Source organism: Castellaniella sp., assembly GCF_047971665.1.
In the GTDB taxonomy this organism is placed as follows: Bacteria; Pseudomonadota; Gammaproteobacteria; order Burkholderiales; family Burkholderiaceae_B; genus Castellaniella.
Window position 1 is genome coordinate 111,501 of record NZ_JBKEAA010000020.1, and the last position, 115,343, is coordinate 226,843.

General features: G+C 65.2%; 100 protein-coding genes (1 of these 100 only partly in view). 23 read left to right on the plus strand and 77 right to left on the minus strand.

All coding sequences use genetic code 11. From position 1 onward, the window contains the following. The first annotated feature begins 141 nt into the window (after positions 1-141). Positions 142-975 (plus strand): pyruvate, water dikinase regulatory protein, encoded by an 834-nt coding sequence (locus ACK5JE_RS08780; RefSeq protein ID WP_416801316.1) that lies wholly within the window; start codon positions 142-144, stop codon positions 973-975. A gap of 29 nt (positions 976-1,004) precedes the next feature. Here the strand turns inward: ACK5JE_RS08780 and ACK5JE_RS08785 are convergent, their stop codons facing one another. The 16 genes from ACK5JE_RS08785 to rpsB form a co-directional block, all read right to left on the minus strand. Then, positions 1,005-1,787: a TrmH family RNA methyltransferase gene (locus ACK5JE_RS08785; protein ID WP_416801419.1), complete on the minus strand. Its 783-nt coding sequence runs from the start codon at positions 1,785-1,787 to the stop codon at positions 1,005-1,007. A gap of 14 nt (positions 1,788-1,801) precedes the next feature. Then, on the minus strand, positions 1,802-2,449 hold the full coding sequence (gene rnhB / locus ACK5JE_RS08790; protein ID WP_416801317.1) for a ribonuclease HII: 648 nt from the start codon (positions 2,447-2,449) through the stop codon (positions 1,802-1,804). Next, positions 2,436-3,665 (minus strand): lipid-A-disaccharide synthase, encoded by a 1,230-nt coding sequence (lpxB, locus tag ACK5JE_RS08795; protein WP_416801318.1) that lies wholly within the window; start codon positions 3,663-3,665, stop codon positions 2,436-2,438. The genes rnhB and lpxB overlap by 14 nt, the downstream gene beginning before the upstream one ends. Then, the gene (lpxA, locus tag ACK5JE_RS08800; RefSeq protein ID WP_416801319.1) at positions 3,662-4,462 is read right to left on the minus strand and encodes an acyl-ACP--UDP-N-acetylglucosamine O-acyltransferase; all 801 of its coding nucleotides are present in this window, start codon (positions 4,460-4,462) and stop codon (positions 3,662-3,664) included. The genes lpxB and lpxA overlap by 4 nt, the downstream gene beginning before the upstream one ends. Further along, positions 4,459-4,911, minus strand: coding sequence for a 3-hydroxyacyl-ACP dehydratase FabZ (gene fabZ / locus ACK5JE_RS08805; RefSeq protein ID WP_291768721.1), 453 nt, complete (start codon positions 4,909-4,911; stop codon positions 4,459-4,461). The genes lpxA and fabZ overlap by 4 nt, the downstream gene beginning before the upstream one ends. Continuing rightward, a complete protein-coding gene (gene lpxD / locus ACK5JE_RS08810) occupies positions 4,911-6,056 on the minus strand; it encodes a UDP-3-O-(3-hydroxymyristoyl)glucosamine N-acyltransferase (protein WP_416801320.1) in 1,146 nt (381 codons plus the stop codon). The genes fabZ and lpxD overlap by 1 nt, the downstream gene beginning before the upstream one ends. A 6-nt stretch (positions 6,057-6,062) precedes the next feature. Continuing rightward, the gene (locus tag ACK5JE_RS08815; RefSeq protein ID WP_416801321.1) at positions 6,063-6,614 is read right to left on the minus strand and encodes an OmpH family outer membrane protein; all 552 of its coding nucleotides are present in this window, start codon (positions 6,612-6,614) and stop codon (positions 6,063-6,065) included. Positions 6,615-6,680: 66 nt separating this feature from the next. Beyond that, the gene (gene bamA / locus ACK5JE_RS08820) at positions 6,681-9,044 is read right to left on the minus strand and encodes an outer membrane protein assembly factor BamA (protein ID WP_416801322.1); all 2,364 of its coding nucleotides are present in this window, start codon (positions 9,042-9,044) and stop codon (positions 6,681-6,683) included. A 64-nt stretch (positions 9,045-9,108) separates the two neighbouring features. Further along, entirely contained in the window at positions 9,109-10,449 is a 1,341-nt protein-coding gene (gene rseP / locus ACK5JE_RS08825) for an RIP metalloprotease RseP (protein ID WP_416801323.1), read from the minus strand. A 24-nt stretch (positions 10,450-10,473) separates the two neighbouring features. Continuing rightward, positions 10,474-11,679: a 1-deoxy-D-xylulose-5-phosphate reductoisomerase gene (locus ACK5JE_RS08830; RefSeq protein WP_416801324.1), complete on the minus strand. Its 1,206-nt coding sequence runs from the start codon at positions 11,677-11,679 to the stop codon at positions 10,474-10,476. A 53-nt stretch (positions 11,680-11,732) separates the two neighbouring features. Beyond that, a complete protein-coding gene (locus ACK5JE_RS08835) occupies positions 11,733-12,575 on the minus strand; it encodes a phosphatidate cytidylyltransferase (protein WP_416801325.1) in 843 nt (280 codons plus the stop codon). A gap of 14 nt (positions 12,576-12,589) precedes the next feature. Next, positions 12,590-13,354: a polyprenyl diphosphate synthase gene (uppS, locus tag ACK5JE_RS08840; protein ID WP_416801326.1), complete on the minus strand. Its 765-nt coding sequence runs from the start codon at positions 13,352-13,354 to the stop codon at positions 12,590-12,592. A gap of 26 nt (positions 13,355-13,380) precedes the next feature. Next, entirely contained in the window at positions 13,381-13,941 is a 561-nt protein-coding gene (gene frr / locus ACK5JE_RS08845; RefSeq protein ID WP_416801327.1) for a ribosome recycling factor, read from the minus strand. An 8-nt stretch (positions 13,942-13,949) separates the two neighbouring features. Then, positions 13,950-14,666 (minus strand): UMP kinase, encoded by a 717-nt coding sequence (gene pyrH, locus ACK5JE_RS08850; protein WP_416801328.1) that lies wholly within the window; start codon positions 14,664-14,666, stop codon positions 13,950-13,952. Positions 14,667-14,871: 205 nt separating this feature from the next. Next, complete coding sequence (gene tsf / locus ACK5JE_RS08855) at positions 14,872-15,747, minus strand: translation elongation factor Ts (protein WP_416801329.1); 876 nt, start codon at positions 15,745-15,747, stop codon at positions 14,872-14,874. Between the two features lie 98 nt (positions 15,748-15,845). After that, a complete protein-coding gene (gene rpsB, locus ACK5JE_RS08860) occupies positions 15,846-16,598 on the minus strand; it encodes a 30S ribosomal protein S2 (RefSeq protein ID WP_416801330.1) in 753 nt (250 codons plus the stop codon). A 274-nt stretch (positions 16,599-16,872) separates the two neighbouring features. Between rpsB and map the strand changes: the two genes are divergently transcribed. Genes map through ACK5JE_RS08875 form a run of 3 tightly spaced genes read left to right on the plus strand, consistent with a single transcriptional unit; the run spans position 16,873 to position 20,865 of the window. Further along, entirely contained in the window at positions 16,873-17,691 is an 819-nt protein-coding gene (gene map / locus ACK5JE_RS08865) for a type I methionyl aminopeptidase (protein ID WP_416801331.1), read from the plus strand. 7 nt (positions 17,692-17,698) lie between these two features. Next, entirely contained in the window at positions 17,699-20,380 is a 2,682-nt protein-coding gene (locus ACK5JE_RS08870; protein ID WP_416801332.1) for a [protein-PII] uridylyltransferase, read from the plus strand. Then, entirely contained in the window at positions 20,377-20,865 is a 489-nt protein-coding gene (locus tag ACK5JE_RS08875) for a disulfide bond formation protein B (protein WP_416801333.1), read from the plus strand. Before ACK5JE_RS08870 ends, ACK5JE_RS08875 begins: the two co-directional genes overlap by 4 nt. 19 nt (positions 20,866-20,884) lie before the next feature. On the opposite strand, the gene purF is transcribed toward ACK5JE_RS08875, so the two are convergent. The 7 genes from purF to aceE all read right to left on the minus strand — a co-directional run bounded on the left by purF (position 20,885) and on the right by aceE (position 31,242). Further along, on the minus strand, positions 20,885-22,387 hold the full coding sequence (gene purF / locus ACK5JE_RS08880) for an amidophosphoribosyltransferase (RefSeq protein WP_416801334.1): 1,503 nt from the start codon (positions 22,385-22,387) through the stop codon (positions 20,885-20,887). 15 nt (positions 22,388-22,402) lie between these two features. After that, entirely contained in the window at positions 22,403-22,891 is a 489-nt protein-coding gene (locus ACK5JE_RS08885; RefSeq protein WP_416801335.1) for a CvpA family protein, read from the minus strand. Beyond that, positions 22,888-23,793 carry an SPOR domain-containing protein gene (locus ACK5JE_RS08890; RefSeq protein WP_416801336.1) on the minus strand — a complete coding sequence of 302 codons (906 nt, stop codon included), beginning with the start codon at positions 23,791-23,793 and terminating at the stop codon, positions 22,888-22,890. Before ACK5JE_RS08890 ends, ACK5JE_RS08885 begins: the two co-directional genes overlap by 4 nt. A gap of 46 nt (positions 23,794-23,839) precedes the next feature. Next, the gene (gene folC / locus ACK5JE_RS08895) at positions 23,840-25,252 is read right to left on the minus strand and encodes a bifunctional tetrahydrofolate synthase/dihydrofolate synthase (protein WP_416801337.1); all 1,413 of its coding nucleotides are present in this window, start codon (positions 25,250-25,252) and stop codon (positions 23,840-23,842) included. A 134-nt stretch (positions 25,253-25,386) separates the two neighbouring features. Continuing rightward, positions 25,387-27,183, minus strand: coding sequence for a dihydrolipoyl dehydrogenase (lpdA, locus tag ACK5JE_RS08900; RefSeq protein WP_416801338.1), 1,797 nt, complete (start codon positions 27,181-27,183; stop codon positions 25,387-25,389). Between the two features lie 10 nt (positions 27,184-27,193). Continuing rightward, positions 27,194-28,519 (minus strand): dihydrolipoyllysine-residue acetyltransferase, encoded by a 1,326-nt coding sequence (gene aceF / locus ACK5JE_RS08905; RefSeq protein WP_416801339.1) that lies wholly within the window; start codon positions 28,517-28,519, stop codon positions 27,194-27,196. A 14-nt stretch (positions 28,520-28,533) separates the two neighbouring features. Further along, the gene (gene aceE / locus ACK5JE_RS08910) at positions 28,534-31,242 is read right to left on the minus strand and encodes a pyruvate dehydrogenase (acetyl-transferring), homodimeric type (RefSeq protein WP_416801340.1); all 2,709 of its coding nucleotides are present in this window, start codon (positions 31,240-31,242) and stop codon (positions 28,534-28,536) included. Between the two features lie 258 nt (positions 31,243-31,500). Between aceE and ACK5JE_RS08915 the strand changes: the two genes are divergently transcribed. Genes ACK5JE_RS08915 through ACK5JE_RS08935 form a run of 5 tightly spaced genes read left to right on the plus strand, consistent with a single transcriptional unit; the run spans position 31,501 to position 37,444 of the window. After that, entirely contained in the window at positions 31,501-33,252 is a 1,752-nt protein-coding gene (locus ACK5JE_RS08915; protein WP_416801341.1) for a PAS domain-containing sensor histidine kinase, read from the plus strand. Next, positions 33,249-33,872 carry a response regulator transcription factor gene (locus tag ACK5JE_RS08920; RefSeq protein ID WP_416801342.1) on the plus strand — a complete coding sequence of 208 codons (624 nt, stop codon included), beginning with the start codon at positions 33,249-33,251 and terminating at the stop codon, positions 33,870-33,872. The genes ACK5JE_RS08915 and ACK5JE_RS08920 overlap by 4 nt, the downstream gene beginning before the upstream one ends. Before the next feature lies 1 nt (position 33,873). Beyond that, entirely contained in the window at positions 33,874-34,728 is an 855-nt protein-coding gene (gene folD / locus ACK5JE_RS08925; RefSeq protein WP_416801343.1) for a bifunctional methylenetetrahydrofolate dehydrogenase/methenyltetrahydrofolate cyclohydrolase FolD, read from the plus strand. 50 nt (positions 34,729-34,778) lie between these two features. After that, positions 34,779-36,848: a M3 family metallopeptidase gene (locus ACK5JE_RS08930; protein WP_416801420.1), complete on the plus strand. Its 2,070-nt coding sequence runs from the start codon at positions 34,779-34,781 to the stop codon at positions 36,846-36,848. Beyond that, complete coding sequence (locus ACK5JE_RS08935) at positions 36,845-37,444, plus strand: SCO family protein (protein WP_416801344.1); 600 nt, start codon at positions 36,845-36,847, stop codon at positions 37,442-37,444. Before ACK5JE_RS08930 ends, ACK5JE_RS08935 begins: the two co-directional genes overlap by 4 nt. Before the next feature lie 90 nt (positions 37,445-37,534). Here ACK5JE_RS08935 and ACK5JE_RS08940 read toward each other — a convergent pair whose 3' ends face one another. Then, complete coding sequence (locus ACK5JE_RS08940; protein ID WP_416801345.1) at positions 37,535-38,923, minus strand: dihydrolipoyl dehydrogenase; 1,389 nt, start codon at positions 38,921-38,923, stop codon at positions 37,535-37,537. Between the two features lie 42 nt (positions 38,924-38,965). Next, positions 38,966-39,166 carry a heavy-metal-associated domain-containing protein gene (locus tag ACK5JE_RS08945; RefSeq protein ID WP_416801346.1) on the minus strand — a complete coding sequence of 67 codons (201 nt, stop codon included), beginning with the start codon at positions 39,164-39,166 and terminating at the stop codon, positions 38,966-38,968. Between the two features lie 165 nt (positions 39,167-39,331). On the opposite strand from ACK5JE_RS08945, the gene ACK5JE_RS08950 reads away from it, so the two are divergent. Both ACK5JE_RS08950 and cueR read left to right on the plus strand, forming a co-directional pair. Then, entirely contained in the window at positions 39,332-41,599 is a 2,268-nt protein-coding gene (locus tag ACK5JE_RS08950; protein WP_416801347.1) for a heavy metal translocating P-type ATPase, read from the plus strand. Continuing rightward, the gene (cueR, locus tag ACK5JE_RS08955; protein WP_416801348.1) at positions 41,592-42,077 is read left to right on the plus strand and encodes a Cu(I)-responsive transcriptional regulator; all 486 of its coding nucleotides are present in this window, start codon (positions 41,592-41,594) and stop codon (positions 42,075-42,077) included. The genes ACK5JE_RS08950 and cueR overlap by 8 nt, the downstream gene beginning before the upstream one ends. On the opposite strand, the gene ACK5JE_RS08960 is transcribed toward cueR, so the two are convergent. The 23 genes from ACK5JE_RS08960 to ACK5JE_RS09070 all read right to left on the minus strand — a co-directional run bounded on the left by ACK5JE_RS08960 (position 42,044) and on the right by ACK5JE_RS09070 (position 68,258). Beyond that, the gene (locus ACK5JE_RS08960; protein WP_416801349.1) at positions 42,044-42,619 is read right to left on the minus strand and encodes a nitroreductase; all 576 of its coding nucleotides are present in this window, start codon (positions 42,617-42,619) and stop codon (positions 42,044-42,046) included. The genes cueR and ACK5JE_RS08960 overlap by 34 nt on opposite strands. Positions 42,620-42,629: 10 nt before the next feature. Continuing rightward, positions 42,630-43,358, minus strand: a complete 729-nt coding sequence (gene pdxJ / locus ACK5JE_RS08965; RefSeq protein ID WP_416801350.1) for a pyridoxine 5'-phosphate synthase — start codon at positions 43,356-43,358, stop codon at positions 42,630-42,632. Beyond that, a complete protein-coding gene (locus tag ACK5JE_RS08970; RefSeq protein WP_416801421.1) occupies positions 43,355-44,797 on the minus strand; it encodes an efflux transporter outer membrane subunit in 1,443 nt (480 codons plus the stop codon). Before ACK5JE_RS08970 ends, pdxJ begins: the two co-directional genes overlap by 4 nt. Beyond that, positions 44,797-47,964 (minus strand): multidrug efflux RND transporter permease subunit, encoded by a 3,168-nt coding sequence (locus ACK5JE_RS08975; protein ID WP_416801351.1) that lies wholly within the window; start codon positions 47,962-47,964, stop codon positions 44,797-44,799. The genes ACK5JE_RS08970 and ACK5JE_RS08975 overlap by 1 nt, the downstream gene beginning before the upstream one ends. 56 nt (positions 47,965-48,020) lie before the next feature. Next, the gene (locus ACK5JE_RS08980; protein WP_416801352.1) at positions 48,021-49,265 is read right to left on the minus strand and encodes an efflux RND transporter periplasmic adaptor subunit; all 1,245 of its coding nucleotides are present in this window, start codon (positions 49,263-49,265) and stop codon (positions 48,021-48,023) included. A gap of 153 nt (positions 49,266-49,418) precedes the next feature. Beyond that, a complete protein-coding gene (locus ACK5JE_RS08985) occupies positions 49,419-50,105 on the minus strand; it encodes a TetR/AcrR family transcriptional regulator (protein ID WP_416801353.1) in 687 nt (228 codons plus the stop codon). A gap of 20 nt (positions 50,106-50,125) precedes the next feature. Next, complete coding sequence (locus tag ACK5JE_RS08990; RefSeq protein ID WP_416801354.1) at positions 50,126-50,920, minus strand: ABC transporter ATP-binding protein; 795 nt, start codon at positions 50,918-50,920, stop codon at positions 50,126-50,128. Positions 50,921-50,950: 30 nt separating this feature from the next. Next, entirely contained in the window at positions 50,951-51,838 is an 888-nt protein-coding gene (locus tag ACK5JE_RS08995) for an ABC transporter permease (RefSeq protein ID WP_416801355.1), read from the minus strand. A gap of 97 nt (positions 51,839-51,935) precedes the next feature. Continuing rightward, on the minus strand, positions 51,936-52,904 hold the full coding sequence (locus ACK5JE_RS09000) for an ABC transporter substrate-binding protein (protein WP_416801356.1): 969 nt from the start codon (positions 52,902-52,904) through the stop codon (positions 51,936-51,938). Positions 52,905-53,020: 116 nt separating this feature from the next. Next, on the minus strand, positions 53,021-53,725 hold the full coding sequence (locus ACK5JE_RS09005; RefSeq protein ID WP_416801357.1) for a phosphoribosylanthranilate isomerase: 705 nt from the start codon (positions 53,723-53,725) through the stop codon (positions 53,021-53,023). Then, the gene (locus ACK5JE_RS09010; protein WP_416801358.1) at positions 53,722-55,389 is read right to left on the minus strand and encodes a TRAP transporter large permease; all 1,668 of its coding nucleotides are present in this window, start codon (positions 55,387-55,389) and stop codon (positions 53,722-53,724) included. The genes ACK5JE_RS09005 and ACK5JE_RS09010 overlap by 4 nt, the downstream gene beginning before the upstream one ends. Before the next feature lie 2 nt (positions 55,390-55,391). Next, on the minus strand, positions 55,392-56,000 hold the full coding sequence (locus ACK5JE_RS09015) for a TRAP transporter small permease subunit (RefSeq protein ID WP_416801359.1): 609 nt from the start codon (positions 55,998-56,000) through the stop codon (positions 55,392-55,394). A 91-nt stretch (positions 56,001-56,091) separates the two neighbouring features. Beyond that, a complete protein-coding gene (truA, locus tag ACK5JE_RS09020) occupies positions 56,092-56,934 on the minus strand; it encodes a tRNA pseudouridine(38-40) synthase TruA (RefSeq protein WP_416801360.1) in 843 nt (280 codons plus the stop codon). Between the two features lie 65 nt (positions 56,935-56,999). After that, a complete protein-coding gene (locus ACK5JE_RS09025; protein ID WP_416801361.1) occupies positions 57,000-58,754 on the minus strand; it encodes a FimV family protein in 1,755 nt (584 codons plus the stop codon). Next, positions 58,755-59,885, minus strand: a complete 1,131-nt coding sequence (asd, locus tag ACK5JE_RS09030) for an aspartate-semialdehyde dehydrogenase (protein ID WP_416801362.1) — start codon at positions 59,883-59,885, stop codon at positions 58,755-58,757. A 106-nt stretch (positions 59,886-59,991) separates the two neighbouring features. After that, positions 59,992-61,068 (minus strand): 3-isopropylmalate dehydrogenase, encoded by a 1,077-nt coding sequence (gene leuB / locus ACK5JE_RS09035; protein WP_416801363.1) that lies wholly within the window; start codon positions 61,066-61,068, stop codon positions 59,992-59,994. Positions 61,069-61,181: 113 nt separating this feature from the next. Further along, positions 61,182-61,838 (minus strand): 3-isopropylmalate dehydratase small subunit, encoded by a 657-nt coding sequence (gene leuD / locus ACK5JE_RS09040; RefSeq protein ID WP_416801364.1) that lies wholly within the window; start codon positions 61,836-61,838, stop codon positions 61,182-61,184. 8 nt (positions 61,839-61,846) lie between these two features. Then, complete coding sequence (leuC, locus tag ACK5JE_RS09045) at positions 61,847-63,250, minus strand: 3-isopropylmalate dehydratase large subunit (RefSeq protein ID WP_416801365.1); 1,404 nt, start codon at positions 63,248-63,250, stop codon at positions 61,847-61,849. A 139-nt stretch (positions 63,251-63,389) separates the two neighbouring features. Further along, a complete protein-coding gene (locus ACK5JE_RS09050) occupies positions 63,390-64,274 on the minus strand; it encodes a M48 family metallopeptidase (RefSeq protein ID WP_416801422.1) in 885 nt (294 codons plus the stop codon). A 20-nt stretch (positions 64,275-64,294) separates the two neighbouring features. Next, positions 64,295-65,353 (minus strand): chorismate synthase, encoded by a 1,059-nt coding sequence (gene aroC, locus ACK5JE_RS09055; RefSeq protein ID WP_416801366.1) that lies wholly within the window; start codon positions 65,351-65,353, stop codon positions 64,295-64,297. Between the two features lie 135 nt (positions 65,354-65,488). Further along, positions 65,489-66,403 (minus strand): alpha/beta fold hydrolase, encoded by a 915-nt coding sequence (locus ACK5JE_RS09060; protein ID WP_416801367.1) that lies wholly within the window; start codon positions 66,401-66,403, stop codon positions 65,489-65,491. Between the two features lie 12 nt (positions 66,404-66,415). Next, entirely contained in the window at positions 66,416-67,891 is a 1,476-nt protein-coding gene (locus ACK5JE_RS09065) for a protein adenylyltransferase SelO (RefSeq protein WP_416801368.1), read from the minus strand. Continuing rightward, positions 67,884-68,258, minus strand: coding sequence for a DUF2069 domain-containing protein (locus tag ACK5JE_RS09070; protein ID WP_416801369.1), 375 nt, complete (start codon positions 68,256-68,258; stop codon positions 67,884-67,886). Before ACK5JE_RS09070 ends, ACK5JE_RS09065 begins: the two co-directional genes overlap by 8 nt. A 35-nt stretch (positions 68,259-68,293) precedes the next feature. Here ACK5JE_RS09070 and ACK5JE_RS09075 point away from each other — a divergent pair, with 35 nt between their 5' ends. Both ACK5JE_RS09075 and ACK5JE_RS09080 read left to right on the plus strand, forming a co-directional pair. Beyond that, positions 68,294-69,547: a YihY family inner membrane protein gene (locus ACK5JE_RS09075; protein ID WP_416801370.1), complete on the plus strand. Its 1,254-nt coding sequence runs from the start codon at positions 68,294-68,296 to the stop codon at positions 69,545-69,547. A 39-nt stretch (positions 69,548-69,586) separates the two neighbouring features. Beyond that, complete coding sequence (locus ACK5JE_RS09080) at positions 69,587-70,054, plus strand: CBS domain-containing protein (RefSeq protein ID WP_416801371.1); 468 nt, start codon at positions 69,587-69,589, stop codon at positions 70,052-70,054. Between the two features lie 60 nt (positions 70,055-70,114). Here the strand turns inward: ACK5JE_RS09080 and dusA are convergent, their stop codons facing one another. Further along, positions 70,115-71,044 (minus strand): tRNA dihydrouridine(20/20a) synthase DusA, encoded by a 930-nt coding sequence (gene dusA, locus ACK5JE_RS09085; protein WP_416801423.1) that lies wholly within the window; start codon positions 71,042-71,044, stop codon positions 70,115-70,117. A 254-nt stretch (positions 71,045-71,298) separates the two neighbouring features. On the opposite strand from dusA, the gene ACK5JE_RS09090 reads away from it, so the two are divergent. Continuing rightward, positions 71,299-72,273, plus strand: a complete 975-nt coding sequence (locus ACK5JE_RS09090) for a homoserine kinase (protein WP_416801372.1) — start codon at positions 71,299-71,301, stop codon at positions 72,271-72,273. Then, complete coding sequence (locus ACK5JE_RS09095; RefSeq protein ID WP_416801373.1) at positions 72,270-73,052, plus strand: BPSS1780 family membrane protein; 783 nt, start codon at positions 72,270-72,272, stop codon at positions 73,050-73,052. The genes ACK5JE_RS09090 and ACK5JE_RS09095 overlap by 4 nt, the downstream gene beginning before the upstream one ends. Here ACK5JE_RS09095 and ACK5JE_RS09100 read toward each other — a convergent pair. The 21 genes from ACK5JE_RS09100 to metE form a co-directional block, all read right to left on the minus strand. Next, the gene (locus ACK5JE_RS09100) at positions 73,010-73,414 is read right to left on the minus strand and encodes a DUF192 domain-containing protein (RefSeq protein ID WP_416801374.1); all 405 of its coding nucleotides are present in this window, start codon (positions 73,412-73,414) and stop codon (positions 73,010-73,012) included. The two genes, ACK5JE_RS09095 and ACK5JE_RS09100, sit on opposite strands and share 43 nt — an antisense overlap. Continuing rightward, a complete protein-coding gene (locus ACK5JE_RS09105) occupies positions 73,414-74,277 on the minus strand; it encodes a type II secretion system F family protein (protein ID WP_416801375.1) in 864 nt (287 codons plus the stop codon). Before ACK5JE_RS09105 ends, ACK5JE_RS09100 begins: the two co-directional genes overlap by 1 nt. Before the next feature lie 25 nt (positions 74,278-74,302). Next, on the minus strand, positions 74,303-75,148 hold the full coding sequence (locus ACK5JE_RS09110; RefSeq protein ID WP_416801376.1) for a type II secretion system F family protein: 846 nt from the start codon (positions 75,146-75,148) through the stop codon (positions 74,303-74,305). Then, positions 75,145-77,175 carry an ATPase, T2SS/T4P/T4SS family gene (locus ACK5JE_RS09115; RefSeq protein WP_416801377.1) on the minus strand — a complete coding sequence of 677 codons (2,031 nt, stop codon included), beginning with the start codon at positions 77,173-77,175 and terminating at the stop codon, positions 75,145-75,147. The genes ACK5JE_RS09110 and ACK5JE_RS09115 overlap by 4 nt, the downstream gene beginning before the upstream one ends. Then, complete coding sequence (locus ACK5JE_RS09120) at positions 77,172-78,674, minus strand: type II and III secretion system protein family protein (RefSeq protein WP_416801378.1); 1,503 nt, start codon at positions 78,672-78,674, stop codon at positions 77,172-77,174. The genes ACK5JE_RS09115 and ACK5JE_RS09120 overlap by 4 nt, the downstream gene beginning before the upstream one ends. Further along, on the minus strand, positions 78,671-79,735 hold the full coding sequence (gene cpaB / locus ACK5JE_RS09125; protein WP_416801379.1) for a Flp pilus assembly protein CpaB: 1,065 nt from the start codon (positions 79,733-79,735) through the stop codon (positions 78,671-78,673). The genes ACK5JE_RS09120 and cpaB overlap by 4 nt, the downstream gene beginning before the upstream one ends. After that, a complete protein-coding gene (locus ACK5JE_RS09130) occupies positions 79,732-80,466 on the minus strand; it encodes a hypothetical protein (protein WP_416801380.1) in 735 nt (244 codons plus the stop codon). The genes cpaB and ACK5JE_RS09130 overlap by 4 nt, the downstream gene beginning before the upstream one ends. Beyond that, positions 80,463-81,182, minus strand: coding sequence for a hypothetical protein (locus ACK5JE_RS09135; RefSeq protein ID WP_416801381.1), 720 nt, complete (start codon positions 81,180-81,182; stop codon positions 80,463-80,465). Before ACK5JE_RS09135 ends, ACK5JE_RS09130 begins: the two co-directional genes overlap by 4 nt. A 1-nt stretch (position 81,183) precedes the next feature. Continuing rightward, positions 81,184-82,497 carry a hypothetical protein gene (locus ACK5JE_RS09140; RefSeq protein ID WP_416801382.1) on the minus strand — a complete coding sequence of 438 codons (1,314 nt, stop codon included), beginning with the start codon at positions 82,495-82,497 and terminating at the stop codon, positions 81,184-81,186. A 1-nt stretch (position 82,498) separates the two neighbouring features. Then, positions 82,499-82,786, minus strand: coding sequence for a hypothetical protein (locus tag ACK5JE_RS09145; RefSeq protein ID WP_416801424.1), 288 nt, complete (start codon positions 82,784-82,786; stop codon positions 82,499-82,501). Between the two features lie 317 nt (positions 82,787-83,103). Then, positions 83,104-83,802, minus strand: coding sequence for a fumarylacetoacetate hydrolase family protein (locus tag ACK5JE_RS09150; protein ID WP_416801383.1), 699 nt, complete (start codon positions 83,800-83,802; stop codon positions 83,104-83,106). A 6-nt stretch (positions 83,803-83,808) separates the two neighbouring features. Continuing rightward, on the minus strand, positions 83,809-84,345 hold the full coding sequence (ppa, locus tag ACK5JE_RS09155; protein WP_416801384.1) for an inorganic diphosphatase: 537 nt from the start codon (positions 84,343-84,345) through the stop codon (positions 83,809-83,811). A 30-nt stretch (positions 84,346-84,375) separates the two neighbouring features. Continuing rightward, the gene (locus ACK5JE_RS09160) at positions 84,376-85,866 is read right to left on the minus strand and encodes a heme biosynthesis HemY N-terminal domain-containing protein (RefSeq protein WP_416801385.1); all 1,491 of its coding nucleotides are present in this window, start codon (positions 85,864-85,866) and stop codon (positions 84,376-84,378) included. 10 nt (positions 85,867-85,876) lie between these two features. Next, positions 85,877-87,244, minus strand: coding sequence for a uroporphyrinogen-III C-methyltransferase (locus ACK5JE_RS09165; RefSeq protein WP_416801386.1), 1,368 nt, complete (start codon positions 87,242-87,244; stop codon positions 85,877-85,879). 18 nt (positions 87,245-87,262) lie between these two features. After that, positions 87,263-88,027 (minus strand): uroporphyrinogen-III synthase, encoded by a 765-nt coding sequence (locus tag ACK5JE_RS09170; RefSeq protein WP_416801387.1) that lies wholly within the window; start codon positions 88,025-88,027, stop codon positions 87,263-87,265. An 11-nt stretch (positions 88,028-88,038) separates the two neighbouring features. Continuing rightward, positions 88,039-88,989 (minus strand): hydroxymethylbilane synthase, encoded by a 951-nt coding sequence (gene hemC, locus ACK5JE_RS09175; protein ID WP_416801388.1) that lies wholly within the window; start codon positions 88,987-88,989, stop codon positions 88,039-88,041. Positions 88,990-89,077: 88 nt separating this feature from the next. Then, a complete protein-coding gene (locus ACK5JE_RS09180) occupies positions 89,078-89,788 on the minus strand; it encodes a TerC family protein (protein ID WP_416801389.1) in 711 nt (236 codons plus the stop codon). A 216-nt stretch (positions 89,789-90,004) separates the two neighbouring features. Then, positions 90,005-90,886 (minus strand): succinate--CoA ligase subunit alpha, encoded by an 882-nt coding sequence (gene sucD / locus ACK5JE_RS09185; RefSeq protein WP_416801390.1) that lies wholly within the window; start codon positions 90,884-90,886, stop codon positions 90,005-90,007. A gap of 19 nt (positions 90,887-90,905) precedes the next feature. Continuing rightward, positions 90,906-92,066, minus strand: coding sequence for an ADP-forming succinate--CoA ligase subunit beta (gene sucC / locus ACK5JE_RS09190; RefSeq protein WP_416801391.1), 1,161 nt, complete (start codon positions 92,064-92,066; stop codon positions 90,906-90,908). A 93-nt stretch (positions 92,067-92,159) separates the two neighbouring features. Beyond that, complete coding sequence (locus ACK5JE_RS09195) at positions 92,160-92,723, minus strand: DUF2889 domain-containing protein (RefSeq protein WP_416801392.1); 564 nt, start codon at positions 92,721-92,723, stop codon at positions 92,160-92,162. A 122-nt stretch (positions 92,724-92,845) separates the two neighbouring features. Next, the gene (gene metE / locus ACK5JE_RS09200) at positions 92,846-95,143 is read right to left on the minus strand and encodes a 5-methyltetrahydropteroyltriglutamate--homocysteine S-methyltransferase (RefSeq protein WP_416801393.1); all 2,298 of its coding nucleotides are present in this window, start codon (positions 95,141-95,143) and stop codon (positions 92,846-92,848) included. 102 nt (positions 95,144-95,245) lie between these two features. Here metE and ACK5JE_RS09205 point away from each other — a divergent pair, with 102 nt between their 5' ends. After that, the gene (locus ACK5JE_RS09205; protein ID WP_416801394.1) at positions 95,246-96,178 is read left to right on the plus strand and encodes a LysR substrate-binding domain-containing protein; all 933 of its coding nucleotides are present in this window, start codon (positions 95,246-95,248) and stop codon (positions 96,176-96,178) included. Here ACK5JE_RS09205 and recX read toward each other — a convergent pair. Together recX and recA are read right to left on the minus strand one after the other, a co-directional pair. Beyond that, a complete protein-coding gene (gene recX / locus ACK5JE_RS09210; RefSeq protein ID WP_416801395.1) occupies positions 96,157-96,618 on the minus strand; it encodes a recombination regulator RecX in 462 nt (153 codons plus the stop codon). The two genes, ACK5JE_RS09205 and recX, sit on opposite strands and share 22 nt — an antisense overlap. Then, a complete protein-coding gene (gene recA, locus ACK5JE_RS09215; protein ID WP_416801396.1) occupies positions 96,608-97,660 on the minus strand; it encodes a recombinase RecA in 1,053 nt (350 codons plus the stop codon). Before recA ends, recX begins: the two co-directional genes overlap by 11 nt. 344 nt (positions 97,661-98,004) lie before the next feature. On the opposite strand from recA, the gene ACK5JE_RS09220 reads away from it, so the two are divergent. The 4 genes from ACK5JE_RS09220 (at position 98,005) to ACK5JE_RS09235 (ending at position 104,407) form a co-directional block, all read left to right on the plus strand. After that, positions 98,005-98,706: a response regulator gene (locus tag ACK5JE_RS09220; RefSeq protein ID WP_416801397.1), complete on the plus strand. Its 702-nt coding sequence runs from the start codon at positions 98,005-98,007 to the stop codon at positions 98,704-98,706. 13 nt (positions 98,707-98,719) lie between these two features. Further along, on the plus strand, positions 98,720-100,171 hold the full coding sequence (locus ACK5JE_RS09225) for a sensor histidine kinase (RefSeq protein WP_416801398.1): 1,452 nt from the start codon (positions 98,720-98,722) through the stop codon (positions 100,169-100,171). Further along, entirely contained in the window at positions 100,168-101,850 is a 1,683-nt protein-coding gene (locus ACK5JE_RS09230; RefSeq protein WP_416801399.1) for an MFS transporter, read from the plus strand. Before ACK5JE_RS09225 ends, ACK5JE_RS09230 begins: the two co-directional genes overlap by 4 nt. A 571-nt stretch (positions 101,851-102,421) precedes the next feature. Beyond that, positions 102,422-104,407 (plus strand): BCCT family transporter, encoded by a 1,986-nt coding sequence (locus ACK5JE_RS09235; protein WP_416801400.1) that lies wholly within the window; start codon positions 102,422-102,424, stop codon positions 104,405-104,407. Positions 104,408-104,530: 123 nt separating this feature from the next. On the opposite strand, the gene asnB is transcribed toward ACK5JE_RS09235, so the two are convergent. Further along, entirely contained in the window at positions 104,531-106,489 is a 1,959-nt protein-coding gene (gene asnB, locus ACK5JE_RS09240) for an asparagine synthase (glutamine-hydrolyzing) (protein WP_416801401.1), read from the minus strand. A 479-nt stretch (positions 106,490-106,968) separates the two neighbouring features. On the opposite strand from asnB, the gene ACK5JE_RS09245 reads away from it, so the two are divergent. The 3 genes from ACK5JE_RS09245 to ACK5JE_RS09255 all read left to right on the plus strand — a co-directional run bounded on the left by ACK5JE_RS09245 (position 106,969) and on the right by ACK5JE_RS09255 (position 110,257). Continuing rightward, entirely contained in the window at positions 106,969-107,874 is a 906-nt protein-coding gene (locus tag ACK5JE_RS09245; protein ID WP_416801402.1) for a recombination-associated protein RdgC, read from the plus strand. Positions 107,875-108,119: 245 nt separating this feature from the next. Beyond that, positions 108,120-109,013 (plus strand): ChaN family lipoprotein, encoded by an 894-nt coding sequence (locus ACK5JE_RS09250; protein ID WP_416801403.1) that lies wholly within the window; start codon positions 108,120-108,122, stop codon positions 109,011-109,013. 41 nt (positions 109,014-109,054) lie between these two features. Next, entirely contained in the window at positions 109,055-110,257 is a 1,203-nt protein-coding gene (locus ACK5JE_RS09255; RefSeq protein ID WP_416801404.1) for a hypothetical protein, read from the plus strand. A 41-nt stretch (positions 110,258-110,298) separates the two neighbouring features. Here ACK5JE_RS09255 and ACK5JE_RS09260 read toward each other — a convergent pair whose 3' ends face one another. The 4 genes from ACK5JE_RS09260 to ACK5JE_RS09275 form a co-directional block, all read right to left on the minus strand. Then, positions 110,299-111,591 carry an aspartate carbamoyltransferase gene (locus tag ACK5JE_RS09260; protein ID WP_416801405.1) on the minus strand — a complete coding sequence of 431 codons (1,293 nt, stop codon included), beginning with the start codon at positions 111,589-111,591 and terminating at the stop codon, positions 110,299-110,301. A gap of 148 nt (positions 111,592-111,739) precedes the next feature. Next, entirely contained in the window at positions 111,740-112,351 is a 612-nt protein-coding gene (locus tag ACK5JE_RS09265; protein WP_416801406.1) for a hypothetical protein, read from the minus strand. 94 nt (positions 112,352-112,445) lie between these two features. Then, a complete protein-coding gene (pbpC, locus tag ACK5JE_RS09270; protein WP_416801407.1) occupies positions 112,446-114,683 on the minus strand; it encodes a penicillin-binding protein 1C in 2,238 nt (745 codons plus the stop codon). 136 nt (positions 114,684-114,819) lie between these two features. Continuing rightward, positions 114,820-115,343 carry the 3' portion of an alpha-2-macroglobulin family protein gene (locus tag ACK5JE_RS09275; RefSeq protein ID WP_416801408.1) on the minus strand. The gene runs 5,491 nt beyond the window's last position, so only the last 524 of its 6,015 coding nucleotides appear in the window; its start codon lies beyond the right edge, outside the window; it ends in the stop codon at positions 114,820-114,822.

Sequence of the window (115,343 nt, forward strand, 5' to 3'; positions counted from 1 at the left end):
GCGTACGCCCCATGCGGCGACAAGCGTCCCGCATGCGCGACGTGTTCGCGTGCGCCCGGCAAACCAGCCTTGCCCCCGGTTCAGGTGACTGGTAACCTTCGCGGATTGTACCGTTTCTGACGCTTGGTGGTTCAACAATCCATGACCGACTCTTCTATCGAACGCACGGTGTTCATCGTTTCCGACAGCACCGGAATCACAGCGGAAACCTTCAGCCACGCGGTGCTTTCCCAATTCGAGGCAATCGCTTTCCAGTCCGTGCGCCTGCCCTTCATCGATTCGGTCGAAAAGGCCGACGCCGCCGCCCGGCGCATCGCCCAGCAGGCCGACCGGGGCGGCCCGCCTCCCCTGGTGTTCAGCACCCTGGTGGCGCCGGAAATCGCCGACCGCATCCGCATGGCCCCCTGTGTCTTTCTGGACCTGTTCGGCTCTTTCGTCCGCCACCTGGAGGGCGTCCTGGGCGTGACCGCCAGCCATTCCGTCGGACGATCACATACCAACGGCCTGAGCAAGCAGTACAACAACCGGATCGAGGCCATCAATTTCAGCCTGGCGCACGACGACGGACAGTACATCCAGGGGCTGGAACAGGCCGACGTCATCCTGGTGGGCGTCTCGCGCTGCGGCAAGACACCGACCAGCCTCTACCTGGCGATGCAATATGCGGTCAAGGCCGCCAATTATCCATTGATTCCAGAGGATTTTGGCCAGGGCGCCCTGCCCGCCACCCTGGTGCCTTACCGGCGCAAGCTGTTCGGGCTGTCGATCCAGCCCGAACGGCTGGCCGAGGTGCGCAACGAACGCCGGCCCAACAGCACCTATGCCTCACTGAAACAATGCCGCCAGGAAGTCGCCGACGCGGAACGACTGATGCGCATGGAAAACATTCCCTGGCTGTCCACCACCACCCGCTCGATCGAGGAAATCTCCACAAAGATCCTCGACGAAGTCGGTCTGGACCGCATGAGCTACTGAGGCCGCCGTCGTCTGCCCTGCAATGGCGGTCATGGCGGCATCTGTTGCTGGCGCCGCTGTTCGAACAGGCAGATCGCGGCAGCGGCGGCGACGTTCAGGGATTCGACCGACGCGGCCTGCGGAATATGAAGCCGCCAGTCGGCCCGCGCCAGCAGATCGGCCGCCACGCCACGCCCTTCGTTGCCGAACAGCCAGGCGCAGGGCTGACGCAGATCTCTGGCATACAACGATCCGGTCTTTTCCAGCGTCGTCGCGGCCAGCGGAATGTCCAGCCGTTGCGTCAGCGCCGCGAGATCGGCGTGTTCATGGATGTCCAGGGCGAAATGCGCCCCCTGGCCGCTGCGCAGCACCTTGGGGGACCAGGCAGCCGCGCAGCCTGCGGACAGATAAGCCTGCTTCAGACCCGCCGCTGCCGCTGTCCGCAGCAACGTGCCCAGATTGCCCGGGTCCTGAACCCGATCCAGCCACAAACAGCCCGCAGCGATGCGCGCAGGCGGCTGCGGTGCGGGCGGCTCCACGATGAAGAACACCGCAGGGCCATGCCCGACCTGAGACAGGGCGACGGCCAGCACGTCTTGCAGCACCACGCGACGGCGCTGCGCGCAGGTCCGCCAGATCGGCTCGACCCAATCCAGCGCAAGCGCGGATTCGCCCGCCACCAGAACATGCGGCGGCCCGTGGCGTTCCAGCCAGGCCTGGCACAGATGTTCACCTTCAAGCATGATCCGGCGCTCATGCCGGCCGGGCCGTCCCTGGGCCAGTCGCAGCCAGGCGCGAAAATCCGGATTGTCGCGCGATGCGATCCGGCGCACGGAAACTTCAGCGGTCATGCCTCGCCCTCCCCGCGCTGCTTTCCGGTCCCGGCGCCGGCTGCTTCGAGCAGGCGGCGGATGGGCGCAAAGCCGCGTCGGTGCGCAGGACAGGGGCCGAATTCGGCCAGCCGGGCCATGTGCAGCGCGGTGCCGTACCCCTTGTGGCGATCGAAGGCATAGTGCGGATAGCGCGCATGCAGTTCCAGACAGCAGGCATCGCGCGCGGTCTTGGCCAGGATCGACGCGGCGGAAATGGCGGGTTCGAGCGCATCGCCTCCGATCACGGCCCGGGCGCAGCATGGCAGGCCCTTGGGCAGACGATTGCCGTCCACCAGGATCAGCGCCGGCGCGAGGGACAGATCGAGACAGGCCCGCCGCATGGCCAGCATCGTGGCCTCCAGAATGTTCAGACGCTCGATTTCCTCAATATCGGCCCGGGCCACTGCCCAGGCCAAGGCCCGGGCCCGGATCTGCCCGGCCAGATGCTCCCTGCGCTCGGGGCTGAGTTTTTTGGAGTCATCCAGGCCCTCGATGGGGCGCTCCGGATCCAGAATGACGGCCGCCGCGAAAACCGGGCCGGCCAAGGGGCCGCGTCCGGCCTCGTCCACGCCCGCCACTGGCCCCTGCGGCGACAGCCCGTCGAACAGGTCAGGCGTGATCACGACGGGTTTCCAGGATTGCCTGTGCGGCCAGTGCCGGCGTATCGCGGCTGAGGGTCTCGTGCAGCGCCGTGAAGCGCTGCGCAATGCGCGCGCTCAGATCCGCATCGGTCAGGGCCGCCCAGGTGTGCTCGGCCAGAGCCTGCGGGGTGGCGTCTTCCTGCAACAGCTCCGGCACGACGAATTCGCGCTCCAGGATGTTGGGCAGGCCGATCCAGGGCAGACTGGGTGCATCCTGGCCGGATTTCCAGGCCATGATGCGCCGCATCCAGGGCGTGATGACGTAAGAGATGACCAGAGGCCGCTTGAACAGCGCAGCTTCCAGGGTGGCCGTGCCGCTGGCCACGAGGACGGCATCGGCAGCCTCCATGGCATGCCAGGCAATGGGCCATTCAGTCGTGTCCGGTCCATCGGCGCGCCGCAGCGGCTCCTGCGCCCCTGGCCCTGCCGCAGGCAATTCCGACAGGACCGTACAGCCCGGGACGGGATTCTGCGCCAGAATGGCCTCGAACTGCGCGCGGCGGCGCGCATTGACGACCGGCACGATGATCCGCAGGTCGGAATCCTGGCTCCGCAGGATCTGGGCCGCCTGCAAGAACCGCGGCGCCAGCAGGCGGATCTCCGATTCGCGGCTGCCCGGCATCAGCGCCAGCGTCCGGCGCCCGGGTTCCAGCCCCAGGCGCCGACGCGCCGCGGCCCGGTCGGGCCGCACAGGAATAAGCTCAGCCAGGGGGTGCCCGACGTACGTCACCGGCACCCCCTGCTCCCGGTACAGATCGACCTCGAAGGGAAACAGCACCAGCATGTGCGACACGGCGCGGCGGATCTGATGAATGCGCTCGAAGCGCCAGGCCCAGATCGAGGGGCCCACTAAATGCACAGTGGGAATGCCAGCGGCCCGCAGTTTTTCTTCGAGGCGCAGGTTGAAATCCGGCGCGTCGACACCCACGAACACATCCGGACGCCAATCCAGGGTGCGGCGGCGGGTATCGCGCCAGGTGCGGATCAGGCGCGGCGCCTGACGCAAGGCGTCGACATAGCCGAACACCGACAGCGCATCCATGGGATGCCAGGCCTCGAAGCCCGCCCGGGCCATGGCCGGGCCGCCGATGCCCATGGCCCGGACCTGCGGATCGTGCGCACGCAGGCCGCGGAGCATGCGCGCCGCCAGCAGGTCGCCGGAAGGCTCTCCTGCCACGATGGCGGCGGAGAACGTCATGGCCGGGCGATACCCCGGCTGGATGCGCGCAGGAAATCCAGCAGCGTCTGGACCGCAGGCGCCTCGGCAGGATGCTCGGCCTGCAGGACGGCCAGCGCCTCGATGGCCTGCTCCACGCTCAGCTTGCGCCGGTAGAGAATCTTGTAGGCATCTTTGAGCGCCTGGACATCGGCGGGCGTGAAGCCGCGCCGGCTCAGCCCCTCGGCATTGATGCCGACCGGCCGGAAAGAGTCCCCCGCGCCGATCATGTAGGGGGGAACGTCCTGGCGCACGGAGCTGGTGCCGCCGATCATGGTGTGCGCACCGATGCGCACGAACTGATGCACCGCCGACAGACCGCCCAGGATGGCCCAGTCGCCGATGTGAATGTGCCCGGCAAGTTGAACGCCGTTGGCGATCACGGTGTGGCTGCCCAGCTGGCAATCATGGGCGATATGGACATAGGCCATGATCCAGTTGTCGTCGCCCAGCCGCGTGGTGCCCTCGTCCTGCGCCGTGCCGATATTCACGGTGACGAATTCGCGGAACGTGTTGCCCGCGCCGATTTCGAGCGCCGTGGGCTCGCCCGCGTATTTTTTATCCTGCGGGATGCCGCCGATGGAGCAATAACGGTAGAAATGATTGTCCGGGCCGATGGCGGTCCGGCCGTCGATCGTGCAATGCGCGCCGACGCGTGTCCGCGCGCCGATGCGGACATGTTCGCCGATGATGCTGTAGGGGCCGATGACGACATCCTCGTCCAGCACCGCGCCTGACGTGACAAGGGCTGTCGGGTGAATCTGCGCCGCGCCCATCATTCCTCCAGGATACGCACCGCGCACATGATCTTGGCCTCGGCGGCAATCTGGTCGCCGACTTTGGCCACGGCGGTGTATTTACAGATGGAGCGGCTGAGCTTGTCGGCCGAGACCTCCATGCGCAATTGATCGCCCGGGACCACGGGGCGCCGGAAACGGGCGCCATCGACACCGACCAGATAATAGGCGATCTTGGTGCTGGCCAGGTTCGGCGCTCCCGCATCGGCAAACGAGAACAGCGCGGCCGCCTGCGCCAGGGCCTCGATGATGAGCACGCCGGGCATGACCGGGTGATGGGCGAAATGGCCCTGGAAGAAGGGCTCGTTGTAGGTGACATTCTTGATGGCCACGATGCTCTTGCCAGGGTCCATTTCCAGGACGCGGTCCACGAGCAGCATCGGCTGCCGGTGCGGCAGCCGTTCCATGATGTCTTTGATATCGAGTTCCATTATTGTGTGTCCTGCTTGTGGTTCGTCGGCTGACCGGAGGTTCCGGCTGCGCCTTGGCGCTCCGCGGCACGCAGCCGCTTGCGCAATTGCGAGAGCTGGCCGATCACAGCTGCATTGTGTTGCCAGGCGCTATGCTCCGCCACAGGGAAGACCCCCGTGTAACGCCCGGCCTTGAGAACATCCGAGGTGATCGCTGTCCCTCCCGAGATGTGCACATCGTCACCCAGGGTCAGATGACCGCCGAACATGGCCGCGCCGCCGATCACGCAGCGTTGTCCCATGGTCGTGGATCCGGCCACGCCCACACAGGCCGCCATGGCCGTGTGATCACCGATCCGGCAATTATGGCCGATCATGATCTGGTTATCGAGCTTGACTCCGTTGCCCAGCACCGTGTCCTCGATCGCGCCACGATCCACGGTGGTATTGGCGCCGATTTCCACATCGTCACCGATCCGCACACCGCCCAGTTGAGCGATTTTGGCCCATGCGCCGGGCATACGCGGATCCGGGGCGAAGCCAAAGCCATCGGCGCCCAGCACCACGCCCGAATGCAGTATGGCGCGCGCGCCCACATGCACGCCGTGGTAGAGCGTTACATGGGGATGCAGCAGACTGTCCGCGCCGATGACGCTACCGGCGCCGATGACGCAGCCGGCGCCGATGCGCACGCCTGCGGCAAGCTGGACGCCCGATTCGATCACCGTCAACGGGCCGATATGCACGTCATCGGCCAGCACGGCATCGTCGGCAATCACGGCGCTGGGATGAATGCCTCGAGGCAGGCCGGCCTGACGGTAGCGATCGAACCACTGGGCCAGCAACGCATACATCACGTAAGGCTGGGGACACAGCACCGCTGCCCAGGCGGGCGCGTCGGACCGACGGGATCGATAGGCATCCCAGTCCTGCGGGCGCAGGATGACGGCCGCTGCGCGGCAGTCATCCAGCTGAGACTGCAGACGGGGATTGGACAGGAAGCTGATTTCGGACCGGCCCGCCGCATTCAGGGAGCCGATTCCTTCGATTTTCAGGCCGCCAGCCTGCGGCGCGCCTGTGATGCTGCATCCCAATCCAGCCGTATCGGCAGCCCGCAGCAGCTCGGACAATGCGGGCGCCCGATCGGGCGCAAGCAGCACAGGCATCGGAAATCAGCCGCCCAGGGCGCCGATGACCTGGTCGGTGATGTCCACGCGCGGGCTGACCGTCACAGCGTCCTGAATGATCAGGTCGTAGTTCTGCTGTTGCGCGATTTTCTTGATCGCGGCATCGGCCTTTTCCACAATGGAGGAAAACTCCTCATTGCGGCGGCGGTTGAAGTCTTCCTGGAATTCGCGGCGCTTGCGCTGCAGATCGGAATCCATGTCCTGCAGCTTGCGCTGGCGCTTGACACGCTCGGACTCGGACAGCACCGGAGCGTCCTTGTCGAGTTTTTGGGCCTCGGAGCGCAGGCTGTCGGCCAGCCGCTGCAACTCCTGATCGCGCTTTTTGAATTCGGCTTCGATCTTGGCCTGAGCCGCCTTTGCGGGCTTGGAGTCACGCAGGATGCGCTCAGTGCTGACAAAACCGATCTTGGTGCCCTGGGCATAGGAAGGCGCAACAAACAGCGCTCCCAGACCGATGGCTGCCGCCAGGGCCAGGGCCCGGTGGCGACGCACGGCGCGTTGCGCCAATGTTGAAACATTCAGACCTGAAACAGACATGATAAAGAATCCACCTAGGATCAAAGCAGCTACAAAGAGAGCTATTGTGCCATCAAACGAGGAGAATCAGAAACCCGTGCCAATCTGGAACTGGAAGACTTGCTTTTCGTCACCTTCCTTGGCATTGAGCGCACGGCCAAAGGACAGCTGCAACGGCCCCATGGGTGACTCCCAGGACAGTCCCAGCCCCGCAGAATATTTCCAGCCGCAGGGATCCGCCACCCGGCCGCCCACGCCCTGGGCGCAACCATAGCCGTCGGTCGTGGAGACCTGACCGAAATCGGAGAACACGAACCAGCGCAGGGTGCGGTCGCGCGTCGCGCCCGGGAACGGCAGGTAGAGCTGCACGTTGCCGATGATCCGCCTGGAACCGCCCAGATAGGTATCGGTCAGCGGGTCGCGCGGCCCCAGGGAGGCGCCCTCGTAGCCACGCACCGAGCCGATACCGCCGGCATACATGTTCTTGATCACCGGGAAGGGCTTGCCGCTGTTGCCATAGGTCTTGGCCCAGTCCACCTGCCCGTTTACGGCCAGAGTGAACGCGCGACCCAGCGGCAGGTAATATTGCTGCTGGCCGCTGAATTTGTAGTAGCGCAGGTCCATGGTCGACACGTCGGCGGACACGCGGGTGTAGCTGCCGCGATGGGGCGCCAGGGCGCTGTCCCGGGTGTCCTTGGACCAGCCCACCGTGAAGATGGCGGCATTGGTGGTGTCGCCATATTGATCGACGAAATCCTGATAGGCCCAGGGTGCCGGATTGGTACCGGCCCGCCGGATGTCCTTGAGCGAATTGCGCTCGAAGGTCAGGCCGGCAAAGATACGATCGACCTCGGTGATCGGCACGCCGAAATTCAGGCCGGCCCCCATGGACTCGACCGTGTACCAGCCGTTCGACTCGCTGTCGGACACGTCATAAGGCGTGGTGCGGCGATAGTACAGAGACGTGGTCTTGCTGATGCCGTCCTTGGTCCAGTAGGGATTGGTATGCGAGATCACCGCCGCGCGGTTGGTCTTGCTTGTATTGATGTTCAGAGACAGGGAATTGCCGCTGCCGAAGATGTTGTCCTGGCTGATGCCGGCCGACAGCAGCAGCTTGTCGGTGGTGCCGTAGCCCACGCCCAGGTTGATCATGCCGGTGGGCTTTTCCTTGACGTCGACATTGACGTCCACCTGGTCGGGCGAACCCGGCACCGGATCCGTATTGACGGCGACTTCGGTGAAAAAGCCCAGGCGGTCGACGCGTTCCTTGGAGGTCTTGATGCTGGAGGCATCGTACCAGGCGGCTTCCTGCTGGCGCATCTCACGCCGCACGACCTCGTCGCGGGTGCGGGTGTTGCCCCCGATGTTGATCCGGCGCACATAGACGCGGCGGCCCGGATCGACGAAAAAGGTCAGCTTGGCGATATGGTTTTCGCGATCCAGCACCGGACTGGGATTGACATTGGCGAAGGCGTAGCCCAGCGTTCCCAGGTAGTCGGTGATGGACTTGGCCACGGCGTTGGTCTTTTCGGCCGAGAAGACCTCGCCTTCTTTGATGGTGACCAGCGGCTGGATCTTGTCGTCCAGGCCGAGCAGGTCCCCCGCCAGATCGACCGGGCCCAGTGTATAGGGCTGGCCCTCGTGCAGGGTCATGGTGATGTAGATGGCCTTGCGATCGGGCGAGATCGAGACCTGGGGCGGCTCCATGGCGAACTCCAGGTATCCCCGATCCAGGTAGTACGAGCGGATGCGCTCGACGTCGCCCTCGAGTTTTTCGCGCGAATACTTGTCGGTCCCCGTGTACCAGGTCATGAAACCGCCGGTGGTCAGTTCCAGCTGATCCTCGAGCGTGCCGGCGGAGAACGCCTCGTTGCCGATGAACTCGATCTTGTCGATGGTGGCGACCTCGCCCTCGAAAATATCGAAGCTGACCCCGACCCGGTTGCGCTCCAGCGGCGTGATGACCGGATTGATCTGGACGCCGTACTTGCCCTTGGACAGGTATTGCTGCTTGAGCTCGAAGACCGCGCGGTCGAGCATGGCCTGGTCGAAGATCCGGCCCTGGCCGAACCCGACCTGCGCCAGGGACTGGGTCAGCGCCTTGGCGTCGAATTCGCGCATGCCGTTGAAATTGATCGAGGCAATCGTGGGACGCTCCACGACGGTGACGACCAAAACACTGCCCTTTGCATCGATCTTGACGTCATTGAAGAACCCCGTGCCATAGAGCTTCTGGATGGCGGTCGAGGCTTCTTCCTGGGTGAAGGTCTGACCGACCTTGACGGGGAGATAGGTGAAAATCGTGCCGGGATCGACGCGTTCGATCCCCTTGACCTGAATGTCCTTGACCACGAACGGCGTGAAGGCTGCTGCAATGGCGGGAGCCAGCAGCGAGGTCAGCACCAGGGGGATGGCGCGCTTGATCAGGCGAAAATTCCGGGGAAACGACATCCTGGCAATCCTATTCGACCGTGGAGGGGCACGTTGAAGTGATGCGCGATTGTAAGTCACAACCCTATCCGCTGAAAAGCCGAGAAAAATCATTGAACAAGGCGAGAACCATGAGGCCCAGGATCACCCCCAGCCCCAGCCGCTGACCCAGATCCCGGACATGCTCGGACAAGGGCTTGCCCCCGCGCAGCGCCTCGATCAAATAGAACAGCAGATGACCGCCGTCCAGCATCGGAATGGGCAGCAGGTTCAGCACACCGATACTGATGCTGATGAGCGCCAGAAAGCCCAGATAGGACTCCAGGCCGACCCGGGCGGTCCGGCCGGCGTATTCGGCAATGGTCACCGGGCCGGTGACGTTTTTCCAGGAAACCTCGCCCACGACCATGCGCCCCATCATGCGCAGCGTGAACAGGCTCATGTCGGCCGTGCGGCGCACCCCCAGCCACAGGCTCTCCAGCGGCCCTTGCCGCACCAGAACCCGGGGGCGTTCGGCCTGGATCATGACGCCGATGCGGCCTACCGTCCGGCCACCCTCCCCCGCTTCGGGCCGGGGCGTCACGGACAGCGAGACCCGGGCGCCCTGCCGCGAGACGACCAGGGGCAGCGGCCGGTCAGCATGACCCTGCACGATCTGGATGAAGGATTCGACGGACGGCTGCTCAAGATCGCCGGTGGCCAGGATGCGGTCCCCTGGCCGCAGCCCGGCCTGTTCGGCCGCCCCGCCCGCCACGAGATCGCCTGCCACCGGATACGGCGCCTGCAACACCAGCCCGGCCGCCTGCAGCGGATCGGGACCGTCGGGCACCACCGCCTGGGGCATCAGCCGCAGCGAATCCGTGCGGACCGTGCCGTCGGAGGCCATCAGCGTCAGGGGCACCTCGCCCCCCACGGACAGCGGTTCGGCCAATCGCCAGCGGGCCTGGGTCCAGGAGGCCACCGGCTCTCCCTCGATGGCGGTCAGAGTGTCGCCCCCCCGGACGCCGGCCAGCGCGGCGGGAGTGCCGGCGGGCGGCGCTGCCAGCACGGCGGCCGGCTCCTGTGTGCCCCACATTCCCAGGAAGGCATAGATCACCGCAGCCAGCAGCAGATTGGCGACAGGCCCGGCCGCCACGACAGCCACGCGCCGGCACAGCGGTTGAGCATTGAACACGGCGCGTCGGGTGGCTTCATCGGCATCCGGCGGCGCCTCGTCGAGCATCTTTACATAGCCGCCCAGCGGGATGGCCGACAGCGCCCACTCCGTGCCGTGCCGGTCATGGCGACGCAGCAGCACCCGACCAAAGCCGACCGAGAACCGCACGATGGGAACGCCCGCGCGCCGCGCCACCCAGTAGTGGCCCAGTTCGTGAAAAGTGACGAGCAGGCCCAGCGCGAGAAGAAAAGAAAACAGGGTCAACAACATAAAAGGAAACCGGGAATCGCGGCCTCAGTGCGGCTGGCACATGCCAGCCGCTACGCGGCGCGTGTGCGCATCCAGATCGAGAATTTCCGCCAGGGAGGATGGCGTGCGCATCCCGTGCGCCACGGAGTCGTCCAGACAATGCTCGATGATGGGCGGAATTTGAGTGTAGCGGATTCGACCGCGCAGGAAGCCTTCCACGGCCACTTCATTGGCCGCATTCAGCGCAATGCAGGCCCCCTGCCCCTGGCCCAGCGCGTCAAAGGACAGCCGCAGACAGGGAAACCGCTTGAGATCGGGAGTCTCGAAATCCAGGCGTCCGAGCCGGGCGAGTTCCAGCAGGCCGACGCCACTGTCGATGCGCTCGGGATAGCCCAGGCCGAAGGCGATGGGCGTGCGCATGTCGGGTTGGCCCAACTGGGCCAGGATGGAGCCATCCAGGTATTCGACCATGGAATGCACCACGCTCTGGGGATGGACCACAACCTGAATGCGCTCCAGGGGCATGGCAAACAGCCAGTGGGCCTCGATGACTTCCAGCCCCTTGTTCAGCATGGTGGCGGAATCGACTGAAATCTTGCGACCCATGCGCCAATTGGGATGCGCGCAGGCCTGGTCCGGCGTGACGGAATCCAGCTGGTCCAGCGCCGTGCGACGGAACGGCCCGCCGGAGGCCGTGAGCAGCAACCGGCGCACCCCTTCGTCCGGGCTGGTCGGCGCCCGCGACCGGTCCGCCGTCCGCGGCAGGCATTGAAAGATGGCATTGTGCTCGCTGTCGATGGGCAGCAACTCGGCGCCGGATTCTCGCACGGCCCGCATGAACAGGTTGCCAGCCGCCACCAACGCTTCTTTGTTGGCCAGCAGAACCCGCTTGCCTGCCTGTGCGGCGGCCAGCGCCCCGGGAAGGCCGGCCGCGCCGACGATGGCGGCCATGACGGCAGTGACCTCCGGCGCGGCGGCCGTATCTGCCAGCGCCTGGGCGCCCTGGCGGATTTCCGGCAAGGGGCGACCCGCCGGCCAGGCCGTCAGGAAACGGGTCCGGGCGGCATCGTCGGGCACGATCACGACCCGCGCGTCATGCCGCGCCGCCTGGTCGGCCAGGGCCTCGATCCGGCTGTGCGCGCTGAGCGCATGGACGGAGAATCGGTCCGGGTGGCGCGCCACGACATCCAGCGTACTCACCCCGATAGAGCCGGTCGAGCCGAGAATGCAGAGGTGTTGCTGGACGGGCATGGTGTCTGGACCTGTAAATGCGAATGAAAACGTGTCGTACAGGCCGGAGGCCCTCAGAGGCCCGCCAGCAGCAGGAGCACGGCGGCCGGCGCCACGGGCAGCACCGCGTCGATACGGTCATACACGCCGCCATGCCCCGGCAGCAGCTGGCTGGAATCCTTGACGCCGGCGCGACGCTTGAGCAGCGATTCGAACAGGTCGCCGACGATGGACCAGGCCGCCAGTACGAGACCGGCCAGAATCAGGCCCGGCCAGCCGAGATGCACTCGCAGAAGCGAACCGAAACTGTCCGGCCACCACAGTGCGGTCGCGACCAGCCAGGCCGTGGCCACCAGAATGCCCCCTGCAGCGCCTTCGAGGGTCTTGCCCGGGCTGACGCGGGGCGCAAGCTTGCGACGCCCCAAGCTGCGGCCCGCAAAATAGGCCGCGATGTCTGCAACCCAGATCAGGGCCCACAAGCTGATCAGCGCGGCCGCGCCGAAACGTAGAAAAACCCAGGCCAGGGCATACCAGGCAGCCGCCAGGGTCAGCACCCCGGCCAGCGCCAGAATCCCGGGCCGGCATCCCTCCGGAACATGGGCGCGCACCACGAAAGCAGGCGCGGCGGTCAGCCAGAACAGCACCGCCAGCGGCAGCAGAAAGCGCCCGAACACGGTATCCAGTATGGCCTGACCATCGGCCAGCTGCATGGAAAGCGGAATCAGCACAATGATGAACAGGAGCGCGCCGACCCACGGCACGGCGGCGCCTTTGACCACCAGCCGCAGCCATTCCCACAGCGCGCAGCCGGCCATCAATCCCAACAACGCCAGCATCGGCCAGGGAGTCGGGGCGGTCACGGCGCCCGTCACGATCAACAGCAGGACGATGGCGGTCAGGATACGCTGGCGCAGCATGGGCGGGGCTCCTTTCAGACGGCGCCGCGCAGCTGGGCGCTGGTGCGGCCGAAGCGCCGTTCCCGTCCCCGGTACCACGCAAAGGCCTGATCGAGCTGCCCGGCATCGAAATCCGGCCACCAGCAGTCCGTGAAATACAGTTCAGTATAGGCCAGCTGCCAGATCAGGAAATTGGAGATCCGCTGTTCTCCGCCCGTGCGGATGAACAGGTCGGGCTCCGGCGCATAGGACATGGTCAGCCAAGGCGTCAGGGCAGCCTCGTCCAGGGTTTCGGGGTGAGAGACCAGCTCTGGACGGCTGGTCAGCAGCGCCCGGGTGGCCTGCAGAATATCCCAGCGGCCGCCGTAATTGGCCGCAATGGTCAGGGTCATGACCGACTGACCGGCCGTACGCCGCTCGGCGTCCTCGATCAGGCCGCGCAGATGCGGATCGAAGGCCGACAGATCGCCCACCACCCGCAAGCGCACGCCCTGGGCCTGCAGCCGGTCGACTTCTTTTTCGAGGGTGCGCACGAACAGCCGCATCAGCAGCGAAACCTCCTGGGCCGGCCGCCGCCAGTTTTCGGAGCTGAACGCGAACAGTGTCAGGTAGCGCACGCCCCGGCGGCCGCAGGCCTCGACGATGCGGCGCACGGCCTGGACCCCACGCACATGCCCTGCCGTGCGCGGCAGCATCCGCTGGGTCGCCCAGCGGCCATTGCCATCCATGATGATGGCCACATGATTGGGCACGTCCCCGGTCTCGGGAATGGCAAGCGTGGAAGATGAAGGTTCGATCATACGCCGTGGCGTCGCTCGGACTGGTCTCAGACCGTCATGATCTCGGCTTCCTTCTGGGTGACGAGTCTGTCGATTTCGGCCACGTAACGATCGGTGAGTTTTTGCACCTCGTCCTGGCCGCGACGATCCTCGTCCTCGGAGATTTCCTTGTCCTTGACCCGCTTTTTGAGGGTTTCGTTGGCCTCGCGGCGCAGGTTGCGCACAGCGACCTTGGCATCCTCACCCTCGCTGCGCACGACCTTGGTCAGATCCCGGCGGCGTTCCTCGGTCAGCGCCGGCATCGGCACGCGGATGTTGTCTCCCATGGCGATGGGATTCAAGCCCAGATCGGATTCGCGGATCGCTTTCTCGACCGGCCCCGCCATCGACTTTTCCCAGACCTGCACACTGAGGGTACGGGCGTCGATCACGGTCACGTTGGCGACCTGCCCCACCGGAACGGGAGAACCGTAGTACTCGACAAGCACATGGTCCAGGATGCCGGCATGGGCGCGGCCCGTGCGGATCTTGGCCAGATTGGCCTTCAACGATTCGATGGATTTGCCCATGCGCTCGTCAGCCGAGCGGCGAATGTCGGAAAGACTCATGCGGATTCCTAGACTTGAACCAGGGTGCCTTCGTCCTCGCCACAGACGACGCGCCGGAGGGCTCCCGGTTTGTTGATCGAAAAGACCTTGATCGGCAGCTTTTGATCGCGGCACAGTGCAAAGGCGGTCGCGTCCATGACTTCGAGACGACGCACGATCGCCTCGTCGAAACTGATGCGCGAATAGCGAGTCGCGTTGGGGTCCTTGTTGGGGTCGGCACTGTAGATGCCATCGACCTTGGTGGCCTTGAGTACGACTTCGGCGCCAATCTCGGCGCCGCGCAAGGCGGCCGCCGTATCGGTGGTGAAAAAGGGATTGCCGGTCCCGGCCGCGAAGACGACGACCATGCCTTCTTCGAGGTAACGCAGCGCCTTGGGACGAATGTAGCGCTCGACCACCTGATCGATGTTCAGGGCCGATTGGACCCGGGCATCGACGCCGTGATTTTTCAGGGCATCCTGTAGCGCCAGGCCGTTCATGACGGTGGCCAGCATCCCCATGTAGTCGGCCGTGGCGCGGTCCATGCCCTGGGCGCCCGGCGCCACGCCCCGAAAGATGTTGCCTCCGCCGATGACCACAGCCAGTTGCACGCCGAGAGACACGATGCCGTGAATTTCCTCGGTCATGCGAAGAATGGTCGCGCGGTTGATGCCGAAGGCATCGCCGCCCATCAGAGCCTCACCCGAGAGTTTCAGGAGAACGCGCTTGTAGGCAGGAGTTGACATGCACCAGATTCCTGGAAAAAGAAAGGTTCGAGAAGCATAGGGCGGTACGAATGCCGGGCGCGTCTCCCGGCAGCGGGTACACACGCGAGCCGAACCTGCCGGGCCCAGCGGCGCAAACCGCCGCGACAGTCAGGCTATCGCGAAGATTTGCGGCACCGCATGGCAGGCATCGGGCGCGTTGCCATCGTACCCGAATCAGCGAAAATCAGGAACCGCTGGCGGCAGCGGCGACTTCCGCGGCGAAATCCTCGGACTTCTTCTCGATGCCCTCGCCCACCACGAACAGAGCGTAGCGGTTGATCCGGGCGGATTTTTCCTTGAGCATCTGCTCGACGGTCTGCTTGTCGTTCTTGACGAAAGGCTGCGACAGCAGCGTGATTTCCTTGAGGAACTTCTGTACGGAGCCTTCGACCATCTTGGCGACGATTTCAGTCGGCTTGCCGGATTCAGCGGCCTTCTGCTCGGCCACGGAGCGTTCCGCGGCGATCAGGGCGGGATCCACGCCGTCCGCATTCAGTGCACGAGGTTTGGTCGCCGCGATATGCATGGCCAGATCCTTGCCGACCTCTTCGGAACCAGCGAAATCGACCAGCACGCCGATACGGCCGCTGTGCACATAGCTGCTCAGGCCGTCCAGGGTGTCAAAACGCTGGAAGCGACGCACCGACATGTTCTCGCCGATCTTGCCCACGAGGTGGGCGCGCACGGATTCGACCGTGCCGTCACCCATGGCGCAGGCGCTCAGCGCGTCCAGGTCAGCAGGATTGCGTTCGGCGGCGATACGGGCGAGATCGTTAACGAAAGCGATGAAATCGTCATTTTTGGCGACAAAGTCCGTCTCGCAATTGACTTCGACCAGTGCGCCGCTCTTGCCGTCGGCGGCAATGAACAGTCCCACCAGGCCCTCGGCCGTCACGCGGTTGGCCGCCTTGGAAGCCTTGCTGCCCAGCTTGACGCGCAGCAGTTCCTCGGCGCGGGCCAGATCGCCCTCGGCCTCGGTCAGGGCCTTTTTGCATTCCATCATGGGCGCATCGGTCTTTTCGCGCAGTTCCTTGACCATGGCGGCAGTGATTTGAGCCATTGTGTATTCTCCTGTTCAATCAATGCGCGCGCCAGGATGCGGCGCGCGACGAACCCACCGCCTGAAGGCGGTGGGCCGGGACGGGGGACGGCAGGAAATTATTCCTGTTCCTGATCCTGCTCGACCTCGATGAATTCCTCGCCTTCGGCCAGTTCTTCGACCAGGCCATTGAGGCTCTGCTCGCGGCCGGCCAACACGGCATCGGCCATTCCGCGGGCGTACAGGGCGATGGCCTTGGAAGAGTCGTCGTTACCCGGGATGACGTGATCGATACCTTCGGGCGAGTGGTTGGTATCAACCACGCCGACGACCGGAATGCCCAGGGTGCGGGCTTCGGCGACGGCAATCTTGTGGTAGCCCACGTCGATGACGAACAGGGCATCGGGCAGTGTGTTCATGTCCTTGATGCCACCGATGGACTTGTTCAGCTTGTCCATTTCGCGCGCAAACATGAGGGCCTCTTTTTTGGTCATGTGCTCGGTGGCGCCTTCGGCCTGCTGAGCTTCCATGTCCTTGAGGCGCTTGATCGAGGTCTTGACCGTCTTGAAGTTGGTCATCATGCCGCCCAGCCAACGGCTGTCGACATAAGGCATGCCGCAGCGCTGGGCTTCGGCGGCGATCAGTTCGCGGGCGGAACGCTTGGTGCCGACGAACAGCACGTTTCCACCGCGGGCGGCGACCTGACGCACGAACTGGCTGGCTTCCAGGTATTTTTCGACCGTGCGTTCCAGGTTGACGATATGGATCTTGTTGCGCTGACCGAAGATGTACTCGGCCATCTTCGGGTTCCAGTAACGGGTCTGGTGGCCAAAATGCACACCGGCTTCAAGCATTTCGCGCATGAGCGACATAAAAAATCTCCGAGAGGGTTTGGTCTTGTCCCTGGCCAGTATCCGGGGCTAACATGAATGGGGAGGCAGCCATCCTGTGGATGACGCTTGCTTGCGACCCTTGGCCTGCAAGCCTTGGCCTGCAAGCCTTCGGCTCGTAATAAGCCTTCGGCCCGTAAGCCCTGGTGGCAACCCTGTCCACGTCGTCCCAAAGACACCCTTGGGTGGCTAGGCACGCTATTTACAGCTAAGCCTATAATTCTACTATCCATCTCGTCTGCACAGCAAGCACCCCATGAGCCAAATCATCACCGCCCCCCACGAAATCGACCAGATGCGTGCCGCCTGCCAGGCCGCCGCCAGCGTGCTGGATTATCTCGAACCGCATGTGCGCGCCGGGGTCACGACGGGGGAACTGGACCGCCTGTGCATGGACTACATCACCCACACGCTGCAAGTAAAGTCGGCCACCGTGGGCTACGCCCCGCCGGGGTATCCGCCCTTCCCCGCTTCGATCTGCACGTCGGTCAACCATGTCATCTGCCATGGCATTCCCGGCGACAAGGTTCTGAAAAACGGCGACATCATGAATATCGACGTCACCATCATCAAGGATGGCTGGTTCGGCGACACCAGCCGCATGTACTGCGTGGGCGAGCCGTCCATCCTGGCGCGCCGTCTGATCGACACGACCTATGAATGCATGTGGCTCGGCATCGAACAGGTCCGACCGGGCGCCACCCTGGGCGACATCGGCCATGCGATCCAGAGGCACGCCGAAACCGCCGGTTTTTCCGTGGTTCGCGAATACTGCGGCCACGGCGTCGGACGGCGCTTTCACCAGGACCCTCAGGTGCTGCACTACGGCAAACCCGGGACGGGCGTGCGCCTGGAGTCCGGCATGATTTTCACGATCGAACCCATGATCAATGCCGGACGCCGCGAAATCCGCACCCTGGCCGACCAGTGGACGGTCGTGACGCGGGACCACAGCCTGTCGGCTCAGTGGGAACACAGCATTCTGGTCACGGATGACGGCCACGAAGTGTTGACGGTCTCGCCCGGCATGCCCGCCCCGCCGGCCTGCGTCAAGACCGCCCAGGCACACGCCTGACATCCGCATGGGCATACGAACAGGCGCGGCCGCAGCCGCGCACGACGCCGCCCACAAAGACCCCGGCCAGCACCGGCAGCTTCTGACCGAATTGCGCACCCGGATGCAGGCGCGCCAGGCCGGGGCGTGCCAGTCCTGGCGCGAGCACCTGCGGCCCGACAAGCTGCTGTCCAGCCTGCGGCGCATTGCTGACGACACCCTGCACGGCTTGCTGGAAATCCATCCCCTGCCTGCCGGCGCCTGCGCGGCCGCTGTCGGCGGCTATGGGCGAGGCGAACTCTACCCGGGCTCCGACCTCGATATCCTGATCCTGCTCGAGCGCGCGCCGGACGCTGCCGCCCGTGAACGCATCGAAGCCCTGGTCGCCGCCCTGTGGGACATCGGACTGGAACCCGGGCTGAGCGTGCGCACCCTGGAACAATGCCGCCATGAGGCGGCGGCCGACATCACCGTTCAGACGTCTTTGCTGGAGGCCCGCTGGCTGGCGGGCGGCCGATCGCTGTTCAGGCGCTTCCGTGAGCGCATGCGCCAGGATCTGAACCCCCGCGATTTCTACCTCGCCAAGCGCTCCGAAATGCAGCAGCGCCACGCGCGCCACCAGGATACGCCCTATGCGCTGGAGCCCAACTGCAAGGAGTCCCCGGGCGGATTGCGCGATCTGCAAGTGCTGCTGTGGCTGGCGCGCGCGGCCGACCTGGGCACGACCTGGACTGCAGTCGCCCGCACCGACCTGCTGACTTCGGCTGAATTCCGCGCGCTGCGACGCGCGGAACTGGCGTTCAAGCGGCTGCGCATCGAACTGCATCTGCTGGCTGGCCGCCGCGAGGACCGCCTGCTGTTCGATGTACAGCCCCGGCTGGCCAAGGTCTATGGTTTTGTCGATCAGCCGCATCGACGCGCCAGCGAACTGCTGATGCAACGTTATTACTGGGCGGCACGGGTGGTCTGTCAGGTCAACCGGCTGCTGATGCTGACTCTGGAGGAGCGGCTGTTCCCCCGCCCCCAAGAGGACCCCATCGTTCTGGACGGGCATTTCTGCATCCGTCGCGAACGGCTCGCCCTGATCCGCGAGGACGCCTTCGAGCGCATGCCCAGCCTGCTGCTGAAAGTCTTTCTCATCACCCAGCAGCATCCGGAGCTGCAGGGCATGGCTGCCGGTACGCTGCGGGCCATGTGGCATGCCCGCCATCGCATCGACCGGGCATTTCGCGACGATCCGGCCAACCGCCGCCTGTTCCTGCTGATCCTGCGCCAGCCACGCGGCATCGTCCACGCGCTGCGGGACATGACGATGTGGAACATTCTGCCGCGCTACCTGCCCGCCTTCCGGCGCATTGTCGGCCAGATGCAGCACGACCTGTTCCACACCTATACCGTGGACCAGCACATCCTGATGGTGATCCGCAATCTGCGCCGCTTCACCATGCCGGAACATGCGCAGGAATACCCGCTCGCCAGCCAGCTGATCGCCGACCTGGACGACCATTGGCTGTTGTATGTGGCGGCCCTGTTTCACGATATCGCCAAGGGACGCGGCGGCGATCATTCCCAACTGGGCGCCACCGAGGTGCGGCGCTTCGCCCGTCGTCACGATCTGCCGCACGAGTCCGTCGAGCTGCTCGATTTCCTGGTGCGCGAGCACCTGACCCTGTCTCACGTGGCGCAGAAACGCGACCTGAGCGATCCCCGGGTGATTCACGAATTCGCGGCCCGGGTCGGGTCCCGGCGCCGGCTGGCCGCGCTGTATCTGCTGACCGTGGCCGACATCCGCGGCACCAGCCCCAGGGTCTGGAATACCTGGAAAGGCAAACTGCTGGAAGACCTGTATCACCGGACCCTCTCGGCGCTGGGCGGCGAACAGCCCGATACCCGGACCATCCTGGCATTGCGCAAAGATGCCGCCGCTGCCGAAACCCGCCGGATGGGGCTGCGCGACGCCAGCCGCGAGGCATTCTGGTCACAACTGGACGTAGCCTATTTCCTGCGCCACGACGCCCATGAGATCGCCTGGCACACACGCCACCTGTATCACCGTTTCAACGAACCCGATCCGGTCGTGCGCGCCCGCGTCCTGGGCCAGAGCGAGGCCTTGCAGATCCTGGCCTACGCGCCCAACCGGCCGGATCTCTTCATGGACCTGTGCACCTATTTCGAGCGCCATGGCCTGAGCATCCAGGACGCACGCATCCACATCACGCGCCAGGGCTGGGCGCTGGACAGTTTCATCGTGCTGCTTCTGGAGCATCACCGCGATTACCGCGCCCATGCCTCCCTCATCGAGCACGAACTGCATGCCGCGCTCATTGATCCTCCGGGCGCACGCCGCGACACGACGGCCCCCTCTCCCGGATCGCGCCGCTCGCGGGCGTTCCCGATCATGCCCAGCGTCACGCTGCAACCCGACGAACAGGGTGGCAACTGGAGGCTGACGGTCACAGCGGCCGACCGCGTGGGCCTGCTGCACGATCTTGCCCGGGTATTTGCCCAGCATGACGTCAGTCCGAGAATGGCCAAGATCATGACTCTGGGCGACCGGATCGAGGACATTTTCGTTCTCGACGGTCCCGGCCTGGAAAATCCGCGCGTCCAGCGGCAATTCGAGCGCCAGGTCCTCGAATCGCTAGGCGCCGCGTCAGACACCGCTTTCACTTCCAATCAGACGACTCCAACCTCTCTTCGATCATCATGACCCAGACCCGCTCCGACCGTCTTTTGCGCCTCATCAGCCTGCTCTGCCTGGCCGCCGTGGGCTTTGCCCTGATCTCTCAATACGTGTTCGACATGAAACCCTGCGCCTGGTGCGTGCTGCAACGACTGATCCTGCTGGCCATTGCCGCCGTCTGCGGGCTGGCGGGCATGGGCTGGGGCCCGGCCTTCGTGCGCCGGACCGGCGCCGGCCTGGCCGGCCTGCTGGCGATATCCGGCATCATCGCGGCCTGGTATCAGTACAGTGTGGCCGCGCAGATGTTCTCCTGCGCGCAGACCTTTGCCGATCGTTTCATCACCACATCGGGGCTGGACGCCTCCCTGCCCTGGCTGTTCGGGATCTACGCCACCTGCATGGACGCCCGCGTCAGCCTGCTGGGCGTGGAGTACGCGCTTTGGGGGCTGATGGTCTTTGCCGTCTGCGCCCTGCTGGCCCTGACCGTACTGCTGCGTCGCCCCCGGCCCTGAACGCCAGGCCGAAAACCCGTCAGTTCTCGTCCACGGCGCCCGCCATGGCGCCGGAGCGCTGCGCAAGGCCCCGGGTGCGGCTCAGCCGCTCCAGGTAGGCGTCGTCGATGTCACCGGTCACATAGCGACCGCTGAAGCAGGACGATTCGAACGACTGAAGCGCCGGGTTCAGATCGCGCAGCGACTGTTCCAGATTGCCCAGATCCTGATAGATCAGGCCGTCGGCGCCGATCTCGCGGGCGACCTGTGCCTCGTCCCGCCCGGTGGCGATCAGTTCCGCCTGGGTCGGCATGTCGATGCCATAGACATTGGGATAACGGACCGCAGGGGCGGCCGAGGCAAAGAAGACCTTGTTCGCGCCCGCCGCCCGGGCCATGTCGACGATTTCGCGGCTGGTCGTACCCCGCACGATGGAATCATCGACCAGCAGGACGTTCTTGCCACGGAATTCCATATCGATGGCGCTGAGCTTCTGCCGCACCGATTTCTTGCGCACGGCCTGTCCGGGCATGATGAAGGTGCGCCCCACATAGCGGTTCTTGATGAACCCTTCGCGGTAATTCAGGCTCAGGCGCGCGGCCAGCTGCATGGCCGCCGGCCGCGAAGAATCCGGAATCGGCATGACGACATCCAGATCGCCCAGCCGCAGCGACTTGGCGACCTTGTCCGCGAGATATTCGCCCATCTGCAGCCGCGCATCGTAGATCGAGATTCCGTTCATCACGGAATCGGGCCGGGCAAAATAGACATATTCAAAGACGCAGGGCGTCTGCTCCAGACCGGGCTCGGCGCAGTCCGCCGTGCTCAGTTCGCCGTCTTCCGTGATGACGATGGCTTCGCCTGGCGCCACATCCCGCACCAGCGAAAAACCGCTGCCGGTCAACGCCACGGATTCGGAAGCCAGCATCCATTCCGGCCCGACGTCCGTGTCCTGGCGGCCCAGGCACAGGGGCCGGATACCGTGCGGATCGCGGAAGGCCACCAGGCCGAAGCTGCTGATGTTGGCGATGACGGCATAGGCGCCCTTGGCGCGCCGATGCACCGCGCGCACCGCCTGGAATACTGCATGCGCATCCAGCGTGACGCCGTTGGACGCCTGCTGCAGCTCATGAGCGAAGACGTTGAGCAGGACCTCGGAGTCCGAGTTGGTATTGATGTGGCGCCGGTCGTGCTTGAAAAGGGACTCACGCAGTTCGCGCCAGTTGGTCAGATTGCCATTGTGCGCAAAGGTGATCCCGAACGGGGCATTGACATAGAAAGGCTGGGCCTCGTCCACGCTGGCGCTGGAGCCCGCCGTGGGATAACGCACCTGCCCCACCCCGCTGTTGCCGGGCAGCGCCCGCATGTTGCGTGTGCGAAAGACATCGCGCACCAGGCCATGCGCCTTGTGCATGCTGAAAAAATGATCGTGCGCCGTGGCGATGCCAGCGGCATCCTGGCCCCGGTGCTGCAACAGCAGCAGACTGTCATAGATCAACTGATTGACGGGGCCGCGCCCCATCACACCCACGATTCCGCACATAAGAATGAATTCCGACTAATAGGGAAGCAGTTCCGCCACCTGAGCAGGCAGCAGCGATTTGACTTGTTGAAATCCCCGCACGGCGGCGGCCGAGGTGCGCGCATCCCGCCACCAGGGTTCCAGGGGCAGCTGCGTATAGCCGGCCAGGCCCACCAGGGCCAGAACCAGCACCACGCCGCGCACGGCGCCGAACACGGCGCCCAGGCCATGGTCGGCCGGAGTCAGGCCGGTGCGATCGATCAGCGCGCCCAGCGCCATGTTCAGCAGGCCGACCAGCAGCAACGCAAGGATGAAGACCGCGCCATAGGCAGCCAGCGTGCGCAGCAGCCCATTGTCGATCAGCCCCAGCAGCCAGCCCGATGCGCTGGGCCCCCACCAGATGGCGGCCACGAAAGCGGCGACATAGGCGACAAGCGCCAGGACTTCGCGCAAGAAACCGCGCAGCAGGCCGATCAGGGCGGAAATACCCACGATGGCCAGGACGAAATAGTCGAAGCTGGTCACTTGCCGGAGATCAGGCCGTTCTGGTAACCCAGTGCCCGCAGCCGGGTCTGGGCCGCCTGGGCGGCTTCGTGGGAGCCGAACGGCCCGACCCGCAACCGGTAGACGGTCCGGCCGTTGGACTGGCCGCTCTCGACGTAGGCGTCGGAGACACCCGATTGACGCAGGCTGTCGCGACGCGCCAGCGCATCCGGCTCGGTCGTGTAAGCCGCGACCTGGAGGTAGTAGCGGCCCTCTGCGGCGGCGGGCTTGGGCTTGGCGCTGGCCGTGGCCGGGGTCTTGCCGGCCAGCAGCGCCAACGCGACAGAGCCATCATCGGTCCGGTCGGTCGGCGTGCGGCCGGCTGCGGGTTTGTCGGTGCTGGCGCGATCAGGGGGCTGGCTGGCGGTGGCCGCAGGCTTGTCGTGCGATGCGTCAGAGGGCGTCCGGGCCGGTTTGGTCGATGTCGTGCTGGAAGCGACCGCCGTCGAAGACGGGGCGGATGATTGCGCCGATGTGGATGCCTGCGCCGCTGCGGGCTTCTGAGAGGAGGTCTGGGCAGGTGCCTGGGCCTGGGCGGACGTACCCGACGCCGCGGTCGTCGTGACGGCATTGCCCGAGGACACCGTGCCCCCGGAAGATGGATCCCGGACGGTTCCCGGCGCGGCCGGAAACTCTGTCGCCAGCGGATCGGAAGTCGCCGGCAGGCGGACGGCGGGCGCGGGCACGACGATGGGCGGATGCGGATCCCCGGGCGGCGTTTCGTCAAACAGCCAGGGGACGACGATGACGGCCACCAGCACCAGGGCCAGTGCGCCGATCAGGCGGCGGCGGGCCTTGACGCGCAGTTCTCGGAGTTGAGCCTCGGTTTCAGCGGATCGTGCCGGAGCGCGCTGTCCCGTTTCGGTTCCCTTGCGAAAAAACATCGTGCAATCAACCCATCAAAAGTGGCGGATCGATCTATGGGCCCGATCAGGACAGGACATCCCGGCCCTCGCGGCGCAGGACGTCGAGCACGGGGCCGACCGTGGCAAACGATCCAAACACGAGGATTCTATCATTGTCGGTCGCCTGTCTCCGCGCTTCAGCAAAGGCTTGTTCCGGACTGTCGAAAGTTGAAACCTGCACGTCCCGGGGCGCCACGGCGGGCCGGGGCGCGGCGCGCACACCGGGCTTGTGTCCGTTCGCGGGCCGGGCGATCTCGCTGGTCTGGGCGAGGAAGGGATCGGCGGGCGCCTGATCGCCGCAAATGCGGCGCACGATGATCGCCAGTTCCTGCGCGGAGGTACCACGCGGCCCGTCCAGCGTAGCGCACAGCCAGCGATCCACCCGGCGCGACAGGCGCGACAATGAGGTTTCGATATCCTTGTCGCTCAGCATCCCGACCACCGCGTAGGTATGCGGATAATGGCCCATGCTGTCCAGATTCTGGCCCAGCGCCGAGGTTGCGTGCGGATTGTGCCCCACATCCAAGATCGTGGCAGGCAGCCCCGGCAGGATCTGCATGCGCCCCGGCAGATTGACGTGGAGCAGCCCCTGGCGCACATCCTGCTGGGTGACCACCAGGCGGTCGCGCAGAGCTTCCAGGGCCGCCAGCGCAGCCGAGGCATTCAGCAACTGATTGGCGCCACGAAGTGCGGGATAGCCCAGTGCGTTACGACGCTGCGAACGCCCGCCATAGGCCCATTGCTGGCGATCGCCGGAATAATTGAAATCGACCCCGACGCGCCAGAGATCGGCGCCGATGGTTTCGGCACGGTCGATCACGGTCTGGGGCGGCACCGGATCGGCGCAGATGGCGGGCCGGCCCGGACGGAAGACATGCGCCTTTTCCAGTCCGATCGCTTCGCGTGTATCGCCCAGGTACTGCATATGGTCCAGATCCACGCTGGTCAGGATCGCGCAATCGGCATCGAGCAGATTGACGGCATCCAGCCGGCCGCCCAGCCCGACTTCCAGCACGACGGCATCCAGACGGGCCGCCTGGAACAGCAGCAGGGCCGCCAGCGTGGTCATTTCGAAATACGTCAGGGTAACGCCGCCGCGCGCGGTTTCGATGCGCTCGAATTGCGTCACGATGTCCGCATCCACGGCCTCCTCGCCATTGATGCGGATGCGTTCATTGAAACGCAACAGATGAGGAGACGTGTATTGGCCGACCTTGTAGCCGGCGCTGAGCAGCATGGATTCCAGCATGGCACAGGTGGAACCCTTGCCATTGGTCCCGGCCACCGTGATCTTGACGCAGTCGAGGGACAGCGCCAGGCGTTCGGCCACCTCACGGATGCGGTCCAGCCCCAGATCAATGGCTTTCGGATGCAGGGTTTCGAGGTAGGCCAGCCACTCGGCCAGTGCGGCGCCCGGCGCGGGAGCAGAAGAAGACATTGAATCGAATCAGCAATGAGAAAACGGCAGGTGCCGATATTAGCACCTGCCGTTCCCTGATGCGGGCCGCAGCCCTATTGCGCGCAAGGAGGATGACCGTCCGCCAGCCGCAGGGCCGCACACGGTCATGCCGGTTATTTCTTGCGGGCGGGCGGCACATCCGTGCAATGCCCGTCGGCGACTTCCGCGGCCATGCCGACCGATTCGCCCAGGGTCGGGTGCGGGTGGATGGACTTGCCGATATCCACGGAATCCGCGCCCATCTCGACGGCCAGCACGATCTCGCTGATCAGATCGCCCGCATGCGTGCCGACGATCCCGCCGCCCAGGATGCGGCCGGTTTCCGCATCGAACAGCAGCTTGGTGAAGCCCTCGTCGCGACCATTGGCGATGGCGCGGCCCGATGCCTGCCAGGGGAACAGGCCTTTCTTGAGGGCAATGCCGTCCTTCTTGGCTGCCTCTTCGGTCAGACCGACCCAGGCCACCTCGGGGTCCGTATAGGCCACGGAGGGGATCACACGCGCATCGAAAAATGCCTTGTGTCCGGCAATGGCCTCGGCCGCCACATGCGCCTCATGCACGGCCTTGTGCGCCAGCATGGGCTGGCCCACGATGTCGCCAATGGCGTAGATGTGCGGCACATTGGTGCGCATCTGCTTGTCCACATCGATGAAGCCCCGGTCCGACACCGCCACGCCGGCGTTTTCGACGCCGATTTTCTTGCCATTGGGCGAACGTCCGACAGCCTGCAGCACGAGGTCGTAGCATTGCGGTTCCTTGGGGGCGGATTCGCCCTCGAAAGTGACCCAGATGCCGTCTTCCTTGGCTTGCGCGCCCACCGTCTTGGTATTGAGCATGACATGGTCGAAGCGCTTGGCATTCATCTTGTCCCAGACCTTGACCAGATCGCGGTCGGCGCCTGTCATCAGGGTGGGCAGCATCTCCACGACATCCAGGCGAGCGCCCAGCGCGGAATAGACCGTCCCCATCTCCAGACCGATGATGCCGCCGCCGACGATCAGCATGCGCTTGGGGACGGATTTCAGGGCCAGTGCGCCGGTGGAATCGACGATCCGCGGATCGTCCGGCAGGAACGGCAGTTTTACCGACTGGCTGCCGGCGGCGATGATGGCCGAGGCAAACTTGACCGTCGTCTGGCCGCCGTCCGCCTTGGCCACCGTCAGGTGGTGCGGATCGGCAAAGGTACCCACGCCCTGGATAATCGTGACCTTGCGTGCCTTGGCCATGCCGGCCAGTCCGCCGGTGAGCTTGCTCACCACGCCATCCTTGTAGCCGCGCAGCTTGTCCAGATCGATCGCCGGCTCGCCGAAGGCGATCCCGTGAGCGGCCATGGATTTGGCCTCCTCGAGCACGCCCACTGTGTGGAGCAGTGCCTTGGAGGGGATGCAGCCGACATTGAGGCAGACGCCTCCCAGGGTGGCATAGCGTTCGACCAGGACGACTTTCAGGCCGAGATCGGCCGCGCGGAAGGCCGCGGAATAGCCGCCAGGGCCGGCGCCCAATACCAGGACGTCATATTCGCCCTCGGCCGCGCCGGAAAACTGCGCCGGCGCGGGGGCCGGGGCGGGTGCCGCCTTGGGGGCAGCCACAGGCGCTGACGAGGCGGCGGGCGCGGGGGCCGGGGCGGATGCCGCCTTGGGGGCAGCCGCCTGGGCTGACGCCGTGGCTGCGTCAGCGGCCTCGACACGGACGACAGGGGTCCCCTCGGAGACCTTGTCCCCCAGCTTGACGAGGATTTCCCTGACCACCCCGCCCTGCTCGGCCGGAATCTCCATGGACGCCTTGTCGGACTCCACGGTGATCAGACTCTGCTCGGCCTGGATGGTATCGCCCACGGTCACCAGGATCTCGATGACTTCGACCGCGTCGAAATCACCGATGTCGGGCACGTTCAGATCGACGATGCTCATGCCGTCCCCCTTACAGAATGATGCGACGGAAGTCTGCCAGCAGACCCGCCAGGTAGGCGTTGAAGCGCGCGGCAGCAGCCCCGTCGATCACGCGGTGGTCGTAGGACAGCGACAGCGGCAGCATCAGACGCGGCTGGAAGCCTTTGCCGTCCCAGACCGGCTGCATGGCCGAACGCGACACACCGAGAATGGCGACTTCAGGCGCATTGATGATGGGCGTGAAATCCGTGCCGCCGATGCCGCCCAGGGACGAGATCGAGAAGCAACCGCCCTGCATCTGCGAAGGCGAGAGCTTGCCTTCGCGGGCCAGACCCGCCAGTTCGGAGGTTTCCGCAGCCAGTTCCATCACGCCTTTCTTGTCCGCATCGCGGATTACGGGAACCACCAGCCCGTTGGGCGTATCCGCCGCAAAGCCGATGTGGAAATAGCGCTTGAGCACCAGGTTGTCGCCATCCAGGGACGCATTGAATTCCGGGTATTTTTTCAAGGCTGCGACCACTGCCTTGATCAGGAAGGCCAGCATGGTGACCTTGGCGCCGGATTTCTTGTTTTCCACGTTCAACTGCTGGCGCAGGGCTTCGAGTTCGGTGATGTCGGCCACATCGTTGTTGGTGACGTGGGGAATCATGACCCAGTTGCGGTGCAGGTTGGCGCCGGAAATTTTCTTGATGCGCGACAGCGGCTTGGATTCGATCTCACCGAACTTGGTGAAATCGACCTTGGGCCAGCCCAGGACGCTGAAACCGCCCCCCGCCGGCACGGTCGAGCCCACGGGGCTGGTCCCGCCCGTGGACAACGCCTGCTTGACGTAGGCGCGCACGTCGTCGGCCATGATGCGGTTCTTGGGGCCGCTACCCGTGACCTGGCTCAGATTCACGCCCAGTTCACGCGCAAAATGGCGCACCGAAGGCGAGGCATGCGGCAGATTGCGCAGGGGCATGTCGGCTTCGGCGAAAGCGGCCGTCGGCGAGGTCCGGTCCGGCGCGCTGGATGCCATGGGCGCAGGGGCTGCGGGCGCCGAAACGGGCGCGGGGGCCGGTGCGGCAGGCTCGGCGGGTTCCGGCGCAGGCGCAGGGGCCGCCTTGGGTGCACCGCCGGTGACCTCGACCTCCAGGATTTCCGATCCTTGAGAGACCTTGTCGCCCAGCTTGACCTTGAGCGCCTTGACCACCCCGCCCACCGAGGCAGGGATTTCCATGGAGGCCTTGTCGGATTCGACGGTGATCAGGCTCTGCTCGGCCTCGATCTTGTCGCCCACGGCCACCAGGATCTCGATCACTTCGACCGAGTCGAAGTCGCCGATGTCGGGGACCTTGATTTCCACGATATTGCTCATGTTGTTCGTCCTCCTCAGGCGTAGTGCGGATTGGCCTTGTCCGCGTCGATGCCGTACTTGGCGATCGCCTCGGCGCACTTCTTGATATCGATGGCACCTTCTTCGGCCAGGCTGCGCAGAGCGGCCAGGACCACGAAATGGCGATCGATCTCGAAGTGCTTGCGCAATTCGGAACGGAAATCCGAGCGGCCGAAACCATCGGTGCCCAGGACCTTGAGGGTACGCCCGTTCGGCACGAAGGGGCGGATCATGTCGCCATAGGCCTTGATGTAGTCGGTCGAGACGATGATCGGGCCCTTGGTGTCCTTGAGCTGACGGGTCACGTAGGATTCCTGAACCGGATCGGTCGGGTGCAGCAGGTTGTGACGATCGACGTCCAGGCCGTCGCGGCGCAGTTCCGAGAAGCTGGTCACGCTCCAGACGTCCGAGGTCACGCCCCAGTCCTGTTCAAGCAGTTCCCGAGCGGCCAGGACCTCGCGCAGGATCGTGCCCGAGCCCATCAGCTGGACATGCTGCTTGGCGGGCTTGGCGCTGGACTGGAGTTTGTACATCCCCTTGAGGATGCCCTCCTCGTCCCCGGCCTTCAGGCCCGGCTGGGCATAGTTCTCGTTCATGACCGTGATGTAGAAGAACACGTCTTCCTGGTCATGCATCATGCGCTGCAGGCCGCTGCGGATGATGACGGCGATTTCGTGCGCAAAGGCCGGATCATAGGCCACGCAATTCGGAATCAGGGAGGCCTGGATGTGGCTGTGTCCGTCCTCGTGCTGCAGGCCCTCGCCGTTGAGTGTGGTGCGCCCGGCAGTGCCGCCGAGCACGAAGCCGCGCGCCAGCATGTCACCCGCCGCCCAGGCGTGGTCGCCAAAGCGCTGGAACCCGAACATCGAGTAATAGATGAAGAACGGGATCATGATGCAGTTGCTGACGGAATACGACGTCGCCGCCGCCACCCACGAACTGAACCCGCCCGCTTCGTTGATGCCCTCCTGGAGCAACTGGCCGTTTTCGGCCTCGCGGTAGTACATCACCTGGCCCTTGTCGACCGGCACATATTTCTGGCCCTCGGGGGCATAGATGCCGATCTGGCGGAACAGACCTTCCATGCCGAAGGTGCGCGACTCATCCACCAGGATGGGCACCACGCGCGGCGCCAGGTCCTTGTCGCGCAGGATCTGATTCAGCACCCGCACGAAAGCCTGGGTGGTGGAAATCTCGCGACCCTCGGCGGTCGGTTCCAGCACGGCCTTGAACGCATCCAGGGCGGGCACCGGCAGGGCCTGGTCGGCCTTTGCGCGGCGATGAGGCAGATAGCCGCCCAGAGCCTTGCGGTGTTCCTGCAGGTATTTCATTTCCGGGGAGTCTTCCGCCGGCTTGAAGAAGGGGATCTCTTCGAGTTTGTCATCGGGGATGGGGATATTGAAACGATCGCGGAATTCGCGCACCGAGTCGACGTCCAGCTTTTTCTGCTGGTGCGTGGGATTCTTGGCCTGGCCGACATGCCCCATGCCGTAGCCCTTGATGGTCTTGGCCAGAATCACCGAAGGCTGGCCCTTGTGGCCGGCGGCGGCGGCAAAGGCCGCGTAGACCTTGTGCGGATCGTGGCCGCCGCGGTTCAGACGCCAGACGTCCTCGTCGCTCATGCGGCTGACCATTTCCAGCACCTTGGGATGCTTGCCGAAGAAATGCTCGCGGACGAACTGGCCATCGTTGGCCTTGTAGGCCTGGTATTCTCCATCCACGGTTTCTTCCATGATGCGGCGCAGGAGGCCTTCCTTGTCGCGAGCAAACAGAGGATCCCAGTAGCCGCCCCAGATCAGCTTGAGCACATTCCAGCCATTCCCGCGGAAGGCGCCTTCGAGTTCCTGGATGATCTTGCCGTTGCCGCGCACCGGGCCGTCCAGACGCTGCAAATTGCAGTTGACGATGAAGATCAGGTTGTCGAGTTTCTCCCGCGCGGCCAGACCGATGGCGGCCAGGGTGTCGGGCTCGTCGATCTCGCCGTCGCCCACAAAGACCCAGACCTTGCGCTGGGCCGTGTCCGCCAGTCCGCGGGCATGCAGGTATTTGAGGAACCGGGCCTGATAGATGGCCATCATGGGCCCCAGGCCCATCGACACCGTCGAGAACTGCCAGAAGCCCGGCATGAGTTTGGGGTGCGGATAGGACGACAACCCCTTGCCCTTGCCGCCGACTTCCTGGCGGAAATAGTTGAGGTTTTCCTCGGTCAGGCGGCCTTCGAGGAAGGCGCGGGAATACATGCCCGGTGACGAGTGGCCCTGGAAATACACCAGATCGCCGCCATGGTCGGGGGATTCAGCATGCCAGAAGTGGTTCTGGCCGCACTCGATCATGGTCGCCAGCGAGGCGAACGACGCGATGTGGCCGCCCAGGCTGCCGCCATCGGCGGGCTCGACCTTGTTGGCCCGGACCACCATGGCCATGGCATTCCAGCGGATGTAGGAACGGATGCGTTCCTCGAGCACCATGTTGCCCGGGTGCGGCGGCTCCAGTCCGGGAGGAATGGTATTCACATAAGCCGTATTCAGCGAATAGGGAATGTGCGCGCCGCTGCGGCGGGCCAGGTCGATCAGACGTTCGATCAGGTAGTGGGCGCGCTCGGCTCCCTCACGGTCGAGCACCGCTTCCAGCGCGTCGATCCATTCCTGGGTTTCCTGCTGATCGACATCCGCCGCAGCCGCGTGGACTTGGTCAAGAGAGGACATGGTGTGTGTCTCCTGTGGTGTGGTTCGATGACGCGACCACACATCGCGCCAGCCTGACAAAAGGTGGGTGCGCCAGCGGCACTGCAATATAAGCCCCGGACGCATCCGCATCCCAGGAGCCGGCACTTGTCGCCATTCTAGGAAAGAGCCCGCACGAGCACAAGTGAAATTTCATCAGATGATATGTATTTTTATTATATGAAAAATTGAATACCCTTTTCGCGTCTAAAATAATGCCATCGTGTTACTGACGCACTCATGTCCGCCCCGAATCGCAAGTCCCTGATTCCGACGACGTTTTACGAACACGCCCGGCACAGCCGTCGTCTGTACTGGTTGACGCCGGCTGTCGTGCTCGTGCTCTATTTGTGTGTCATGGGTGCCTTCATCTGGCTGCAACGCCTGCAGAGCGACAGCGTGATGTTCGTCACCATCGACCAGGAGACCCGCCAGCAACGCCTGATGATGGTGGTGTTCGCCCTGTCGCTGGTGATCGTCTTCAGCCTGCTGGCGCTGTGGCGCTATACCCGCTTTCGCACCCAGGCCGAGGCCGCGCTGATTGCCGAAACCGGTTTCCGCCGCGCCATGGAAAACTCCATGTCGACGGGCATGCGCGTGTTCGACATGCAGGGCCGCATCGCCTACGTGAATCCGGCCTTCTGCCGCATGATCGGCTGGAATGAGGCCGACCTGATCGGCCGCACCGCGCCCTTCCCCTACTGGCTGCCGGGACGCCATGATCATCATCGCGAGACCCTGGCCCAGCTGATGTCCGGCCGGACACCCAGCAGCGGCCTGGAAATCGAGGCGCAGCGGCGCGATGGTTCACGTTTTACCGCGCGCATGTACGTCTCTCCCCTGCGCGACCCCAAAGGCGAGCAGATCGGCTGGATGACGTCCATGACCGACATCACCGAGCCCAAGCGCATCCGCGAGGCCTTGACCGCCGCCCATGAGCGCTTCATGACCGTGCTCGAAGGTCTGGACGATGCAATCTCCGTCGTGGCGGATACCCCCGAGGGTCTGGAGCTGCTGTTCGCCAATCGTACCTATCGGCGCATGTTCGGCGCGCAGACGGGCGGACACGCGGAACTGCTGGGCGGACGCCTGGGCCGGTTCACCGACGAGACCATGGAATTGTTCTCGGCCACCGCGCAGCGCTGGTTCGAAGTGCACCACCGGATGCTGGCCTGGACCGATTCGCGTCGTGTCCGCCTGCAGGTCGCGCGCGACATCACCGAGCGCCGCAAGCACGAGGAAGAATCCCGCGTCCAGCAGGAAAAGGCACAGATCACGAGCCGCCTGACCACCATGGGCGAGATGGCCTCGTCCCTGGCGCACGAACTGAATCAGCCCCTGACGGCCATCAGCAACTACAATATGGCTGCCGTGGCAATGCTCAAATCGGGCAATGCCCCGACGGAATCCTTGCTCCAGGCCCTCGAAAAGGCCTCGCAGCAGGCCGAACGCGCGGGCAAGATCATCAGCCGCATCCGTGAGTTCGTAAAACGCAGCGAGCCTCGTCGCCAGGCCGTGGGTCTCGGAAGAATCGTGGAAAACGCCATTGGCTTCGCAGATATCGACGCCCGCAAGCGCCGCATCGAAATCGTCCAGCATCTGCCGGATCCGATGCCCGAGGTGCTGGCCGACCCCATCCTGATCGAGCAGGTCCTGCTGAACCTGCTGAAGAACGGCGTCGAGGCCATGGAACACAGTGAATACCGCAGTCTTCACGTCCGGATCGCCGACCAGATCTCCCAGATCGAGATCAGCGTCATCGACCGCGGTCACGGGCTGCGCAATCCCGACCGGCTGTTCGAGCCCTTCTACAGCACCAAATCCGAGGGCCTGGGCATGGGACTGAACATTTGTCGCACCATCATCGAATCGCATCACGGGCGTCTGTGGGCCAGTCCCAACCCCGAAGGCGGGACGATCTTCCGATTCACCCTGCCCAAGGCTCCGCCGCGGCCCCAGACTACAAAAACCTCAGAGGAACAGCACGCATGAGCGATACCCAAAACTCCAGCACCATCTATATCGTCGATGACGACGAGGCGGTCCGCGATTCCCTTCGCTGGCTGCTCGAGGCCAATGGTTATGCGGTACGCAGCTTCGCAGGCGGCGAGGAATTCCTCGCCGCCTACGATCCGGAACAGGTCGGCGTCCTGATTGCCGACATCCGCATGCCCGGCATGAGCGGCCTCGAGTTGCAGGAGGCTCTGATTGCCCGCAAGGCGCCGCTGCCCATCGTCTTCATCACCGGCCATGGTGACGTGCCGATGGCGGTTTCCACCATGAAAAAAGGTGCCGTCGATTTTCTCGAAAAACCCTTCAACGAAGCCGACCTGCGGGAACTGGTGGCCGGCATGCTGGATCAGGCCCACGACCGCGTGCGCGAGGCGCATGCTCAGCGCGACCAGCAGGCCGTACTCGGACGACTGACGGCGCGCGAACAGCAGGTCCTTGAGCGCATCGTGGCCGGTCGCCTGAACAAGCAGATTGCCGGCGATCTGAACATCAGCATCAAGACCGTCGAGGCCCACCGCGCCAACATCATGGAAAAGCTCGAGGTCACCACTGTGGCCGACCTGATGAAGATCGCCCTGGCGCGCGCCGAGGAAGCCTGACATGAGTGCACGCATCATCGACGGCAAGGCCCTGGCGGCCCAGGTTCGCAGTCAAGTCGCCGAACGCGTCGGAACATTGCAGTCCCAAGGCGTCACGCCCGGGCTGGCCGTCGTGCTGGTCGGTGACAATCCGGCCTCCCAGGTCTATGTGCGCAACAAGGCCGCCGCCTGCACGGCAGCAGGCATGCATTCCCGCGTCATCGCGCTCGGCGCCGACACGCCCGAAGGCGAGCTGCTGGATGTGATCGAGACGCTCAACGACGACCCGGCCATTCATGGCATTCTGGTGCAGCTGCCTCTGCCCGGCCACATCGACACCGGTCTGGTCATCGAGACCATCGGCGCGGCCAAGGACGTGGATGGCTTTCATGTCAGCAACGCCGGCCTGCTGATGACCGGACGGCCTCTGTTCCTGCCCTGCACGCCCTATGGCGTGATGAAAATGCTGGAATCGGAACACATCCCCTTGCGCGGAGCCGAGGCTGTCATCGTGGGCGCCAGCAATATCGTCGGCAAGCCCATGGCCATACTGCTGCTGGCGGCCGGCGCAACGGTCACCCTATGCAATTCCAAGACCCGCGACCTGGGCGCCCAGACCCGCCGGGCCGATGTGCTGGTGGTCGCCACCGGCAAACCGGGCATTGTCTCCGGCGACCAGATCAAGCCCGGCGCCATCGTGATCGATGTGGGCATCAACCGGCTGGAATCCGGCAAACTTGTCGGCGATGTGGATTTCGACTCGGCCGCCCGGGTCGCCGCCGCCATCACGCCCGTGCCGGGCGGCGTGGGCCCCATGACCATCGCCATGCTGCTGGTCAATACCATCGAAGCCGCCGAACGCACGCTGCAGACTTGAAAAACAGGGGCCTCGTCCCCATCTGACCGGCCATGAACAGTCGCATCCGCATCACCGAAAATCCCCTCCTCGTTCCGGCCGAGGCCTTTGTGAACTATGCCGCCGTCCGGCCCGAGCACATCGAGCCGGCCGTGCGCGAACTGATCGAGGCCTCGCGCACCGCCATCGAAACGGCCGCTGCCCGCACCGACCCACCCGACTGGGACAATCTGGTCGAAATCGTCGAGGATCCATCCGAACGCCTGCATCGCGCCTGGTCCATTGCCGGCCACCTGAACAGCGTGGTGAATACGCCGGCCCTGCGGGCCGCCTACAACACCTGCCTGCCCCTGATGAGCGAATTTTCGACCTGGGTGGGCCTGCACCACGGCCTGTACGAGCGCTACCGGATGCTGGCGTCCAGCCCGGCTTTTACCGCACTGTCTCCCGCCCGCCGCCGCATCGTCGAACTGGCCTTGCGCGACTTTCGTCTCAGCGGCGTCGAGCTCGAGGGCGATGCGCGCGAAACCTACGCCCGCAATGCCGACCTGCAAGCGCAGGTCTCACAGAAATTCTCCGAAAATGTACTCGACGCCACCGATCGGTGGTCGCTGCTGATCACCGACGAATCCCGACTGGCCGGCCTGCCGCAGGATGTCATCGCCGCCGCCGCCCAGACCGCCCGCGCCGCCGGGGAAACCGGCTGGAAACTGACCTTGCAGATGCCCTGCTATCTGCCCGTCATGCTGCATGCGCGAGACCGCGAGCTGCGCCAGACCCTGTACCGCGCCCATGCCACACGCGCCTCGGACCAGGGCGATCCCGCCTTCGACAATTCCGAATCCATTGAATCGCTGCTGGCGCTGCGCGCCGAGGAAGCCGTCCTGCTGGGCTACGCGGATTTTGCCGGGCTGCGCCTGGAAACCCGCATGGCCGACAGCGCCGACCAGGTGCTGGCGTTCCTGCGCGAGCTGGCGGCGCGTGCGCGGCCCAGCGCCCAGCGCGACCTGGATGAGCTGCGCGTGTTCGCGGCCCGCGAGTTGCGGCTCGACCCCCTGGAACCCTGGGACATCGCCTACGCGTCCGAGCGCCTGCGCGAAAGCCGCTACGCCTACTCCGACGAGGAACTGCGCCCCTATTTCACGCAATCCCGTGTCCTGGATGGCCTGTTTCAGGTGATCCACACGCTGTTCGGCGTCCGCCTGGAAGCCACAGACGCCCCCGCCTGGCATCCCGATGCGCGTATCTACCGCGTCCTGGGCGCCGATGGGCAAGAACTGGGCCGGCTGGGCATGGACCTGTACGCCCGTGCCAGCAAGCAAGGGGGCGCCTGGGTGGACAGTGAGCGCAGCCGACGTGTGCGCGCCGGACACCTGCATACGCCGCTGGCCTGGCTGACCTGCAATTTTCCCGCGCCGCAAGAGGATCGCGAGGCCCTGCTGTCGCACGACGATGTGATCACGCTGTTCCATGAAAGTGGTCACGCCATGCATACGCTGCTCTCGCGCGTGGACGACCCGGGCGCGGCCGCCTTTGCCGCCGTCGAATGGGATGCCATCGAGCTGCCTTCGCAATTCATGGAAAATTTCTGCTGGGAATGGGACGTGCTGCAATCCCTCACCCGGCACGTCGAAAGCGGCGAACCCCTGCCCCGCGTCCTGTACGACCGGATGATCGCCGCGCGCAATTTCCAGAGCGGTCTGCAGACGCTGCGCCAGGTCGAGTTCGCGCTGTTCGACATGCTGATTCATACCCGCGCCAACGGCCTGTCGATCAGCGAAGTGCTGGACATGCTGGACCAGGTCCGCCAGGAAGTCGCGCTGCTGACGCCGCCGGCCTGGCATCGCTTCCCGCATGCTTTTTCGCATCTGTTCGCAGGCGGCTACGGTGCGGGCTACTATAGCTACAAATGGGCCGAAGTGCTGTCGGCGGACGCCTTTGCCGCCTTCGAGGAAAATGCCCGCGGCGGCCCGGACGGAACGCGAGACGTTTTCGATCCGGTCACCAGCCGCCGTTATCTGGACGAAATCATCGCCGTCGGCGGCTCGCGACCGGCGGCGGAGTCCTTTCGCGCATTCAGGGGCCGGGATCCCGGCCTCGATGCCCTGCTGCGCCACAGCGGGCTGGTGGAGACGCCATGAGGCCACATCGCGCCGGAAAATCCCTGACGCGGCTGCTCGCCGGCCTGACCCTGTGGACAAGCGGACTGGGCATGGCGCTGGCCGCCGTTCATCCGGTGCGAGGTTTCCTGCCGGATCTGCAGTTCTCGCTGCAAGGCGCGGGCAATACCACGGTCACGCAGCAGGTCTTCACCGGCAAGATCGTGCTGATGTTCTTTGGCTACGCCAGTTGCCCGGACATCTGCCCGACGACCATGGCGCAACTGTCGCAGGTCGTCGAGGCCCTGGGGCCCAAGGCCGACCAGGTGCGCATCCTGTTCATCAGCGTCGATCCGCACCGCGACACGCCCGACACCTTGCAGGCCTATGTCGACCAGTTCGATCCTCGCGCCATTGGCCTGACGGGCAACGAGAAAGCCATCGCCGCCCTCGCCAGGCGTTACCGGGTCGCCTATCAGATCGATCGCCCCGACCCCGAGAACCCGGACGCGCCTTACGAGGTCGCGCACAGCCGGGGCATCTACGCCTTTGACCAGCAAGGCGAGGCCGTCTGGCTGGCCTCGGACGGAGAGTCCCAGGAAGCACTGCTCACCGCCCTCAAACCCCTGCTGCGCTGAGACGGCGGGACAGCCCGCCCTCGCCTCCGCACGGCCTGCAAGCCACCCGGATGCGCCTGGCTCAGCAGCGTTTGCGCCGCCGCGCTCGCCCTACCGCACCGCATCGCGCAAAGCCGTCCGGATGCCCTCTTCGATCGTCGGATGATAGAAAGGCAGGTCCAGCATCTGCGGAACGGTCAATTCCATCTGCAAGGCCCAGGCCAGCAAATGCGCGACATGCTCGGCATCCGGCCCGACCATCTCCGCGCCCAGAAACCGCTGGTCGGACTTGCGCATGTAGACATGCAGCAGTCCTTGATTGCGCTGCATCACGCGTGAACGACCCTGGCGCGTCCAATCGACTTTGCCGACGACCATCGCGTCCGGATCGGTCAGTGCCGCATGACCGCCCCCCACCTGCATGATCTGCGGTTCGCTGAACACGACCGCCATCGGCGCGCGGCGCGGCAGTGCCCGCACATCGGGCCAGGCGGCCGCATTGCGTCCGGCCAGCCGGCCATCGTCGGAAGCCTCATGCTGGATCGCGTGGCGACCCGTGACATCGCCCGCGAGAAACACGGGCTGACCGTACACCTGCAGAGTGGCCGGATCGAAACAGGGCCGGCCCTGTTCGTCCAGCGGCATCGTCGTGCGCTCCAGATGCAGCGGGGCCAGGTCCGGACTGCGGCCCGCCGTCAGCAGCACATGATCAAAGCGTTCCGTGACCTCGGCGCCATCCTCCACCGACCACCCCACCACGACCTGGTCGCTCTCGCGACGCACCGTCGTGACGCGCGCGCGCCGCACCAGAGACAGCTCGGGCGCCAGCAGTTCCACGGCGACATCGCGCACGGCGGGATCCATCAGGCGGGCGAAACTGTCGGAGTGGTTCAGCACCCGCACCCGTACGCCCAGGCGCGACAAAGCCAGACCCAGTTCGACGCCAATCACGCCAGCGCCGACCACCAGCACGCTGCGCGGCAGGTCGTGCCAGTCGAAAACGTCATCGTTGACGATCGCCAGATTGCCCAATGGCCGGTACAGGGCCGGCACATTCGGCCGGGTGCCGGTCGCCAGGATGATCCGCCGCGCATGCACCTCGCGGCCGTCGCCCGTGCGCAACACGCCGTCACGCAGAAATTCCACCGAGGCGTCCAGCCGGTGCGCCGGCGGCATGGCCTCGACGTCATCGATCACAAAGCGCACAAAACGGTCACGCTCGCGCCGCACCCGATCCATCACGGCGACGCCATCCACCCGGGGCGGGCTGTCCATGCGGATGCCAAAGCCATCCGCATGGCGCATGTCGGCCACCGACTGAGCCGCAGCAATCAGCAGCTTGGACGGCATGCAGCCCACCCGGGCGCACATCGTGCCATGCGGCCCCCCTTCGATGAGCAGCGGTGTCAAGCCTGCCCTGAGGACTTCGCGATAGGCCGGCAGGCCGGCCGAGCCGGCTCCGACGATGGCGACGTCGCACTCGATGCGTGTTTCATCCACTTTTGATGACTCGCTGAAAGCGTGTTTTGCAGCGCGCGGCCCTCACCCGGGCTGAACGTCGTAGCCTTCTTCGGCAATCGCGGCCTGCAGCGTCGCCGCATCCGCGGTCGACTCGATCGTGACGCGATGCGAACCCAGGTCGGTCTGCACGGAGGCGCCCGGCGCCACCCCCTGCACGGCCTGGGTGATGGTCTGCACACAATGGTTGCAGGTCATGTCGGAAACGATGAATTCGGTTTTCATGGAAAAGGCTCCAGTAAAGAAATCGGCCCGTCGAGGGGACATGCCGCATCTTAAACCTTGACACCATGGGAGGCTCAAGCGTGTGCCTTGTCGCTTTTCAGGCACTTGACCTTACCACAAGGTCAAGGTTCATCCTACAATCATCATCATCCACTGGAGTCTGCCATGCCCACTCTGTCCGCCCCTTCAGCCCTCGATCTCGAGGTCGAGGGCATGACCTGCGCCTCCTGCGTGCGCCGGGTCGAAACAGCGCTGGCCAAAGTCCCGGGCGTCGCGCAGGCCAGCGTCAATCTGGCCACACGCCGTGCCCACGTCGCCCTGACAGCGGAAGGCGCCGATCCTCAGGCGCTGGTCGCCGCCGTCGAGAAACGCGGCTACCAGGCGCAGTTGATCACCCACGAAAAGCTTCTGCCCGCCGGCGACGATGCGGTCGAGGATGCGGCGGCCGGCCGGCGTTTTTTTCTCGCCTTGGCGCTGACTCTGCCGGTACTCCTGGTTGAAATGGGCGGGCACCTGATTCCCGCGCTGCACCAGATCAAATCCTCGGTCGACGCCCAGACGCTGGCCTGGATCGAATTCGCGTTGACGACCGCCGTGCTGGCGGGGCCGGGCCGCGCCTTTTTCACCCGGGGCTTCAAGGCGTTGTGGCATCTGGGCCCGGACATGAATACGCTGGTGGCACTGGGCGCCGGCAGCGCCTGGCTGTATTCAACGCTGGTCACGATCGCTCCGGCCCTCTTTCCCGAGGATGTCCGTCATCTGTATTTCGAAGCGGCCGCCGTCGTGGCCACACTGATCCTGCTGGGCCGCTGGCTGGAAGCCCGCGCCCGGGGCCGGGCCGGTTCCGCCATCCGGCATCTGATCGGCCTGCGGCCCCGCACCGCCTGGGTCCGGCGCAATGGCGACTGGGCCGAGCAACCCATCGATTCACTGGCGGTCGGCGACGAGGTGCGCGTGCGGCCCGGTGAAAAGATACCGGTCGACGGTGAAGTCCTCGAGGGAGAATCCTGGGTGGACGAATCCATGATCACCGGCGAGCCCATGCCTGTCACCCGCGGCACGGGGGACCGGCTGATCGGCGGCACGCTGAACACGCGCGGCAGTCTGGTCCTGCGCACCACGCAGGTAGGGGCCGATACGGTGCTGGCCCACATCATCCGCCTGGTCGAACAAGCCCAGGGCGCCAAACTGCCGATCCAGCGCCTGGTCGACCGGGTCACCGGCTGGTTCGTGCCGGTCGTCATGGGGCTGGCCGTGCTCGCCTTCCTGGGCTGGCTGATCTGGGGGCCCGCGCCCCAGTTGACACATGCCCTGATCGCCGGCGTGACGGTGTTGATCATTGCCTGCCCCTGCGCCATGGGGCTGGCGACGCCGATCTCGATCATGGTGTCCACGGGACGCGCAGCGGGCCTGGGCATCATTTTCCGCCAGGGTGACGCATTGCAGCGCCTGCGCAATGCGCGGGTCTCGGCCTTCGACAAGACCGGCACCCTGACCCAGGGCCGCCCGGCGCTCAGCGACACGCACCCGCTGGATGGCCTGGATCGCCCCACCCTGCTGGCGGCGGCGGCCTCGGTCCAGAATGCCTCCGAACATCCCATTGCGCACGCGCTGGTGCAGGCCGCCAAGGCCGAGGGACTGCCCCTGGCGTCCGTAGAACAGTTCGCGGCGCTGACGGGCGCGGGGGTCCAGGGCCGGGTAGAGGGCCATGACTGGCTGCTGGGCAACGAGACGCTGATGCGCAATCACGATGTGCCGATCGAAGCCTCGGTCACCGAACGGATCCAGACGCTGGCGGCCCAGGGCAAAACGGCCTTTCTGGCGGCGCGAGATGGCCGGCTGGCCGGCGTGCTGGCGGTGGCCGATACGGTGCGCCCCGGGGCGCGTGAAGCCATCAACAGCCTGCATGCGCTGGGGGTGAAAACCGTTCTGATCACGGGTGACCACGAGGCCGCCGCCCAGGCGGTGGCGGGCGAATTGGGCATCGACATCGTCCATGCCCAGACCCTGCCGGAACACAAGGCCGCGCTGCTGCAGGCGCTGCAACGCGACGTCGGCGCGCTGGCCTTTGTGGGCGACGGCATCAATGATGCGCCCGCGCTGGCGACAGCCGATGTGGGCATCGCCATCGGCCAGGGCACGGATGTCGCCATCGAGTCGGCCGACGTGGTGCTGATGAACGAGGATCTGAATTCGGTCGCCCGCGCCATCGCGCTGTCCCGGCTGACGCTGCGCAATATCGTGCAGAATCTGTTCTGGGCGTTTGCCTACAACGTGGCCCTGATCCCGGTGGCCGCCGGAGCGCTGTACCCCTTCACGGGTCTGCAACTCTCACCGATGCTGGCGGCCGGCGCCATGGCCCTGTCGAGCGTCTTTGTCGTCGTCAACGCGCTGCGCCTGAAATGGCTGCCCCTGGAGGCTCATCATGGCTGAATCCCGCTCCCACCGTGCCGAGAACGCCGAGACGCCTGCCAAAGGCCGGCTCACGATCGGTGAGGCTGCCGCCCGGACCGGGCTGAGCCCCAAGATGATCCGCTACTACGAACAGGAAGGCCTGTTCGTCCCCCTGGCGCGCAGCGCGGCCGGATACCGGCAATACGGAAAGGCCGATCTGCACGCGCTGCGTTTCATCCGCAGCGCGCGCGATCTGGGATTTTCATTGAAGCAGATCGCCGAATTGACCGGCCTGTGGCATGACCGCGCACGCGCCAGCGCGGAGGTCAAACGCCTGGCGCTGGCGCATATCGAATCGCTGGAGGCCAAGGCCGCCCTGCTGCGCGGCATGGCCTCCACCCTGAGAGAACTGGCGCAACGCTGTCACGGCGATGACCGGCCTGAATGTCCGATCCTCGAAGGCCTGGAAGGCGGCGCCTGCGATCAGTCCTCGGGGGCGTGCCACACCGAGACATAATCCCGCCAGTCCGGCCGCTCGGCCGGGCTGGGAGCATCGATGGGTGTGCCGATGGCCAGATAGCCCATGAAACGCTCGTCCAGCGGGTCGAAGCCCAACGCCTCCCCCACGCCATCCAGGTAGGTGCCGATTCCGGTGCTCCAGAAAGCACCGAATCCCAGCGCATGCGCGGCATTGAGCATGTTCATGACCGCTGCGCCCACGGCCAGCAGGCTTTCGTGCTCGGGAATCCGGCCGGCGGGATCGGGGCGGCATCCCAGGGCGATCACCAAGGGGACTTTCGACAGCCATTTGCGGGCATTGTCCACCTTGGGTTGCGGCAAGGGCCGACCTGCGGCAATCCCCGCGCGAACCCCGACATCCACCAGGGCCGGCACATCGTCGCCTTGCACCAGCACAAAGCGCCAGGGTTTCACGGCACCGTGATCGGGCGCGCGCAGCGCGGCCTGCAGGATCAGATCCAGCTGCGCCCCGGTCGGGCCGGGCGACTGGACGAACTTGACCGAACGCCGGCCAAGCACCACATCGAAGAAAGCGGACATGAAAAGGCTCCTAAGGACAGGATGCCTGGATCATCAGGGCCTTCATGCGGCGGATCGCGGGTTCCCACCCCTCGAACACGGCCTGGGCGACGATCGCATGGCCGATGTTCAGTTCCGCCAGCCCCGGCAGCGCGGCAACCGGCCCGACATTGTCGTAATGCAGGCCATGACCGGCATTGACCCGCAGGCCCTCGCCCACACCGACTGCGATGGCGGCGCGCAACCGCGCCAGTTCGGCCGCCCGCGTGTCGTCGTCCGTGGCATCGGCATAGGCGCCCGTATGCAGTTCGATCACGCGGGCGCCAGCACGCGCCGCCGCGACGATCTGCTCAGCCTCGGGATCGATGAACAAGGAAACACGGATGCCGGCATCGTGCAGCCGGGCCACGGCGGCGGCCACCTCGTCATCATGACCCCGCACGTCCAGCCCCCCTTCGGTGGTCAGTTCACGCCGGTTTTCCGGGACCAGGCAGACGTCCTGGGGACGAATGCCGCAGGCGATCTCCAGCATGTCCGGCGTGATGGCGCATTCCAGATTCATGCGCGTGCGCAGGGCCGGTCGGATGGCGCGCACATCGGCATCCTGAATGTGACGCCGGTCCTCGCGCAAGTGCAGCGTGATCAGATCGGCGCCAGCATCCTCGGCGCGCAGCGCGGCCCGCAAAGGATCAGGATAGGCGGTCAGGCGCTGCTGGCGCAGAGTGGCCACATGATCGATATTGACGCCGAGTTCCATCACGATGCATCCGGCAGGTCATCCGCCGACCAGCCCCCGCCCAGCGCCTTGTACAGCTCGACCCGGTTGAACAGCGCATCCGTGCCCAGTTGAATGAACTGCTGCTGCACACCGTAGAGAGCCACCTGGGCGGACTGCACTTGCAGGAAACTGTCCACACCGGTCTCGTAGCGCACCTGGGCCAGATTGAGCGCCTTGATCGCAGAGTCCTCGGTCGCGCGCAGGGCATCCAGTTGCGTACTGTAGGTGGCCTCGCCCGCCAGACCATCCGCCACCTCGCGGAACGCCGTCTGGATGGTTTTCTCGTAGGTTGCGATGGCAATGTTGTTGCGCGCCTTGGCGAGGTCCAGGTTTCCCCTGACCCCACCCGAGAACAGCGGCATCTGGATCTGGGGCGAGAACTGCCAGTAGCGATGGCTGCCGCCGAACAGGGCGCCGAGCTCGGGGCTGGCGAAACCCAGTAGGCCGGTCAGGGAGATGCGCGGAAAAAAGGCCGCGCGGGCCGCCCCGATCTGGGCATTGGCCGCCTGCAGCTGATGCTCGGCCCCGATGATGTCGGGACGACGTTCCAGCAGTTGCGACGGCAGGCCTGCGGGCAGCGATGACAGCAATTGGTCGCGGCCGAACTGCTGGGGCGCGGGCAGATCATCGGGCACCGGGGCTCCCAGGATCAGTTGCAGGGCGTTGCCGGCCTGCGTCATGGCGCGATCGGTGGCGATGCGGTCCGCGCGCACGGTATCGTACTGGGACTTGGCCTGTGCCAGCTCCAGGTCGGAGGCCACACCGACGTCGAAACGGGTCTGGACCAGATCCAGCGTTCCCTTGCGGGCTTGCAGGGTCTTGTCCATCAGATCGCGCAGGGACTGGGCCGAACGCAGGCGGAAATAGGCCTCCGCAGTCTCGGCGATCAGTCCCAGCCGAACAGTGCGCCGCGCCTGATCGGTGGCCAGATAGGACTGGTACGCGGCTTCGCTGAGATTGCGCACACGGCCAAAGAAATCCAGTTCAAAGGACGTCATGCCCACGCCCGCGATATAAGCACGATTGACGGAGGGTGAACCGGCGTTGCGCATGTCCTCGGGCGAGCGTGTCACCTGCCCCGTCCCCTGCGCGCCAAAGGTCGGCAGACGATCGCTCCGGGCAATTCCGTACTGAGCGCGGGCCTCTTCGACCCGATCCACGGCGATGCGCAGGTCGCGGTTGTTCTTCAGGGCCAGTTCGATCAAGGCCTGCAACCGGGGATCCCGGAAGAAATCCCGCCAGGCCGGCAGCGCGGCCAGATCGCCGCTGGCGGCCTGATCGGCCGCGGCGGCCATGACCGGGAAGCGGTCGGGCACCGGCGCGTCCGGCCGATGGTAGGTGGGCGCCAGCGAGCAGGCGCCCAGCGCCAAGCTCAACGTCGAGACAGCCAGAATCCGCATGGAGTGTCGTTGCGTCGTCATCATGACTGTTCTCCCGAACCGGACTCGTCGGTGGAAGGAATGTGCGCCGCCTGATGGCCCATCAGTTTAGGTTTGGTCTTGAACAATTTCAGAATCACCACGAAGAAAGTCGGCACGAACATCACCGCCAGCGGCGTGGCCGCCAGCATGCCGCCCAGCACGCCCAGGCCCACGGCGTTCTGGCTGGCCGCTCCCGCGCCGGTCGCCAGCACCAGGGGAACCACCCCCAGGATGAAGGCGAACGACGTCATCAGGATCGGACGGAAACGCAGCCGCGCAGCCTCGATGGCCGACTCGGCCAGCCCCGCGCCACTGCCGTACAGGTCCTTGGCGAACTCCACGATCAGAATGGCGTTCTTCGCCGCCAGACCGATCACGGTCACCATCCCGACCATGAAATACACGTCATTGTCCTTGCCCATCAGACTGCTGAGCACCACGGCCCCCAGCATCCCCAGCGGCACGGCCAGCATCACCGACAGCGGAATGGCCCAGCTTTCATAGAGCGCGGCCAGCACCATGAAAACCACCAGGATCGACAGGCCCATCAGGATCGTGGATTGGCTGCCCGCCTGGATTTCCTGGTAGGACAAGCCGGTCCACTCATAGCTCAGGCCGGGCGGCAGCTGCGTGATCAGGCTTTCCATTTCGGCCATGGCCTGACCGGTGGAATAGCCCTCGGCCGCCGAACCGGCGATCCGGATGGATTCATAACCGTTATAGCGCACGACCTGAACCGGTCCCCGCGTCCAGGTCAGGGACACGAACGAGGACAGCGGCACCATGTCGCCATTGGCATTGCGGGCATTGAGCCGCAGGATGTCGTCCGGCGACATGCGCGCGTCCTGGTCGGCCTGGACCCAGACATTCTGCACCCAGCCATGATTGGTGAACTTGCCGATATAGGCCGAACCGATCCCCGTGGAGATCAACTGGGCCGCCTCGGAGAAATCCACGCCCAGGGCGGCGGCCTTGGCCCGGTCGATTTCCACCTTCAGCTGCGGACCGGCGCTCAGGCCGGTGATGCGTGTGCCGGTCAGAATCGGGCTTTTCGAGGCCAGTTGCAGCAGCTGCTGGGCGGATGAGGTCAGCGCCGCGCTGCCCACCCCGCTGCGGTCTTCCAGGCGCAGATCGAAGCCGGAGGCATTCCCCAGCGAGGAGATGGCCGGCGGCGTGATCGAAACCACCATGGAATCCGGCAGTCCGAACAGCAGATTGTTCATTGCCGCATTGGAAATCGCCTGGGCGGAATCCCCCGGCCCCTGACGTTCCTCGAAGTCCTTCAGGGGCACGAAGGCGATGGCCGCGTTCAGGCCGTTGCCGTTGAAGCTGAACCCCTGGACAGCGACGATATTGGCCACCTGCGGCAAGGCCATGAAGTATTGTTCGACCTGCTTGATGATGTCCACTGTCCGGTTGGACGAAGCCCCCGTCGGCAGTTCGATGTTGGCGATCACGTAGCCCTGGTCTTCCTCGGGCAGGAACGACGTCGGCAGACGCACGAACATCCAGCCCAGCACCCCCACCAGCACCACGAATATCAGCATCATGCGCATGGAGCGCTTGAGGCTGCGTGTGACCCAGCGGGTATAACCCTGCGTGGTGCGCTCAAAGCCGCGGTTGAACCAGCCGAAGAAACCCTTCTTGGCCGCATGATGGCCCTTGGGAATGGGTTTGAGCATGGTGGCGCACAAGGCCGGCGTGAAACTCAGCGCCAACAGCGCGGAAAACAGAATCGACACGGCCATGGCCACCGAGAACTGGCGGTAGATCACCCCCACGGAACCGGACATGAAGGCCAGCGGCAGGAACACCGTGGTCAGCACCAGCGTGATCCCGATGATGGCGCCGCTGATCTGCGGCATGGCCTTTTTGGTGGCCTCTTTTGGTGACAGACCCTCCTCGACCATGATCCGCTCGACGTTCTCCACCACCACGATGGCATCATCCACCAGAATCCCGATCGCCAGTACCATGGCGAACATGGTGAGCACGTTGATGGAAAGCCCCAGCGCCAGCATGACGGTAAAGGCCCCCATCATCGCCACCGGCACCACCAGAGCGGGAATCAGGGTATAGCGCACGTTCTGCAGGAACACGAACATCACCACGAACACCAGCACCATGGCCTCGAACAGGGTCTCGACCACCTGCTCGATCGAGACTTCGACGTACGGCGAGGTATCGTAGGGAATCTCGTAGGTGATGTTGTCGGGGAAGAACTGGGACAGTTCCTCCATTTTGGCCTTGGCCAGCTCGGCGGTTTCCAGAGCGTTGGCCGAGGGCGTCAGCGACAGGGCGAATGCTGCCGTGGCCTTGCCGTTCAGGCGGGCGCCGAACTGATAATTGTCCGAACCGAGCTCGATCCGGGCCACGTCGCGCACGCGCACCGAGGAGCCATCCGGATTGGCGCGCAGGATGATGTCACCGAATTCCTCGGGCGTGACGAGCTGGCCATTGACCGTCAGCGGCGTCACGGTGCGTTGCGAATCGGGATTCGGCGGCGAACCCAGGAGACCGCCCGAAATCACCATGTTCTGCGCCGCCACGGCGCTGTTGACCTGAGCCATGCTCAGCCCGTAGCCGACCAGTTTTTGCGGATCTATCCAGATGCGCATGGCGCGGCTGGCCGCGAACAGCTGGAACTTGCCCACGCCCTTGATCCGCGAGATCGGATTCTGGATGTTGCGCGTGATGTAGTCGGCCAGGGCATATTGGTCGATGGAGCCGTCCTTGGACGACAGCGTGACCACCATCAGGAAACTCGGGTTCGACTGGCTGACCTCCAGGCCCTGCTGCGTCACTGCGGCGGGCAGCTTGGCGGTGGCGTTGGACAAGCGGTTCTGCACATCCACCTGGGCCAGATCGATATCCATGCCCGGCTTGAAGGTGACGGTGATTTCGGCCTGCCCGTTGGAATCACTGACCGATTCGTAGTACAGCAGACCCTTGGCCCCGTTGAGTTCGTTTTCAATGACGCTGGCCACGCTGGTGGCGACCTCGGAGGCCGGGGCCCCCGGGTAGGTCGCATTGATGGTCACTGTGGGGGGGGCAACGTCGGGGTATTGCGACACGGCCATGTTGGGGATGGCCAGAATCCCGGCCAGGGCAATGGCCAGCGCCACCACCCAGGCGAAAATCGGTCGTTCGATGAAAAACTGTGGCATGAGAGCTCGCGTGGAATCCGTGTGAGTATCGGGCGGCCGAGGCCGGATCAGTGGGTCTAGCTCCGGGTCGCCTGACTGTCAGCCGGTTTCCCGGCGGCGGGCTTTTCCGCGGCGGGCTTGCCGCCTGCGGCACCCTGCCCCGCAGCGCCGCTCTGGCCGCCCTTCCAGGGCATGGCCTGGACCGGCACGCCGGGCCGGACTTTCTGGAAACCCTCGACCATCAGCTGATCGCCCGCCTGGACACCCTTCCGGACGATGTAGCCCTTGTCGGTCTGCGGACCGACCTCGATCGGGACAAAAACTGCCTTGCCGTCCTTGATCAGGACGATCGTGCTCTTGCCATCATCGGAGCGCTGAATAGCCTGCTCGGGTATCACCAGAGCCTTCTGGTCTACGCCCTGCGCCATGCGTACATGCACGTACAAACCGGGCAGCAGGATCTGTTCGGGATTGGGAAACAGCGCTCTCAGGTTTACCTGGGCGGTACCCGGGTCGACAGCGACGCCAGAAAACAGCAGCTTGCCAGTGTGGCGGTAGGTCGCCCCGCCATCCAGCACGACTTCGGCCCGGGCATCGCCATTGGCATCGGGCTTGATGACGCCATCGGCAATCTGACGACGCAGCGCAGCGATTTCAGCGACCGGCTGAGTGATGTCCACATAGACCTGATCGAGACGATGGACGGTCGCCATCGTGGTGGCGGATGCCGCGCTGACCAACGCTCCGACGGTGACCTGGGCCTTGCCGATGGTGCCATTGATGGGCGAGGTCACCCGGGTGTAGTCCAGATTGATCTGGGCTGCATCCAGCGCGGCTTTGGCGGCGGCGACCGAGGCCTCGGTCTGACGCGCCTGGGCTACGGCATTGTCATATTCCTGCTGGCTGATCGCATGCTGCTTGATCAGCTTGGCGTAACGCTGTGCCAGCAGGCCCGCAGTGCGCGCCGAGGCCCGGGCGTTCTTCAACTGCGCGGCCGCCTGATCGAGCGCGGCCTGATACGGCGCCGGGTCGATGGTGAACAACAACTGGCCTTCTTTGACCACGCTGCCCTGTTCGAAATCGACGGACTGGACGATGCCATTGACCCGGGCGTGAATCTCGGCGTCCTCGATGGCCTGCACCCGGCCCGGCAGTTCCGTCTGGATGACAGCAGCCTGAGGCTGGATCTGAATGACGCTGACTGGAACTTTCATATCCCCTGCGCCCTGCTGCGGCTCTTTTGAGCAAGCCGCCAGAGCCAGCAGCGACGCCAGCGCCAGATACCGCACAGTCCGGCGGGCGGTCAGTCGTTCAAAGACCATAAAAAGCTCCAGAAACGTTGATTTTTAATTGAGAGAGCACAGACGAACCTCGGGTCTTCGTCGACCCGGCGGCTCCAGACCTCGCGGACACGTCAAAAGTATAAGGGAAGAAAGAAAAACTCTGTAAGTTCATGAGGTAGGCGGGGAACCGGTTCAGGTTCTGTCCGCTGTAAAACGATCCACCAGGATGCGGATCCGATGCTCAAGCACATCAAGACTGGGCTTGTCCTCGATCATGCCGCCCTGCGCATGCTGGAATACCAGGGCCACCTCGGTATCACCGAATATCTGTTCGAGACACGCCAGCCGACATTCCCGATGCCGCCGCTCGACTTCCGGATTCAAGCTCTGACAGACCTCGAGGAATTCACCCGCCATGGGGGCGGCTTCCATTTCCGACCAGGGCTCGAGCAAGACACGCTGACAGTATGCGAACAGGCGCTCGCGCGCGGAACCCGGCGCCTGCACGGCTTGTTGGGCCAGCGGCAGGCGCGACAGCATCCAGTCGTCAAAAACCTGCAGGAAAAGGTCTTCTTTGTCTTTGAAGTTCTGATAAAGCAGCGTGCGGGAAATCCCCGCGCGCTGCGCGATATCGCCGAGGGAACTGCGGGAAAAACCGAAATTCAGAAAACACCAGCGCGCCGCATCCAATATCTTGGCGCGCCGCGCGTGCATGGCTTCTGAACTGAGTTTTGAGGACATCTTTTTATTTTGACAATAAATGCTTTTTTTGTCAATTTGTCCGACATTCTTCACAGCTCGCATGACGCTCGTGGCCCGCATCTCCCGCCTCGCGGCTTGCACGCCGCTCGGATGAGGCAGGCGCAAATGGGTCCGCAAGGACCCATTTGTGTCCTGCCTCATCCCAACAACAAGGCGTCGTCTGTGAGTTCTTCGCCGCGCACCTTTTCGAACATGGCGAGCAGGTCGGGGACTTCGAGGCCGCGACGGGTTTCTCCGGCGACGTCGAGGACGACCTTGCCCTGATGCAGCATGACGGTGCGATCGCCGACGTCGAGGGCCTGGCGCATGCTGTGGGTGACCATCATCGTGGTCAGGCCATGCTCGGCCACGATGCGGGTGGTCAGGTCCAGCACGAACTGGGCGGTCCGGGGATCCAGCGCCGCCGTATGCTCGTCCAGAAGCAGGATATGCGAAGGCCGCAGGGCCGCCATCAACAGACTGACCGCCTGGCGCTGGCCGCCCGACAGCAGGCCGATCCGGTCGGTCAGACGGTTTTCCAGCCCCAGGCCCAGCATGGCCAGGCGTTCGCGGAACAGCACGCGCATTTCCTGGCGTACGGCCTGGCGCAGGCTGCGGAACTGGCCCCGACCCAGCGCCAGGGACATGTTTTCCTCGATCGTGAGGTTTTCGCAGGTACCCGCCATCGGGTCTTGAAAAACACGCGCGACCTTGCGTGCGCGATCCCAGACGGGCTGGCGGGTCACGTCCTCGCCATCGATCAGGATGGCGCCGCTATCGACGACCTGCTCGCCGGAGATGGCGTTCAGGAAAGTCGACTTGCCCGCTCCGTTGGAACCGATCACCGTGACGAACTGGCCGCCGGGAATATCCAGAGACATCCCGCGCAGGGCTTGTGTTTCGATCGGTGTGCCGGGATTGAAAGTGAGGTGCAGATTCTGGGCGCTCAGCATGGTCAGGGCCTCTCTTGAATGGGAACAGGCCTAGGCCTTCTTTTTGCGCAGGCGTTGCTTGGCGAGCGGAATCACCAGGGCGATCGTGACCAGCACGGCCGTGACCAGATTCAGGTCCTGGGCCTTCAGTCCCACAAAATCCGCATTCAGCGCCAGCGCGATGAAGAAACGATACAGCACCGCGCCGATGACGACGGCCAGGGTGGCCACCATCAGACGACGGCTGGGCAGAATGGATTCGCCGATGATGACGGCGGCCAGACCGATGACAATGGTGCCGATCCCCATGGAAATGTCCGCCCCACCCTGCGACTGGGCGAACAGCGCACCGGCCAGACCGCACAACGCGTTGGAGATCGCCATCCCCAGCAGCACCATGTTGCCCGTGCGAATGCCCTGGGAACGCGCCATCCTCGGATTCGAGCCGGTCGAGCGCATCGCCAGGCCCACCTGAGTGGCGAAGAACCAGTCCAGCAGCAGCTTGACAATCACCACCAGCACCAGCAGGATCAAGGGCCGGGCAACGAAGTCCTCGATGCCTTCGGGCTGCAATACCGTGAATACCGTGGGATCGGTGATCAGCGGCACGTTGGGCGCATCCATGACCCGCAGATTGATCGAATACAGGGCGATCATCATCAGGATGCTGGCCAGCAGATCCATGATCTTGAGCCGGACATTCAGCCATCCCGTCACCATGCCGGCGAAGCCGGCCGCCAGTGTTGCCGCTCCGGTCGCCAGGAACGGATCCATGCCGTTGTGAATCAGGATGGCCGCGGTCGCGCCCCCCAGCGGAAAACTGCCGTCTACCGTCAGGTCGGGAAAATTCAGGACACGAAAGGAAATCAGGACACCCAGCGCGACCAGGCCGAATATCAGCCCGATCTCGAGAGCGCCCCACATGGAATAGATGGACATGGGATGAGAATCTCTGGATGCGGCCACGCGCCGCTGGACGTCCCGATGGCATCCGGGCTGCCCGCAGGCAGCCCGGAACCTCGAAAAGCATGGAAGGTTACTTGATGACCTGAGCGGCCGACTTGATCAGATCGTCGGACAGCGTCACGCCCTGCTGCGCGGCAGCGCCGGGATTGACGTAGAGTTCGAGCTTGGAACTGGTCTCGGAGGCAATGGCACCGGGTTTTTCGCCTTTGAGGATGCGCACGACAAGCTTGCCGGTCTGCACGCCCAGATCGCGATAATTCACTCCCAGGGCAGCAATGGCACCGCGCTTGACGCTGTCGGTGTCGGAGGCCACCAGGGGGATCTTGGCAGAGTTGCCGACCTTGACCAGTGATTCGTATGCCGAAACGACGTTGTTGTCGGTATTCGTGTAGATGACATCGACCTTGCCGACCAGGCTGCGGGCGGCGGCGCCCACATCGACCGTCCGGGCCGCCGTCGCCTCGACGAGGCTCATGCCCGATTGCGGCAGCAGCTCGCGCAAGCGCTTGACCACGACGACGGAGTTGGCCTCACCCGGGTTGTAGACCATGCCGACCTTTTTGGCGCTGGGCACGACCCGCTTGATCAGGTCGATCTGCTTTTCCAGGGAAAGCGCATCGGACACGCCGGTGACGTTGGTGCCCGAGGCCTCCCAACCCGGCACGAGCTGGGCGGCGACCGGGTCGGTGACGGCGGAATAGACCACCGGAATGGACTTGGTCGCGGCGACCACGGCCTGCGCCGAGGGGGTGGCGATGGCGACGATCACGTCGGGTTTGTCGCCCACGAACTTGCGGGCGATCTGAGCCGCGATGGCGGTATTGCCCTGCGCCGTCTGGAACTGCCATTTGAGCCCCTTGGCCTCGGTATAGCCGGCCGAGGCCAGGGCTTCCTTGACGCCGTCCTTGACGGAATCCAGGGCGGGATGCTCGACGATGGAGGTGACAGCCACGGATTGCGCCTGGGCCTGCGCAAAGGCCAGCGTGCCGACAACGGCGGCAGCCCCCGCAAGCTTGCGAAGGACGGAATGCGGATTCATGAAGCAGTCTCCTTTGAATGGGGGCGATACCGGATCAGGACCGGATCGGGCGATATCGCATCCAGTCTACCCTCCGGCATCGATACTTTCTGCAAGGGAAATCCCTGCGGCGGCAATTATTGTAGCTTGGATGCGGCCAGCGTCCGCAGGCGGTCGGCGGCGCGCACCGCCTGGACGAATGCCTGGATGCCGGCCGGATCCTTGATGCCGGGCGCCGACTCCACCCCGCTGCTGACATCGACGGCGAACGGCGCCAGGGCCGAGATTTTCTCACCGACCGTTTCTGCCTTCAGGCCACCCGACAGGATCAACGCCGGCGCATCGGTTCCACGCGGCACGTCGGCCAGCAGCGCCATGTCGAAACCACTGCCGCTGCCCCCATAGCCCGCGCTGTAACTGTCGAACAACCAGCCGGCCGCCTGCGCATGCGAAACGCAGGCGCGCGCCAGTTCGGCGGCCGAGCTCTGCCCCGGCGCGCCGACCCGGAACGCCTTGACATAGCGCATCCCGAAAGACCCACAAAAATCCGGCGGCTCTTCACCATGGAACTGGAGCAGGTCGGGACGCACAGCCTCGATGACCTGATGCACGGTCCGGGCATCAGGATTGACAAACAAGGCCGTGGCGCCCACAAACGCCGGTACTCGGGCCCGCAGCGCCGCGGCCTGTGCCAACGTCAGGCAACGGCGGCTGGGCGGATAGAAGACGAATCCGATGGCATCGGCCCCCGCCGCGACTGCCGCATCCAGGTCCTGCACGCGGGTCAGTCCGCAGATCTTGATGCGCGTGCGGGCCGGCCCGGCGTCAGCCGGCGCGCTCATTGGAATGCCGCCCCGGCATCACTCGAGCCATACCCGCCTGAGCCGTAAGCGCTGTCCTGGCCGAAAGTGACCGTGGACGGATCGATAGTCGGCGCGTCGCTCTTGTAGTGAGTCACCATCCCCGGGAAGAGCAGCACCGCCGCGACCATCAGGACCTGAATGACGATGAACGGAATCGAGCCCCAATAGATCTGCGACGTGGTGACCTGCGGAATGAGTTCGCCGGTGACCCGGTCGTGATAGTCCTCCTTGGGCGCGACGGAGCGCAGATAGAACAGCGCAAAACCGAACGGCGGGTGAATGAAGGAGGTCTGCATGTTCACGGCGAGCAGCACACCGAACCAGATCAGATCGATGCCCATTTTGTCGGCAACCGGCCCGAGTAGAGGCACGATGATGAAGGCCAGCTCGAAGAAATCCAGGAAAAAGGCCAGGAAAAAGGTCATGATGCTGACCACGATCAGAAAGCCGACCTCGCCTCCCGGCACATGCAGCAGCAGCTGTTCGACCCAGATGTCGCCGTTGATGCCCCGGAAACTGAGACTGAAGATGGTCGAACCCACCAGGATGAACACCACGAAACAGGACAGCCGGGCCGTGCTCTCCATGGCCTGGCGCAATTGCCTCATGGAAAACCGGCCACGGAACACCGCCATGATCAACGCGCCGACGGCGCCCATGGCGCCCCCCTCGGTGGGGGTGGCCATGCCGATGAAAATCGTGCCCAGCACCAGAAAGATCAGGGCCAGGGGCGGGATCATCACGAACACGACCCGTTCGGCCAGGGACGACAGCAGCCTGAGGCGAAAGAGCCGGTTGACCAGGGCCATCGCCAGCGCCGAGGCGCCCCAGATCAGCAGCACGATGACGATCCGCTCATCGACCGGCACATCCGTATGCGCACGGAAATAGTAGTTCGCCCCCCAATAGGCGGCCGCCGCAGCGATCAGCGTCAGGACGGACAGCGACCGCAAACCGCGCCGGCCGCGGGCGTCGACGAAACCACGCGCCTCGGGCGGCAGTGCCGGCACGTGACCGGGCCGCACGATGGCGACCAGGAAAACATACGCCATGTAAGCACTGGCCAGCAGCAGGCCCGGCAGCATCGCGCCCCGGTACATGTCGCCAATGGAACGACCGAGCTGATCGGCCAGGATGATCAACACCAGGGAAGGCGGAATGATCTGCGACAGCGTCCCCGACGCGGCGATGACGCCAGAGGCCAGGCGCCGGTCATAGCCGTAACGCAGCATGATGGGCAGCGAGATCAGCCCCATGGAGATGACCGAGGCCGAGACGACGCCGGTCGTCGCCGCCAGCAGCGCGCCGACGAAAACCACCGCGATCGCCAGTCCGCCGCGCAGCGGCCCGAAAAGCTGACCGACCGTATCGAGCAGATCCTCGGCCATCCCGGATCGCTCCAGGATCAGCCCCATGAAGGTGAAAAAGGGCACGGCCAGCAGCGTGTCGTTGCCGACGATGCCGAACACCCGCTGCGGCAACGCCTGGAACAGCAGCGGGCTCATCAGGTTCAGATCGACGGCCACCAGGCCGTAGAGCACGCCGGTGGCCGCCAGGGAGAAAGCCACCGGAAAGCCGAACAGCAGGAACACGATCAGGTTGAAAAACATGATCGGCGCGAGATTGCTGACAATGAAATCCATGCTCAGCGCCCCTGTCCCGGTTCAGAGGTGGCCTGTTGCTGGGCAAGAATGTCTTCCATGAGTGCTTCCTCGTCACTTTTGCCACTCGCGACGCGCATCGGATTGGGGCACTGGCCGCGCAGGAAACCGATGCACTTGATCAGGTGCGACAGCCCCGCCAGGATGAGCAGCGCAAAGCCGACCGGAATCAGAAGTTTTGCGGGCCAGCGGATCAGGCCCTCCGTATTCGAGGACAATTCGTGCGTGATCCAGGATTCCCAGAAAAACGGAATCGACAGCCAGAACACCAGACAGGCCGCCGGCAGCAGGAAAAACAGCACGCCGAGGATCTCGATCCCGATCTGCGTGCGCTCGGGCAGCTTTTGCGACAGCACATCGACCCGCACGTGCTCATTGCGCAAAAAGGTATACCCCGCCGCCAGCAGAAAAATGGCGCCGAACAGATACCACTGCAATTCCAGCCAGGCGTTGGAACTGAGGCTGAACAGCTTGCGCATCACAGCGTTGCCGGCACTGACCAGCACCACCACCAGCACCAGCCAGGTCACGGTCCGCCCGACCAGCGTGTTCAACGCATCGATCCAGCGGGTGATCGTCAGAAGAGGTTTCATCGTGCTTCCATGAAACATGCGGAGGAACGGCGCAACGGCCCCGTTCGCAATCAAATTGCTCAATTCTATACGAAGCGTATGAAGGATTGTCTCAGGAATCGCCCGAATAGTCCCCGGATCTTGCCGGGTCCGGCAGCAGCCCACCCAGGTGATGTCGCAGGGCCTCCCGGGCCGTGCGCTGCGGCAAGGTCGTTCCCGGGTAATCCGCATGCGCCAGATACAGGCCATCGGGCATGAACGTGGGGGCGGATCGCCGCCGGTCACGTTCGCGCAGCAATTCGGCAGCCCAGTCGGGCGCGCGACGGCCCCGCCCCACCATCACCAGCATCCCCATCAGATTGCGCACCATGTGATGCAGGAAAGCGTTGGCACGGAACTCGAAGATCAGAAAATCTCCGCTGCGTTCGATGTCCAGGGTCTGCAAGGTCCGAACCGGGCTGGCTGCCTGGCATTCGGACGAACGAAAGGCGCTGAAATCATGTTCTCCCACGAGTTGCGCGGCCGCAGCCCGCATGGCCGACACGTCGAGCTGATCGTGCACCCAGCCGACCCGGCCGCGGAGGATCGGAGAGCGCACCGGCGCACTGCGCAACACATAAAAATAGGTGCGCGTCCGGGCATCGAACCGGGCATGGAAATCGTCAGGAACAGCGCAGGCCCACTGCACGGCCAGGGAATCGGGCAGCAACGCATTCAGCCCCCGCACCCAGGACGTGTCGTGCCGTCGGGCCTCGGTATCCAGGTGGACGAGCTGCTGCAACGCATGCACACCCGCATCGGTGCGCCCGGCACAGATGGTGGGCACCGCGGGCGTCGCCAGGAACTGGCGCAACGCCGACTCCAGCGCATCCTGCATCGTCCGGCCGCCAGGCTGGGTCTGCCAGCCTTGCCAGCCCTGGCCGTCATAACTCAGTCCGAGCGCGATACGTCCCATGAAGATCGATCTCCAGTAGACAGGCGCGGCGATGCGCGCGGACGACCATCCGGCCGCCCATGCGCCTAGCGTTGCGGCGGGCTGGAATCACCCGGTTCGAGATTCAGGTCGATGTCCTGAATCCGTTCGCGCACCATTTGCGTCACGCGCGTGCTGGCTTCGGTTTCGGCCTCGTCGCGCACCGCCTCGGCCTCGTCCCGGGCGACATTGGCCCGGCGCAGCAGCCAGGCGATGATGAGCACGATCAAGGCCAGCAAGCCCGTCATCACCCCCAGCAGATGATCCTGAAGCCACGAGACCCGCTCCTTGGCGTCTTCGGAAGGCTGCAACTCTGTGGTCCGGGCAGCGGCACCCGTCGCCGAGCCGGCAGCGCTGGCGGTCGCATTCTCCTGGGCCGGAACCGCATGGTCGAGCGCGCTGGCATTCGAGGACGAGCCGGACGCCGCCTGAGCTCCTGCCTCCGCGCCAGTGCCAGAGGCCGCCCCGGAACCGGTCTGCGCACCCGCTGCGCTCGGGGTTCCCCAGGCCGTTGCCCCGACCACGCCTCTCGCGTTCGCGGCACCAGCCGCGCCTGCGGAACCCGCGCCCTGCGATTGGGCTGCTGCCTGATGCGCCTGCGCGGCCGCCGCCTGGCTGGCCTCGCTGATCGCGCCGGCAATCTGTCCGATCGAATTACCGATGGCCTCGGCTCCCTGCGCGGCGGCCTGGCCCGCCGCCTGCCCCTGGGCCTGCAGGGCCTCGTTCAGATTCTCGACGTTGTCCTTGAGCTGTTCAACGCGGGATTCGGCGTCACTGAGGGCGTGTCCCCGGGCAGTGCGGGCATCCGCGGCCGAGTCGGCCCCCCGACGCCCGGATTCGCTCAGACGCAAACGATCCCCGGCCGTGCCGGAAGACTGGGCCGTCGCCCCGGATTCCGCTTGTGAAACAGCGCCCGAAGCCGCCTGCCCCGCCGTCGAGGCAACCGCAGCACCGTCAGCCAGACGCCCGCGCATGCGGGCAAAAGCGGCGGCCTGGGCCTGGAACTGACGTCTGGCCTCGGCGTCGGAAATCGACAGCATGTCATTGATGTCCGGCACGACCAACGACGATCCTGCCCGTACCAGATTGATGTTGTCCTGAATGAAAGCCTGCGGATTGGCGCGCTGCAACGCCATCATCAACTGATAGATGGAAACGCCCTTGACCGCATGACGGCGGCCGATGGCGAACATCGTATCCCCCCGGCGCACGGAGATGGCCCCGGCCGGCACCCGCCGGGTGCTGGTGTGCGGCTTGGCGGCCCCGACCGCAGGCGCCGAAGCGCCACGGCGGGCCTGCGATGCCTCGGAGGGCGCCGTCGCGGTGGCACGCACCGGTCCGGACGCCACCAGAGAAACCTGATAGCGCTGCTGGCCGGTGGCCGTGCGCACGTCCAGCAGCAGATCCGCCAGATTGCCGCTGAAGGCCTGACCGGAACCGATGCGCAGAATGCGGCGACTGCCGGAGCGCACGCCCTCATCGATCGAGACGGACAGGCTGTCGAGCGTGACGGGCGGCGTCAGCCCCGCCTGCGCCCAGTCGGCGGCTGGCGCAGGCCGGGCCGACAGTGTTTTGAGATCGGCATCCGTCAGACCGGAGACCGGCACCAGAATCAGCAACGGCTCGCCGGCACCCGAAGCCAGGCGCGCATGGCCAAAGGTGGCGGCCTGGACCACCGCCCCCCCCGCCAGGAAGGCCAGCGCTAGGCCGCAGGAGGCTGCCAGACGGCTTGAGGAAATCCCGCGCGTCACACGCGGCGAACTCGGGAGGTCACGGTCAGAACCAGTGGCGGTTTTTTTCATTCAGAGTTCATCCAGGGCGATGCGCAGCATGCGGCGCAGGGGTTCGGCGGCGCCCCAGAGGAGCTGGTCGCCAACAGTGAAAGCACTGAGATATTGAGGGCCCATGGACATCTTGCGCAGCCGCCCCACAGGGATGTCCAGCGTGCCCGTCACGGCCACGGGCGTCAGATCCCGCATGGAGGACTCACGGTCGTTGGGCACTAGGCGGGCCCAGTCCGTGCCGGTGCGCACGGCGTCGTTGATTTCATCCAGGGGAACGTCACGTCGCAGCTTGATGGTCAATGCCTGGCTGTGACAGCGCATGGCGCCGATCCGCACACACAGGCCGTCGACCGGCACGGTGTCGGCCTCGAAGCCCGGACCGCGGCCGAGGATCTTGTTGGTTTCGGCCCCGCCTTTCCATTCTTCGCGCGACATGCCATCGCCCAGGTCCTTGTCGATCCAGGGAATCAGGCTGCCTCCCAGCGGCACGCCGAAATTGCCCCGGGGCAGATCGGGATTCTGCTGAGCCTGCAACACCCCGCGATCGATGTCCAGAATGGCCGAGGCCGGGTCGTCGAGCTGTTGGCCCACGGCCTGATTGAGAATGCCGAACTGGATCAGCAACTCACGCATGTGACGCGCCCCGCCGCCCGAGGCGGCCTGATACGTCATGGAGGTCATCCATTCGACCATGTCGGCCTTGAACAGGCCGGCCAGTCCCATCAGCATGCAGCTGACCGTGCAGTTGCCGCCGATGAAGTCGCGCACGCCGCGCTGCAAGGCCGCATCGATCACCGGACGGTTGACCGGATCGAGCACGATGATGGCATCGTCTTTCATGCGCAACGTGCTGGCGGCGTCGATCCACATGCCCTTCCAGCCGGCGGCGCGCAACTTCGGATAGACCTCGGAGGTATAGTCGCCGCCCTGCGCGGTGAGGATGATCGGCAGTTTGCGCAGCGCCTCGATATCATGCGCGTCCTGCAACGGTCCCGCTCCGGTCGCCCAGGCGGGCGCCGCGCCCCCCGCATTGCTGGTGGAAAAGAACACCGGCTCGAACAGATCGAAATCCTTTTCGTCGCTCATGCGCTGCATGAGCACCGATCCGACCATCCCGCGCCAACCGACCAAACCGACTGCCTGAGCCATAAATCCCTGCCTGAACCTTGAAAATAAATAGAGTTCCGTCCTGAAGACCTCCGAACCGGCGCATGCATGCCGCGCAATGGATCCGAAGCGTCTCCGATTTAACGTGTCAGTGTAACGCCTTCAGTACGGCATCGCCCATTTCCGAGGTCGAAACCCGGGTGGTCCCGGGTTCGTGGATGTCGGCGGTGCGCAGCCCCTGGGCCAGCACAGCCCGCACGGCAGTCTCGATCCGGTCGGCGGCGGACGCCGCATCCAGGGAATAACGCAACATCATGGCGGCCGACAGGATGGTCGCCAGCGGGTTGGCGACGTTCTGTCCGGCGATGTCCGGCGCCGAACCATGACTGGGCTCGTAGAGTCCCTGCTGGCTGGCGTTGAGCGACGCCGAGGGCAGCATGCCGATGGAGCCCGTCAGCATGGCGGCCTCGTCCGACAAAATGTCACCGAACAGATTGCCGGTCACCACAACATCGAAAAACCCGGGTTCGCGCACCAGTTGCATGGCGGCGTTATCCACGTACATGTGCGACAGCTCGACGCGCGGGTATTCGCGGGCCACATCGATCATGATGTCACGCCAGAATTGCGAGGTCTCCAGCACATTGGCCTTGTCCACGCTGCACAGCCGGCCCTGGCGCTTGGCGGCGGCCTGGAAAGCGACATGCGCAATGCGGCGGATCTCGGACTCGGCATAGTGCATGGTGTCATAGCCCTGGCGCTCGCCCGAGAACGGCCCCGCCTCCAGGACCCGCACGCCGCGCGGCTGTCCAAAATAGATGTCGCCCGTCAGTTCGCGCACGATCAGAATGTCCAGCCCCGCGACGACCTCGGGCTTGAGCGACGAGGCATTGGCCAGTTCCGGATAGAGGATGGCCGGACGCAGGTTGGCAAACAGCCCCAGCGCCTTGCGCAGGCCCAGCACCGCCTGCTCAGGGCGCAGCGCGCGTTCCAGTTTGTCGTATTTCCAGTCTCCGACAGCGCCGAACAGCACGGCATCGGACTGTTTCGCCAGCGCCAGGGTGTCCTCGGGCAAGGGGTGGCCTTTGGCGGCATAGGCGGCGCCCCCCACGGGCGCCTCGGCCAGTTCCAGGTTCAGGTCCAGCGCACGCAATACGCGCACCGCCTGCTCGACGATTTCCGGGCCGATGCCATCGCCCGGCAGAACTGCGATGTGAGAAGTCATAAGAGATTCCGGTTTGCAAAGGCCCGGCCCATGACGTGGGGACGCGTCCGCATATCATGGGCCGGGCCCCAGACGCCGCTGGCATGCGGCGCCAGAGGTTGAAAAAACAAAGATCAGCGGCCGCCCGGATTCTGACGGGCCAGCCAGGGATGACGCGTCAGCCGCTCGGCCTCGAAAGCGCGGATCATGTCCGCGCGCAGCAACGTCTGGCCGATCTCGTCCAGGCCCTTCAACAGCGATTCCTTGCGGTAGGCATCGATCTCGAAGGGGGATTCGTCACCATCGGCCGCGATCACGCGCTGGCGCTCCAGGTCGATGGTCAACGCGTAGCCGGGGAAGGTCTTGACCTCGTCGAACAGACGCGCAACCCGGCTCTCGGGCAGCACGATGGGCAACAGGCCGTTCTTGAAGCTGTTGTTGAAAAAGATGTCGGCGAACGAAGGCGCGATGATGGCGCGAAAGCCGAACTGCTGCAGCGCCCAGGGCGCATGCTCGCGGCTGGAACCGCAGCCGAAGTTCTTGCGCGCGAGCAGGATCGAAGCGCCCCGGTAGCGTGACTGGTTCAGCACGAAATCCGGATTGAGCGGCCGGCGGGCATTGTCCATGCCGGGCTCGCCATGATCCAGGTAACGCAGTTCATCGAACAGGTTCGGACCGAACCCCGTGCGCTTGATCGATTTGAGGAATTGCTTGGGAATGATCAGGTCGGTATCGACGTTTTCCCTGTCCAGCGGGGCGACCAGGCCCTTGTGAGTGGTGAAGGCTTGCATGGCGGCTCCTAGCTCAGACGGCGGATATCGACAAAATGGCCGGCCACTGCCGCAGCGGCGGCCATGGCGGGGCTGACGAGGTGAGTGCGTCCCCCCTGCCCCTGTCGGCCCTCGAAATTACGGTTCGACGTCGAGGCGCAACGCTCGCCCGGTTCCAGCCGGTCGGCGTTCATGGCCAGGCACATCGAGCAGCCCGGTTCGCGCCACTCGAAACCGGCAGCCAGGAAAATGCGGTCCAGGCCTTCGCGTTCGGCCTGGGCCTTGACCAGGCCCGACCCCGGCACGACCATGGCCTGACGCACGTTTGAGGCCACCCGGCGCCCCTTGGCCACGGCGGCGGCGGCGCGCAGATCCTCGATGCGCGCATTGGTACAGGAACCGATGAATACGCGATCGACGCGGATATCGGTCATCGGCGTATCGGGTTCGAGCCCCATGTACTGCAAGGCGCGTTCCATGCCGCTGCGGCGCACTTCGTCCTTTTCCTTTTCGGGATCGGGTACCCGGCCATCGATGGGCAGCACCATCTCGGGCGACGTCCCCCAGCTCACCTGCGGCGCAATCTGCGTGGCGTCGATTTCGACCACCCGGTCAAAGGTTGCGTCCGAATCGGAATGCAGGGTGCGCCAATATGCCACGGCCTGATCCCACTGCGCGCCCTCCGGCGCGTAGGGGCGGCCCTTGAAATAATCGACTGTGGTCTGATCCACGGCCACCATGCCGGAGCGCGCACCGGCCTCGATGGCCATGTTGCAGATCGTCATGCGGCCCTCCATGGAGAGCGCGCGCACCGTGCTGCCGCCGAACTCGATGGCATAGCCTGTCCCGCCCGCCGTGCCGATCCGGCCGATCACATGGAGCACCAGATCCTTGGCCGTACAACCGAACGGCAGCTTGCCCTCGACGCGCACCAGCATGCTGCGGCTCTTTTTCATCAGCAGCGTCTGCGTGGCCAGCACATGCTCGACCTCGGAGGTGCCGATCCCGAAAGCCAGCGCGCCCATGGCGCCGTGCGTGCTGGTGTGCGAATCGCCACAGACCACGGTCATGCCCGGCAGCGTGGCGCCCTGCTCCGGCCCGATGACATGCACGATGCCCTGGCGGGGGTCATTCATGCGGAATTCGGTGATGCCCCAGGTCGCGCAGTTCTTGTCCAGTGTATCGACCTGCAGGCGCGAGACCGGATCCTGAATGCCTTCACTGCGCGCCGTGGTGGGCACATTGTGATCAGCCACGGCCAGATTCGCGGAAATCCGCCACGGCTGGCGACCGGCCAGCTCCAGCCCCTCGAAGGCCTGCGGGCTGGTGACTTCGTGAACCAGATGCCGGTCGATATACAGCAGACAGGTGCCGTCCGGCCCCTGGTGCACCACATGGGCATCCCAGAGTTTGTCATACAGGGTTTGGGGCATGATCGTGGCCTCGAAAATCAAAAAATGGTTGCCGTTCGCGCAAGGGACGATGGCGTCGAATGCATTATGCCAGTGCAGTTTTCCCGAACAAGGCCAGTTTTTATCCTGGTATCAGAGGTAACCGGTACCAGATTGGTGGTTATTTTCCGCCCTTGCCCTGGTAGAGGGGCAGCACGATCGCGGAAGCCTGCCTCAGGTCTGCGATCCGGCTTTGCGACGAGGGGTGCGTGGACAGGATTTCCGATTGTTCGCCACCGTCCGCCTGGCCCATTTTTTCCCACAGCGTGACGGCAGCGCGCGGGTCATAACCCGCCCGGGCGGCCAGTTCCACGCCCATGCGGTCGGCCTCGGTCTCATTGGACCGGCTGTTGGGCAGTGTGAACATCACCTCTGACAACGGAGCCCCCAGATCGGCGACAGCCTGGCTGCCCGTGATGGCCGAGAGGATCGACAGGCCGATCCCGGCAGCCATCTGACGCGAGACCTGCTCGCGGGCATGCTCGCGCAGCGCGTGGGAGATCTCGTGTCCCAGCACCGCCGCCAGCTCGGCATCCGAAGGCCGGATCTTGTCGAGCAGCCCTGTATAGACCGCAATCTTGCCGCCCGGCATGCACCAGGCATTGACCTCATCGGATTTCAGCACGTGGATTTCCCAGGCCCAGTTGCGCGCATCAGGGCGGAAAGCGCCGACCTGCGCGATGAGCTTGCGTGAAATCGTCTGGACGCGACGGGTTTGCGCGGCCGGGCGGTCGAGCGCGCCCTGCGCCTTGGCCTGGGCCAGAATCCGACGGTACTGGAGCTGCGCCTGCTGATTGAGTTCGGCCTCGGACACCAGGCTGGACATGGTCTGGGTGCGGTTCACCCCCACCAGGCCGGACTGGGTCGTCTGGACCTGGGCGCACGCACCCAGCCACACGGCGAATCCGGTCCCCACCGCCAGACGCGACACCCTGCGCAGCCGGGTGAGCACACGGATGCGCCAACCTGCCCTGGCGCCGGGGACGGAATCCGCATTCAGCCGCATGATCATGGAGAACCTCCGTCTCAGGCGCATTGCCCCTTGTGGCGCAGAGCGTGGTCCATCAGCACGATGGCCAGCAGGGCCTCGGCAATGGGCGTGGCACGAATCGCCACGCAGGGATCATGACGTCCCAGGGTCTGCACCATGACCGGTTCGTTGGTCCGGTTGACCGAGCGGCGCTCGATGCGGATGCTCGAGGTGGGCTTGATCGCCAGCGACACCTGCAGCGGCTGGCCCGAGGAAATCCCGCCCAGCACCCCGCCGGCATAGTTGCTCATGAAACCGTCGGGACCGAGTTCGTCGCCATGCTCCGAGCCGCGCATCGCGACACAGTCGAAGCCCGAGCCGATCGACACGCCTTTGACGGCGTTGAGCCCCATCATGGCATGCGCGATGTCCGCATCGAGCCGGTCATAGATGGGTTCGCCCCAACCGGCCGGCAGGCCCTCTGCCATGACCTCGATGCGGGCGCCGATGGAGTCGCCGTCATGGCGCAACTGATCCATGAAGGCCTCGAGTTCCGGGACCATGTCCGCATTGGGCGCGTAGAAGGGATTCTCCGGCACGGCGTCCCAGGAGACGAAGGGAATCGGCATCGGCCCGAGCTGACTCATGTAACCACGGATACGCACCCCGTACTCCTGCATCAGCCATTTGCGCGCCACGGCGCCCGCCGCCACGGTGGGCGCTGTCAGGCGGGCTGAGGAACGCCCTCCGCCCCGGGGATCGCGTACACCGAATTTTTTCCAGTAGGTGTAGTCGGCATGGCCGGGCCGGAAGGTATCGGTGAGGTTGCCATAGTCCTTGCTGCGCGCATCCGTATTGCGGATCAGCAGGCCAATGGGCGTGCCCGTGGTCACGCCCTCGAACACCCCCGACAGGATCTCCACCGTGTCCGGTTCGCGCCGCTGGGTGACGTGGCGCGAGGTCCCCGGACGCCGCCGATCGAGTTCGGCCTGGATGTCGGGCTCGGACAGCATCATGCCCGGGGGGCAGCCATCGATCACGGCGCCGATGGCCGGCCCGTGCGATTCGCCAAAATTGGTGACACTGAACAAGGTACCCAGGGTATTGCCGGACATGGTCGATGCGAAGGAAAAAGAGGGAGAAAAGGGATTCCATTATGACACTTTTGCCGACGGCCCAATCCAGGCATGACAGCGGCAAAATACACGTGAGACATGCCCGCGCGCGATCGCGCCGGGAGGGTTGGCGCCCTACGCCGGCGGCTCGGTCCGGGGCAGCCATGCCTGGATCAGGCCGAGGACATCACCCTGCCGTTCCCGATGCGGAAAGTGCCCCACGCCAGGCATCAGTTCAATGCGCGTCGGTCCCCCGCTGTACTGACCGATCTGGTCGGGATGGATCGTGGTGCTGTACTCGTCCCGATCCCCGTGAATCGCCAGAACCGGACAGCGGACCTGCGGCAGCACGCCGGTCATCGACCAGCCCTCGAAGTCCTGGCCGAGCCACGACCCACCCCAGGCGGCCAGCACCCAGGCGGCCTTGTCGCCGTGATATCTGGCCAGACGCGCCATCTGTGCCGGGTCCTCGAATGATTTCAGCGTGGCCCGAATGCCCGCCCGCGTCCGTTCCTCCGCGCATGTCTGCGCCGCCAGCGTCACCAGCGCCACGCATCGGTCGGCATGCCCGGCCGCGCAATGGATCGCCATGATGCCGCCCACGCTGTGGCCCATGACCACGACAGCCGACAGGCCCAACTGTTCACAGACTGAAGGAAAAACCTCCTGCGCCTCCTCGGCAATGAAATTCGCCGACGGCAGTCCGGTCCGCGCATCGGAACGCCCAAAGCCGGGCCGGTCATAGGCATACACCGACCGGCCAGTGCACCGGGCAAGCACCGCCGGAAAATCACGCCACAGCTCGATACAGCCCAGTGAATCGTGCAGCAGCACGATCGGCGGCGCCTCGGTCACCCCGGGTCCGGGCGTCCCCGGCCGCCACGCACGGGCGCTGATGCGTCCCAGGGGATGCGTCAGCCAGAAATCCTCACTCGGGACAGGTGCATCGGAAGGCGTGAAAGCATCAGAAGACGCGGGCGAATCGGAAGAAGAGGGTGGACCGGAAGACGCAAAAGGAACGGAAGCATCGGAGACGGAGGAAGAAGACATGGGGCGAGGCCTTCAAGAAGAACAACTGACCGGCACCGCCCGCGCATCTGCGGCGGGTGGCCGGGCATAGAACTCGAAACCCGGACGTTCGGTGTATGGGTCTCGGAGCACGGTCAACAAGTGATCGATCTCAGTGGCGTCATGGCGTTGCGCGGCCTCGATGGCGCGCTGCGCCAGATGGTTGCGCAGCACATAGAGGGGGTTGGCGCGCAACATGGCGGCACGGCGCGCCGGCGCATCCCCGCCCTGTCCGGTTCGACGGACCAGATAGCGGTCCAGCCAGGCGCGCGCCGGCGCAGGATCGGGAAACAAGGCCAGCCAGGCCCCGGCATCCTGATCGGCCTCGGCCAGCCTGCGAAAAGCCAGGGTGAAATCGGCTCGCTGCACGTGCAGCAGCGCCCACCAGTCATCCTCCAGCGCCGCATCCTCTGGTTGCCAGGCATCCAGTCCCAGCTTGCGGGCCAGACCGGCGCGATACGCCGCCAGAAACTCGGCCTCGAAGGACGCCAGGCAAGTCTCCAGCGCGGGCGCCTCGCACCCCAGCACCATCAGACTTCCCGCCAGCCGGTACAGGTTCCAGCGCGCCACCGCCGGCTGGGCGTTCCAGGCGTATCGCCCCGCCGTATCGCTGTGATTGCAGATATGATTTGCCTGGAAGGCATCCATGAATCCATAGGGTCCATAGTCCAGCGTCAGGCCCAGGATGGACATATTGTCAGTGTTCATCACGCCATGACAAAAACCTGCGAGCAGCCATCGAGCCATCAAATGCGCGGTGCGTCGCGACACTTCGGTCAGCAGCCGGCAGGCCGTAGCTGCCGGATCCATCCGGCCCGCCGCCCTTTCCCGGCACTCGGGATACCCCAGCGCGATCACGTGCTCCAGCAGAGCCTTCTGCTCGTGATGCGAATGGCCCCAGTGTTCGAAATGACCGAAGCGCACGAAACTGGGCGCCAGGCGGGTGACGACGGCGGCGGTCTCGGCGCTTTCCCGCATCACCGGGTCGTCGGAAGCGACCAGCGCCAGGGCCCGGGTCGTCGGAATCCCCAGGCCGGCCATGGCCTCGCTGGCCAGATACTCGCGGACGCTGGAGCGCAACACAGCCCAGCCGTCGCCCATGCGGGAATACGGCGTGCGCCCCGAGCCCTTGAGCTGGATTTCCCAGGTCCCCCCGGGTGTCCGGACATCACCCAGCAAATGCGCCCGGCCATCGCCCAGCTGCCCCGCCCAGACACCGAATTGATGCCCGCTGTAAACCGTGGCCAGCGGCGCGATATCCGCCAGGCGGCCGTCGCCCGAGCACAGCGCCAGGAACGCGGGCGTCTGCAGCGCCTCGGCGTCCAGGCCGATCAGGGCGGCAGCATCCGGGCTGGCGTGCAGCAGGCGCGGGTTGCGCAACGGCCGGGGCGCCACCCGGGTGTAGAAGCCAGCCGACAGCGATGCGAACGAACAGCCCGCGCGCAGTGACGCCAGCGCGTCCCTAGCCATGGCGCGCCGCCCGCTTGGCGGGGCGCACGTACAGGATGGCGCCCAGGTACAGCCCCAGGGACAACAGGATTTCCAGGCCAGCCAGCGCGGCGGACACCAGCGCGGTATCGGACCAGGCGCGCACCACGCCCTCCATCAGATAGAGCAGGCTGAGCATCGAGACCCACTGCAGGGTATAGAGGCGACGCCGCAGCACCCCGCTGACGGCGAACAGCAGCGGCACGGCCTTGAGGGCCATCAAGCTACCGCCAGGGCGCAGCGGCGCCCACCACAGTTCCCAGCCCACGCTCAGCACGATCAGGCCGAACAGGCAGATGCAGGCCAGGCCGTGCAGCCCCGGGCTCAACTTGATTTCAACGCTTTCCATGCTGGTATTATGACCCGAAATTCCGTGCCTTCCCTATGACGACACCGCAGACTTCCACCCCGTCCCTGGCCGACCGCCGCGCCCGCGCGCTGGACATCCTGCGCTTCACGCTGGACTTCGCCGGCCACCGCAAACTGACCCGGGTGGCATCCAGCCTGACCTTCACCACGGTGCTGGCGATCGTGCCGATGCTGGCCGTGGTACTGGCGCTGTTCACGGCCTTTCCGCTGTTCGCTGAATTTCACAAGTCGCTGGAGACCTTTCTTGGCGAAAGTCTGCTGCCGCCCTCGGTGTCAGACACCATCCTGCGCTACCTGAACCAGTTCGCGGCCCAGGCCTCCGGCCTGACGGCCGTGGGGGGCGCCTTTCTGGTCCTGACCTCGATCATGCTGATCATGACCATCGACGAGGCCTTCAACGAGATCTGGAACGTCGTCCGCCAGCGGCCCATCCGTCAGAGGTTGCTGGTGTACTGGGCGATCATTTCCCTGGGGCCGATCCTGATGGGCGCCAGCCTGTGGGCCAGTTCGGTCCTGGCGCGGGAGTCCATGGGCTACATCGGCAGCCTGTCCGAAGGGCTCAGTCTGCTGCTCAATCTGGTGCCTCTGCTGATGTCGATCCTGGGCTTCACCGCCCTGTTCGTCTTTGTGCCCAACTGCCGCGTGCTGTGGCGCGACGCCGCGCTGGGCGGACTGGGCACCACCGTGGTGCTGACCATCATGAAGGCAGGATTCACGGCCTACCTGACGCGCTTCCCCTCCTACACCGTCATCTACGGGGCTTTTGCCACCCTGCCGATCTTCCTGCTCTGGATCTACCTGTCCTGGCTGGTGGTGCTGATGGGCGCCACCGTGGCCTCGTTGCTGCCGGCACTGCGGCTGCATCGCTGGGCGCTTCAACGTCAGGTCGGCGCCCAGACCGTCGACGCCCTGGGCATTCTGCGCATCCTGTGGCAAGCGCGCGGGACACTGCCCCCGGGACGCAGCACGGGTTACCTGGAAAAACACCTGCGCGTCCACCCCGACGCCCTGCACGAGATGCTCGCCGCGCTGCGCGAGCTGGGCTATGCGGTCCCGGTCGCCGACGGCGACCAATGGGTCCTGGCCTGCGATCCGGCCCGGACCGACATCGGCCCCCTGGTGGACCGACTGATGCTCGACCGTGCCCAGGCCGGGTTGCAGCCCTACATCCTCGAGGCGCTGTCGCGCTCCCTGCGAGGCGAGCCCCCCGTCCTGGATGCGCTTTTTACCGATGACGCTACCGAAAACCGGAATGATGATGCACAATAATGAACAGAAAGCCGGATCGCGGCACCATTGGGGATCGACATGCTGAAAGTCAACGAAATCCTGCGCGTGAAAGGGCACACGCTGTATACGGGAACGCCCGACATGCCGGTGCGCGAGGCCATCGCCACCATGAGCCAGCTCGACATCGGTTCGCTGGTCATCATGGAACACGGCCATCTCACCGGCATGCTGACCTTCCGCGAGATCATGAACCACCTGAGCGCCCACGACGGCCAGGCCGGCGACTACTCGGTGCGCAGCATCATGGATGACGCGCCCGTCAGCGTCACCCCCAACACCGACGCCTACGAGGTGCAACGCCTGATGCTCGACCGGCACGCCCGTTACATTCCGGTGATGGACGGCCCCACCCTGATGGGCGTGATCTCGTTCTACGACATGGCGCGCGCCATCGTAGAGGCGCAGCAATTCGAAAACGACATGCTCAAGGCCTACATCCGCGACTGGCCCGCTGACACCTCCGAGTCATCGGCCGGCAAGGCCTGACGATCCGGGCCATCCGTCGTTTGCCGGACCATCCGGCACGGCAAACGACCGGGTCACGGCTCAGGTCAGCGCCTCCCAGGCACGACGCAGGATCTGCGGGCCTTCGGCCCGCAATTGCGCGGGGTCCGACAACATGCGCCGCCATTGGCGCGCGCCGGGACGGCCTGTGGGCCAGCCCAGTACACCGCGCATCATGAGGTGCAAAGGAACGCCGCTCGCGTGCTGCGCGGTCACGTAGTCGAACCAGGCCTCCAGGACGGCAAACGGTGCTGGCAAGACATCATCGGGCGCCATCCGGCGATCGAGTTCGGTCAGGATGTCCGGATGATGCCAGGCCGCGCGCCCCAGCATCACACCATCCAGGCGCGTCATCCAGTCCAGGCTGGTCTGGACATCGGCCAACCCGCCGTTGAGCACGAACACCGCATCGGGAAAATCCTGTTTCAGGCGCGCGGCATCAGCGTAGCGCAGGGGCGGTTTTTCGCGGTTGTCCTTGGGCGACAGCCCCTTGAGCACCGCATTGCGCGCGTGAACGATGAACACACGGCAACCGGATTCATGCAGCATGCCGACAAAATCGCGCACGAACCCATAAGACTCATCGTGGTCCAGGCCCAGGCGATGCTTGACCGTCACCGGCACCGAGACGGCATCCTGCATGGCCCGGACACAATCGGCGACCAGACGCGGTTCGGCCATCAGGCAGGCGCCAAACGCACCGCGACGGACCCGTTCCGAAGGACAACCGCAATTCAGATTGATCTCGTCATAGCCCCACCGCTCACCCAGCCGGGCGCTCTGCGCCAGAGCGTCCGGCTCGCTGCCGCCCAGTTGCAGCGCCACGGGGTGCTCAGCCGGATCGAAGTCCAGGTGACGGCCCACATCGCCGTGCAGCAGGGCGCCCGTGGTGATCATTTCGGTGTACAGGCGCGCGCGAGGCGAGAGCAACCGGTGGAAATAGCGGCAATGCCGATCCGTGACGTCGATCATCGGCGCCACGCACAGGCGCCAAGCGGAGGACGGATCAGCTGACGCCACGGCGCCTGGGGGCATATCGGAGACAGGCGCGGAATCATTCCGGGCGCCGGGGGAACACGGGGGCATGCGAGACTTATCCTGGACAATTCGTCATTTTAACGGGCCACGAAACGGCCGCGCACAGGCGGCGGATCGCTTTTCGTCTAAAATTCCGGCAGACCGATCCCGTCCAAACCCAGGCCTTCCTCGGCCGCATCCGTATTTCCATGGCCGTATTCACCCCTGTCACCGAGAACGACGCGCATATGCTGCTGCTGCGCTACCAGTTGGGCGAACTGGTCGCCTTGCGCGGCATTACCGCGGGCATCGAAAACACCAACTATTTCCTCGACACCACGCAAGGCGCTTATGTACTGACGCTGTTCGAGGTCCTGAGCGCCGAACAGCTGCCGTTCTACATCGAACTGATGCATCATCTGGCCAACTGCGGCGTCCCCGTGCCCGAACCCCAGACGCTGCTCGACGGAACCCGCCTGACCACGCTGAACGGCAAGCCGGCCGCGATCGTCACCCGTCTGTCGGGCGGCTATGAGCCCGAACCCGGCCCGCTGCATTGCGCCCTGGCCGGCCAGACCCTGGCCCGGGCGCATCTGGCGGCCCAGGATTTTCCCATCCGCCAGCCCAACCTGCGCGGCCTGGACTGGTGGCGGACCACCGCCCCGGCGCTGGCGCCCTTTCTGGATGCCGATCAGGCCGCGCTGCTGCGGAACACATTGGACGAGCAGATCACCTTTGCCGCCACCGGAACACTGGCGCAACTGCCATCCGGGCCCGCGCACTGCGACCTGTTCCGCGACAACGTGCTGTTCGACGGCACCTATGAATCGCCGCATATGGGCGGCATCATCGATTTCTATTTTGCCGGCTGCGACACCTGGCTGTTCGACGTCGCAGTCAGCGTCAACGACTGGTGCATCCACCGGGCCACCGGCGCTTTCGTGCGCCGGCGCCTGGAAGCCTGGCTGCAGGCCTATCATGCCGTGCGTCCTTTCACCGGGCAAGAGCGCGCCGCCTGGCCTATGGCCCTGCGTGCGGCGGCTCTGCGGTTCTGGATTTCCCGCCTGTACGACTTTCATCTGCCGCGGCCGGCTCAGACCCTCAAGCCGCACGACCCTCGCCATTTCGAACGCATCCTGCGGCTGCGAACCGATCAGCCCGCGCCCGCCCTGCCCCGCTCATGATTTCTCTGCAAGCCGCCATTCTGCCGCCCAGCGCTGGCTGGACCTGGATCAGCCAGGGCATTGCGTTGTTTCGCCGCCAGCCCATGGCCATGCTCTTCTGGAGCATCGTGACCAGCTTTTTCATCAATGTCGGCGCGCTTGTGCCGATCCTCGGCCAGACCCTGCTGGTGCTGCTGACGCCGTTGCTGACCTTTCTGACGCTATGCGCCTGCCGCAACCTGGATCAGGGCGTGCGCATGGCGCCCGGCCTGTGGCTGCAACCGTTGCAGACCCCCGGCGTGACCGGCGCATTGCTGAGACTGGGCCTGGCCTACCTGAGCTGTTCCTTTCTGATCGCCCTGATTGCCGTGCTGCCCTTCATGTCCTCGATGCTCACCGCCCTGGGGACCGGCGGACAGCCAGATTTCGCCACACTGGAGCACGCCATGCGCGGTCCGCTGATCGTCTTCGGCCTGCTGTACGTGCTGCTGTCAGCCCTGTTCTGGCATACCCCAGCGCTGGCGGGCTGGCACGGCCTGCCCCTGCGCCGGTCGCTGTTCTATTCCATGGTCGCCTGCTGGCGCAACAAATACGCGATCATCCTCTATGTCGCGCTCTGGGCGGGGCTGTTTTACGGCCTGCATGTCCTGCTCGATGCAATGGCCACCGCCGGGGTGTCCACGAGCCTGCGGGCCTGGCTGTCCCTGCCACTGGACATCCTGGTCACCGCTCTGCTGTATTGCAGTTTTTACCCCATCTACACCACGATCTTCCGCGTCCGCCAGGCCGCCTCCACCTGAGCCTGCCCATCCGGCCGGGCGCAGTAGCCCGCCGGCAGTTCCAGCACGGCCGAAGCGCGCAGGCAAAACACGCAACGTCCGGGGGGGACCCGAGGCAGCACCCTCACGACATGGCCTGCGGCGTCCAGGAACACCAGATCCACAGGCTGTCGCAGACCCCACGTATGCACGGCGCGGCAGTCGGGCAGCAACAGCCCCGCAGGCCGCGTCCCCCAGTCCACCCACAGCCACAAGCCCAGCAAACGCGCGCAAAAAGAACGCGCGCAATACAGCCGCAGGGGCCACTGCGCATTCAACCACGGCGCCGGTTCCCGCGGGCCGCGCCCGGCCAGCATGCGGCAGGGGCCGTTGCCGCGCAACATCAAAACCCGGCATCCAGCAGTTTGACGGCCACAGGAAAACCAATGACCAGAAAGGTGCAGGGAAAAATGCACAGCACCATCGGGAACAGCATCCGCACGGGCGCTTCGAGCGCCAGTTTTTCCGCGCGCAGAAAACGCTCGCTGCGCTGACGTTCGGCCTGCGCCCGCAGCAGCGGCCCCAGGCTCATCCCCATCCGGTCGGCCTGGGCCAGCGCCGAAACCAGCGCACGGACACCCGGCACATCCGCATGCTCGGCCCAGTGCAGCAACCAGCGGGACCGCTCCATGCCGGTGCGTTCCAGCGCGGCCGCATCGCGCAGGCTCTGACGCAACGGGCCTTGCGGCGCATGAGCGCACACCTGTTGCAGGGCCGCCGGCAAACTCAGGCCGGCTTCCACGCAAAGCGTCAACAGATCCAGCATGAAGGGGAGTTCCCGCATCATTCTCACGCGTCTGGCGGCCGCGCAGCGACGCAGCCCCTGATCGGGCCAGATGAAACCCAGGACAGCCCCCATGAGCACCAGCGCCATGCCCACCCGGATCGACACGGCCCCCAACCACGCACCCACGCCTGCCAGCCCGGCGCCGCAACCCGCCGCCAGCACGCAAGCCGCCAGCCAGCGATCCGCCCTCCAGTGCGAAGCCAGGCCGGCACGCGACCCCCAGCGGCGCAATTCCCGGCGCATGCGCCAGGTGACGAAGGGCTCGCACCAGGGCGCCAGCGCCTGCACCCAGGGCCACCAGAACGCGGGCGGCCGCGTCCGGGCATCTCCGTGCGCAACAGCCCAGGGGCGACCGAGTGTCCACAAACCCAGACAGCCCGCCATTGCCGCCAGACACAAACCGATCCAGAACCATGCCATGCCCTTTCTCCCCCCGGATAACCGTCTATACCTCGATCGCCACCACGCGCCGGATCCAGAGGATGCCCGCGCCTTCCAGCACCAGGATCGTCATCAGCACGAGCCAGCCATACCAAGTCTGCCACAGCAACGCCATGGCCTCGGGTTCCAGGCGACTCAAAACCAGCGCCAGCACCACCGGCAAACCAGCCATGATGCGACTTTGCATCCGGCCCTGGGCGGTCAGCGCCTCGACCCGGCCCAGCCAGTGCTGCCTGGACCGAAGCGTCTGGGCAATGCTTTCCAGGGTATCGGCCAGGCTGCCCCCGGTACGGGCGGCGATGCTCAGGGCCGACACCACGAGGTCGCAAGACTCGGTCGGCATGCGGTCGCGCAATTGCTGCAAAGCATCCTGAAAGCTCAGACCCAGGCGCTGTTCGCGCAGCATCAGGCCGAATTCCTGAGAAAGCGGCGGCACGGACTGAGAAACCAGATGCCGCAGCGCCGGCTGGACCCCCGCCCCCGCGCGCAACGCGCCGGCCAGCGCCTGCACCAGATCGGGCAGTTGCGCATCGAACCGACGCGCACGGCGATGGCGCACGAAACGCAGGATCAGCGGCGGCGCGCACAGCAACCCGGCCAGCACGGGCAGCACCCCCCACCAGCGTCCCGCCAGCCAGGCCACGGCCAGCATGAGCACCAGTCCCAGCATCGCCACGGCCGGACGCAATTGCGTCATGTCCAGGAACAGAAAAGACGCATCCAGCGTACGCCGGGTCTCCTCGCGCAGACGATTCTCGTAGCGCCCCCAGGCACGGTCGGCCTGCCCGAGCAGCCACCAGGCAGCCAGCGCGACACTGCCTGCCAGCACGACAAGCATCAGGGCCATCATGCCGCGCCTTCCCGGGGAAGTTCACTCCGCGACAACACATCGGGCTGTTCCCTGCGGCAGGGCTGCGCGTCGGCGGCCGACCTCTCGTCCAGCGCCGCGCTGCCCTGGCAGACCGTCTGGCCGGAGAACAACGCGATATCCAGCGCGGCGACGCCATCAAACCCGTCGGGCAGCAGACCGCAACCGCTGAACACGGCAGGCGGCCCGGCGCGGCCCCGGAATACTTCCTGCAGCTGAATGCGCCCGCTCTCCTGGCCTGTCACCTGAACGATGGCGCTGATCAATCGCCGGCCATCGGCCGCGCGCATCAACTGGATGATGCAATCGATGCTGGAGGCGATGTGCTCGCGGATCGCGGCCAGCGGCAAATCCATCCCCGCCATCAGGATCATGGTTTCCAGGCGGCCCAGCGCATCGCGCGGGCTGTTCGCGTGCAGCGTGGTCAACGAACCTTCATGTCCGGTATTCATGGCGGCCAGCATGTCGAACGCCTCGCCACCCCGACATTCCCCCACCACGATGCGATCGGGCCGCATGCGCAGAGCGTTGCGCACCAGATCGCGGATCTCGACGCGCCCCCGGCCCTCGGGATTGGCCGGCCGGGCCTCGAGACTGACCAGATGGGCATGATTCAGGCGCAGCTCGGCGGCATCCTCGATCGTGATGATGCGCTCGCCGTCCGGGATGGCGTTGGACAGCACATTGAGCAGGCTGGTCTTGCCGGAACCCGTGCCGCCGGAGACGATCAGATTCTTGCGATGACGCACGCAATGCGTCAGAAATTGCGCCATGGACTCATCCAGCGCGCCGACCGCCAGCAAATCGGACATTTCCAGACGTCGGGCGGGAAATTTGCGGATCGTCAGGCTGGCACCACGCAGCGCGATGGGTCCGATCACTGCATTCACCCGGGAACCATCCCGCAGGCGGGCATCGACCATGGGCGTGCTTTCGTCGATCCGGCGTCCCAGCGGCGCCACGATCCGGTCAATGATGCCCAGCACCGCCTGCTCACCGCTGAAGCAGGCCGCGGCACGCATCAGGCGCCCGCTCCGCTCGACAAAGATTTCATCATGACGGTTGACCATGATTTCGGTGACGCCGGGGTCGGCGAGCAACGGCTCCAGAGGCCCCAGCCCGACCGCTTCATCCACCAGTTCCCGGGCCAGCGCCTCGCGATCCAGCGCTGCGGGCAACGCCTCATCTGCCTCGATCAGACCGCCCAGCACGGCAGCCGCCTCGGCGCGCAAGGCCGCGTCGCTCATTCCGGCAATGTCGCGGCGGCGCAATTGCAGTGCGGCAATCAGGTTTTCGTGGAGACGGTGCCGATATGCCTGCCCACCGGGGCCGGCATGGGACACTGCGTCGCCCGGCAGAATACCGGTTCCCTCGTGGTTTTCGTCCTGCGCGGCCATGGCCGGATCGATCGATCCGCCCGCCATGATCGATTCGATCTGGCGGGGCTGCCCGGATCGTCCTGCCTGTCCGGATCGTCCTGCTCGTCCGGATCGCTCGACCTCGACCTGTCCGGATGGCCCGATCTGTCCGGCCTGCCTGGATTGCCCGGTCTGACCATGCGATTCCGGTTGTTCGGGTTGTGCGGATTGACCGGGCGGCTCGATCTCCGACAGTCCGAGGCGTCGGACGCCAACGTCCGGTTCGCTCGAATGCCGTCCGGGATCACCGTTTCGTCCGGTGTCCCTGTGCTGGCCCCGCTCGCCAGAAGTCGGCGTTTCCACCAGCGACACATGCAGCAGGCAAGGGCCGATGACCACCTCGTCATGCGCCATGACAGGGCCATAAGCGGCGACCCGTTCACCATTGACGGTCGTACCGAACAGGGATCCCTGGTCCTCGATCCAGATTTCATCCTGACGCAGCAGCAACCGTGCATGCTGACGACCGACCCGCCAGGCGCGCAGGGTCAGCCCGCAAGCGACATCGCGTCCGATCAGCAGCGGCAAGCGATGCCGCTCACGTCGGTGACGGCCGTCCTCAAAGCGCAGCTCGAGGTCAACGCGCGTCATGGCCGGCCTGCCTCAGACATGCCGACGGGGGCAACGATCGATCCTTGCCACTGCGAACCGGGTCCGAGGGCTCGCGGGTCCCAGACGGGCCGCGGCCGAGGCAGAGGAAATGCCGAAGCCGAACGAATGGGCGGCAACAAGGCCGGGCCGGCAGGAAAAGACCGATCCAGAATCGCATCGGCCCGCTGGACACGCCGGCGCATGTCGGGATGCCCGGCCGTCACCAGGTGCGGTGTCACCAGGATGGCCAGTTCCGTCTCGTTGCGCTGAAAACGGGTCGAGCGGAACAAGGCGCCAAGGATCGGCAGATCACCCAGCCCTGGCAGGCGGTTCACGTTACGGGCCGTATCCCGCGACAGAAATCCTGCCAACACCAGCGTCTGCCCGGAACGGACATTGAACTCGGTGGCCGTGCGCCGGGTCTTGAGGGAGGGACCGCCCGGCACCGACAGTGAGGGATCGATGGCGCTGACCTCGACCTCCAGACGCGAACGCACAGCTCCGCTGCGTTCGATGGACGGCGTGATGCGCAACGACACCCCATAGGGCTTGAAGGCTGTCTGCGTATTGCCGTCGCCGTCCACAGTGCTGTAGGGCACTTCGCCTCCGGCCAGAAATTCGGCTGTCGCGCCGCTGCGGGCCAGAAGCTGAGGCTGCGCCAGCACCACAGCACGACCATCCTGAGCCAGCAGATCGATGCGTGCGGAGAGCAGCGCATTGATGCCGAAATAACCGGCCGCCCGGGGCGACGGGAAGGCAAGCGGCAACACGGTCTCGCCCGGCCGATCCGCATAGCGGCGAGAGCCGGCGTCCCAGCCCAGACCGGCGTTCATGCCGCCGGTCCCCTCGCTGCCCCAGCGCAGGCCGACCTCGCGCAACAGGGACCGGGGGACTTCGACCACGCGCACATCCAGCAGCACCATCTGATCCCAGCCCACCGTCCCGGTGAAATCCAGCAATTGCGGATAGCGGCGGCCGAGCTCGGCCAGTCGTTGCCGGTCGCCATCGGAAAGCTCGTCGCCCTCGACCAGCAGTTTCTCCCCCAGCGAGGTGACCCGGAGACCGGGGATGCGCTCGAGCAGTCCGCGCAGTTCGTCCTGCAACTGGCGCGCGCCTTCGGGCGCAACCTCGACAGCATAGCGAAAGGTCTGCCCGTCCGCAGTCCAGGCATGCAGGGTGCTGAAGCCGGGCTTGCGGGCGAACAGGATCACCTCGCGATCATCAGTGCTGACGGCCTTGAGGATCTTGCCATCTCCCACGGCCACCCGGGCCACGCCCGGGATGCCCAGCACCCGGACCTCGCCAGCCTGAAGCGCCAGCGGGGTTTCGGTCACGGTCGTGGCGGCGACGCCGGAACGCGCCGCCACGGCCCGGACAGTCACAGGCGATGGCGCCTGGGCGGAAGCCGCAACCGCAGGGGTGAACAGTCCCATGCCCTGGAGCAGAAACGGGAACAAGACCAGGCACCGGGCACGGACAATGAACAGATGCGGGCTCATGGTGCTTCCTCGGATTCGAACTGTTCTGCCGGCAGGCTTCCCGCCCCCCTGCGGTCCGCCGGGCCGGTTGGCCGCTCGCGCCTGGGGTACTGACCGGACAGCCTGTCAGCGGTGAGCACGGCGGCATCCTCGTCGAACATCGGGGTGGTGGACGCTTGTTGCCGGCGGGCCAGTGAGCGCATCCAGGCACTGACCAGATCCTGGCCTTCGGGCAGGTCGAACCAGCCATTGCCGGGCCGCGCAGGAAGCGACCGGGGATCGGCCCAGGCCGGCAGGCCACGGGCGGCCGAAGTTCCATACAGAATGACGGCGCGGCGGGCCGGCGCACGAGGCGGATCGCCCACTCCCAACAGCGACGCCAGGTCGCCTCGAGCTGCCCGGCGATCGGCACGGGCATCGCCAGGATGGCGCAGGATGGCTGTCAGCGTTCCGGCCTGGCGGGCGGCAACCAACTTGACGACATCCTCGGGCGCCGCGTCGAGCGTCAGTGTGGAATAGGAGGACGTCTCGTTCCCTGTCCGGGTCTCGCGACCGGTCGCCAGCACCAGCACGCCTTGAAGCAACGGCGCCGTCAACTGCTTGCGCCGGTGATTGAAGGACACATACAGATCGATCAGATCACCGGGCTGCAACAGGCCGGACAGGGAATTGACCTGATCCACGGGCAAGGTAATGGCTCGCCGCCCGGGCGCCAGATGCTCGGAAAAGGCCGGCCGGGGCTGGACGGTGTGCGCGGCCATCAGCGCATCGCCGGCCAGCACCGCTCTGCCAAGGACCCGGCCTTCGAGTTCGCCCAGCCGGGCGAGCGGCAGCGTGTCGCTGCCCACCCAACGGGCGGGAAAACCACGCACCGCCAGGTCCTCCGCCGTCAAGCGGGTGCCCGCCGGAAGATCCCGGGCCGCCACAATGCGCTCGACCATGTCCAGGCGGGTACGCGCCTCGAGCTGCCGTTCGCGTTCACGCACGTGCACGGCCAGTGAACCCGCGGCCAGCAGGCCAGCTCCAAGGGCCAGCGCGCCCAGGACGACAGCACGAGGAATGCGGGGAAACGGCATGGTCATGGAGACTCCTTGGGCCGATGCCAAAAGGTCAGGACAACCTCATCGGCCCTGGCATAGAGATGCACCGTCAGGCGGGCACCATCCGGCCGGATCCATTCACCGGCGGCCGAAGCCGCCCTGTCTCTGGCGGTCACGGACGCCCCATCGGTCGCCGTCGTCACGGGACGCCAGCGCCGGGCCCGCAGCGCACGCAGCACGGCGGCGGCCACACGAGGGTAGGAACCTGGACACAGATAGCTGGCCAACAGTCCTGATCCGCCGGCGATCCGGCTGGAAGCGCGCAGCACAGGTTTTGCGCCAGGCGGCGCGAGCGTGGCGGGGTCGAAGCCGGCCGTCCGGCGATGGTCCGGGCCAAGGCTGGACAACAGGCCGATCGTGTCGGCGCGCCCCGCCCCGGCGGGACGCAATTGTGCCAGCCAGTGCCGGCCTTCGTGGGTGCCCGACAGCGACAGCACGGCGCCCGAGAACTGAATCCGTTCGAACCGGGACGCCCCTGCCTCGGTCAGCTGCCGGGCCGCATCGACGGGAGACAAGGGCGCGCGGAATTGCCGCATCCGCAGACGCGCACCAGGCAGATCGAAAGACATGGGCATCATCCAGACCCACTCCGCCAGGGCCTCGGCGCGGGCGGGATCCCAGGGCTGGGCAACGGCGCAGGTCGACCCGGCGCACAACATCAGGGCCGCCATCCGCAGCGACGGTGAGCTCCCCTGCGATACGAGTCGGCTCATGGCTGGCTCCAGGCTTGCACGTGCGGACGCGGCACACTCCCGGTCCATGGAGAGATCCAGTCCCAATCCGGCAGCGCGCGCCCCCAGGCCGCATCCACGCCCCGCGCACGGTTCAGAACCGCCTGACCCGCCGCCCGGGAAACCGAAGCGGCCCCGGCCCAGGCCCGACGACTGTCCGCCAGAATCGACTGCGCCTCGGCGTCGCCCGCTGCCGCACCGCCACCGCTCAGGATCGCCGTATGGCGACGCAGCGTCAGTCCCAGTCGGTCGAAATCGCGCAACGTACCCGCCGTCGATGCACGACCGGACGTCCGGACCCGGGCACTGGCGCGCCAGACCCTCGGATCGCCCAACCGCAATTCCTGCCGCAGCGCCGCGGCACCGACAATCGGATCGCCTGGCTGACGGCCGGCCATGGCGCCCTGCGATTCCAGCGCCAGGCGCACCGCGCCCGCCAGAAGATCCTGACCACGCCGGGTTCTCCAGCGGTGCCCCGGCGTATCCAGATAACCGTCTCCGGCAGGCATCAATCCCTCTGGCGTCAGGCGCTGATGAGCGTACGCGAAGGCAGCGCGGCGGCTGGCATGGGACAGCTGCAGGCCGACATCCTGCAACCGCCCCAGCCAGGAGATGCCCAGCCACAAGCTGCCCAGCACGGCGAGTACGACCAGGGATTCGACGAGGGCCTGCCCCGCCTGAGGCAAAGGAGAGGACATGTCAGTCTCCTGGAGGGTCGGACAGTCCGGCAGCCAGACGCGCCTGCCAGTAGGGATGGAACAGATTGGGGGTTTCGCGCAGACCATCCAGGCGACGCACGGGTCGTGAAAACAGGCTTTCTGCTGCGCTGCGCGCCTGGATCGTACGGCCGGAGGCATCCGGCAGCGTCAGACGGACGATGAATCCCGCCACGGCATCTGGGCCGGCATCGGGCGCGACATCCAGGTAATGCCCCAGGCCCCGGGAGGCCCAGGCCTGCCGATCCCGCAAGGCATAAGAATTCGCCAGAGGATTGTCCCGGCGGCCCAGCAGATCCCACTGTGTCGCCTCGCGCACCCAGCGCCAGAAATCCTGTCGGGAGAAATTTTCAGGAGGATCATTCACATGATCAGCCGCCATGGCCTGATCGGACCATGCCGGCATCCATGCCCAACCCATGGCGTATTCACGGTAATAGCAGCCGATCCAGCGGTTGGAGCGCAGTGCGTGAAAGGACAGGGTATCCCCCGCCCGCCAGCGGCCGGACGCATCCAGCACCGTGTCCCCGCGTCGTCGCAACTCATGACGCAAGTGCGGGCAACGGGCGCTGACCGGCCAGGCATTGCGCGCAGTCCGGTTCCTGGGGTCGAGAAAGGCATACAGGCCAGCCTGATTCCGCACCCAGTCGAACAGGGGCGCATCCGGCGCATGACCGCGCAATAATCCGGGCCAGGCATCCTGCGTCACTTCGGGCCGCAGATCGGCCGGTCGGTACTCGGGATAATGCCCGGCCAGTACAGCCTGCATCGCATCCAGGCGCGCCTGGGGCAGATCCCGGGCCAGGACACGGGACAGGTCGGCCGACAACTCATTCACGAAACGCTCGTGCGTGGCATAGGCTCGGCCCAGCGTGCCTTGCGCGCGGGCCTGGACCTCCAGGCCGACGGCGCGGGCCGCCGCCAGATAGGCCCGGCCCTGGGCTGCGCCGAACAGCAGGCCGATCAAATGGGCGGGTGGATTGCCGCGGGCCAGACGGCGGGATTCCATGCCGGCGAAATGCGCCCAGCTGCCCAGGGTGACCAGATGCGCCATGGCCAGCTGGTGCGCCATCCGGGCGCGGTTCAGGTAGGCCAGAAAATTCAATGTGCGGGCCTGGATCAGGGCGCCGCTATAGGCAGCCGCATCCAGGCCATGCACCAGCCGGGATTTTGCCGCCAAAACCTGACCGGTGGAAAAATACCGCATCCAGGCCACCCCCAGCACGGCGGCCAGCAGCATGCCGAGCACCAGGATCTGGCCCTGCTGGTTGCCCCATGGCGTGCGTCGCCGGGCCATGTCATTGCCCCGCTGCGGCATTGCCGGTGAATGATTTCAGCGATTTGGCGGCGGCCTGGGCGGCGGCCGACTCAGCCGCCGTCTGGGCGATACGGGATTGCTCGGAGCCGTCTTCCCCGGCGATTTCTCGTGCCATGGCGGCGGTCTGCGCGCGGATCACCTGGCCAAACAATTGATACACCGCGATGGCGGCCACGGCCACCAGCGCGACGACAATCACGTATTCGACCATGGCCTGGCCGCGCTGCGCGGCCCCGGCGACAGAGCCGGTCACCGGGGTCAGAAGCATCGGAGGATGCTGGCCGCCCTGGCGCACTGGCGCGCGCACCGCGCCGACCGACGGCGCGCCGGGCAGCACATGACGGATATGCGAAGATGAGCGCGGACGAACGCGACGTGGAAGACGGAGGAAGGCGGACATGACGGGCTCCTGTGACGGGTTGGCGTCCAGTGTGCCCCGCCCTCGTCCGTCCGCCTATTCGCAATTTCCGTCCTGGCCGGAAGTGTCCTGGCCCTGAGACCCCGCCTGCCGCCCTTGTTCAGGCCCGCCGATCCGGGACCGCATCCCGGTTCGGGATACGAGACCGGATTGACCGGAACATCCGCTCAGCCGATGCGCACGCGCAGCGTGCCCAGCCCCGCGATGGCGCCTTCGAGCCGGTCACCGGTCACGACGGCGCCGACCCCGGACGGCGTGCCGGTGTAGATCAGATCGCCGGCACGCAGCTCGAACAGGGTGGACAGATAGGCGATAGCTTCCGGCACCGACCAGATCATGTCGGACAGGTCGCCGGACTGACGCAGCTGGCCGTTGACCGACAGGGTGATCGATCCCCCGGCCATCGCGCCGGTACCCGCTGCCGGATGCAGCGGCCCGATGGGCGCGCTATGGTCGAAAGCCTTGCCGGTTTCCCAGGGACGACCGGCTTTCTTGGCCGCGCCCTGCAGGTCACGGCGCGTCATGTCCAGGCCGATGGCGTAGCCCCAGATGCAGGCGGACGCCTGTTCGGGCGTCAGATCCCGGCCGCCCGAGCCCAGGGCGGTGACGAGTTCGACCTCGTGATGCAGATCCTGAGTCAGCGGCGGATACGGCAGCACGCCTTCGGCGCCATCGGCGACGTTCAGGACTGCATCGGCCGGCTTGGAAAAGAAGAACGGCGGCTCACGTCCCGAATCGCCCATTTCCCGCGCGTGTTCCGCGTAGTTGCGGCCCACGCAGTAGATGCGCCGCACGGGAAAGCGGGCGGCCGTGCCCTGGACGGCCACCGTGGCCGCCTCGGGACGGGGAATGACGGTTTCGCTCATGGCGTCTCAGGCCTTTGTCTGTTCGTAGCGTTCGACGGAAGAACGGATTTCCTGCTTGGCGGCTTCCACGTCGGACCAGCCCTGGACCTTGACCCACTTGCCTTTTTCCAGATCCTTGTAGTGCTCGAAGAAATGCTGGATGCGCTGCAGTTCCTCGGCCGGCAGATCAGCCGTCGAGGCGATGGAACGATACGGCGCATAGAGCTTGTCGACCGGACGGGCCAGGAGCTTGGCGTCCTTGCCGGATTCGTCTTCCATGTTCATCACGCCCAGAGCGCGGCAGCGGATCACGGCGCCGACCTGAATCGGGAAAGGCGCGATCACCAGGACGTCCACCGGATCGCCGTCTTCCGACAAGGTCTGGGGGATATAGCCGTAGTTGCAGGGATAGTGCATGGCGGTCAGCATGAAACGATCCACGAACACGGCGCCGCTGGTCTTGTCGACTTCGTACTTGACCGGATCCGCATTCATCGGAATTTCGATCACGACATTGAATTCCTCGGGCAGCTTGTCGCCGGCCGGCACTCGATCTAGGCTCATTGGTTTCCTTGATAGGTCAGACAGAAAAAACTATTTGCGGGCGCTGCCATCCGAGGTCTGGGACATGTCCACCCCGGGGATGGGCGCCGTGTCGAAATACTCGTCCTCATCGGGCGATGAGTCCGCCGGTTTTTCGGCCGAGGCGGCCGGCGCCGGCTCGGCGGCCCGGGACCCGGTCGCCTCCGTTTCATCCTGAATGTAGACCCCGCTGGCCGCATAGGGCGCGGGCTGGGAAACATCGGGCGATGCCGATCCGCCCGTATCGTCCGTTTCGTCGAAACGGGGATCGCCACGCGTATCGGCGGCCGGCAACAGACGGTTGACCGCAGGGATTTCGGCATCAGCCGCCTGACAGGCGAGCCGCCAATGCCGCAGCGCCTGCTCCGGATGGCCCAGCGCATCATGCAGGTTGCCCAGCAGCGCATAGACATGCGTATCGGCGCGCAGCGCCAGACTGCGTTCGAGATAGTGCTCGCCCTGCCCCCAGAGCCGGGAGATCAGGCACAGGTGGCCCAACGCCGCCAGGAGGCCGGGATGGTCCGGATTGGATTTGAGCCAGAGTTCGGCGCGCCCGAGTCGCTGGCCGGCCTCGGTGGAATTGCAATGGGCGTAAAGACGCAACAGCCGGTCGTCCAGCTGACGACCGAGGGAGGATTCGAGGATGCGGGCGGATTCGGCCGGATGGTCGAGACGGGCCTGGGCCTGGGCGCCCGCCAGGGCCAGATCGGCATCGAGCCGCTCGTCGGCGCTCAGATCGCCCCAGATGGCGCTCCAGCCTGAATCATCGACCTGGGCCAGACGCTGTGCGGTCGATTCCCGGATGAATTGTCGACCCTGGTCCTCGTCGATGGCGCCCCGGCGCAGCAACAGGCGCGTGAGCTCGTACACACGGTCCGCATGGCCCAGCTGGCGGTGCGCGCGCAGCAACAGGCGGGTGCCATGCAGAAACCGCGACGAAGCATCCTGGATGGGTTCGAGCAGCATCAGGGCCTCGTCGGCCCGGTTCTGATCCAGGTACATCTCGGCCGTCACCGTATCCACGGCCTGACGCAGGCGGGAATCCTGCCCTGCCCCCTCCTGGGCAAGCTGCAGCACCTGGTCGCGGCGCTTGTTTTCTCCGAGCAGATGCAGGGCGCGCGCCGCGCTGAGGCCAGCGAGCACCTTGCGATCGGCCGAGCGGGTGCGCGACACCAGGTTCGACAGGTCCTTTTCGGCCTGCACGTACCGGCCTTCCAGAACATTGATCCAGCCGCGTTCGAGCAGCTCGACGTCACGCCGCTGCGCACGGCGCCCGCGCCAGGCGCGCAGCCGGCCCGGACTGGAACCCAGCCAGTTCAGCGCGCGCACCAGCCAGTACAACGCCAGGAAGGCCAGAATCGCGCACGCGACAGCCAGGGACAGCGACATCTCGATACGCCACGGGGGCGTGACGATGAGGACATTGCCGCCGTGCTCACGCAGCACCAGGGCCAGCGCAACGGCGGCCGCGAACAGAATCAGGGTCCAGATCCAGGATCGCATCGTATCCCCCTCAGACTGAACCGTTGCCGGTCGGCTGAGCGGCGGATGCTGGCGCAGCGGAAGACGGCGTGGCGGATACCGGTGCAGCGGATGCCGGCGCGGGTGAAGACGATCCGGCCGGGCTGGCCTCGCTCTGATCGCTCTCGTCGGCGTCGGCGTCGGAAGCCGCCCCGTTCTGCTCGGTGGCCCTGGTAGCCTCAGCGGCCTCGGCGGCATCACGGGCCGCAGCGATCGCGGCAAGGCTGTTGTCCACCTTGGGCAGGGTGATTTCGATGGCGGTATCGTGCAGTTCGCGGGCAATCTTCAGTGCCTCGCGGGACGATTCGGCGCGCATGTCATAGCGCTGGTCGATGGCCTTGGACAGTTGCTCGAGCTCGGTCTGCCAGATGCGCAACTGACGCATCATCAGGGCCAGCTGGGCCGTCACGGCGCGCTGTTTGAGCACCTCGCGGAAACGCAATGCCTGATCGGGCGACATCAGCAGCGCCGCGGTGTCGTCCACCCGGCGCACATCGACCAAGCCGCGCAGTTCCCGCAGACCCAGGCTGGCTGAATCGCCCATCCATTGCCAGGTCTCTTTGACCCAGTCACGCCAGCCCCTGGCGGCAGGCTCCGTCGAAGCTTGCGCATTGGCGGCAACGATCTCGGCGGCAGGCGCCTCGTCAACGGGCGCCGGCGCCGACGGATCCGGATCAGCCAGCCGTCCGGCCGTGTCCGGAACCAGCAAAGGCGCCGTTCCGATCAGGTCGGAGAGGCGATCGATCCGCGCCGACAGGGCCGGCATGTCGATGGTCGCCACGGCGCGCAGACGCTCCAGGTCGCCGTTGATCGACTGTTGCAATGCCGCGAGTTCGGGACGATTGGCGCGCGCAAGCTGTGCCTGAGCGGCCTCGAGGGAGATGATCGCATTGGCGACGTTGCCGCCCAGGGCAAGCTGCTGCTGGGCGATCGTGACCAGGTGATCGATGTCATTGAGCAACACCAGGCCGGCGCCGCTGTCGGTCATCAACCGCAGGGCCTGATCGAATTCCTGGACCTGGCCGGCGGTCGCTTCCAGGGCGCCGCGCAGCGCCTTGATCCGTGTGGCCTGATCCTGAACCATGGACAGCGCCTGTCCGGCCTGAGCGCGGGTTTCCTGGGCAAGCTGGAGGCTTTGCGCCTGCTGTTGCTGCAAGTCGGCCCGCAAAGCGCGGTACTGGCGATTCTGATAGTACAGCGCGCCGCCCAGGACCAGAGCAAGCAGCACCAGCAAGATCACCGCCAGGAGAAATCCTCCGGGCCGTTTTCGCTCGGTTTCGGCCTGAGCCGTTGCCAGCGCGGATGCAGGCGTGGCCGAGTCGGAAGTCGAGGCGGGCGAGCTTTGGTCGATATCGGTCATGGCGGCGTACGGGTCCTTCTAGGCTGATCTCGCAGATGCCAATATAGCCTGAAACAAGGCTGCGTCATCGGGCGCGCTGAGACGCACGGTCAGCGTCCCATGGGGGCGGTCGGCATAAACACATTGTAAACGGCGCGCGATCCGCTCGTGCAGCGTCACGACACGGAGCATGGCTGGCCAGTTCATGCCGTGCCGGCGCAGGCTGGCAGCCACGGCATCGAAGGCTTCGAGGCTGGTCAGCAGCAACGTGCAGGCATCAGCCTGCGTCAACATGGCGCACTGCTCGCGAGCCCAGATCGCCGGGTCGCGCCGGTACAGCGCATGGCATTGCACCTGCCAGCCGCGCGCCTGAAGTTGTTGCGCAAGCCAGTCGCGGCCCCGTTGCGCCCGAAAGACATGGGCACGGCCTGGTGTCAGGGCGGCTGCCTCGATGACCGACAACAGCGACTCGGAATCAGGAGAGGCGGTCTCATCGGGCGCCAGAATCCGGTCCGGGGGCACATGGACGCGCAGCGCCCGGGCCGTCGCCGCACCCACCGCCGCCGCCCGAACCTCCCGCGGCCAGACCATGGCGGCGCGGCCATCGAAGCAGGCTTCCACCGCCTGACGGCTGACAAAGAGGCAGAGATCACCCGCCCCGAGCGCGGGCAACGCCGTGTCCAGCCGCTCGATCGTCAGTGCCGGCGCCTCGATCACGGCCAGGCCCGCCGCGCGCAGAGCATGCGCCAGCGCGGCATTGCGCCCTGCGGGACGAGTCAGGACGACCGGCGCGCGCGGATTCATCCAGAGTTCATTCAGGAGGCCGCCGGGTCGGACAGACGGGCCAGAATCTCATCCGCGCCCTGACCGAGCAAATCATTGGCGACCGCAGCCCCGAGCGTTTCGGCGGCCTCGGGCACGCCCTCGGCGCCCGCGCGCAACACGCGGCTGCCATCCGGTTCGGCGACCAGCGCCTCCAGGACCAGGCGGCCCTCCCGCAGCACCGCATGCGCGGCCAGCGGAACCTGGCAGGACCCGCCGAGCACCCGCGAGACGGCGCGTTCGGCAAAGACGCAGGCCGTAGTGTCGTTGCAAGCCAGCGGCATCAGCCAGGCCCGCAGGTCGGCCCGGTCCGCCAGAATCTCGATCCCCAGGGCGCCCTGCCCCGCGGCAGGCAGGCTGAACGCTACCGGCAGCACGGCGCGGATGCGCTGCGCCAGGCCCAGCCGGCGCAGACCGGCGGCGGCCAGGACGATGGCGGCATAATCGCCCCGGTCGAGTTTGGCCAGGCGGGTATCCAGATTGCCGCGCAGCGGCCTGACGGCCAGATGCGGGTAATGCGCGCGCAACTGGGCCTCGCGGCGCAGGCTGGAAGTGCCGATGACGGCCCCCGGCGCCAGCTCGTCCAGGGAGCCGGCCGTGTTCGACACCAGCGCGTCGCAGGGATCGGCCCGCTCCATGATGGCCGACAGAGCAAACGGCTGCGTCAGATCGACGGGCACGTCCTTGAGAGAATGCACGGCCAGATCCGCCCGGCCGTCCAGCAGCGCGGTTTCCAGTTCCTTGACGAACAGCCCCTTGCCGCCGACCTTGGACAGGGTCCGGTCCAGGATCTGGTCGCCACGCGTGGTCATTTCCAGCAACTCGACCTGACAATCAGGGTACAGAGCCCGGAGACGGGCCTGCACATGGCGGGCCTGCCACAACGCCAGGCGGCTGGCCCGGGTGGCGATCACGAGTTTTGGGGGAGCGGGTACATCGGTCATGCGGTAAACCTCGAAAGCAACAGGCGCAACAACAGGCCCAGCGCGGCCAGGATGGCCAGGCCCTGCAACAGAGAGGGACGTTTGAGTTTCATGGCGCAGTCCGTGAGTGGCCCGCCGCGCGCCGGGCCAGCCAGGTGCCCAGGCCCATGACGAGCAATGCGCCGGCAATTTCGGCGCCCAGCCGGGTCGGCGGCCGGGGGGCGCCCAGCCAGGTCGTCAGGGTGATATCGGTCACCAGCATTCCGCCGGCGATCCAGCCCAGCAGTCCGGCGCCCAGCGTCACCACCAGCGGATAACGGTCGATCAGCCGCAACACCAGGGTACTGCCCCAGACGATGATGGGCACGCTCAGCAGCAGGCCGAAAATGACGTAGGTCAGCCGGTGGTCCACCGGGGTGTTCTGCGCGGCGCCGGCAATGGCGATGACATTGTCCAGACTCATCACGAAATCGGCGATGATGATGGTGCGCACAGCCGCCCAAACGGAACTGCCCCCCTGGATCCGGTCGTGCGCATCGTCGTCCGGCAAAAGCAGTTTGATGCCGATCCAGAGCAACATCAGCGCGCCGACGAGTTTCAATCCTGGAAGCACCAGCAGGCTCAGCGCAAAGGCAATCAGGACCACCCGCAGGACGATTGCGCCCACCGTCCCCCACAGGATGCCCTGCAGGCGCTGACCATGCGCCAGCCTGCGGCAGGCAAGCGCGATCACGACGGCGTTGTCGCCGCCCAGCAGAACATCGATCAGGACGATCTGAAAGACTGCGCTCCAGTGCAGCAGTCCGAGCCATTCGAGCATGCCCTGCGTTACCCCTTCATGAAATCATGACCTCATGGGCTCCCGGAAACATCGGTCACCGGGCGCGAGCGCAAACCCCTCACGCCGGAGGGGTCCGGATCACCGGCGCCCGCCGGCCTACGCTGTGCAAGCGGCGAGCCCCTGGGGACGCCAGGCCCGGGCCAGTCCGTAAGGACCGGCCCGGGCCCCAGGCTCATTTCTCGCGCTGGTTTTTGATTACAGCACGGTTTTGAGCAGCTTGCCCATTTCCGAAGGATTGCGCGTGGTGCGGATTCCGCAGGCTTCCATGATTTCCAGCTTGGCGTCGGCCGTGTCGGCGCCACCCGAAATCAGGGCGCCGGCGTGACCCATGCGCTTGCCCGGAGGCGCCGTGACGCCGGCGATGAAACCGACCACGGGTTTTTTCATGTTGTCCTTGGCCCACTGCGCGGCATTGACCTCGTCCGGACCGCCGATTTCACCGATCATGATGACGGCATCCGTCTCCGGATCGTCATTGAACATCTTCAGCACGTCGATGTGCTTGAGCCCGTTGATTGGGTCACCGCCGATCCCGACCGCGCTCGACTGGCCCAGTCCCAGTTCGGTGACTTGCGCCACCGCCTCATAGGTCAGCGTGCCGGAGCGGCTGACGACACCGATGCGGCCCTTGCGATGGATGTGGCCCGGCATGATGCCGATCTTGATTTCGTCGGGCGTGATCAGGCCCGGGCAGTTGGGGCCCAGCAGCAGGGTCTTGCGGTTCTCGTCACGCATGCGGTTGCGGACTTCGAGCATGTCGCGCACGGGGATGCCTTCGGTGATGCAGATTGCCAGATCGAGATCAGCCTCGACGGCCTCCCAGATCGCCGCCGCAGCGCCTGCGGGCGGCACGTAGATGACCGAGACGGTTGCGCCGGTGGCCTGCTTGGCGTCCTTGACGGAAGCATAGATGGGGATGCCCTCGAAGTCCTCACCGGCCTTTTTCGGATGCACGCCAGCCACGAAAGCGGCGCGGCCATTGGCATAGTCACGGCACATGCGCGTGTGGAACTGACCGGTCTTGCCGGTAATCCCCTGAGTGATGACCTTGGTGTCCTTGTTGATCAGAATCGACATGTTGTATTCCCTACGATGCTTATTTCACAGCGGCGACGACGGCGGTCGCAGCCTCGGCCATGGTGTCGGCGCTGATGATGGGCAGGCCCGAGGCCGCCAGCATCTGCTTGCCCTGTTCTTCGTTGGTGCCCTTCATGCGCACGACCAGCGGTACGCTCAGGTTCACGGCCTTGCAGGCGGCGATGACCCCCTCGGCGATCACGTCGCAGCGCATGATGCCCCCGAAAATGTTGACCAGAATGGCCTTCACACCGTCGTTCTTGAGCATGATCTTGAAGGCCTCGGTGACCTTTTCGGCCGTGGCGCCGCCGCCGACGTCCAGGAAGTTGGCCGGCTCGCCGCCGAACAGCTTGATGGTATCCATCGTGGCCATGGCCAGACCGGCGCCGTTGACCAGGCAGCCGATGTTGCCGTCGAGCTGGATGTAGGCCAGATCGAACTTGCTGGCCTCGATTTCGGCGGGGTCTTCTTCGTCCAGATCGCGGTACGCGACGATCTCGGGATGGCGGAACAGTGCGTTGGAATCGAAGTTGAACTTGGCATCCAGGGCGATGATGTTGCCCTTGCTGTCGCGGTTCAGGGGATTGATCTCGACCAGCGAAGCATCGGTTTCCATGTAGCAGGTGTAGAGCTTCTGGCACACGTCGATGAACTGGGCCACGGAATCGGCCGGCATGCCGACGCCCTTGGCCAGCGTCTCGCCGTCGGCCTGGGCAAAGCCCTGCAGCGGGTCGATCATCACGGTGATGATTTTCTCGGGCGAGGAATGGGCGACTTCCTCGATGTCCATGCCGCCCTCGCTGGAAGCGATGAAGGCCACTTTCTGGGTGGCCCGGTCGGTCACGACGGACAGGTAGTATTCCTTCTGGATGTCGGCGCCGTCTTCGATGTATAGGCGGCGGACTTTCTGGCCCTCGGGCCCGGTCTGATGCGTGACCAGCTGCATGCCCAGGATCCGGCCGGCCAGGGTCTTGACGTCATCCAGCGACTTGGCGACCTTGACGCCGCCGCCCTTGCCGCGCCCGCCGGCGTGGATCTGTGCCTTGACAACCCAGACAGGCCCTCCCAGCTTTTCGGCGGCCGCCACGGCCTCTTCGACCGAGAACGCGGGAATGCCGCGCGGGACAGTCACGCCAAACTTCTTCAGCAATTCCTTGCCTTGATATTCGTGAATTTTCATGAGTTACCTGTCAGTGAAGAAAAAAGAAAGCCACCAACCCGCCGTTTCGGCGAGTCGGCCCGAGGCTGCTGTCCTGTCAGCGATCCGGGGAGGCTAGCGTTCATCGGAATGCGCCTCGGCGGGGACATACCAGGGAGCGTAATGCATGCGCACGACGGAGCCGTCCACGCGCAAGGCATGACAGCCATCCAGTTGAAAAGGCCGCTCACCGGTGCTGGACTGGCGATGCCGGTCGGCCATGGTCTGAACCGCCACGGTGGGCAGCACATCGGTCAGTTCCGTGACATGCGTACAGCCGGCCGAACGGCCGAAACGCTCACGCACGCGTTTGCGGAACTGATTGAGCAGATTCAGGCCGACCAGATTGCGGTATTCGGGCGCGATGGCACTGCAGAATTCCCCATAGGGAGCGGCTTCGTAGACAGCTTCGGACGCCGTGATGTTGAAACGCTCATCGATGGTGATGCGCAAGCGCATGTGATGCACCGGCGCGCCGGCGGGATGAATGCCGCCCCCGCGAATCGGGAAATCATAGGCCTTGATGTCGACGAGCTCGGCCTCCAGGTCCCACAGTCCGTCATCCCGGGCATAGGATTCGACGCGAATGGAACGCGTATGGACGGGACGGCGCGAACACGCCGGATCGGACAAGGGCATGGGAGCGAAAAAGGCCGGGATTCGTAAAACTTTTTGATTATATACCTTGTATAACCACCCGATTATATAGAGGACTCGCCCCGCCCCTGTCGCGCGCGCCCTGCCCGGCCGCGCAGCGGAGATCAGGCCTCCGCTCGCAGTGTCCGGGCAGCCTGCGCCATGGCTTGCAGTGCCGCGCGGGTTTCCGCCCAGCCCCGCGTCTTCAGACCGCAATCCGGATTCACCCAGAGCCGTTCGGCGGGCAACCGCCGGGTGGCCCGCCGGATCAGGTCCACCATCCAGTCCTCGCGCGGCACGTTGGGGGAATGGATGTCGTAGACGCCCGGCCCGATATCGTTCGGATAGTCGAAGGCCTCGAACGCCTCCAGCAGTTCCATGTTCGAGCGAGAAGTCTCGATCGTGATCACATCGGCGTCCATCGCCGCGATCGGCTCGATGATGTCATTGAACTCCGAATAGCACATATGTGTGTGAATCTGCGTGTCATCACGCACTCCGCTGGTGGACAGGCGGAAACTGTCGACCGCCCATTCCAGATAAGCGGCCCAGTCGCCACGGCGCAGTGGCAGGCCCTCGCGAAAGGCCGGCTCATCGAGCTGGATCACGGTCACGCCTGCCCGCTCCAGGTCCAGCACTTCATCGCGCAGCGCCAGGGCGATCTGGCGGCAGGTCTGTTCGCGCGGCTGATCGTCACGCACGAAAGACCATTGCAGGATCGTGACCGGCCCCGTCAGCATGCCCTTGACGGGCTTGGCCGTCAGGGACTGCGCATAGGCCGACCAGGCCACGGTCATGGGCGCCAGACGGGCGACATCGCCGTAGATCAAAGGTGGCTTGACGCAACGGGAACCATAGCTCTGGACCCAGCCGTAGGCCGTGAAGGCGAAGCCGGCCAGCAACTCACCAAAATACTCCACCATGTCGTTGCGTTCGGGCTCGCCATGCACCAGCACATCCAGGCCGATTTCCTCCTGGAAGCGCACGACGCGCTCGATTTCCTCGCGAATCGCTTTTTCATAGGCCGCATCCCCCAGCGCGCCGGCACGCCAGTCACGGCGCAACGCACGGATTTCCGGCGTCTGTGGAAAGGAACCGATGGTCGTCGTGGGGTAGCGCGGCAGGCTCAGACGGGCCTGCTGGGCAACGATGCGCTGGCTGAACGGGGTGCGGATGCGGCGCACCGACGCCGACGCGGCCAGACGCCGGGCGACATCCTGGCGATGGATGCGGCTGGACGCGGCGCGATTGCGCACTGCCTGACGCGCGGCCTCCAGCGCGCGCTGGTCGGCAGCATCCGTCTGGCCGTCCACCTGCGTCCGCAGCAGCCGCAGTTCGTCGAGTTTCTGCACGGCAAAGGACAGCCAGCTGCGCAGTTCATTGTCCAGGCCTGTTTCCAGGCTCAGATCGATGGGCGCATGCAACAACGAGCATGAAGGCGCCAGCCACAGGCGTTCGCCCAGGCGATCCGCCGCGTCGCGCACCTGCCTGCCGATCCGGTCGAGATCAGCGCGCCACACGTTGCGCCCATCGATCACGCCCAGTGACAGGATCTGGTCATCGCGCAGCGCGGCCAGCACGGCAGCCTGCTGGTCCGGGGCACGGACCAGATCTATATGCAGCCCCTGCACCGGCAGGGAACGGATCACATCCAGATGGGGCTCGATACTGCCAAAATAGGTCGCCAGCAGCAGGCTCGGCCCCTGTCCCGCCAGGCGGGCGTAGACGCCAGCCAGCGCGTCGCGCCAGGCCTGCGGCAGATCCAGCACCAGGATCGGTTCATCGACCTGCACCCATTCCACGCCCTGCTCGGCCAATCGCTGCAGCACCTGCGTATAGACATCAAGCAAGCCAGGCAGCAAATCCAGTTTGGCGACGTCAGCGGCGCCATCCGTGTAGGCATCCCCCTTGCCCAGCCACAGCCAGGTCAGCGGTCCGGGGATCGCCGGGCGGGCGCGGTGATCCAGCGCCTGGGCTTCGGCCACCTGCTCGAACAGGGATTCACGCGCGATACGGTAGGTCTGACCGGGATGGAGTTCCGGCACGATGTAGTGATAGTTGGTATCGAACCACTTGGTCATTTCGCAGGCCGCGGTCGGCGTGCCCGACGGCGCGCGGCCCCGCGCCATGCGAAACAGCGTATCCAGGCCGACAGGCGCATCCTGCGCCTGGCCAAAACGCGCAGGCACCGCGCCCAGCAGCGTGGTCCACTCCAGGATATGGTCATACCAGGCAAAATCGCCCACCGGCACCGCCGACAGACCCGCGCCAGCCTGGATCGCCCAATGGCGGGCCCGCAGGTCGCGGCCGACGCTCAGCAGGCTGTCCAGATCGGCCTTGCCGGCCCAATAGGCTTCCTGGGCGCGTTTCAACTCCCTGGCGGCACCGATACGCGGAAAGCCCAGATTATGAATGATCGTCATGATTAATCCTGATTAAATTAAAATAATTCAATGAATGACATTCTGCCTGGGTAAACCTTAAATAAAAAATCAAATCACACACGAATAACATGAGAAAAATTCATGATTGAGTTTCGCCATCTAGAAACCCTCCTGGCCATCCGTGACGGCGGCAGCCTGCAGGAGGCCGCCGAGCGCCTGCACCTGACCCAGTCGGCCCTGTCGCATCAGGTGCGCGATCTGGAGGTACGGCTGCAGACACCTTTGCTGAACCGGCGTACCCGCCCCGCCCGTCTGACCACGGCGGGCTTGCGCCTGGTGGCGCTGGCCGAGGACGTGTTGCCGCGTGTGCGCGCCACGGAACAGGAATTACGTCGCCTGGCAGCCGGCCGCGCCGGCCGGCTGCACGTCGCCATCGATTGCCATTCCTGCTTTCAGTGGCTGATGCCCACGCTGGACACGTTTCGCAAGGACTGGCCCGAGGTCACGCTGGACCTGACCGCCGCCTTTTCTTTTGCCCCCCTGCCCGCCCTGGCGCGTGGTGATCTGGACGTGGTCATCACCTCCGATCCCGAGCCGCTGGATTCCGTGGACTACACACCTTTGTTTGCCTACGAACTGGTATTGGCGGTCTCCAGCCAGGGGCCGTTGAGCGCGGCCAGCAAGATGCAGCCACAAGACCTGGCCGACCAGGTTCTGATCACCTATCCCGTGGACCGGGCCCGACTGGACATCTACACCGCTTTTCTGGATCCGGCGGGCGTGGAACCCTCCGCCGTACGCACAGCGGAACTGACTCCGATGATCGTGCAGCTGGTCGCCAGCGGGCGCGGCGTGGCGGCGCTGCCCAACTGGGCGCTGGATGAATACAAGAATCTGCCGGGGCTGAAAATCTGCCGGCTGGGCACGGGAATCTGGCGCACACTATGGGCAGGCATCCGCGCCGAGGATGCACAAACCGCCTATGTCCAGGCTTTTCTGGAACAGGCGCGGCGCACCTGCTTTGACACCCTGCCGGGTATCCGCGCCCCCGATCAGAGGTCCGGCAAGCCCTGACCGTCCAGCAGGCGCCGGATGCAATCGGCGGAAAACCCCCGGCCCGCCATGAAGCGGTATTGCCTCGCGTATTCACGGGGATCGGCGGGCGGCTGGCCGAATTTGCGCGACCAGACCGCATGGGCGCGCTGCGCCTCGGTGGCGCGCAAGGCATCCCGGACATCATCCAGCTGTTCGTCGGTCAGCCCCTGCTGGCGCAAGGCGCCGAGAATACGTTGCGCACCCTGGCGCGCCGAAGTGCGATCCGCATACACCTGAGCGTAGCGCTGGTCGGATTGCCAGTGTTCCCGGGCCAGGTCGTCGAGCACCGCCTCGATGGCGGCGGGGTCATCGCTCCAGGCGGACAATTTGCGGCGTAACTCCAGGCGGGAATGCTCCCGCCTGGACAGATAGGCCACGGCCCGGGCCTTGAGGCTCGGACCGCCAGACTCATTCCCCATCGGCGGCGGAAGCGGCGGGCACGGCCCGGGCTGTGACGCCCAGTTGTTCGCGCACGCGGTTCTCGATCTCGAAAGCCATGTCCGGATGTTCCTTGAGGTATTCTCGGACGTTGTCCTTGCCCTGGCCAATCCGGTCGCCGTTGTAGCTGTACCAGGCGCCGGACTTGTCGATCAGGCCGGCCTGAACCCCCAGATCGATGATCTCGCCCTCGCGCGAGATGCCCGCGCCATACATGATGTCGAACTCGACCTGCTTGAACGGCGGCGCGACCTTGTTCTTGACGATCTTGACGCGGGTCTCGTTGCCGACGACTTCGTCGCCCTTTTTGATCGATCCGATGCGGCGGATGTCCAGGCGCACGGAAGAATAGAACTTGAGCGCGTTGCCGCCCGTGGTGGTCTCGGGATTGCCGAACATGACGCCGATTTTCATCCGGATCTGGTTGATGAAGATCACCATGCAGTTGGCGCGCTTGATCGTGGCCGTGAGTTTGCGCAGTGCCTGGCTCATGAGGCGCGCCTGCAGACCGGGCAGCGAATCGCCCATGTCGCCTTCGATTTCGGCCTTGGGCACCAGCGCGGCGACCGAATCGATCACGATCAGGTCGACCGAACCCGAGCGCACCAGGGCGTCGGTGATCTCCAGTGCCTGCTCGCCGGTGTCGGGCTGAGAGATCAGCAGGTCCTCGAGATTGACCCCCAGGCGCGAGGCGTACTGAACATCCAGTGCGTGCTCGGCGTCGACGAAGGCGCAGGTGCCGCCGATCTTTTGCATTTCGGCGATGACCTGCAGGGTGAGTGTGGTCTTGCCGGAGGATTCCGGGCCATAGACCTCGATCACCCGGCCGCGCGGCAGACCGCCGACGCCCAGCGCGACGTCCAGCCCCAGGGAACCGGTGGACACGACCTGGATGTCGTGTTCGACCTGGTTGTCACCGTAGCGCATGATGGAGCCCTTGCCGAACTGTTTTTCGATTTGGGCCAGCGCGGCAGCCAGCGCCTTGGCACGTTCGGGGTTGGCCTTGCCGGAGCGTTCATCCATGAGGGAATTCCTATCGTGAGAGACAAGCCGCTCGAGACCATGATGACCGGGCGGCCGGATCCGCCTGCGGCGGAAGTTCGGGAAATTATGGCATTAAATTATACTGTATGAAAATACAGATGTGGCAATTCTGTCCCGAGCCAAACGACAGCGGGAACGAAAGCGGCGCGACGCCCCGATCACAGGCCGCCGGGCCGGGCCCGCAGGCCCTGCGCCGGCCCTCGCCGCGTCCGTCTTGCGGCCGCCCATCGTTTACCCTAGATGACCCTGCGGGGCTCCGTATGTAACAATGTTGGCACTCTGGGCCGCCTGGGCGCCCGCTTCTCTCCGGATATCATTCCACCATGCGTATCCTGATCGCCGAGGACGACAGTATTCTCGCAGACGGGCTATCCCGATCCCTGCGCTACGAAGGCTATGCCGTCGATGTCGTCAACGACGGCTCCAGTGCCGACTCCGCCCTGCAATTGCAGACATTCGACCTCCTGATTCTGGACCTGGGCCTGCCGCGCCTGGACGGCCTGTCCGTGCTGCGCAAGCTGCGCCAGCGGGGCACCCCCCTGCCGGTCCTGATTCTGACGGCGGCCGACTCCATCGAACAGCGCGTCGAGGGCCTGGACCTGGGGGCCGACGACTACATGTCCAAACCCTTCGCCCTGAGCGAGCTGGAGGCCCGCGTGCGCGCATTGGTCCGCCGCCACGGCGGCACACGCGCCTCGATCCTGCGTCACGGGCGCCTCGCCTTCGACCTGAACGGACGCGTGGCCACCATCGACAATGCCACCGTCGAGCTCTCCGCCCGCGAGACCAGCCTGCTCGAGATCTTCCTGTCGCGCAGCGGCCGCATGATCAGCAAGCATCAGCTGGTGGATCTGCTGTGCGAATGGGGCGAAGAGGTCACCACCAACGCCATCGAGGTCTACATCCATCGGTTGCGCAAAAAAATCGAACCCGCCGGGGTGCACATCCTCACCGTCCGCGGTCTGGGATACTGTCTGGAACCCGACAGCCGCGCCATGACGGCGGACACGGCCGCCGTCGGCTGACGGTCGCTGCGCCATGTTCGCCGATTCGGTACCGCACAGGCCCCGCCGTCGCCGTGCGACCCTGCTGGGCCGCATCCTGCTGTGGATGATCGTGCCGCTGTTCGTCCTCTGGTCGATCGGCATCGTCATCACTTATTTCATTTCCCTGAACATTGCCAACTCGCCCTACGACCGGACGCTGTCGAGCCATCTTCGCCTGCTGCGCCACGAGGTCGAACAGCAACGTCTCGCCAACGGCGTGATGCTGTCCGAATCCGCCCGCACGGTCCTGGCCGGCGGCACGGACGAGGCGGCGACCAGCTGGCAGATTCTCGATGCCAACGGCCGTCTGCTGGCGGGTGATCCGAGCATTCCCACACCGGAAAACTGGAACTACGACATCGACCAGATCCGCTTTCGCCACGCCACCCAGAACCACCAGTCGATCCGCATGGCCTACGTCTGGGGGGGACGCGACCAGGACAGCACTGGTTTTCTGGCCGTCGTGGCCGAGCCGGCCGAGGCGCGCGCCACACTGCAACAGGAAATCCTCACCGGGATGCTGACCCCCCAGCTCATCATCCTGCCGCTGGCCGCCATGCTGGCCGGCCTGGGCCTGACCCAGGGCCTGGAGCCGCTCAGTCTGCTCCAGGAACACATGCGACGGCGCAAACCCAGCGACCTGTCCCCCATCCGCGACGATCTCGCCCCCGCCGAGATCGTGCCCCTGATCGCGTCCATGAACAACGTGCTGCAACGCCTGTCCGATTCCATCGAATCCCAGCGACGTTTCGTCGCCAACGCAGCCCACCAATTGAAGACGCCGCTGGCCGGCATCCGCACACAATGCGAACTGGCGCTGCGCGAGCAGGAGCCCGAGCACATGCGCGACAGCCTGCAACAACTGATCAACGGATCCCAGCGCGCCACCCGGCTGGTGAACCAGCTGCTGCTGCTGGCCCGGGCGGAATCCATCGATCCGACCCAGTCGCGCACCACCGAGCTGCTCGATCTGCTGCCCCTGGCCGAAACCTGTACGCTCGAATGGGTCGAAACCGCCCTGAAACGCCGCATCGACCTGGGGTTCGAACCGTCGGGCGATCCCCTGCCGGTTTTCGGCAATGCGGTCATGATCCGCGAACTGTTGAACAACCTGATCGACAACGCGCTCCTCTATACCCCGGAAGGGGGGCGGGTCACCGTGCGCGCCCTGGCCGAAGGCGACCGCGTCTGCCTCGAAGTCCAGGACTCCGGCCCGGGCATCCCACCCGAAGAGCAATCACGTGTCTTCGACCGTTTCTATCGAATCCTCGGCCACGGCGCCGAGGGCAGCGGGCTGGGGCTGGCCATCGTGCGCGAGGTTGCCGAACACCATCACGCCACCATCGCCTTTCTGCCGCCGGGCAATCACCGGGATCCCGTCAGCGCCGGGACCCGGCTGCGTGTTTCATTCCCCCGCGACGATGTGCCCAGGACCCGTACATGAACCGAGCCCGACCCATTTCGCACGACTCGATGGACGAAGCCAACCGTCCCACCACCCACGAAGAACGCCGCGTCATCCTCGCCTCCTCGATGGGCACGGTTTTCGAATGGTATGACTTCTACGTCTACGGTTCGCTGGCCTCGGTCATCGCCCAGCATTTCTTTTCCGGACTCAATCCCACGGCGGGCTTCATTTTCGCCTTGCTGACTTTCGCCGCCGGGTTTGCCGTGCGCCCTTTCGGCGCCCTGGTGTTCGGCCGGCTGGGCGACATGGTCGGGCGCAAGTACGCCTTCGTCATCTCGATTCTGATCATGGGGCTGTCCACCTTCCTGGTCGGTGTGCTGCCTTCGTCGGCCTCGATCGGCACGGCGGCCCCCATGATCCTTTTGCTGCTGCGCCTGCTGCAAGGCCTGGCGCTGGGCGGCGAATATGGTGGCGCCGCCGTCTACGTCGCGGAACACGCCCCGCAGGGCCGGCGCGGTTTCTTTACCAGCTGGATCCAGACCACAGCCACCATCGGCATGTTTCTGTCGCTGGTCGTGGTGCTGGGCACTCGGGCGACCCTGGGCCAGGAGGCCTTCGACGCCTGGGGCTGGCGGGTGCCGTTCCTGATCTCCGTGCTGCTGCTGGTGATCTCGGTCTGGATCCGCCTGCGCCTGCACGAATCGCCCGCCTTCACGCGCATGAAAAGCGAAGGCCTGGTTTCGCGCGCGCCCATCAAAGAGGCCTTCGGCCGCTGGCACAACCTGCGCCTGATCCTGCTGGCCCTGATCGGCCTGACGGCCGGCCAGGCCGTGGTCTGGTACACCGGCCAGTTCTATGCGCTGTATTTCCTGACCGAGACCCTGGGAGTAGACGCCAATATCGCCAACATCCTGGTGGCCCTGGCCTTGCTGCTGGCCTGTCCCTTCTTTCTCGTTTTCGGCGCGCTCTCGGACCGGATCGGCCGCAAGCCGATCATCATGGCCGGCTGCCTGATCGCCGCCCTGACCTATTTCCCCGTCTTCAAGGGGCTGACCCACTACGCCAACCCGGCCCTGGAGCGCGCCCAGAACCAGGCCCCCGTCGCCATCGTCGCCGCCCCGCAGGACTGCTCCCTGCAATTCAACCCGGTGGGCATCGCGTCTTTTACCAGCGCCTGTGATCTGCTCAAGACCTTCATGGCCAGCCACTCGGTCCATTACGTGAACCGGCCCGCCCCGGAGGGCACGACGGCCTACGCCCTGGTAGGGGAACAGCGCATCGAGGCCTTCGACGGCACATCCCTGCCCCGCGCCGAATTCGCCCGGCGCAATGCCGCGCTCCAGGACGAACTGCGGCGGGCCGTGCGCAGTCACGGCTATCCCGCCTATGCCGACCCCTCCCAGATCAACTTCACCATGGTGCTGCTGCTGCTGTTTTTCCTGGTGTTGCAGGTCACCATGGTCTACGGCCCCATCGCCGCCATGCTGGTGGAGATGTTCCCCACGCGGATCCGCTACACCTCCATGAGCGTGCCCTATCACATCGGCAACGGCTGGTTCGGCGGCTTTCTGCCCCCGGTCGCCTTCGCGACCGTGGCCACCACCGGCAACATGTACGACGGCCTGTGGTATCCGGTCGCCGTGTGTCTGATGACACTGGTCGTGGGCCTGCTTTTCGTCAAGGAAACCCGGGACAACGACCTGAATGCGCCTTAGGGTCCGTTCACACGACTCAAGGCGTCGTGAGGCCATCAAAAACCAGGATGGGCGAGACGCCTGGCGCAGCGCGCATGTCCATCCGCGCAAGATGGGCGACACAGGGCTGGAGGATCTTTGCAATTCTTGCCTATGGATCAGGCGCGAATTCAGAGTTCCGTCAGGCACACCGCCCTAGAATGGCCTCGTACGCCGATGGTCGTCCGGACGCTTGGTTCCCCCTTTGTTCGTCCGGATGTTCCTCCAGCGGCTACCACTGCCCGCGCCCCCCGCGAACTCCTTTTTCGTGTGCGTGGGCAGATGCCCCTCCCGGCCCGGCCTTGTCCGGGCCGCTTTTTTTGTCGGTGCGCCCGAGCGCCCGCCTCTTCCCGCCTCTTCCCGCCCGCTTCGAGCCGCCCGCTTCGCGACGCCCTCGCACGGCGTCTTCCGGCCTCGCGCCATCTCCTCCGCACCGGCAACGATCTCGGCTCACCTTGTCCCGGATCAATCACGCACAGGCGTGCGCAGGCAGCCGGCGGGTTGATCGCTTACACTTTATGGCTGTCAGAAACAATAGAAAAATGGAGTCCGAGTGAGGGAAGCCGAAATATCGAAACCCAAACCCCGTACCGGCGGCATCCTGCCGCAAGTGTTTTATCCTTCCGCAGGCTTGGTGCTTGCGCTCGTGTCGCTGTCCTTCCTGGCGCCGGCATGGACCCAGCGCCTGTTTGGCGCCGCCAAGTCCTGGGTGGCGAACGATGCCGGATGGTTCACCGTGCTGTCGGTGGCCGGATTTCTCGTGTTTGTCGTGGTCCTGGGGTTCAGCAACCTGGGCAAGCTCAAGCTCGGGCCGGATCACAGCACGCCGGATTACAGCTACGGCACATGGTTCGCCATGCTGTTCGCGGCTGGCATGGGCATCGGCCTGATGTATTTCGGCGTGGCCGAGCCGGTCATGCATTTCGCCAAACCGCCGGTCGGTGAGCCGCAGACCATCGAGGCCGCCCGCCAGGCCATGCGCATCACGTTCTTTCACTGGGGCATCCACGCCTGGGCGATCTACGCGGTGGTCGCATTGTCACTGGCCTATTTCGGCTACCGCCACGGCCTGCCGCTGCGCATCCGCTCCTCGCTGTATCCGCTGATCGGCGAGCGCATCAACGGCCCGATCGGGCATGCCGTCGATACCTTCGCCGTGCTGGGCACGATCTTCGGTCTGGCCACCTCGCTGGGGCTGGGTGTCATCCAGATCAATTCCGGACTGCAGCATCTGTTCGGCACGCCCGTGAGCATCAGCGTTCAGGTCGCCCTGATTGCCGGCATCACCGCGATCGCCACGGTGTCCGTCTTCACCGGCCTGGATCGCGGCGTGCGCCGTCTGTCCGAGTTCAACATGATCCTGGCGATCTCGCTGCTGGTCTTCGTGCTCGTGACGGGACCCACTGTCCATCTGCTGCAAGCCTTTGCCCAGAACACCGGCATGTACATGTCGAACGTATTCAATATGACGTTCAATCTGTACGCCTACCAGCCCACCGACTGGATCGGAGGCTGGACGCTGTTCTACTGGGGCTGGTGGATCGCATGGTCGCCGTTCGTGGGGATGTTCATCGCGCGCATCTCGCGCGGGCGCACGATCCGCGAATTCGTGATCGGCGTGCTGCTGGTGCCACTGGGGTTCACCTTCCTGTGGATGACGATTTACGGCAACACGGCGTTGAACATGATTCTGGCCGATGGCGCCGGCCCCCTGGTCGACGCGGTTTCGGCCGACAGTTCGGTCGCCATCTACGGTTTCCTGGAACGGCTGCCGCTGTCAAGCATCACGTCCACCATCGCCACGCTGCTGGTCGTCATCTTTTTCGTCACGTCGGCCGATTCGGGCGCGCTGGTCATCGACATGCTGTCGTCCAAGGATGAGGGCGAATCCCCCGTCTGGCAGCGGATTTTCTGGGCGCTGCTGGTCGGTGCCATTGCCGTCGCCCTGCTGGTGGCGGGCGGTCTGACGGCGCTTCAGGCCGGCACCATCGCCTCGGCCCTGCCGTTCACCGTGGTCATGATCCTGGCCTGCGTCGGGATGCTGCGGGCCATGCGGCTGGACGTCGCCAAACGCGAAGCGATCCGCGACGCGCGCACAGCGCCGGGCTCCATGGCCGGCGCCGACTGGAAAGGCCGTCTGCGCGCCCTGGTCCATCAACCGCGCCGTCAGGAGGTCATCACCTTCCTGCGCGACAAGGTCCGCCCGGCACTGGAAGAGGTCGCACTGGAATTGCAAAAGCAGGGACTGCCCGCGCGCACCGAAATCGGCGATGACGGCCGCGTCTGGCTGGAAGTGGGTCATGGACAGGAAATGGATTTCTATTATCTGATCCGTCCCCAGCCCTACAATCCGCCGTCGTTCGTGCTGGAAGACCCGCGCCGGCAGCGCGAAAACGGCGACAAGTTCTATCGTGCCGAAGTGCATCTGCGCGAAGGCGGACAGGACTACGACATCATGGGCTGGCGCAAAGAAGAAGTCATCCATGACGTCCTCGACCAGTACCACCGTCACATGCACTTCCTGGACGCGGTGCGCTGACCGCCGCCGGCGGCCTGCCCTCACGGCAGGCCCCGCGCCACCAGGATCGCGCGCCACAGCCGCGACGCGCACGGGCCCGCCACCCGAACGGCGGAGCCGATCAGGCCGGCGCCATGCGCCGGCCTATTTTGTGTCCAGCCATGCCTGGAACATCAGCACGCTCCACAAGCGATACTGGCCATTGCGGCGTCCGGATAAGTGTTCCTCCCATGTCCGCCGGATCGGCTCGGGACGAAAGAAGCCCTCCCGCCGCAGGCGCGACGCATCGAGCAGGCTCTCCGCCCAGTCGCGCAGCGGCCCCCGAAGCCAGTCATCGATGGGTACACTGAAACCCCTTTTGGGCCGTTCGATCAGCGTCTGGGGCACATGCCGATAGAGCACCTGGCGCAGAATCCACTTGGCCGCGCCGTCACGCTGCTTCATGGTCTGGGGAATCCGCCAGGCGAACTCCACCACCCGGTGATCCAGGAACGGCACACGACTTTCAAGTGAGACGCCCATGGCGGCCCGATCGACCTTGACCAGAATGTCATCGGGAAGGTAGATCATGGCGTCCAGCGCCATCAGGCGCTGCACCTCGTCCAGACCGTCCAGCGGCAAGGGATTGCCGCGCCACCAGGTCGACGGCTCGCGCCCGCCGATCACCAGTTGCGCCGGCTCCCAGCGGGAAATCGATTGCAGGTACAGGTCATCGATCCGCCTGGCCGACAGCATGCGACCGCCCTGGTGCAGTTTTTCCCCGATCGGCGTCGTGCGCAGCGCACCGGGCAGCACGGGCCGCAACGGGCCAAGCACGGTGTCCCAGGCCTGAGGCGACAGGGCGCGAATGCCGCCTGCCGCCAACCGCCGCAAGCCGGACGGGATGCGGGCGACTTTTTCCCAGTGCCGGGCATTGCGCGTATAACGGCCATAGCCGGCGAACAGTTCATCGCCCGCGTCTCCCGACAGCGAGACGGTGACGTGCTGACGCGCCAGCTGCGACACCAGAAACGTCGGGATCTGGGAGGCATCGGCAAAAGGCTCGCTGTACAGCGCCGACAGCCTGGGAATGACATCCAGCGCCTGCTCCGGGGTGACGTAGAGTTCCGTGTGGTCGGTGCCCAGATGCCGGGCGACCGCCATGGCATGCTCCGCCTCGTTATAGCCCTGCTCGTGAAAACCGATGGAAAATGTCTTGACCGGCCGTGCCGACTGGGCCTGCATCAGCGCCACCACGGTCGAGGAATCGATCCCTCCCGACAAGAAGGCGCCCAGAGGCACATCCGACAGCATCTGCTGGTGAACGGCGGACTTCAGCAGGGTCTCCAGGGCGTCGGTCGCCTCCAGGTCGGAGCCCGCAAAAGGCGCGCGGCAGCCGGACACGGCGGCCTCGGCCAGCGACCAGTAGGCCTCGACCTGCGGCTCGCGACGGTCCTGCGAGACCGTCAGCAGGCAGCCCGCCGGCAGCTTGAAAAGACCACGGTAGATGGTGTGCGGCGCCGGGATGTAGTTGTGTCGCATCAGCAGGCACAGCGCATCGCGGTCGATATCCGATCCGCAGCGCGGGTGCGCGCGCAGCGCCTGGAGCTCGGAGCCGAACAGGAAACAGGCATTGGCCCCCTGGCCCTGCCAGCCGTAATACAGCGGTTTTTCGCCCAGGCGATCCCGGCCCAGGGTCAGCACCCCTGTCTGCGTGTCCCAGACGGCAAAGGCGAACATGCCGATACAGCGCTCCACCATCGCCCGCACGCCCCAGGCCGCAAAACCCGCCAACAGGGTCTCGGTGTCCGAGTGGCCGCGCCAGCCGGGCGCCTGACCGGACTGCTCCAGTTCCCGGCGCAATGCCAGGTGGTTATAGATCTCGCCATTGAACACGATCACATGCCGCCCCGAAGGCCCGCTCATGGGCTGGTGTCCCGCTGCCGAGAGATCCAGGATCGACAGGCGCCGGTGGGCCAGTCCAATGCCCGCGCCCTCGGCCCAGGCGCCTGAATCATCCGGGCCACGCGACACGATCGTGTCAGCCATGCGTTCCAGGATGACGGCGGCCTCGCGCGTGTCTTTTCCACGACCGCCCTCCAGAAACCCCACCAAACCGCACATCGTGCTTACCTCTGATCATCGTTCGGCCGCCGGCCTGTCCGGAGCACGCGCTCCATTTTACGGCGCAGCGACCGGCATTCACGTCCTCAAGCGAACGAAATCATCATGCAGGGATTTATGCATGGGTCCGGATGGCGCATGGATCCCGACGCGCCGGCTAAACTGGGGCTGATCCGTTTTTCTACGATCAGGATGTGGTCTCGACATCGAGCGTCAGGTCCGCCCGTCGGCACGCGGTGCGCTGTGCGGCCTGCACTTTCAGCTTGCCCGCCCTCAGGGCAAGCTGATCCAGGAGATCGAAAGCGCGGTCTTTGACGTCACGGCGGACATCGATCCACGGTTCCGTCCCACGCGACGGACGCCTTGCCGAAAACGCCACTGGCTGCTTGCCGCCCGGCCATCCGCCCGGCCGCTCGTGATTTTGCGCGTACAATCAAGGCCCGATTTCATCGCCGCCCGCCGGCACGCCGTACAAGATCATGTGGTTCAAGAATCTCAAGCTTTATCGTCTCGCACCCAACACCACCCTGCACCCCGCCGATCTCGAGGCGGCCCTGGAGCCGCTCGCTTTCCAGCCGGGCGGCAGTCAGGACAGCCAGGTGTCGGGATGGCTGCCCCCGCGTGAAGACGGCGGTCTGGCCTGCGCGCAGCATGGCCAGATCCTGCTGCGCCTGCAGACCGAGAAAAAACTGCTGCCCGCCACGGTCGTCAATCAGGCCAGCCGCGCCCGCGCCCAACAGATCGAAGAGCAGCAAGGCTACAAGCCCGGGCGCAAGCAGATGAAAGAGATCAAAGAGCAGATGACCATGGAGCTGCTGCCGCGCGCCTTCGTCATCGCCCACGATACGCACATCTGGATCGACACGCTAAACCACTGGGTCGCCATCGACGCCGCAGCGACCGCGCGCAGCGACGAGGTGCTGGGCCTGCTGGCCAAAACGCTCACCCCCTTCCCCATTGTGCCGCTGCACGCCGAGATGTCGCCGGGGGCCGCCATGACGCTGTGGCTGTCGGAGGACGAAGCGCCGGCCGGCTTTTCGATCGATCAGGACACGGAACTGCGCTCCACCGGCGAATCACGCGCCACGGTGCGCTATGTGCGCCAATCGGTTGAACTGGACGAGGTCCGCCGCCACATCCAGGCAGGCAAGCAATGCACCCGGCTGGCCATGACCTGGAACGACCGCGTGTCGTTCGTGCTGACGGACAATCTGGACATCAAGCGCGTCGCGCCGCTGGACGTGCTGAAAGAGCACCAGGACGCTCAGGCCGCCAATGAGGCCGAACAGTTCGAGGCCGACTTCGCCCTGATGACCGGCGAACTGGCGCGCATGCTGGACGACCTGGTGGCGGCACTGGGCGGGATGAAGAACGACACCAAGTAAGAAAAAGGCCTCGCATCGCATCTTGCTGCCCCCGAGAGGGGGCATTTTGCTTTGAGGCGGCCCATCGACAGCATGAGCCCCTCGTCCGGGCAGCCCATGAATCCGGCGGGCAACCACGCCTTTTCCAGTCTCTGGCGGCATTCAGGACAGCTCAGGCATCCGGCATCGAGCAAAACAGTTCTTTTTATATTGATTCAATATCAAATTGATAATCATTCTGGTTTGATGCTAATCTTCAATTTCAAATGACAAGCGCCACGCTCCGCTCCTCCCCGCTGTCCGCCGCTGCGCGGCGGTTCGCTTGCGGGTTGCTGGTCCTGCTGCTGACCGCCTGCCAGCACTTGCCAGATCCCGATCAACAGGCTGCCGCTCCGGCTCAGACCGCCCAGCAAGGCCAAATCCTGTCAGGGACCGAAGGCCGCACCCTGACTGCGGACGCGCTGCTGGATGAGCTTGCCCAGGCCGACATTGTCATCGTTGGAGAACGTCACGATGCGCGCGCTCATCACCTGATCGAGGAATGGGTGGTCCGCACCCTGCCCTTGCGACGTCCCGCGGGCAGCTACGTGCTGGAAATGGCCACCGCCTCGCAACAAGCCCGCCTCGACGCGACGCAGCGCGCATTCCCGGTGACGCGTCCCACCGATGATGCGCTGCAGGCGCAACTTGTCTGGAACCGCCGCTGGCCGTGGCGCCAGTACGGCGGGCTCATCACCGCGCTGATGGCACAAACGGCGCCGGTGCTGGCCGCCAACCTCGATCGCCCCGAAGTCGAACAGATCCTGCGCAGCAACGCGCGACCGGCCGGCGCACCCAGCAGCGATCCCGCGATCGTCCGCACACTGAAGGATCTCATCGTCGACAGCCACGGAATGCGCGCCGACGACGACAGGCTCGACGGCATGATCGCGGTGCAGATGCAGCGCGACCGGCGCATGGCGAAAACCCTGCTGCGCGCCCCCAAACCCGCCATCCTGTTCACCGGCAACATCCATGCCCTGAAGACCCTCGGCGTCCTCGTCCATTTGCGCGACCTGCAGGCGGGCCTGGTTTTCCCCAAGGTCAAAGTCCTGCTGCTGACGGAGGCATCGGCCGGCTTTGACGGCCGTCACGCCGACTACCTGTGGACAGGTCTTTGAACGACATCGATTTCTCCCTCCGACCCTCAGCAAGGACTTCCATGCGTAACACCTCCCACCCGCCATCATCGCGACGCACCACCGCCATCCTGACCGCCACCCTGGCGCTCTGCCTGTCCACCGCCGCCTTCGGCGCATCGCCGCCGTCATCCTCCAAGGACCGGCTCTGGATGAGCACCAACTATCTGGAACATCCCGAAGAAGGCGTGTACGAACTGCAATACAACGCCCCCACCGGTCAGGTGTTCGCCTCGGTCATGGACCGTGTGCGCCGGGCCGACAATCTGGGCTACCTGTATGCCTTCGACGGCAAGACGCTGGACATCAAGGGCCGCTACCCCATGCCGTACCGCGCGTTCTCGCTGACACAGGACGCCAAGGGCCAATGGCTGTACGTCGGCCATACCCAGGCCGCATCGCTGCGCATCAGCAAGGTCGATCCGAAGACCGGCAAGGTGGTGCTGACCAGCGAACGGCTGCATGTCGATCCCAGCGAGCCGAAGCGCGAACACCTGCGCCATATCGTCCACAGTGAACGGACCGGCGAACTGTTCACCGCCTACATCGGCAACGCCAAGGAAAACGGCAAAAACCGCTCGTTCTACCGCCTGCTGATCCTGGACGACGACACGCTGCAAATCAAGGGAGAGGTCGAGAACGCGTTCCCCTCGGTCGGCTATGCGCTGCACATGGATCGCGGCACCGGCCGCATCTTCACCGCCGGGTCCGACTATATCAATGAGATCGACCCCGTCACGCGCAAAGTCGTCCACACCATCCCTCTGGACGACAAGGTCAGGCCGCGTGTGAACAACCTGGTGGGACTGGCCGTCGACGCCAAGGGTGATCGCATTTTTGCTTCGCAATTCATCCACCAGCCCCGGCCCGACGCCAAGGACGAACAGGATGGCCTGTACGTGTTCGACCGCAAAAGCGGCAAGCAACTGGCCTTTGTCCCGACCGGGGAAGGCGGAGTCACACTGTCGTACAGCCCGAAACACGACGAAATCTACGTCAGCAATTTCCGCAGCGGCCGCATCAGCGTCGTGGACGGCAAGACCTACAAGATCACTCAGCAGATTCCCGCCTCTGTGTTCCCCAACATGATGGCGCTGGCCGCCGATGAGAGTGCGCTGTACGTCGGCCTGAAACAAGGATTCAACAAGCAGTGGAACCCTGAAGAGTTCGTCGAGGGCGCCAAAGAGCAGATCCTGCGCGTCACGCTGGACCGGGACGCGCTGTAGGAACTCCGGTTCGGGCGGCCCCTCGCCGCCCGATCGTCCGATCAATCGATGCCGTGGAACACGCTGTCGTCAGGCCCGACATGCGACGGCGGCGTCCAGGTCACATCGCGCAGCGAATGCTGCACCAGCCCCTCGACGCCCATCAGTACGGCAAAGATCGCCATGCGCACCGGAATCCCGTTATCCGTCTGGCGAAAAATGGCCAGGCGCGGATCATGATTCAGGTCGATACTCAGATCGTTGGCACCCTCGCGACTGTCGCGCGGCAAAGGATGCATCACGATGGTGTCGGGGCCGCAGCAGGCATCGACGATGGCGCGATTGACCTGAAAATCCGCCGAATACCCCTCCAGATTCTCGCCTGAAAACCGCTCTTTCTGGACCCGGGTGGCATAGACCACATCGGCGCCCTTCAGTCCGGCCGCCAGATCATGGGTCTGTTCGACGACGTGTCCATTGCGGCTGACCTGATCCAGCAGGGATTCCGGCATTTCCAGGCCCTGCGGAGACACCAGGGTAAATTTCATGCCACGGTACAGGGCCAGCAGCTTGATCAGCGAATGCACCGTACGGCCGTATTTCAGATCACCGGCCATGACGATATGCGCACCATCGAGCAACTTGCCCAGGCGCGAGAACTCCGTCAGGATGGTGTAGAGATCCAGCAGCGCCTGACTGGGATGCTCGCCTGCTCCATCGCCGCCGTTGACCACCGGAATGTTGGTCGCGGCCGCGAATTCGGCCACAGAGCCTTTTTCAGGGTGACGGATCACCATGGCGTCCACGTAGCCGCTCATCACACGGCTGGTATCGTAGATCGACTCGCCCTTGGCCATGGACGAAAAGGTAAAACCGGTCGTATCGCACACCGAGCCGCCCAGGCGGCAAAAGGCCGCACCGAAACTGACCCGCGTCCGCGTGCTGGCCTCGAAAAACAGATTGCCCAGCACGGCGCCTTCCAGGACGCGGGAGACCTTGCGCCGCCGCGCGATGGGCTGCATCAGGTCGGCCACACGGAACAGTTCTTCCACGGATTCGCGCGTGAATTGATCGACCGACAGCAACTGATGCTTGTTCTCGATGGCGATACGATCACGCAAAGGCCCGGATTGTGCGCTTTGCGCGTATTTCTCCATGAGCGCGCCGTTTTCCACGATCTCGGTGACAAAACGGGAAACGACCTCCGGCATGGAGCGGGCTTCCTGAGAGCCCTCCGGCAACAGCCAGGTATCCAGGGCACGTCGCTTGACACCGATACGCGCCGCGAATACATCGCGCGTCAGGTTCAGACGGCGCATCGCGTCGCGCAGGAAGACTTGCTGGGAAATCGTCATGATCAGTCTCAATATACGCAATGCGCGTATTTTGACCGATCCTATGTCATGAGAGCAAGCAAAACCGGCGCAACGCACACGGATGCGTCGAAAAAACGACGCATGGCACGTCCGCCGGCGCCCCCTTGCACGAATTGACCGGCGCCGGTCAATTTTCGAAGGACTTGTCCGTCTCCTGACTGACCCCGGCCACGGCGCGCGCGGCCAGCTCGGCATTCCGCGCCGATCCCACGCTGAAACCCAGTTGCGGCTTGGTAATGGGCGTGGTGTAGCTCGGTGCGGCCAGCATGGTGTGTCCCACGACCAGCGCCAGACGCAGGCCGGGATTGGCCTTCATGGCCTCGCGCATCTTGCGTTCACCGGCATCATTCAGGAACAGCACCAGCACACCGCCGCCCTTCTGATCGGTCGCCGACTGTATGCCGCGCAGATCGCTGCGGCTGATCACCGGCTTGGGCTGCACATACAATGTCCCGGACGGCTTCAGGGTGACGGGCGTCCAGCCAGAGCGGGACTGCGTATCTGCGAGAAACACGCGCAGATTCGCGGCCTTCTGATTCTCGGTGACAGGACGCTCGGACTGCGCCGAAGCGGCCTGACTTACATTGGGCGATGCCGCCGTGGGCGGCGCGATACCGCCATCCCCACCCGATCCTCCCTGCGAAGCAGTCATCGTCTGGCAACCGGCCAGAATCACCAGCGAAGCGCCTGCCAGGGCCTTCATCCAAGATTTCAATCCAAAGCGCGATTTGGTGGGCATTACCCCTCCTCCCATTTATTTGATTCATTTCTAAATAATGGCATATTTTGCGGTAACCAATATTTAAGGATCGTTTGCGGCCTGTTGATGATATTCAAGGATTGTTTGCGGCACTAGACGCACCCGCCGCCAACCCGGCAGCCGCATCCACACCCGCCGGACTTGCCGCGCCGATCGTGAACGATCCCTTCCGGACGACGATCCGGACCCGATCCAGCACGGTGTCACGGCGATCCCGCAGTTCGAAGACATGAACGCCCGTCCGCGGCGCCCAATCGGGCACCGTGCCCTCGCCATAGAAACGCGCATCCAGAAACCAGCGCACATCTGTGGTGACCGGCCGAGAGCGGACATCGACCGCCCTCAGACGCAAGCGCTGGCGATCCCAGGGGATATCCGGATCCAGCGCCAGCACCGTGCCGTCCACCGGCTCGGAAATCCGGGGCAAGCCGGGTTCGGCGCCCGCTTCGGGCGGCATGAACCGGCTCTGGGCCGTATCGCCCAGAAAATATTCGGTCCTGCGGGGCTCCAGATGACCGCCAAACACAATGGCCCGGGCCTCGACCCCCGCAGGCCTGGACGGCGACGCGGGCGGGCGATTGCGATAGAGCCAGTCAAAAACATCATGCCAGATGGGACCGGCCCCGGTGACCCCGGACACGTTGCGCATGCTGTTCCCGGCGCTGTTGCCCACCCATACGCCCACCGTGTAGTCAGTCGACCAGCCCACGCACCAGTTATCGCGCATGTCTCGACTGGTGCCGGTCTTGACCGCCGTCCAGTAGCGCGTGGTCAGCGAGCTGTCCAGGCCAAACGTCCGAACGCGCGCGCTGCGGTCGGAGAGCATGTCGCCGACGATCCAGGCAGCCTCGGGAGAATAAAGCTGAACGCCCGCCTGAGGCCCGCTGCCCGGTTGCGCCAGCAGATTCACGGGCGCGTAATTGCCGCCACGCGCCAAGGCCCGATAGGCATTGCTCAAGGACAGCAGCGTCACGTCCGCCGAGCCCAGCGCCAGACTGTAGCCGTAGTAATCGCCGCCTTCGGTCAGCGGCAGCCCCAGAGCGACCAGCCGGCTGGCCAGTTCGTCGGGGCCGACCAGCATCAAGGTCCGCACTGCGGGGATATTCAATGACGAGGCCAGCGCCGTGCGCGCACTGACCCAGCCCCCGTAACGATGATCGTAATTATCCGGCACATAGAGCCCGCCGCCGCCATCCAGTCCCAGCGGACTGTCGTTCAGCAGCGAAGCGGCCGTCAGGCGCTGCTGGTCGAGCGCCAGACCATACAGGAATGGCTTCAGGGTCGAGCCCGCCTGGCGGATGGCCTGCACATGATCCACCTCGGCGGCCTCGGACAAGCCGCCGGATGAGCCCACATAGGCCAGAACGGCGCCACTGCGATTGTCGAGCACCACGACAGCCGCGTCCGTGACTCCGGTGTCGCGCAATTCACTCAAGTGCCGCTGGACAGAACGCACGGCGGTCTCCTGCAGCCCACGGTTCAGCGTCGACCGGATCTCGCCCCGTGCATCGGCCAGGCCGGCATTCCGCAACAGCCGGGCCCAATGCGGCGCCAGCGCTTGCGCGTCGAAACGCACCTCATGAGCTCGCGACAGAACAATCTGGACAAAATCCCGCAGCCCTTCGCAGTCGCCTGACGGATCCAGCTCACGCCACAGGGCGCAGCTTCGCCGGACCAGAGTCTGGATGGACGCATTCGGTCCGCGCAACAACACGGCCGCCAAGGCAGACTCACGGAAAGTCAGGCCCGACGCGTGTTTCTGGAACAAGACCCGGGACAGCGCATCGACGCCGATCAGTTCGCCCCGCCAGGCGGCCCGATTCAGATAGGTTTCCAGAATCTGGGCTTTGGTCCACCGTGATTCCAGCAGCCGGGCCGCCTGCATCTGATCGAATTTCTGCAGGAGGTCGCGCCCCTCCGGCCCGCGCTGCAACGCCGGATCCAGCAAGGCGGCCACTTGCATGCTCAAGGTCGAAGCGCCCCTCCGGGGGCTCGATCCCCAGACAGCCGACCAGGCCGCCGAGGCACTGGCCAGCCAATCCACACCGCCGTGCTCGTAGAAACGCTGATCCTCGGCCATCACCACGGCCTGCTGCAATGCCGCCGAAATCCCGCTCAAGGGCAGCCAATCTCCGCGACGGCTCGAAAAGTCCGTCCGCAGCCGCTGCAGTTCCTGCCCGTCCGAGGCCAGCAACCGCGTATCCGAGGGGACCCAGGCGGCCCGGACCGTGGCATAGTCCCGCGGGAAGACGTCCTGAGGAGGCTGCGCCCAACCCCGGGACTGAAGACACAATCCCAGGCTCAGCAGCATCACGGCCCGCAAAAGATATTGCCCCTGGCCCCTGATCGAGGCTGCTCCCCTCCTCATCGAGATTGCGCTCCACTCATCAAAGCTGCACTCCACTCATCAAGACTGCGCTCCACTCATCGAGACCGGACGCCGTCCTTCAAGGCGAAAGCTCCACACGCAATGGTTCATTGGGCCTCTCGCCAAACACATCCGGCTGATACAGAGCTTCGACACGTGTCGGCGGCAGCTGATAATCCCCCGGCACATTCAGGCGCACGGTGTACTCTACGGTACGCTCCCCTCGCGTCATGACCTCATAGTAAGCACGGAACACGCCCGCATCACGCTCGATGAAACTGGGCTGATTCCAGTCGTTCCGCGCCTCATCGCTGGTCGCGATACTGGAATCCCGCCCCAGACCACTGCCCAGAATCGAAGCGCCCGCCGGAACCGGATCACTGACCACGGACCAGAACAAGCGCTCGCGCGCGTTGATTTTCAGCCGCACGCGATAGACGTCACCCACCGACCAGCGGTCCTTCTGAGCCCTGAACACCGGGATGATCGTGCGCTCGACCCGCAATCCGGCATCCACAGCCTGAGACAGCGGGACTGCGGCGCGCGCCGAAACCGTCGCCCAGCCGCTGCCCTGCCCCTGCTGGGCGATTTCCACCGTGCCCT

Bases quoted from the DNA above. Each gene is read 5' to 3' on its own strand.
- ACK5JE_RS08780 (WP_416801316.1), top strand. From the start codon at position 142: ATGACCGACTCTTCTATCGAACGCACGGTGTTCATCGTTTCCGACAGC.
- lpxB (WP_416801318.1), bottom strand. From the start codon at position 3,665: ATGACGTTCTCCGCCGCCATCGTGGCAGGAGAGCCTTCCGGCGACCTG.
- lpxA (WP_416801319.1), bottom strand. From the start codon at position 4,462: ATGATGGGCGCGGCGCAGATTCACCCGACAGCCCTTGTCACGTCAGGC.
- fabZ (WP_291768721.1), bottom strand. From the start codon at position 4,911: ATGGAACTCGATATCAAAGACATCATGGAACGGCTGCCGCACCGGCAG.
- lpxD (WP_416801320.1), bottom strand. From the start codon at position 6,056: ATGCCTGTGCTGCTTGCGCCCGATCGGGCGCCCGCATTGTCCGAGCTG.
- ACK5JE_RS08815 (WP_416801321.1), bottom strand. From the start codon at position 6,614: ATGTCTGTTTCAGGTCTGAATGTTTCAACATTGGCGCAACGCGCCGTG.
- bamA (WP_416801322.1), bottom strand. From the start codon at position 9,044: ATGTCGTTTCCCCGGAATTTTCGCCTGATCAAGCGCGCCATCCCCCTG.
- rseP (WP_416801323.1), bottom strand. From the start codon at position 10,449: ATGTTGTTGACCCTGTTTTCTTTTCTTCTCGCGCTGGGCCTGCTCGTC.
- ACK5JE_RS08830 (WP_416801324.1), bottom strand. From the start codon at position 11,679: ATGCCCGTCCAGCAACACCTCTGCATTCTCGGCTCGACCGGCTCTATC.
- ACK5JE_RS08835 (WP_416801325.1), bottom strand. From the start codon at position 12,575: ATGCTGCGCCAGCGTATCCTGACCGCCATCGTCCTGCTGTTGATCGTG.
- uppS (WP_416801326.1), bottom strand. From the start codon at position 13,354: ATGATCGAACCTTCATCTTCCACGCTTGCCATTCCCGAGACCGGGGAC.
- frr (WP_416801327.1), bottom strand. From the start codon at position 13,941: ATGAGTCTTTCCGACATTCGCCGCTCGGCTGACGAGCGCATGGGCAAA.
- pyrH (WP_416801328.1), bottom strand. From the start codon at position 14,666: ATGTCAACTCCTGCCTACAAGCGCGTTCTCCTGAAACTCTCGGGTGAG.
- tsf (WP_416801329.1), bottom strand. From the start codon at position 15,747: ATGGCTCAAATCACTGCCGCCATGGTCAAGGAACTGCGCGAAAAGACC.
- rpsB (WP_416801330.1), bottom strand. From the start codon at position 16,598: ATGTCGCTCATGCGCGAAATGCTTGAAGCCGGTGTGCATTTTGGCCAC.
- map (WP_416801331.1), top strand. From the start codon at position 16,873: ATGAGCCAAATCATCACCGCCCCCCACGAAATCGACCAGATGCGTGCC.
- ACK5JE_RS08870 (WP_416801332.1), top strand. From the start codon at position 17,699: ATGGGCATACGAACAGGCGCGGCCGCAGCCGCGCACGACGCCGCCCAC.
- ACK5JE_RS08875 (WP_416801333.1), top strand. From the start codon at position 20,377: ATGACCCAGACCCGCTCCGACCGTCTTTTGCGCCTCATCAGCCTGCTC.
- purF (WP_416801334.1), bottom strand. From the start codon at position 22,387: ATGTGCGGAATCGTGGGTGTGATGGGGCGCGGCCCCGTCAATCAGTTG.
- ACK5JE_RS08890 (WP_416801336.1), bottom strand. From the start codon at position 23,793: ATGTTTTTTCGCAAGGGAACCGAAACGGGACAGCGCGCTCCGGCACGA.
- folC (WP_416801337.1), bottom strand. From the start codon at position 25,252: ATGTCTTCTTCTGCTCCCGCGCCGGGCGCCGCACTGGCCGAGTGGCTG.
- lpdA (WP_416801338.1), bottom strand. From the start codon at position 27,183: ATGAGCATCGTCGATCTGAACGTGCCCGACATCGGTGATTTCGACGCG.
- aceF (WP_416801339.1), bottom strand. From the start codon at position 28,519: ATGAGCAATATCGTGGAAATCAAGGTCCCCGACATCGGCGACTTCGAC.
- aceE (WP_416801340.1), bottom strand. From the start codon at position 31,242: ATGTCCTCTCTTGACCAAGTCCACGCGGCTGCGGCGGATGTCGATCAG.
- ACK5JE_RS08915 (WP_416801341.1), top strand. From the start codon at position 31,501: ATGTCCGCCCCGAATCGCAAGTCCCTGATTCCGACGACGTTTTACGAA.
- ACK5JE_RS08920 (WP_416801342.1), top strand. From the start codon at position 33,249: ATGAGCGATACCCAAAACTCCAGCACCATCTATATCGTCGATGACGAC.
- folD (WP_416801343.1), top strand. From the start codon at position 33,874: ATGAGTGCACGCATCATCGACGGCAAGGCCCTGGCGGCCCAGGTTCGC.
- ACK5JE_RS08935 (WP_416801344.1), top strand. From the start codon at position 36,845: ATGAGGCCACATCGCGCCGGAAAATCCCTGACGCGGCTGCTCGCCGGC.
- ACK5JE_RS08945 (WP_416801346.1), bottom strand. From the start codon at position 39,166: ATGAAAACCGAATTCATCGTTTCCGACATGACCTGCAACCATTGTGTG.
- ACK5JE_RS08950 (WP_416801347.1), top strand. From the start codon at position 39,332: ATGCCCACTCTGTCCGCCCCTTCAGCCCTCGATCTCGAGGTCGAGGGC.
- cueR (WP_416801348.1), top strand. From the start codon at position 41,592: ATGGCTGAATCCCGCTCCCACCGTGCCGAGAACGCCGAGACGCCTGCC.
- ACK5JE_RS08960 (WP_416801349.1), bottom strand. From the start codon at position 42,619: ATGTCCGCTTTCTTCGATGTGGTGCTTGGCCGGCGTTCGGTCAAGTTC.
- ACK5JE_RS08970 (WP_416801421.1), bottom strand. From the start codon at position 44,797: ATGACGACGCAACGACACTCCATGCGGATTCTGGCTGTCTCGACGTTG.
- ACK5JE_RS08975 (WP_416801351.1), bottom strand. From the start codon at position 47,964: ATGCCACAGTTTTTCATCGAACGACCGATTTTCGCCTGGGTGGTGGCG.
- ACK5JE_RS08980 (WP_416801352.1), bottom strand. From the start codon at position 49,265: ATGGTCTTTGAACGACTGACCGCCCGCCGGACTGTGCGGTATCTGGCG.
- ACK5JE_RS08990 (WP_416801354.1), bottom strand. From the start codon at position 50,920: ATGCTGAGCGCCCAGAATCTGCACCTCACTTTCAATCCCGGCACACCG.
- ACK5JE_RS08995 (WP_416801355.1), bottom strand. From the start codon at position 51,838: ATGTCCATCTATTCCATGTGGGGCGCTCTCGAGATCGGGCTGATATTC.
- ACK5JE_RS09000 (WP_416801356.1), bottom strand. From the start codon at position 52,904: ATGAATCCGCATTCCGTCCTTCGCAAGCTTGCGGGGGCTGCCGCCGTT.
- ACK5JE_RS09005 (WP_416801357.1), bottom strand. From the start codon at position 53,725: ATGAGCGCGCCGGCTGACGCCGGGCCGGCCCGCACGCGCATCAAGATC.
- ACK5JE_RS09010 (WP_416801358.1), bottom strand. From the start codon at position 55,389: ATGGATTTCATTGTCAGCAATCTCGCGCCGATCATGTTTTTCAACCTG.
- ACK5JE_RS09015 (WP_416801359.1), bottom strand. From the start codon at position 56,000: ATGAAACCTCTTCTGACGATCACCCGCTGGATCGATGCGTTGAACACG.
- truA (WP_416801360.1), bottom strand. From the start codon at position 56,934: ATGGGACGTATCGCGCTCGGACTGAGTTATGACGGCCAGGGCTGGCAA.
- ACK5JE_RS09025 (WP_416801361.1), bottom strand. From the start codon at position 58,754: ATGAAAAAAACCGCCACTGGTTCTGACCGTGACCTCCCGAGTTCGCCG.
- asd (WP_416801362.1), bottom strand. From the start codon at position 59,885: ATGGCTCAGGCAGTCGGTTTGGTCGGTTGGCGCGGGATGGTCGGATCG.
- leuB (WP_416801363.1), bottom strand. From the start codon at position 61,068: ATGACTTCTCACATCGCAGTTCTGCCGGGCGATGGCATCGGCCCGGAA.
- leuD (WP_416801364.1), bottom strand. From the start codon at position 61,838: ATGCAAGCCTTCACCACTCACAAGGGCCTGGTCGCCCCGCTGGACAGG.
- leuC (WP_416801365.1), bottom strand. From the start codon at position 63,250: ATGCCCCAAACCCTGTATGACAAACTCTGGGATGCCCATGTGGTGCAC.
- ACK5JE_RS09050 (WP_416801422.1), bottom strand. From the start codon at position 64,274: ATGCGGCTGAATGCGGATTCCGTCCCCGGCGCCAGGGCAGGTTGGCGC.
- aroC (WP_416801366.1), bottom strand. From the start codon at position 65,353: ATGTCCGGCAATACCCTGGGTACCTTGTTCAGTGTCACCAATTTTGGC.
- ACK5JE_RS09060 (WP_416801367.1), bottom strand. From the start codon at position 66,403: ATGTCTTCTTCCTCCGTCTCCGATGCTTCCGTTCCTTTTGCGTCTTCC.
- ACK5JE_RS09065 (WP_416801368.1), bottom strand. From the start codon at position 67,891: ATGGCTAGGGACGCGCTGGCGTCACTGCGCGCGGGCTGTTCGTTCGCA.
- ACK5JE_RS09070 (WP_416801369.1), bottom strand. From the start codon at position 68,258: ATGGAAAGCGTTGAAATCAAGTTGAGCCCGGGGCTGCACGGCCTGGCC.
- ACK5JE_RS09075 (WP_416801370.1), top strand. From the start codon at position 68,294: ATGACGACACCGCAGACTTCCACCCCGTCCCTGGCCGACCGCCGCGCC.
- ACK5JE_RS09080 (WP_416801371.1), top strand. From the start codon at position 69,587: ATGCTGAAAGTCAACGAAATCCTGCGCGTGAAAGGGCACACGCTGTAT.
- dusA (WP_416801423.1), bottom strand. From the start codon at position 71,044: ATGATCGACGTCACGGATCGGCATTGCCGCTATTTCCACCGGTTGCTC.
- ACK5JE_RS09090 (WP_416801372.1), top strand. From the start codon at position 71,299: ATGGCCGTATTCACCCCTGTCACCGAGAACGACGCGCATATGCTGCTG.
- ACK5JE_RS09095 (WP_416801373.1), top strand. From the start codon at position 72,270: ATGATTTCTCTGCAAGCCGCCATTCTGCCGCCCAGCGCTGGCTGGACC.
- ACK5JE_RS09100 (WP_416801374.1), bottom strand. From the start codon at position 73,414: ATGTTGCGCGGCAACGGCCCCTGCCGCATGCTGGCCGGGCGCGGCCCG.
- ACK5JE_RS09105 (WP_416801375.1), bottom strand. From the start codon at position 74,277: ATGGCATGGTTCTGGATCGGTTTGTGTCTGGCGGCAATGGCGGGCTGT.
- ACK5JE_RS09110 (WP_416801376.1), bottom strand. From the start codon at position 75,148: ATGATGGCCCTGATGCTTGTCGTGCTGGCAGGCAGTGTCGCGCTGGCT.
- ACK5JE_RS09115 (WP_416801377.1), bottom strand. From the start codon at position 77,175: ATGACGCGCGTTGACCTCGAGCTGCGCTTTGAGGACGGCCGTCACCGA.
- ACK5JE_RS09120 (WP_416801378.1), bottom strand. From the start codon at position 78,674: ATGAGCCCGCATCTGTTCATTGTCCGTGCCCGGTGCCTGGTCTTGTTC.
- cpaB (WP_416801379.1), bottom strand. From the start codon at position 79,735: ATGACCATGCCGTTTCCCCGCATTCCTCGTGCTGTCGTCCTGGGCGCG.
- ACK5JE_RS09130 (WP_416801380.1), bottom strand. From the start codon at position 80,466: ATGAGCCGACTCGTATCGCAGGGGAGCTCACCGTCGCTGCGGATGGCG.
- ACK5JE_RS09135 (WP_416801381.1), bottom strand. From the start codon at position 81,182: ATGTCCTCTCCTTTGCCTCAGGCGGGGCAGGCCCTCGTCGAATCCCTG.
- ACK5JE_RS09140 (WP_416801382.1), bottom strand. From the start codon at position 82,497: ATGGCCCGGCGACGCACGCCATGGGGCAACCAGCAGGGCCAGATCCTG.
- ACK5JE_RS09145 (WP_416801424.1), bottom strand. From the start codon at position 82,786: ATGCTTCTGACCCCGGTGACCGGCTCTGTCGCCGGGGCCGCGCAGCGC.
- ACK5JE_RS09150 (WP_416801383.1), bottom strand. From the start codon at position 83,802: ATGAGCGAAACCGTCATTCCCCGTCCCGAGGCGGCCACGGTGGCCGTC.
- ppa (WP_416801384.1), bottom strand. From the start codon at position 84,345: ATGAGCCTAGATCGAGTGCCGGCCGGCGACAAGCTGCCCGAGGAATTC.
- ACK5JE_RS09160 (WP_416801385.1), bottom strand. From the start codon at position 85,866: ATGCGATCCTGGATCTGGACCCTGATTCTGTTCGCGGCCGCCGTTGCG.
- ACK5JE_RS09165 (WP_416801386.1), bottom strand. From the start codon at position 87,244: ATGACCGATATCGACCAAAGCTCGCCCGCCTCGACTTCCGACTCGGCC.
- ACK5JE_RS09170 (WP_416801387.1), bottom strand. From the start codon at position 88,027: ATGAATCCGCGCGCGCCGGTCGTCCTGACTCGTCCCGCAGGGCGCAAT.
- hemC (WP_416801388.1), bottom strand. From the start codon at position 88,989: ATGACCGATGTACCCGCTCCCCCAAAACTCGTGATCGCCACCCGGGCC.
- ACK5JE_RS09180 (WP_416801389.1), bottom strand. From the start codon at position 89,788: ATGCTCGAATGGCTCGGACTGCTGCACTGGAGCGCAGTCTTTCAGATC.
- sucD (WP_416801390.1), bottom strand. From the start codon at position 90,886: ATGTCGATTCTGATCAACAAGGACACCAAGGTCATCACTCAGGGGATT.
- sucC (WP_416801391.1), bottom strand. From the start codon at position 92,066: ATGAAAATTCACGAATATCAAGGCAAGGAATTGCTGAAGAAGTTTGGC.
- ACK5JE_RS09195 (WP_416801392.1), bottom strand. From the start codon at position 92,723: ATGCCCTTGTCCGATCCGGCGTGTTCGCGCCGTCCCGTCCATACGCGT.
- metE (WP_416801393.1), bottom strand. From the start codon at position 95,143: ATGACGATCATTCATAATCTGGGCTTTCCGCGTATCGGTGCCGCCAGG.
- ACK5JE_RS09205 (WP_416801394.1), top strand. From the start codon at position 95,246: ATGATTGAGTTTCGCCATCTAGAAACCCTCCTGGCCATCCGTGACGGC.
- recX (WP_416801395.1), bottom strand. From the start codon at position 96,618: ATGGGGAATGAGTCTGGCGGTCCGAGCCTCAAGGCCCGGGCCGTGGCC.
- recA (WP_416801396.1), bottom strand. From the start codon at position 97,660: ATGGATGAACGCTCCGGCAAGGCCAACCCCGAACGTGCCAAGGCGCTG.
- ACK5JE_RS09220 (WP_416801397.1), top strand. From the start codon at position 98,005: ATGCGTATCCTGATCGCCGAGGACGACAGTATTCTCGCAGACGGGCTA.
- ACK5JE_RS09225 (WP_416801398.1), top strand. From the start codon at position 98,720: ATGTTCGCCGATTCGGTACCGCACAGGCCCCGCCGTCGCCGTGCGACC.
- ACK5JE_RS09230 (WP_416801399.1), top strand. From the start codon at position 100,168: ATGAACCGAGCCCGACCCATTTCGCACGACTCGATGGACGAAGCCAAC.
- asnB (WP_416801401.1), bottom strand. From the start codon at position 106,489: ATGTGCGGTTTGGTGGGGTTTCTGGAGGGCGGTCGTGGAAAAGACACG.
- ACK5JE_RS09245 (WP_416801402.1), top strand. From the start codon at position 106,969: ATGTGGTTCAAGAATCTCAAGCTTTATCGTCTCGCACCCAACACCACC.
- ACK5JE_RS09250 (WP_416801403.1), top strand. From the start codon at position 108,120: ATGACAAGCGCCACGCTCCGCTCCTCCCCGCTGTCCGCCGCTGCGCGG.
- ACK5JE_RS09255 (WP_416801404.1), top strand. From the start codon at position 109,055: ATGCGTAACACCTCCCACCCGCCATCATCGCGACGCACCACCGCCATC.
- ACK5JE_RS09260 (WP_416801405.1), bottom strand. From the start codon at position 111,591: ATGACGATTTCCCAGCAAGTCTTCCTGCGCGACGCGATGCGCCGTCTG.
- ACK5JE_RS09265 (WP_416801406.1), bottom strand. From the start codon at position 112,351: ATGCCCACCAAATCGCGCTTTGGATTGAAATCTTGGATGAAGGCCCTG.
- pbpC (WP_416801407.1), bottom strand. From the start codon at position 114,683: ATGCTGCTGAGCCTGGGATTGTGTCTTCAGTCCCGGGGTTGGGCGCAG.